The 115,343-nt window shown below is 54.3% G+C and carries 95 protein-coding genes and 1 tRNA gene (1 of these 96 running past the window's edge); 42 read left to right on the forward strand and 54 right to left on the reverse strand.

Annotation, left to right across the window (positions count from 1 at the left end):
- The coding region (locus G491_RS29385; RefSeq protein WP_035217764.1) for a POTRA domain-containing protein at nucleotides 1-470 on the reverse strand (470 nt) is incomplete at its 3' end.
- Nucleotides 471-1,291: 821 nt separating this feature from the next.
- Here G491_RS29385 and G491_RS0104290 point away from each other — a divergent pair.
- From G491_RS0104290 to G491_RS0104305, 4 genes are all read left to right on the forward strand, one after another.
- Nucleotides 1,292-1,771: a zinc ribbon domain-containing protein gene (locus G491_RS0104290; protein WP_028313705.1), complete on the forward strand. Its 480-nt coding sequence runs from the start codon at nucleotides 1,292-1,294 to the stop codon at nucleotides 1,769-1,771.
- Entirely contained in the window at nucleotides 1,768-2,262 is a 495-nt protein-coding gene (locus G491_RS0104295) for a tetratricopeptide repeat protein (protein WP_012609518.1), read from the forward strand. The genes G491_RS0104290 and G491_RS0104295 overlap by 4 nt, the downstream gene beginning before the upstream one ends.
- 38 nt (nucleotides 2,263-2,300) lie before the next feature.
- Entirely contained in the window at nucleotides 2,301-2,843 is a 543-nt protein-coding gene (locus G491_RS0104300) for a hypothetical protein (protein WP_012609517.1), read from the forward strand.
- Between the two features lie 61 nt (nucleotides 2,844-2,904).
- Nucleotides 2,905-3,300 carry a tetratricopeptide repeat protein gene (locus G491_RS0104305; protein ID WP_012609516.1) on the forward strand — a complete coding sequence of 132 codons (396 nt, stop codon included), beginning with the start codon at nucleotides 2,905-2,907 and terminating at the stop codon, nucleotides 3,298-3,300.
- Nucleotides 3,301-3,353: 53 nt separating this feature from the next.
- On the opposite strand, the gene G491_RS0104310 is transcribed toward G491_RS0104305, so the two are convergent.
- The 3 genes from G491_RS0104310 to G491_RS34850 all read right to left on the reverse strand — a co-directional run bounded on the left by G491_RS0104310 (nucleotide 3,354) and on the right by G491_RS34850 (nucleotide 6,566).
- Nucleotides 3,354-5,483 (reverse strand): acetate--CoA ligase family protein, encoded by a 2,130-nt coding sequence (locus G491_RS0104310; protein WP_028313707.1) that lies wholly within the window; start codon nucleotides 5,481-5,483, stop codon nucleotides 3,354-3,356.
- Nucleotides 5,484-5,832: 349 nt separating this feature from the next.
- Nucleotides 5,833-6,384 (reverse strand): DUF4416 family protein, encoded by a 552-nt coding sequence (locus tag G491_RS0104315; RefSeq protein ID WP_028313708.1) that lies wholly within the window; start codon nucleotides 6,382-6,384, stop codon nucleotides 5,833-5,835.
- Nucleotides 6,385-6,392: 8 nt separating this feature from the next.
- Nucleotides 6,393-6,566 carry a Trm112 family protein gene (locus G491_RS34850; protein WP_084511301.1) on the reverse strand — a complete coding sequence of 58 codons (174 nt, stop codon included), beginning with the start codon at nucleotides 6,564-6,566 and terminating at the stop codon, nucleotides 6,393-6,395.
- A 154-nt stretch (nucleotides 6,567-6,720) separates the two neighbouring features.
- On the opposite strand from G491_RS34850, the gene G491_RS0104325 reads away from it, so the two are divergent.
- The 3 genes from G491_RS0104325 to G491_RS0104335 all read left to right on the forward strand — a co-directional run bounded on the left by G491_RS0104325 (nucleotide 6,721) and on the right by G491_RS0104335 (nucleotide 8,676).
- Nucleotides 6,721-7,674, forward strand: coding sequence for a glycosyltransferase family 9 protein (locus tag G491_RS0104325; protein WP_028313709.1), 954 nt, complete (start codon nucleotides 6,721-6,723; stop codon nucleotides 7,672-7,674).
- 138 nt (nucleotides 7,675-7,812) lie between these two features.
- Nucleotides 7,813-8,031 carry a DUF2188 domain-containing protein gene (locus G491_RS0104330; protein ID WP_028313710.1) on the forward strand — a complete coding sequence of 73 codons (219 nt, stop codon included), beginning with the start codon at nucleotides 7,813-7,815 and terminating at the stop codon, nucleotides 8,029-8,031.
- Nucleotides 8,032-8,055: 24 nt separating this feature from the next.
- Nucleotides 8,056-8,676 carry a hypothetical protein gene (locus tag G491_RS0104335; protein ID WP_028313711.1) on the forward strand — a complete coding sequence of 207 codons (621 nt, stop codon included), beginning with the start codon at nucleotides 8,056-8,058 and terminating at the stop codon, nucleotides 8,674-8,676.
- A 78-nt stretch (nucleotides 8,677-8,754) separates the two neighbouring features.
- Here G491_RS0104335 and G491_RS0104340 read toward each other — a convergent pair whose 3' ends face one another.
- The 13 genes from G491_RS0104340 to lptF all read right to left on the reverse strand — a co-directional run bounded on the left by G491_RS0104340 (nucleotide 8,755) and on the right by lptF (nucleotide 22,030).
- Nucleotides 8,755-9,705 carry a lysophospholipid acyltransferase family protein gene (locus G491_RS0104340; RefSeq protein ID WP_028313712.1) on the reverse strand — a complete coding sequence of 317 codons (951 nt, stop codon included), beginning with the start codon at nucleotides 9,703-9,705 and terminating at the stop codon, nucleotides 8,755-8,757.
- Nucleotides 9,706-9,740: 35 nt separating this feature from the next.
- Nucleotides 9,741-10,967, reverse strand: coding sequence for an O-antigen ligase family protein (locus G491_RS0104345; protein ID WP_028313713.1), 1,227 nt, complete (start codon nucleotides 10,965-10,967; stop codon nucleotides 9,741-9,743).
- Between the two features lie 8 nt (nucleotides 10,968-10,975).
- On the reverse strand, nucleotides 10,976-12,040 hold the full coding sequence (locus G491_RS0104350) for a glycosyltransferase (RefSeq protein WP_084511303.1): 1,065 nt from the start codon (nucleotides 12,038-12,040) through the stop codon (nucleotides 10,976-10,978).
- 15 nt (nucleotides 12,041-12,055) lie between these two features.
- A complete protein-coding gene (locus tag G491_RS0104355) occupies nucleotides 12,056-13,084 on the reverse strand; it encodes a glycosyltransferase family 9 protein (RefSeq protein ID WP_028313715.1) in 1,029 nt (342 codons plus the stop codon).
- On the reverse strand, nucleotides 13,081-14,229 hold the full coding sequence (locus tag G491_RS0104360) for a glycosyltransferase family 4 protein (RefSeq protein WP_028313716.1): 1,149 nt from the start codon (nucleotides 14,227-14,229) through the stop codon (nucleotides 13,081-13,083). Before G491_RS0104360 ends, G491_RS0104355 begins: the two co-directional genes overlap by 4 nt.
- Nucleotides 14,205-15,167 (reverse strand): mitochondrial fission ELM1 family protein, encoded by a 963-nt coding sequence (locus G491_RS29390; RefSeq protein WP_051327027.1) that lies wholly within the window; start codon nucleotides 15,165-15,167, stop codon nucleotides 14,205-14,207. Before G491_RS29390 ends, G491_RS0104360 begins: the two co-directional genes overlap by 25 nt.
- A gap of 90 nt (nucleotides 15,168-15,257) precedes the next feature.
- Nucleotides 15,258-15,410: a hypothetical protein gene (locus tag G491_RS35300; protein ID WP_157467969.1), complete on the reverse strand. Its 153-nt coding sequence runs from the start codon at nucleotides 15,408-15,410 to the stop codon at nucleotides 15,258-15,260.
- Nucleotides 15,388-15,942, reverse strand: a complete 555-nt coding sequence (locus tag G491_RS0104375; RefSeq protein WP_028313717.1) for a hypothetical protein — start codon at nucleotides 15,940-15,942, stop codon at nucleotides 15,388-15,390. Before G491_RS0104375 ends, G491_RS35300 begins: the two co-directional genes overlap by 23 nt.
- 85 nt (nucleotides 15,943-16,027) lie before the next feature.
- Entirely contained in the window at nucleotides 16,028-17,407 is a 1,380-nt protein-coding gene (locus G491_RS0104380) for an NAD(P)/FAD-dependent oxidoreductase (RefSeq protein ID WP_028313718.1), read from the reverse strand.
- Complete coding sequence (gene lpxK, locus G491_RS29395) at nucleotides 17,407-18,513, reverse strand: tetraacyldisaccharide 4'-kinase (protein WP_051327028.1); 1,107 nt, start codon at nucleotides 18,511-18,513, stop codon at nucleotides 17,407-17,409. Before lpxK ends, G491_RS0104380 begins: the two co-directional genes overlap by 1 nt.
- Nucleotides 18,506-19,759 (reverse strand): 3-deoxy-D-manno-octulosonic acid transferase, encoded by a 1,254-nt coding sequence (locus G491_RS0104390; protein ID WP_028313719.1) that lies wholly within the window; start codon nucleotides 19,757-19,759, stop codon nucleotides 18,506-18,508. Before G491_RS0104390 ends, lpxK begins: the two co-directional genes overlap by 8 nt.
- A 16-nt stretch (nucleotides 19,760-19,775) precedes the next feature.
- Nucleotides 19,776-20,837, reverse strand: coding sequence for an LPS export ABC transporter permease LptG (lptG, locus tag G491_RS0104395; protein ID WP_028313720.1), 1,062 nt, complete (start codon nucleotides 20,835-20,837; stop codon nucleotides 19,776-19,778).
- Nucleotides 20,834-22,030, reverse strand: a complete 1,197-nt coding sequence (lptF, locus tag G491_RS0104400; RefSeq protein ID WP_028313721.1) for an LPS export ABC transporter permease LptF — start codon at nucleotides 22,028-22,030, stop codon at nucleotides 20,834-20,836. Before lptF ends, lptG begins: the two co-directional genes overlap by 4 nt.
- A 200-nt stretch (nucleotides 22,031-22,230) precedes the next feature.
- Here lptF and G491_RS0104405 point away from each other — a divergent pair, with 200 nt between their 5' ends.
- On the forward strand, nucleotides 22,231-23,301 hold the full coding sequence (locus tag G491_RS0104405) for a tetratricopeptide repeat protein (RefSeq protein ID WP_157467972.1): 1,071 nt from the start codon (nucleotides 22,231-22,233) through the stop codon (nucleotides 23,299-23,301).
- Between the two features lie 207 nt (nucleotides 23,302-23,508).
- Nucleotides 23,509-24,603 (forward strand): hypothetical protein, encoded by a 1,095-nt coding sequence (locus G491_RS0104410; RefSeq protein ID WP_028313723.1) that lies wholly within the window; start codon nucleotides 23,509-23,511, stop codon nucleotides 24,601-24,603.
- 242 nt (nucleotides 24,604-24,845) lie between these two features.
- On the opposite strand, the gene G491_RS29400 is transcribed toward G491_RS0104410, so the two are convergent.
- Nucleotides 24,846-26,027: a prenyltransferase/squalene oxidase repeat-containing protein gene (locus G491_RS29400; protein WP_051327029.1), complete on the reverse strand. Its 1,182-nt coding sequence runs from the start codon at nucleotides 26,025-26,027 to the stop codon at nucleotides 24,846-24,848.
- Between the two features lie 46 nt (nucleotides 26,028-26,073).
- Nucleotides 26,074-26,796: a YdjY domain-containing protein gene (locus tag G491_RS0104420; protein WP_028313724.1), complete on the reverse strand. Its 723-nt coding sequence runs from the start codon at nucleotides 26,794-26,796 to the stop codon at nucleotides 26,074-26,076.
- A gap of 120 nt (nucleotides 26,797-26,916) precedes the next feature.
- On the opposite strand from G491_RS0104420, the gene G491_RS0104425 reads away from it, so the two are divergent.
- The 3 genes from G491_RS0104425 to G491_RS0104435 all read left to right on the forward strand — a co-directional run bounded on the left by G491_RS0104425 (nucleotide 26,917) and on the right by G491_RS0104435 (nucleotide 33,635).
- Complete coding sequence (locus tag G491_RS0104425; protein WP_035217767.1) at nucleotides 26,917-28,959, forward strand: TonB-dependent receptor; 2,043 nt, start codon at nucleotides 26,917-26,919, stop codon at nucleotides 28,957-28,959.
- A 284-nt stretch (nucleotides 28,960-29,243) separates the two neighbouring features.
- On the forward strand, nucleotides 29,244-30,884 hold the full coding sequence (locus G491_RS0104430; RefSeq protein ID WP_028313726.1) for a prenyltransferase/squalene oxidase repeat-containing protein: 1,641 nt from the start codon (nucleotides 29,244-29,246) through the stop codon (nucleotides 30,882-30,884).
- A gap of 183 nt (nucleotides 30,885-31,067) precedes the next feature.
- Nucleotides 31,068-33,635, forward strand: coding sequence for a PAS domain S-box protein (locus G491_RS0104435; protein WP_084511309.1), 2,568 nt, complete (start codon nucleotides 31,068-31,070; stop codon nucleotides 33,633-33,635).
- A gap of 81 nt (nucleotides 33,636-33,716) precedes the next feature.
- Here the strand turns inward: G491_RS0104435 and G491_RS0104440 are convergent, their stop codons facing one another.
- Both G491_RS0104440 and G491_RS29405 read right to left on the reverse strand, forming a co-directional pair.
- Complete coding sequence (locus tag G491_RS0104440) at nucleotides 33,717-35,093, reverse strand: sigma-54-dependent transcriptional regulator (protein WP_028313728.1); 1,377 nt, start codon at nucleotides 35,091-35,093, stop codon at nucleotides 33,717-33,719.
- A gap of 10 nt (nucleotides 35,094-35,103) precedes the next feature.
- Nucleotides 35,104-36,915, reverse strand: coding sequence for an ATP-binding protein (locus tag G491_RS29405; RefSeq protein ID WP_084511311.1), 1,812 nt, complete (start codon nucleotides 36,913-36,915; stop codon nucleotides 35,104-35,106).
- Between the two features lie 317 nt (nucleotides 36,916-37,232).
- Here G491_RS29405 and G491_RS0104450 point away from each other — a divergent pair, with 317 nt between their 5' ends.
- Nucleotides 37,233-37,625, forward strand: coding sequence for a zinc-resistance associated protein (locus tag G491_RS0104450; RefSeq protein ID WP_012609487.1), 393 nt, complete (start codon nucleotides 37,233-37,235; stop codon nucleotides 37,623-37,625).
- Between the two features lie 698 nt (nucleotides 37,626-38,323).
- Here G491_RS0104450 and G491_RS0104455 read toward each other — a convergent pair.
- The gene (locus tag G491_RS0104455; RefSeq protein WP_028313729.1) at nucleotides 38,324-38,536 is read right to left on the reverse strand and encodes a hypothetical protein; all 213 of its coding nucleotides are present in this window, start codon (nucleotides 38,534-38,536) and stop codon (nucleotides 38,324-38,326) included.
- Between the two features lie 685 nt (nucleotides 38,537-39,221).
- Here G491_RS0104455 and G491_RS0104465 point away from each other — a divergent pair.
- Nucleotides 39,222-39,533, forward strand: a complete 312-nt coding sequence (locus tag G491_RS0104465; protein ID WP_028313731.1) for a hypothetical protein — start codon at nucleotides 39,222-39,224, stop codon at nucleotides 39,531-39,533.
- A gap of 468 nt (nucleotides 39,534-40,001) precedes the next feature.
- Here the strand turns inward: G491_RS0104465 and G491_RS0104475 are convergent, their stop codons facing one another.
- The 5 genes from G491_RS0104475 to G491_RS0104500 all read right to left on the reverse strand — a co-directional run bounded on the left by G491_RS0104475 (nucleotide 40,002) and on the right by G491_RS0104500 (nucleotide 44,133).
- A complete protein-coding gene (locus G491_RS0104475; protein WP_012609484.1) occupies nucleotides 40,002-40,259 on the reverse strand; it encodes a TfoX/Sxy family protein in 258 nt (85 codons plus the stop codon).
- Nucleotides 40,260-40,803: 544 nt separating this feature from the next.
- On the reverse strand, nucleotides 40,804-41,226 hold the full coding sequence (locus G491_RS0104485; protein WP_028313734.1) for a QcrA and Rieske domain-containing protein: 423 nt from the start codon (nucleotides 41,224-41,226) through the stop codon (nucleotides 40,804-40,806).
- Nucleotides 41,219-42,055: an HD domain-containing protein gene (locus G491_RS29410; protein WP_169829385.1), complete on the reverse strand. Its 837-nt coding sequence runs from the start codon at nucleotides 42,053-42,055 to the stop codon at nucleotides 41,219-41,221. The genes G491_RS0104485 and G491_RS29410 overlap by 8 nt, the downstream gene beginning before the upstream one ends.
- 4 nt (nucleotides 42,056-42,059) lie before the next feature.
- Nucleotides 42,060-43,289 (reverse strand): hypothetical protein, encoded by a 1,230-nt coding sequence (locus G491_RS0104495; protein ID WP_136360736.1) that lies wholly within the window; start codon nucleotides 43,287-43,289, stop codon nucleotides 42,060-42,062.
- Between the two features lie 211 nt (nucleotides 43,290-43,500).
- Complete coding sequence (locus G491_RS0104500; RefSeq protein ID WP_028313735.1) at nucleotides 43,501-44,133, reverse strand: MBL fold metallo-hydrolase; 633 nt, start codon at nucleotides 44,131-44,133, stop codon at nucleotides 43,501-43,503.
- Between the two features lie 127 nt (nucleotides 44,134-44,260).
- Between G491_RS0104500 and G491_RS29415 the strand changes: the two genes are divergently transcribed.
- From G491_RS29415 to G491_RS0104520, 4 genes are all read left to right on the forward strand, one after another.
- The gene (locus tag G491_RS29415; RefSeq protein WP_035217835.1) at nucleotides 44,261-44,932 is read left to right on the forward strand and encodes an ABC transporter ATP-binding protein; all 672 of its coding nucleotides are present in this window, start codon (nucleotides 44,261-44,263) and stop codon (nucleotides 44,930-44,932) included.
- Nucleotides 44,929-45,726 carry an ABC transporter permease gene (locus G491_RS0104510; RefSeq protein WP_028313736.1) on the forward strand — a complete coding sequence of 266 codons (798 nt, stop codon included), beginning with the start codon at nucleotides 44,929-44,931 and terminating at the stop codon, nucleotides 45,724-45,726. Before G491_RS29415 ends, G491_RS0104510 begins: the two co-directional genes overlap by 4 nt.
- 26 nt (nucleotides 45,727-45,752) lie before the next feature.
- The gene (locus G491_RS0104515) at nucleotides 45,753-46,607 is read left to right on the forward strand and encodes a M50 family metallopeptidase (RefSeq protein WP_028313737.1); all 855 of its coding nucleotides are present in this window, start codon (nucleotides 45,753-45,755) and stop codon (nucleotides 46,605-46,607) included.
- Nucleotides 46,608-46,679: 72 nt separating this feature from the next.
- Nucleotides 46,680-47,138, forward strand: a complete 459-nt coding sequence (locus tag G491_RS0104520; RefSeq protein WP_012609475.1) for a hypothetical protein — start codon at nucleotides 46,680-46,682, stop codon at nucleotides 47,136-47,138.
- 4 nt (nucleotides 47,139-47,142) lie between these two features.
- Here the strand turns inward: G491_RS0104520 and G491_RS0104525 are convergent, their stop codons facing one another.
- Both G491_RS0104525 and G491_RS0104530 read right to left on the reverse strand, forming a co-directional pair.
- A complete protein-coding gene (locus tag G491_RS0104525) occupies nucleotides 47,143-47,967 on the reverse strand; it encodes an MBL fold metallo-hydrolase (RefSeq protein WP_028313738.1) in 825 nt (274 codons plus the stop codon).
- Nucleotides 47,968-48,211: 244 nt separating this feature from the next.
- Nucleotides 48,212-49,420, reverse strand: a complete 1,209-nt coding sequence (locus G491_RS0104530; protein ID WP_028313739.1) for a PP2C family protein-serine/threonine phosphatase — start codon at nucleotides 49,418-49,420, stop codon at nucleotides 48,212-48,214.
- 310 nt (nucleotides 49,421-49,730) lie between these two features.
- On the opposite strand from G491_RS0104530, the gene G491_RS0104535 reads away from it, so the two are divergent.
- On the forward strand, nucleotides 49,731-50,894 hold the full coding sequence (locus tag G491_RS0104535) for a DUF4388 domain-containing protein (RefSeq protein WP_012609472.1): 1,164 nt from the start codon (nucleotides 49,731-49,733) through the stop codon (nucleotides 50,892-50,894).
- Between the two features lie 122 nt (nucleotides 50,895-51,016).
- Here G491_RS0104535 and G491_RS0104540 read toward each other — a convergent pair whose 3' ends face one another.
- The 4 genes from G491_RS0104540 to G491_RS0104560 form a co-directional block, all read right to left on the reverse strand.
- Nucleotides 51,017-51,628 carry a hypothetical protein gene (locus tag G491_RS0104540; RefSeq protein ID WP_028313740.1) on the reverse strand — a complete coding sequence of 204 codons (612 nt, stop codon included), beginning with the start codon at nucleotides 51,626-51,628 and terminating at the stop codon, nucleotides 51,017-51,019.
- Nucleotides 51,621-52,163, reverse strand: coding sequence for a PspA/IM30 family protein (locus tag G491_RS0104545; RefSeq protein ID WP_028313741.1), 543 nt, complete (start codon nucleotides 52,161-52,163; stop codon nucleotides 51,621-51,623). The genes G491_RS0104540 and G491_RS0104545 overlap by 8 nt, the downstream gene beginning before the upstream one ends.
- A 366-nt stretch (nucleotides 52,164-52,529) precedes the next feature.
- Nucleotides 52,530-53,972, reverse strand: coding sequence for a vWA domain-containing protein (locus G491_RS0104555; RefSeq protein ID WP_028313743.1), 1,443 nt, complete (start codon nucleotides 53,970-53,972; stop codon nucleotides 52,530-52,532).
- Nucleotides 53,973-53,988: 16 nt separating this feature from the next.
- Nucleotides 53,989-55,665: a vWA domain-containing protein gene (locus tag G491_RS0104560; protein ID WP_028313744.1), complete on the reverse strand. Its 1,677-nt coding sequence runs from the start codon at nucleotides 55,663-55,665 to the stop codon at nucleotides 53,989-53,991.
- Between the two features lie 251 nt (nucleotides 55,666-55,916).
- On the opposite strand from G491_RS0104560, the gene G491_RS0104565 reads away from it, so the two are divergent.
- The 4 genes from G491_RS0104565 to G491_RS0104580 all read left to right on the forward strand — a co-directional run bounded on the left by G491_RS0104565 (nucleotide 55,917) and on the right by G491_RS0104580 (nucleotide 60,548).
- A complete protein-coding gene (locus G491_RS0104565) occupies nucleotides 55,917-56,624 on the forward strand; it encodes a response regulator transcription factor (RefSeq protein WP_028313745.1) in 708 nt (235 codons plus the stop codon).
- A gap of 172 nt (nucleotides 56,625-56,796) precedes the next feature.
- Nucleotides 56,797-57,147: an endonuclease domain-containing protein gene (locus tag G491_RS0104570; protein WP_028313746.1), complete on the forward strand. Its 351-nt coding sequence runs from the start codon at nucleotides 56,797-56,799 to the stop codon at nucleotides 57,145-57,147.
- Between the two features lie 513 nt (nucleotides 57,148-57,660).
- Nucleotides 57,661-58,434, forward strand: coding sequence for an ADP-ribosylglycohydrolase family protein (locus G491_RS0104575; RefSeq protein ID WP_028313747.1), 774 nt, complete (start codon nucleotides 57,661-57,663; stop codon nucleotides 58,432-58,434).
- Nucleotides 58,431-60,548 carry a sensor histidine kinase gene (locus G491_RS0104580; protein ID WP_028313748.1) on the forward strand — a complete coding sequence of 706 codons (2,118 nt, stop codon included), beginning with the start codon at nucleotides 58,431-58,433 and terminating at the stop codon, nucleotides 60,546-60,548. The genes G491_RS0104575 and G491_RS0104580 overlap by 4 nt, the downstream gene beginning before the upstream one ends.
- A 23-nt stretch (nucleotides 60,549-60,571) precedes the next feature.
- Here G491_RS0104580 and G491_RS29420 read toward each other — a convergent pair whose 3' ends face one another.
- Nucleotides 60,572-62,500: an Lnb N-terminal periplasmic domain-containing protein gene (locus tag G491_RS29420; RefSeq protein ID WP_169829386.1), complete on the reverse strand. Its 1,929-nt coding sequence runs from the start codon at nucleotides 62,498-62,500 to the stop codon at nucleotides 60,572-60,574.
- A 14-nt stretch (nucleotides 62,501-62,514) separates the two neighbouring features.
- On the reverse strand, nucleotides 62,515-62,970 hold the full coding sequence (locus tag G491_RS0104590; RefSeq protein WP_028313749.1) for a DUF3015 family protein: 456 nt from the start codon (nucleotides 62,968-62,970) through the stop codon (nucleotides 62,515-62,517).
- A 123-nt stretch (nucleotides 62,971-63,093) separates the two neighbouring features.
- Between G491_RS0104590 and G491_RS0104595 the strand changes: the two genes are divergently transcribed.
- Together G491_RS0104595 and G491_RS0104600 are read left to right on the forward strand one after the other, a co-directional pair.
- Nucleotides 63,094-64,239, forward strand: a complete 1,146-nt coding sequence (locus tag G491_RS0104595) for an OmpA family protein (RefSeq protein WP_084511313.1) — start codon at nucleotides 63,094-63,096, stop codon at nucleotides 64,237-64,239.
- A gap of 34 nt (nucleotides 64,240-64,273) precedes the next feature.
- Nucleotides 64,274-64,978: a hypothetical protein gene (locus G491_RS0104600; RefSeq protein ID WP_012609458.1), complete on the forward strand. Its 705-nt coding sequence runs from the start codon at nucleotides 64,274-64,276 to the stop codon at nucleotides 64,976-64,978.
- 38 nt (nucleotides 64,979-65,016) lie between these two features.
- On the opposite strand, the gene G491_RS0104605 is transcribed toward G491_RS0104600, so the two are convergent.
- Complete coding sequence (locus G491_RS0104605) at nucleotides 65,017-65,418, reverse strand: response regulator (RefSeq protein WP_035217773.1); 402 nt, start codon at nucleotides 65,416-65,418, stop codon at nucleotides 65,017-65,019.
- 409 nt (nucleotides 65,419-65,827) lie between these two features.
- On the opposite strand from G491_RS0104605, the gene G491_RS0104610 reads away from it, so the two are divergent.
- Nucleotides 65,828-66,499, forward strand: a complete 672-nt coding sequence (locus G491_RS0104610; protein WP_012609456.1) for an acetate--CoA ligase family protein — start codon at nucleotides 65,828-65,830, stop codon at nucleotides 66,497-66,499.
- Between the two features lie 30 nt (nucleotides 66,500-66,529).
- Nucleotides 66,530-66,901: a response regulator gene (locus G491_RS0104615; protein ID WP_012609455.1), complete on the forward strand. Its 372-nt coding sequence runs from the start codon at nucleotides 66,530-66,532 to the stop codon at nucleotides 66,899-66,901.
- 864 nt (nucleotides 66,902-67,765) lie between these two features.
- Here the strand turns inward: G491_RS0104615 and pbpC are convergent.
- From pbpC to G491_RS0104635, 3 genes are all read right to left on the reverse strand, one after another.
- On the reverse strand, nucleotides 67,766-70,144 hold the full coding sequence (gene pbpC, locus G491_RS0104625) for a penicillin-binding protein 1C (RefSeq protein WP_248635317.1): 2,379 nt from the start codon (nucleotides 70,142-70,144) through the stop codon (nucleotides 67,766-67,768).
- A gap of 411 nt (nucleotides 70,145-70,555) precedes the next feature.
- A complete protein-coding gene (locus tag G491_RS0104630; protein WP_028313753.1) occupies nucleotides 70,556-75,406 on the reverse strand; it encodes an alpha-2-macroglobulin family protein in 4,851 nt (1,616 codons plus the stop codon).
- Entirely contained in the window at nucleotides 75,403-76,209 is an 807-nt protein-coding gene (locus G491_RS0104635; RefSeq protein WP_028313754.1) for a heterodisulfide reductase-related iron-sulfur binding cluster, read from the reverse strand. Before G491_RS0104635 ends, G491_RS0104630 begins: the two co-directional genes overlap by 4 nt.
- 263 nt (nucleotides 76,210-76,472) lie before the next feature.
- On the opposite strand from G491_RS0104635, the gene G491_RS0104640 reads away from it, so the two are divergent.
- From G491_RS0104640 to G491_RS0104660, 4 genes are all read left to right on the forward strand, one after another.
- Complete coding sequence (locus tag G491_RS0104640) at nucleotides 76,473-77,123, forward strand: GTP-binding protein (protein WP_028313755.1); 651 nt, start codon at nucleotides 76,473-76,475, stop codon at nucleotides 77,121-77,123.
- 41 nt (nucleotides 77,124-77,164) lie between these two features.
- Nucleotides 77,165-78,598, forward strand: a complete 1,434-nt coding sequence (locus tag G491_RS29425; protein WP_051327034.1) for a sensor histidine kinase — start codon at nucleotides 77,165-77,167, stop codon at nucleotides 78,596-78,598.
- Nucleotides 78,586-81,000 (forward strand): ATPase, T2SS/T4P/T4SS family, encoded by a 2,415-nt coding sequence (locus G491_RS0104650; protein ID WP_028313756.1) that lies wholly within the window; start codon nucleotides 78,586-78,588, stop codon nucleotides 80,998-81,000. The genes G491_RS29425 and G491_RS0104650 overlap by 13 nt, the downstream gene beginning before the upstream one ends.
- 706 nt (nucleotides 81,001-81,706) lie before the next feature.
- The gene (locus G491_RS0104660) at nucleotides 81,707-83,059 is read left to right on the forward strand and encodes an FAD-dependent oxidoreductase (RefSeq protein ID WP_028313758.1); all 1,353 of its coding nucleotides are present in this window, start codon (nucleotides 81,707-81,709) and stop codon (nucleotides 83,057-83,059) included.
- Nucleotides 83,060-83,125: 66 nt separating this feature from the next.
- On the opposite strand, the gene G491_RS0104665 is transcribed toward G491_RS0104660, so the two are convergent.
- Together G491_RS0104665 and G491_RS33360 are read right to left on the reverse strand one after the other, a co-directional pair.
- On the reverse strand, nucleotides 83,126-85,048 hold the full coding sequence (locus G491_RS0104665) for an oxidoreductase (RefSeq protein WP_028313759.1): 1,923 nt from the start codon (nucleotides 85,046-85,048) through the stop codon (nucleotides 83,126-83,128).
- A gap of 322 nt (nucleotides 85,049-85,370) precedes the next feature.
- Nucleotides 85,371-87,971, reverse strand: coding sequence for a PAS domain-containing hybrid sensor histidine kinase/response regulator (locus G491_RS33360; protein ID WP_051327035.1), 2,601 nt, complete (start codon nucleotides 87,969-87,971; stop codon nucleotides 85,371-85,373).
- Nucleotides 87,972-88,390: 419 nt separating this feature from the next.
- On the opposite strand from G491_RS33360, the gene G491_RS36635 reads away from it, so the two are divergent.
- The 5 genes from G491_RS36635 to G491_RS33365 all read left to right on the forward strand — a co-directional run bounded on the left by G491_RS36635 (nucleotide 88,391) and on the right by G491_RS33365 (nucleotide 94,384).
- Nucleotides 88,391-90,307 (forward strand): chemotaxis protein CheW, encoded by a 1,917-nt coding sequence (locus G491_RS36635; RefSeq protein ID WP_028313760.1) that lies wholly within the window; start codon nucleotides 88,391-88,393, stop codon nucleotides 90,305-90,307.
- A gap of 50 nt (nucleotides 90,308-90,357) precedes the next feature.
- The gene (locus G491_RS0104685; protein ID WP_012609444.1) at nucleotides 90,358-90,819 is read left to right on the forward strand and encodes a chemotaxis protein CheX; all 462 of its coding nucleotides are present in this window, start codon (nucleotides 90,358-90,360) and stop codon (nucleotides 90,817-90,819) included.
- 71 nt (nucleotides 90,820-90,890) lie between these two features.
- On the forward strand, nucleotides 90,891-91,811 hold the full coding sequence (locus G491_RS0104690; protein WP_028313761.1) for an ABC transporter substrate-binding protein: 921 nt from the start codon (nucleotides 90,891-90,893) through the stop codon (nucleotides 91,809-91,811).
- 272 nt (nucleotides 91,812-92,083) lie between these two features.
- Nucleotides 92,084-93,388 carry an ATP-binding protein gene (locus G491_RS0104695; RefSeq protein WP_028313762.1) on the forward strand — a complete coding sequence of 435 codons (1,305 nt, stop codon included), beginning with the start codon at nucleotides 92,084-92,086 and terminating at the stop codon, nucleotides 93,386-93,388.
- A 324-nt stretch (nucleotides 93,389-93,712) separates the two neighbouring features.
- Nucleotides 93,713-94,384, forward strand: a complete 672-nt coding sequence (locus tag G491_RS33365) for a class I SAM-dependent methyltransferase (RefSeq protein ID WP_084511323.1) — start codon at nucleotides 93,713-93,715, stop codon at nucleotides 94,382-94,384.
- A gap of 16 nt (nucleotides 94,385-94,400) precedes the next feature.
- Here the strand turns inward: G491_RS33365 and G491_RS0104710 are convergent, their stop codons facing one another.
- Both G491_RS0104710 and G491_RS0104715 read right to left on the reverse strand, forming a co-directional pair.
- A complete protein-coding gene (locus G491_RS0104710; protein WP_157467975.1) occupies nucleotides 94,401-94,913 on the reverse strand; it encodes a hypothetical protein in 513 nt (170 codons plus the stop codon).
- Nucleotides 94,914-95,005: 92 nt separating this feature from the next.
- Nucleotides 95,006-95,986 carry a hypothetical protein gene (locus G491_RS0104715; protein WP_028313765.1) on the reverse strand — a complete coding sequence of 327 codons (981 nt, stop codon included), beginning with the start codon at nucleotides 95,984-95,986 and terminating at the stop codon, nucleotides 95,006-95,008.
- A gap of 271 nt (nucleotides 95,987-96,257) precedes the next feature.
- Between G491_RS0104715 and G491_RS0104720 the strand changes: the two genes are divergently transcribed.
- The 4 genes from G491_RS0104720 (at nucleotide 96,258) to G491_RS0104735 (ending at nucleotide 100,153) form a co-directional block, all read left to right on the forward strand.
- Complete coding sequence (locus G491_RS0104720) at nucleotides 96,258-97,538, forward strand: OmpP1/FadL family transporter (protein ID WP_012609437.1); 1,281 nt, start codon at nucleotides 96,258-96,260, stop codon at nucleotides 97,536-97,538.
- Between the two features lie 150 nt (nucleotides 97,539-97,688).
- On the forward strand, nucleotides 97,689-98,744 hold the full coding sequence (locus tag G491_RS0104725) for a deoxyguanosinetriphosphate triphosphohydrolase (RefSeq protein WP_012609436.1): 1,056 nt from the start codon (nucleotides 97,689-97,691) through the stop codon (nucleotides 98,742-98,744).
- Nucleotides 98,745-98,760: 16 nt separating this feature from the next.
- On the forward strand, nucleotides 98,761-99,363 hold the full coding sequence (locus G491_RS0104730) for a hypothetical protein (protein ID WP_012609435.1): 603 nt from the start codon (nucleotides 98,761-98,763) through the stop codon (nucleotides 99,361-99,363).
- A 7-nt stretch (nucleotides 99,364-99,370) separates the two neighbouring features.
- Complete coding sequence (locus G491_RS0104735) at nucleotides 99,371-100,153, forward strand: YkgJ family cysteine cluster protein (RefSeq protein WP_028313767.1); 783 nt, start codon at nucleotides 99,371-99,373, stop codon at nucleotides 100,151-100,153.
- Nucleotides 100,154-100,685: 532 nt separating this feature from the next.
- Here the strand turns inward: G491_RS0104735 and G491_RS0104740 are convergent.
- The 4 genes from G491_RS0104740 to G491_RS0104755 form a co-directional block, all read right to left on the reverse strand.
- On the reverse strand, nucleotides 100,686-101,294 hold the full coding sequence (locus tag G491_RS0104740) for a DUF3786 domain-containing protein (protein WP_028313768.1): 609 nt from the start codon (nucleotides 101,292-101,294) through the stop codon (nucleotides 100,686-100,688).
- A 48-nt stretch (nucleotides 101,295-101,342) separates the two neighbouring features.
- Entirely contained in the window at nucleotides 101,343-102,950 is a 1,608-nt protein-coding gene (locus tag G491_RS29440; protein WP_051327037.1) for a SidJ-related pseudokinase, read from the reverse strand.
- Nucleotides 102,951-102,956: 6 nt separating this feature from the next.
- Complete coding sequence (locus tag G491_RS29445; protein ID WP_051327038.1) at nucleotides 102,957-103,796, reverse strand: DUF3108 domain-containing protein; 840 nt, start codon at nucleotides 103,794-103,796, stop codon at nucleotides 102,957-102,959.
- Nucleotides 103,797-104,339: 543 nt separating this feature from the next.
- On the reverse strand, nucleotides 104,340-105,053 hold the full coding sequence (locus tag G491_RS0104755) for a CBS and ACT domain-containing protein (RefSeq protein ID WP_012609429.1): 714 nt from the start codon (nucleotides 105,051-105,053) through the stop codon (nucleotides 104,340-104,342).
- A gap of 528 nt (nucleotides 105,054-105,581) precedes the next feature.
- Between G491_RS0104755 and G491_RS0104760 the strand changes: the two genes are divergently transcribed.
- Nucleotides 105,582-105,657: transfer RNA gene (locus tag G491_RS0104760), tRNA-Arg, on the forward strand.
- A gap of 132 nt (nucleotides 105,658-105,789) precedes the next feature.
- Here G491_RS0104760 and G491_RS29450 read toward each other — a convergent pair.
- The 7 genes from G491_RS29450 to G491_RS0104800 form a co-directional block, all read right to left on the reverse strand.
- The gene (locus tag G491_RS29450) at nucleotides 105,790-106,392 is read right to left on the reverse strand and encodes an ankyrin repeat domain-containing protein (RefSeq protein WP_051327039.1); all 603 of its coding nucleotides are present in this window, start codon (nucleotides 106,390-106,392) and stop codon (nucleotides 105,790-105,792) included.
- Between the two features lie 723 nt (nucleotides 106,393-107,115).
- Nucleotides 107,116-107,892, reverse strand: coding sequence for an acyl-CoA dehydratase activase (locus tag G491_RS0104770; RefSeq protein ID WP_028313769.1), 777 nt, complete (start codon nucleotides 107,890-107,892; stop codon nucleotides 107,116-107,118).
- 4 nt (nucleotides 107,893-107,896) lie between these two features.
- Nucleotides 107,897-109,138 carry a 2-hydroxyacyl-CoA dehydratase subunit D gene (locus G491_RS0104775; RefSeq protein ID WP_028313770.1) on the reverse strand — a complete coding sequence of 414 codons (1,242 nt, stop codon included), beginning with the start codon at nucleotides 109,136-109,138 and terminating at the stop codon, nucleotides 107,897-107,899.
- A gap of 10 nt (nucleotides 109,139-109,148) precedes the next feature.
- On the reverse strand, nucleotides 109,149-110,261 hold the full coding sequence (locus G491_RS0104780; RefSeq protein WP_169829387.1) for a 2-hydroxyacyl-CoA dehydratase subunit D: 1,113 nt from the start codon (nucleotides 110,259-110,261) through the stop codon (nucleotides 109,149-109,151).
- Complete coding sequence (locus G491_RS33370; RefSeq protein ID WP_028313772.1) at nucleotides 110,258-111,082, reverse strand: hypothetical protein; 825 nt, start codon at nucleotides 111,080-111,082, stop codon at nucleotides 110,258-110,260. Before G491_RS33370 ends, G491_RS0104780 begins: the two co-directional genes overlap by 4 nt.
- Before the next feature lie 460 nt (nucleotides 111,083-111,542).
- Nucleotides 111,543-114,581: an FAD-dependent oxidoreductase gene (locus G491_RS0104795; RefSeq protein ID WP_035217777.1), complete on the reverse strand. Its 3,039-nt coding sequence runs from the start codon at nucleotides 114,579-114,581 to the stop codon at nucleotides 111,543-111,545.
- Between the two features lie 68 nt (nucleotides 114,582-114,649).
- Nucleotides 114,650-115,132 (reverse strand): hypothetical protein, encoded by a 483-nt coding sequence (locus G491_RS0104800; protein WP_028313774.1) that lies wholly within the window; start codon nucleotides 115,130-115,132, stop codon nucleotides 114,650-114,652.
- A 141-nt stretch (nucleotides 115,133-115,273) separates the two neighbouring features.
- Between G491_RS0104800 and G491_RS35305 the strand changes: the two genes are divergently transcribed.
- A protein-coding gene (locus G491_RS35305) for a hypothetical protein (protein ID WP_157467980.1) crosses the window boundary here: on the forward strand, nucleotides 115,274-115,343 show its beginning. Its footprint extends 275 nt past the window's final position; the window shows 70 of its 345 coding nt (coding positions 1-70); its start codon is at nucleotides 115,274-115,276; its stop codon lies beyond the right edge, outside the window.

Consider the following 115,343-nt stretch of genomic DNA (forward strand, 5'->3'; position numbering starts at 1 on the left):
AAGCGGCCCTCGCGAACCTTGATCAGCACCTCCCCTTCCTTGATGCACTGGGGCGGCACATAGGCCCGGGACAGGAAGTACCCGTTCTCTTTGTAGAACCGGGTCACCTCGTCCGTCACTTCCTTGAGGGCGCTCACCTCCATGGTCTGGCCCACGTACGGCGCCACCACCTCCTGGAGATCCTGGTCCGCGAAAACCCGCTGACCCTCAAAACAGATCTTGGATAAACGGAACGTCACACCTTCCCCGCCCTTGAACACCGCGCTCTGTTCGTCCTGAACGCTGATCTCGGGCAGCCGGGAATGAGCGGGGATTTCCCGCTCTTTGAGCGATCTCTCCACTGCACCGGGCATGCCGCTATCCGGCACAACGGATTCTTCGGGCTCTTGTCCAGCCCAGGTTACCGCGGCCATTGCCAGCCACAATATAACCTGCCCCAAAATGATGGTGTGCTTCACAGTCTTCCTCACCGCGGCCTCCTCTGTATAGACGATCTGCAATAAATATAAAGCATAAGCAAAACTACGGGCGCTGTTTCAAAATCCACCAAAAACTGGAAAATGACTAAAAAGAACAAACTGTTAAGAATACGAGCGGCAATAGGAGTGAAAAAAGACGCCCGATTAAAAATAATGGGCGCAGGGGTGATCTGGGGCGTTTGCCCCTCAAGGATGCAAAACAACGAGACGCCGTCTTGCAGAGGGATGGGATTACGTGGGACTCGCATACAGTTCAGCACTTTCAGCCGACAGACTCAAAAAAAGCAGCTTCCGCAATAACTTTAGCTGTAAAAAGCGCAATACGACGCATTTCTCCTTATAAAGCGAAAATGCGGCTATTGGTGGTGCTCTGTGCTTTTTTGCGAAAAAATATACAACTAGTATATAAGTAAAAGCGAAACATAGATATGAATTGGATCACATATTAAATGTGATCCAATTCATATATAGTCGCTTATAAGAACTGTATAAGACCGGAACATATTCACATATTTAACACATTGATCATAGCAGAAAAATAGTGCAGTCCATTTCCTTTAGTGGAGAATATCTCAGTTACTTGTGCGCTTCTGTACTTCAATGCCCGAAAAAGGTCAAGTTAAAATTAAAGATTTGGGCGCCAAAGCCCTTGAATATTTAAATATTTACGTTTAACAGAATTAAACTGTCCCAGAACCTCTGATAGCGGCTTGTTGACGATTCGGGAGGTGCTGTGATAGATGTTTTGCGCTATTGCAATACGGATGCGGACCACACCGCCGGAAACTATTTTTTCAAAGAAAGGCAGCCTAGTGCAAATAGATTGTCCAAGATGCCAGGCCCCCATTGACGTCAATGACCTTGAAGAAAACGCTTACTGCAAAAACTGCGGCGCAGCCCTGGCCATAGAGATGGGAGGCGCCGGCTTCGCTTTGGTTTCCTCCGGCAAAGAAGAGGAGGACGTCCCCATAATTCCTGAAGAGGAACAGGAGCCGGACCCCATTCACGACCGGGTATTGTCCGACCATACCAAATGGCGGGTGGGCGCCGTGTTTACCGCCTTGTTCGGCCTGACGGTTCTGGGATGCGCGGTTTATTCCGCCATTCGCGAGTACTCGGAAAAAGGCATGTGGGGGTTGACCCGAGGAAACGAGGCGGTCTTTTTATGGGTGATCATTGCCATCAGCGCATTTATGCTTGTTGGCGCCGGGATCGTGTATCTGATATCCCGGTCCGAGACGAAAAAATATCTTAAAACCTTAGAGGCCAAAAAAATGGGAGCCAAGTCGTGACAAGACATTTTCCCAATGCGACGACAGCAGTGCTGATTCTGTTATGTCTAATTTCCGGGATGGGGACGGCCCAAGCCAAAAGCGGCAAAGGCTCCTCGGTTTATCTGACGGATACTTTCAGAAAATGGCAGGCGGGCCATCAAAAGGTCTGCGACCTGATGGGACAATACAAATTTGAAGAGGCGCTGAAGGAATCCAAACCCTTGCTGGGTTACCTGGCTGAACTGAAACTGACCGACGGCAAGGAAATGTTTGAAACGTGCAACAATCTGGGCGCCATTCACTTGCATTTGAAGGATTTTCAGGAAGCCCACAACCTATTTTGGACGGCCATGAAAATCGGAACCCAGGTATACGGGTCAGACAGCATCCAAGTCGGCTTTGTGTTTAAAAACCTCTCCATGTTATACGGAGAGCGCGCCGACCTGATTTTTCTGAAGCATAGGGATGAGTTGGGCGGCTCCCAAAACCAGGCGCCTCAAAAAAAATAGTCTTTTTCAAGCCATTTGAAGATTGTGAAAGAACCTTTATGACAGAAAACGGCAAGCCTTTGGAAAACCCGCCGGACCCCGATTCAAAATCCTCCTCCGAAATAGCGGAAGGCCCGGTCCAGTCCCCTTTGAATATGGTGACTCCCGTAACCGTACATCAAAATTGGGAAGAAGCCTATCGGATTGACCAGGAACAGGACCCAAAACATATTGATTTTAAAGAATATGCGGACGGAAGGGTCGTCATTTCCAAAGAATCCATGGAAGTCATCCAAAGAAAGCTGAACGCGGCCGCCAAACTCAAGAAACGGCATTTAAAAGTCCTGAAAGTGCATGAGCAGTTGCTTGCAGAGCATGAAGGCCTGCTGCACGCCCAGGAACAGGCCCCTGCCGCTCCGACTTCCGAAACGGCCAATCTGCCCGTTCCCGTGAGCGCTCCGGCCGCCATGGAAAAGGCGATTGTCCGCATGGATAAAATCCTCCTCGCCATGGCGCGCTGCAAATGGTACGAGTTCCAGCGCAGGAAGGATTTGCTTATTGCCATGAAAAAGACCCTGAACTATATGAAGCGTCGGATTTAGCCCGCGCTGAAACGGGTTAGGCCGAACAACCGAACATGTTATAAACGGCGAGGAATTCCCTTTGTTTAAAAAATTCAAGGAAAAATTTGGAGCCCCCAAAGCGGACAAATCCATGGTCTGGAAAGAATCCAACCAGGAGCTTGTGGATTTGATCAAAAACCGCAAGGCGGAAGAGGCCCTGGACGTCGGCCAGAAACTGGTGGATTTTGTGGACAGAAAATTTCCCAAAGACGCGCCGGAAAAGGCCACGACCTATAACAACGTGGGCATGGCCCTGCTGTTGAACTCGGACTTCTCCCTTGCTGAGGAATGCTTCCGGGAAGCCCTGGCCATGCGTATACGAATTTTTGGGGAAGAGCACCGGGAAGTGGCCGTGGTCTACATGAACCTGGCCCAGATGTACAAGGTCCGGGCCCAGCAGATCCTTTCCAAATTCCACGAAAAAACCACGGCTTAACAGACCATCCATAATCCGGCGGCTCCCCAAAAGGGAAGCCGCCGGAACGCAAACTACAAGACAATTAATGCATCGGCCGCCACAGGCTTGCCGTCCATGATCAGAATGGGATTGAGGTCGATTTCCTTGATTTCAGGAAAATCCATGGCCAGATAGCCCAAATTCACTAGCATGGAAGCCAAAGCCTCGCGATCCACGGCGCCCATATTCCTGAAATCGTCCAGCAAGACGCTGGACTTCAAGGAGTCGATCATAGCCAATGCTTCCGCCTGGGTCATGGGGGCCAAGCGCAGGGAGAAGTCCTTCAAAGCCTCCGCCAACACGCCGCCCATGCCGAACAGAACGCAGGGGGGATAGCCCTCAAAACGGGTTATCCCGGCCATGAACTCCCTTTGTACGGGCAGCATTTTTCCCACGATTACCGGAACTCCCGGAGCCCCTTCCTGGATGGCGTCGTAAGCCTCCGCCGCTTCCTGGGGATTGCCCAGATTCAGCTTGACCAGCCCCTTTTCCGTTTTATGAAGAATATCCGGGGAGCAGGCCTTGATCACCACGGGATACCCGAGGGATTCCGCGGCCTGGACGGCATCATCCCGGCTGGAGGCCAGGCTTTCCGGGCTGACGGGTATGCCGTAATCCGCCAGAATTCGCTTGGCCTGGAACTCGTCCAGGGGGCCTTTGGCCTGGGCCAGAATGGAAGCCGTATTTTTTCCCAAGCCCTGGGGCTTTTCCGCCTTGGAATAGGGACGGGTCTTGATCAGATGATGCTTGTACAAGCAGCCCATGGAAAAAGCGGCTTTTTCCGGGGAGGAAAAGACAGGAATAAAGTTGTCCATCATCACGTTGCGGGCGTTGTCCTCGTCCCCCATGAAAGAGCCGACCAAAACGGGCTTGCCGTATTTTTCCTTAAGCTGCAAAAAGCTGGTCAGATCGCTTTTTGTCAGCTTGACCATATCCTCTTCGGAGACGCCCAAGGCCTTTCCCAGAGTGCCGGCGGTCACCTTGGCCCAACCCGTATCCATGATCCCGTGGATAAGCAAACCGTCCACTTCATCGCATTCCAGAAGAATCTGGGGAATGATCTGTGACAAGGGCTTGGAATCCACAATAAAGGTCAGGTCCACAGGGTTCTTGGGGCTCGCCGTGGGCGGGATGACAGCCCGGATTTTGTCCTGCACATCATCGGGAAGCTCCTCCACCACCAGACCCTGCCGGTCCGCCGTATCGCACATGCCCGAACCAGGCCCGCCCGAGTGGGTCAAAACCGCCACCCGGTTCCCCTTGATGCTGGGCTGAGTGGCCAGGACGTGACCAACCTTGTACACGTCCTCGATGCTGTGGACTCGAATCACTCCAGCCTGTTCAAAGAGCCCGTTGTACAAAAAGTCCGGCCCTGCAATGGAGCCCGTGTGCGACAGGCCGCTTTTGGCGCCCGCCTTGCTGCCGCCCACATACTGGGCCACAATGGGCTTGACCCGGCTGACTTCCCTGGCGACCTCCAAAAATCTGCCGGGATCGGACAAAGCTTCGATATACAGGCCGATGGCCTTGGTCTTGGGATCTTCGCCCAGATACTCCAGGCAATCCACAATGTTGATGTTGGCTTCGTTGCCCACGCTCATGGCCTGGTTGAGCCGCACACCCCTGTATTTCAGATAGGTCAGGGTCTGGGCCAGATAGGTGCCGCTCTGGGACGCGATACTCAAAAACCCGGGTTTGTCCTGAAAAGGCGTCACGGTGGCGTTGAACGGATATTGGGAGTTGAACACCCCCATGCAATTGGGCCCCAGAAACCGAATGCCATGCTTGTCCGCGGTTTCCAGAAGCTGTTTTTCCAGAACCTTTCCGTCTGCGCCCATTTCCCTAAAACCGGCGCTGATAATGATGGCGTGCTTTGTCCCCAGCTTACCGAATTCGTCCAGCATATTTATGACAAGCCCCGTGGGAACCACCAATACAGCCAGCTCCGGCGTGTCGGGCAGACTGGAAATGGAGGGATATGCCTTTACTCCAAAAATTTCTTCGTGCTTGGGATGCACCGGAATCGCCGTTCCGGGAAACCCGCAATGCAAGATGTTCAAAAACTGCATGGACCCCATTTTCATGGGATTGGCGCTGGCGCCCACAATAGCCACGGACTTGGGCGCCATGATGGTGTGCAACGGATTACGACTGGTATTCAACGATTCTCCTCCTTTTAAAAATCCCCCTGAACCTGATTGCTGAAACAAATCTTGGGCGAACCGCTTGTTCGCAACCAAACGAGTGATCGTTCGGTTTGTATCATAGGGCGCAAGAGCCTGTAAAACACTGTCACATTTTGACGATCGTCCAAAATAAGACTTTTAAAAAGCAAGTAATTGGTGTTCTTCATAATTCCGAAAAATCAGGAATGATAAAAAATTTTTACACAGCACCCGTCCCCCGGCGTCCTCGTGGAAAATTGAGGCAAAACGGGGTTTGGGGCCGCACGGGGGCCGGTCCATGAAGGGTCCGCAGGCCGTTAAAGCCAGCAAAATTTTTTTCAGGAAATCAGGATTGGACGGCGCTGCAAAGCAGGGGGTCTTTCAGGCAGGCGGCGTATTTTTTTCGGACGGTTTTAAGAAAATCGTGCATTTCAGGCTCGGCGTAGTCCGGGTAGGTCCAGGGGAGGTTTTGAAAGTCCCCTTTGGTGTAGATGAGGGTGAGGTCCGCGTAAATGCCCCAGGCAAGGTAAACCCTGTGGGTGAAGTTCTTGCCCGTGGCCAGGATGAATCGCTCCATGACCAAATAGCCGGGGTCGATGTTCACCTTTCTGGAGTCGTTTTCGGCGAAAGCCGCTTCTATCTTGTTGGTCGCCAGCTTGATTTCAGGCAGGTCATCCTGGGCGATAAGCTCCGCGAAGGCGAACATGCGGCGATATAGCGGTCCGCCCATTTCCGGCTCGTAATAGCCGGTGTGATGAAAGGAAAACCATGGGCTCATCATGTCCACCGGGCCGAACCGGTCGGTCAATTCCTTGAGGATAGGATCGGCCAGGGACTTATCCGCAGTAAAAATGCCGATGACCAGCTTGGCCCGGCTTGGGAGAGTGGGTTTGCTCACGGCGCGTCCTATTCCTCCAGGGCTTTGGCCTCGCTGATCAGCATGATGGGGATTTCGTCCCGGATTTCATAGACCAGCTTGCAGGGCCTGCAAATCAGGCCGTTTTCCTGCTCATTAAGTTCTAGTTTGCCCTTACACTTGGGACAGGCTAAAATTTCCAGAAAATCTTTTTTAACGGGCATGTTCGCCTCCTGAATATTGACTTCCGGGCCGCTTCCCGGAATTAATGGGCTATAATCCTATGCAATTTGCCTGGTTTTGTTGTATAAGGCGCCTCCAGGATGAAAAAAGCAGCGGACAAAACGCCGCTCCAAAATAACCCCCAAAGGACTTGATATGGCCCCTCATTACTTCATAATCCGCTGGTCCGGCATGGGCGACATCGTCATGAGCCTGCCGGCCCTCGCCTTTCTCAAGGAAAAGCAGCCTGACTGCCGCATCACCTATCTGACCGACGTCCCGTTCATGGCCATTCCGCTCATGTCCGGGCTGGTGGACCACGTGGCCCCCCTGGACAGACGGGGTTTCGCCAAGCCCGGCCGCATCAGCGGCGCTCTGGGCGGTGCAGCCAGCATAATCTCCCAATTGAGGAAAGACAAGCCGGATATCGCCTTTGACCTGCAGGGCTTTGGAGAAACCGCCGTTCTGGCCTGGCTTTCGGGCGCGCCGATTCGGGTAGGACGTATCAAAAAATCCGGCCCGCGTAAATGGATTTACACCCAAAACATCGACGCAGACTGGGGAACGGATCATCGCAGCGAATTTTTCGTCAAAGCGGCGGCCCAGGGATTGGGCCTGCCGGCCCCCGTCCACTTTGACGGGCCTAGGCTGGAAATCCCGGGGCTGGAGCAAAAAAAGGGCCTTGTCTGTTTGAACATGGGGGCGTCCACGAAATCCCGCAGATGGAGCGAGAAGAATTTCATCGCTCTGGGGAAAAGCCTGTCCCAAAAGGGATACGCCATCCGCCTGCTTTTAGGCCCCCAGGAAACCCATATTCTGGATGCAGCCAAAGGGGCGGCCGGGGAATTCGGATGGGAGCTTGCCATGCCGGAGAGCATGGAGGATCTGGCCAAAGCCTGCGGAGAAGCCAGCCTCATGGTTTCCAACGACACCGGTCCGGGGCATCTGGCTGCGGCTCTTGGGGTGTCGGTAATCACCCTTTACTCCACGGGAGATCCGGACAACGTAGGGCCCCAAGCGCCCCGAACCGCCTGGTTCCGGGACCGCGAAGACATCAACCGCATCGCCCCCGGCGGCGTGGAACTGGCCTGCCTGAATTTTTTGGAGTGAGCCTAAACGCTCTCTTTTTCCGTAAAGTAAAAAAGTCTTGAAATGACACCCAAAATGTATATACTTTAATTAAGGATAGGTATGGGTGAATGAAAATTCGCGAATGTTTTAAATTCCTTAGTTCGAAAGGATTTTTTTATGACTAGTAAATCGCAACATATAGTGAAAAATCCTAGTGGTGGATGGGCTGTTAAACGCAGTGGTTCATCTAGAGTTACCAAGGTTTACCTCAATAAAAAGGAGGCAATCGAGCGTGGACGCGCGATAGCAAAGAACCAAAAATCGGAACTATATATACATGGAGTAGATGGAAAAGTATTAGAAAAGGATAGTTATATAATGGACGCCGAAAAATAAAAATCCACTGAGCAGATGGATAATATGGAGAATAGCGAATTCAACAAAAATGTGTTTATCAACTGCCCTTTTGACAATGATTTTAGGCTATTACTAATAGGGATAATTTTTACTGTAGTTTACTTCGAGTTTAAACCAAGATTGGCTTTGGAAAGCGCTGATTCCGGTGAGACGAGAATTAGCAAGATTTTAAAACTAATCAATGATTCAAAATTTGGAATTCACGATTTATCAAGAATATTGTCTTCCCAAGAAAATGAGTATTTCCGGATGAATATGCCTTTTGAGTTGGGCATTGACTATGGATGCAAAAGATTAAAAGAAGGCATCTGGTCTGGAAAAAAGATTTTAATTTTAGAAAAGGAAAGATACCGCTTTCAAAAAGCCATATCAGATTTATCCGGCTCAGATATTAAAAGCCATAATGATGAAGTATCTAAAGTTGTTTTTGCAGTCAGAGATTGGTTTATCACCGAGGAGTTGAAAAGGGGAGATAGTGGCAAAAGGGTTTGGGATGAGTATAATGACTTTCAAGCCTATTTGTATGATCAGGTAGTCGAAAAGGATGGACACACGACGATAGATGAAGTTCAAATAATAGAAATAATACATTATATTAACGAATGGTTTGGCGTCTCGCATTAGAAATACTCGCTGCAGCAAGAGTATAATCTGACTTGATACGAACTCCCTAATTTAAGGCGCTACCTGGATCTCAACACCCTACAACTCCGGCAAGCCGCCCATTTTTTTACGGGCGCGTTCGGGGATGTCCTTGATGCGCCAACGGCGGTGCACCCACAGCCACTGGGTGGGATCTTTTCGGATGGCGTCTTCCATGACCTTGTTGAACATGGCGGTGTTGGCTTCCACGTCCTTGCCGATGTTGCCGGTCCTGATGAGGGTCAGGGCCGGAAGGAACTCCACATCGTACAGGCCGTCGGGCTGTTTGCGGGAAAAAGCCGGGATGACTGTGGCTCCGTGGCGTATGGCGAAGATAGCCAACCCTTTGTTGGTGCAGCAAATCCTGTCGTAAAAAGGCACGTACACGCCTTCGTACCAGGAGGCGTTCTGATCCAGCAGAATGCCCACCGCCTGTTTGTTTTTCAACAATCCGGCCACGGCGTTCGCGCTTTTATCCTTGTCAAGCACCACGTTGCCGGTATGAGACCGCATTTCCGTCAAAACCCTGTCAGCCGGGGCCAAATCCAGGGGCCTGACCATCACATGAATGGGAATTCCAACCCTTTGGGCCGCTGATATGGCCATCAACTCCCAGTTGCCGTAATGGGCCGTCAGGAACACAAGGCTTTTGTCCTGGCGCAGGGCTTTGTATACATGGTTCAGCCCGGAAAACCGGACGAAGCTCTTGAGATTCGTGGAATCCAACTTGAACAGATGGGGAAGTTCCAGCATAACGCTTGCCAGATGAATGAAAGTATCCTGGCCGATCTGACGGATTTCCTCGGTTGATTTCTCCTTGCCGTAGGCGTGGGTCAGGTTGTCCATGGCGATGTCGCGATGGCGTTTATCCAGTTTGAACCACAGCCGCCCCAAAGCCCGGGAGACGGGCTTGATCCACGGCCGGGGCATGAGGGCCAGGAAGCGTACTATAATCTTGATCAGGGTGTAAATCAGGTTGTCTATGGCGGGATGGAACTCGCGTTCTTTCATAATGTTCTCTATTATCAAAGGCCGGATTTCGGCTCTTATGAAGCGTTTTTATTGTTTGGGCATTCCTTGGCGCCAGACAGAACCAAAAAGAATGCGAACAGGGCGTGGTACCAGCTATGGTAAATGTTGAAGCCTGTAAGCCCGATTACCAGCAGCACGATGGGCCAGGCTGGCAGGCCGTTTCTCCAACCTTTGGGATTGGCGTAAATCAGCCGGCAGGCGCGGCACATAAGCCACCCGAACGCCGCCAGCCCCAAAATCCCGGTGCAGGCGCCGATCATCAAAAACAGGTTGTGGGCGTGGGTTTGCTCCACGTTAAAATAAACGCGGCCGTCCGGCGCTTCCCAGGGGGGAACCAGACCCGAGGCTGAAATCCTGGCGAAGGCGTCCTGGAACGAGCCGACGCCCGCTCCAACGACCGGATGCTCCTTCCAGATTTCCACGGCCACCTGCCAGATGACCCAGCGGTCGTACATGCTTTCCATGTTCCACCACTCGCCCAGGTAAAAGGCGACCCCCAGCAGGGAGAATATGCCGGCGGCGATCAGTCCGACTTTTTTAAAGCCGAACTTCCGGCCCTGCCCGTAAAATACGATGAACACGCATCCCGCCAGCGCGGCCAGGACCACGGTTCTCACCTGGGTCTGGACAATCTGGCCAAAGGCGATGGCTGCGATGAGCAGAAGAATCGCCGCGCGTTTTTTGTTTTGCAGAATATTTTTATCGCCCAAAGCCCATCCGGCGAAAAACACGCACGCATAGGCGCATAAGCCGGAGTAGCGGGCGGCTTCCTTGAGCTTGCCGGTGTAGCGTTCCAGGGAGCGGGCGAACATGTCCACGCCGATGGTGTAGGCAAGGATGGTGTTGAACGCAGCGAAGAGAACTCCTGCGGCAAGCCCCGCAATGAGGTAAGGCCCTACAGGCCTTCGATTGGATACATCCAGCATAGCCAGGCCGAACAGGAAGAAGCGGACAAAAGCGATGTCGTGCATTATGCCTTTGGAGCCGGCTCCGTTGACCATGAGGCTGATGAGGATGGCGCCGAACCAAAACATCCACGGCGCGGTGAGAGGATTGTCAGCAACCCTCTCCATGGTTTTGTCCCTGGCGACAATGGAGCGAAGAATCCAGGCGACGCCGGCCAAGGCGACAAAGGCCTCAAAGCCCACGTTGCCGATGACTATTCCCACGGGAACGAGGGCGCCGGCCCACAGGCAGAAGAGATCGCACCCGTTTTCGAATTTTTCTCTCAAAGCATCCAAACCTGATCCTATTTTTTGGTCCCCCCCGGCAATACGCGATCCAGAATAATCCTGAGCATATCGCGCATTTTATCATCCCCAAAATACCGGTCGAACAACTCCCGGGTTTTAAGGCCCCGCTCCGGCAAATCCTGAGGTTCGGCGATCCACTCCCGCACCTTGTCCGCCAGGGCCCGTTCGTTCCCCCTTTCGACCCAACCGACCACCGGGCTTTGTCCAAGATTGTCTGCGTAAGCGGCGGCCTGCTGCGTTATCAGCGGCCTGGCCACGGCCATGGCTTCGAAAATCTTGTTGGGAATCACAAAGTCGGTTTTTCGGGTGACGCCGAAAATTCCCAGAAGTATATGCATGTTTCCCATGCGTTCCGGTAGGGTTTCATACTTCACCCAGCCGGTAAATTCAATATTATTTAGGCCTTTGGCCAATTGTTCGGCTTCGGGCTTGTCATCCCCCTCTCCGATCAGGGTCCATTTGACGGGAAGATCCTGGCACAAACGGGCCGCCTTCACGATCACGTCCGTGCCCATGGACGGCTGAAAGCTGCCCACAAACCCAACTTCAAAGGGAGGGCCTGGCTGAGGAGACGGTTGAGGCGTGAAGAATTTTGTATAGGCCCCGTTGTATAGCACTCCCAATTTTTCTTCAGGCACGCCCATTTCGTCCCGCACAAAATCCGCGTAGGCCGAATTTTCGAGAACAATCAGGTCCGCCTGTTTGAACAGCCCCGCCTCCCATTTCAAAAGGCGCTGGGCGCGCCGGGAATCCGGAGAAAACTTGCCTCGTTCGTAAACCTGCTTCTGGTATGAGGAGGTCAGGGGATCGCTGACAACCGGGACGTTCCATTTTTTCCCAAAATGGATGGCCGAAGCCATGTCGCGCTGGCGAAAGCAGGGAAGCCAGATGAGGTCGGGCTTTTTCAATTTGGCGAAATAGGCCTGGATCAAGCCCAATTCGCTGCCCACGGCAGGATAGAAGTACTCGCAGCCCCAGCCTAATTCCCCGAACAGCCGGGCGATGGTCCGGTTGCGCGAATAGTTTTTGTCCCCTCTTCCCCACCACAATACAGTCGGCATATTCCAGTTTGCGGGCTATTCGCCGTTTTTGACGATTTTGCCGCTTTCCCCTAGTCTTTCTATGATTTTGCCAAGCACGAGCTCCGGCGTCAACGACCTCATGCAGGCGTGTTTCTTGCCGGGCGGACATTCGGGCTTGAAGCACTGGCTGCATTCCAGGTCCGATTTGATGACATTGGCGATCTGTCCGAAGCCGTGGCTCCAACGATAGTTCGTGGGGCCGAAAAATGCAAACACAGGTATTCCCGCCTGGGAAAAAAGGTGCATGGGCGCGGAATCGTTGCTGACGGCGAACAAAGCCTCCCTGGCCAGGATGTAAAGCTGGCGCAGACTCAACACGCCGGTGGCGTTCACTCCCGCGTTTTCCGTAATGTACCGGTTAAGGTCCTGCTCTACGTGCGATCCGGTAACCACGCAGGGAATGCCGAAAAGCTCAAACATTTCCACAAGCTGAGCGAAGTTCTCCCTGGGCCAACGTTTGGAAAGCCATTCCGGGCTGCTGCCTGCGTGAACCACGGCAAAGCGCTTCTCCTCCAATTCGTGCAAGGACATAAACCGCTCTGCGGCCTGAATGTCCTCCGCGCTGGTGTACAAAGGCCCTGGCTGGGTCGCGGGAGGAATCCCCCCGGCCTCCAGGGTCATATTCAGCCTTTGGGATACATTTTGCTTGATGGTCCGCACCCACTTGCCGGGCGCGCTTTTGGTGTAGGCCGGGTTGGGCTGGGTGCCGATGCGTTCCGGGCACTTGGACCATTTGCAAATCCGATGGCTCACTTTGTTGCCCTGGAGGTCGAAAATCCGGTCGAACTCCATGGACCGCACCCATTGAATGGTGGGCAGCACGCCCTCTTTCCCGAAAAAGGAGTCCCGATTGATGGTCTTCACCCGAAAAAAGGGATGATGCAGAAAAAGGCCCTTGGCCTCCGGGCTGGTAAGCAGCCAGATTTCGCCGCCTGCGTAGGTCCGGCAGATTTGCTCCATATGGGGAAGGGCCGCTACGACGTCTCCCAAAGCGGTCATTTTTATGACCAAAATCCGTCTCATAGGCCCCTGCCCTTTTCCTCAAGCAATTCGTGATACACGTCCAAAGTCCGGCTGCACATTTTGGTTGCGGTAAAGTTCTCCCACACCCAGGATTTAGCCCGGGCGCCCATTCCCACCCGCAGTTCAGAGTTCGCCAGGGCCTCTCGCAGGGCCTGGGCCATTTGCTCCGGGCTTTCATGGCTCACCAGCCAACCGGTCTCGCCGGGCAGGACCGTCTCCAGGCTGCCGCCGTGGGCCGTGGCAATGACGGGCAGGCCCATGGCCTGGGCTTCCACAGCCACCCGGCCGAAGGCTTCCGGCTCCAGGGACGCGGAAACCGCTATGTCGGCGTTCATCAAGGCGGCAGGCATGTCGCTGCAATGGCCGGGAAAAAGCACCTTGCCTTCCAGGCCGCATTTTTTAACCAAATCAGACAGCGTTTTGGAATAGTCGGGATTGTCCTCCACGTCCCCGACGCAGACCGCGATAAAATCCTGGTCCTTGACCAGGGACAGGGCTTCGATAAACAGCTTATGCCCTTTCCAGCCCGTAATCCGGGCGGGAAGCATAATTATCGGAGCATTTGTTTTATCCAAGCCCCAGGCCTTTTTCAAAGCCTCCGCTCTATCCTGGGAGACCGCCTCCGGATTGAAATAATCCGGGTCGAATCCTCGATGAATCACGCGAATCTTGGAAGGATCGGCCCCGTAATTCTCTTTGATATGATCGGCGATGAAATTGGATATGGCGATAACCCGCTCGCCCCGAGCCATTATCCCGGAGAAAAAATGTACGGAGTAAAATCCGTGAAACGTGGTGATAATAGCCGGACGTTTGGCTTTGGGTATGGATTTAGCCGCAAGATACCCCACCCAGGCGGGCACGCGGGACCGCAGGTGCAGCACATCCACGTTTTCTTTGAGCAAAAGGGACCGCACGGGCGCGAGATATTTCAACAGGGAGGGATTTTTATCCCCCACCCGCATCTCAACATGCTCGGTCCCGGCCTCCACAAGTTGGGGGACAAGGCGGCCGCCGCCGGAAATCACAATGGACCGATGCCCCTGGCTGACCAGATAAGCGCCCGTTTCCAGGGTTCCGCGCTCCACCCCTCCGGCTTCCAGTTCGGGAAGCATTTGTACTATAGTAAGAGATCCGGACGCCATCGCTTTAATATCTCCCTGGCGGCACGGCCGGCTTCGTCCAACGCCCGGCGCTTTTCCCAGGTTTGTTTGTCATGAAAAAAATCGTCAAAGGATAATACCCATTTTTCCTTGTACAGCCTGTCCAGACCCCGGGCGATCTTCCCCGAGGGGTTCTTCCATGTAACCGGAATCACGCCGACCTTGCAGCCGGCGCTCAGGGCTTCGTAGGTCATGGATACGCTGTCGGCCGTCACCCAGCACATATCCGCCTGATTGTACTGTTCTTCTATCCAGCCCGGACCTGTATCACGGGCATTGAAAAAGGTGCAGTTGGGCATGACGTCCTGCATTTGCAGGAGCTTTGCCAGCATATCCTCCGGCGTTCGGAAGGACGAAGTGACGGTCCAGTGAATGTCCGGAGAGGCTTTTATTATTTCCATTGACTTGGCAAGGACGTCATCCGAATTCCACACATGATTTTTTTCGTCCACGCCTCCGATTGCCAGCAAGCCCTTGTCAGGCTCATGCCCGCCCAAGTCCCTGGCCGTGTTGGGCGGCCCTAAAGTTTCAAAGAGGTTGGGCTTGTCGCTCGGGTTATCATGGGCCGGGACGAAGCACAGGTCAAAATGCTTGACCAACAAAGAGCTTGGAGTCATGCATGTGGCCGCCGGCGCCTGACAGGCCCGTTTGTATTGCAGCATGGGCAGGTGGGTGTGTGTTCCCGTCCCGATTATCAAATCCGGCGGATACACGGAGGACCGGCATCCATCGGGAATGCGGGAGCGGCCCGCAAACCATGACGCCCATTGTCCGGCCTGTGAAGGAATGCCGGGAATGGGGACGTTCACTTCCGTGACCATAATGTCCGCTATAGTATCCAAGGCTTCCAGGATGCCCCGGGTCTGTTTAAGATGTCCGGGGCGGTCGTCCAAAAAAGCCGTTATGCGCAATTTATGCATACAAGTTCCCTGCCTTTTACAATCAAAGGCGGTTGATTCTCGGGCTTCCATACCATTACCCGGTTGATTCATCAACAGCGCGGAAAAAGGTTAATCCCTTTCCTTGCGGTAATAAGGCAGCAAAGATGCAACGTCCCGATCCAGCACCCCTTCGATCACGCATTTTTCGTCCCCGTCCATGACCAGCTCGGTTTCCACCTGCCAGTTGAGGTTAATAAACTCATTTATTGTTGCCTGGTTCAAATAGTCGTCTATTTTGTGGATTATCTCGCACCGCACCTCGCTGGACTGCCTGGGGAAGGGTTTGCTGCAGCGAGACGCCCATGTTGTCCTCAAGGGGAATTTTTTGGGTAACGACTTCCCGGTTGTTCTCCAGGTCAAACAAGACCAGACGAAGACTTGTTGCGTCCCGGCGTTTATTGAAGCGAATGCTCACACTGTGGGACCTGCCCGAGCCCAGATTGCTTTCAAAGGGAATGACGCTGGTTTGGTATTGCGTGTGCGCCGGAAGTCCTATCTGATAAACCCGGATTTCCATCCTGCCTCTTGTCAAAGAGCGATTGGGGTCCGTGTTTTGAAAGGTCAGGTACCAGTACCACTGCCCGTCCTGGTCTTTGGCGGTGAAGGATAGAATTTCAAGGGACAAGGGCGTTTTGGCCATGGACAGGCTTTTATTGATCTTGAAAGGCAGGGCGGGCTGTCCGGCCAGCGCCTGCGAGGCAACGAACAGGGACACGAACAATACGATTTGGAAAAGCCTCCGGGAAGTTCTCATATCAAGTCCTTTCGCGATATTTTTTCGATCCGGCGTCTTCCAAGAATAGGCGCACGGCGCGCTTGCCATCCACTTTTTGTTGCAGTCAGCTTACATCCAGGCGGTTTAGGATTTTTTCTGCACGCCTCCGCCACTCCTCAAAAGCCTCGGGGTCGTAAGTTTTTGGGAAATTTTTATAATGTCTTGTGATGATGGGAATCTTCGCCCCATGCTTTACAAAGCCGATCAGGGTTCCTAATACGGGCAGGGCTTTCATAAAAAGCCCCAGGCCTTGCAGGGGCGCCACACTAAAGGGCCGGGCGTCGTGCACGTTCTTGAACTGCCTGGGGTCTATGAGCTTGCGGCGTACAAGCTCCTGCACTTCCTGCTCCGTAAAGGTGGTTAGCACCCGGTGGGCTACGTAATATCCGGCGAAAATGGCGCCCAGGCCGGTTTGAAAAGCCGCATTATATCCCCACAGATGCTCTTTAGTAGGCTCCAGACCGGCGTTCAGGGCTTTTGCGATTGTCCATCCGCATTGGGCGCCGGCGACCATGGAAGGGGTCGTTCCCGACCCGTTGGCCGGGGAAGCCATAAAGGCGGCGTCTCCCACTATGGCAATGCCGTTATCCACCAGGTTGTCCAGGGGATTGCGCATGGGGATGGCCCTGCCCCCGCCGTAAATGCGCTCCGTGCAGAATCCCAGGCGATTGTCCTTAAAATCGTCAATAAGCTCCCGCGGGGACAGTACGTCCGGATTTTGGGGTTTGCACCCGGCCAGCAAAGCCATGATTTCCTGATCCAGGTCCAGTTGATACATGAAGGTGGAAAAGGAGCCGCCGCCGGGCACGCCCACGTAAAAGACCATCTCATTGGGGGTGAGGATGCCCTCGTCCACCATTTTCCGGGCAGGCCCCGGCTTGATCTTCCACAACTCCTGGATGGCGTGCACCCGATCGTCGGGGCGGCAGGAAAAATTGAAGTCGCAAAAAGCCGGAATCTTTTCCAAAATGGGAGAAAAAGCGCCGCAGGCCGCCACCGTGACTTTAGCCGGGATTTCCCGGGGAGCGCCGTCAGCCTCAACAATCACACCGGTTACGGCCTTGCCGTTATTCAAAAAATCGATGATTGTGGCGCCGAATTGAAATTCCACGCCCGCCTCGCGGCATAATCGCACCAGCCGTTTTTGATACAGGGACACCTTTAAGGCGTAGTTGGGAATGTTTTCCATAACGATGGTTGCGTCGCCGTTGCTGGAGTTGGCTCGCATGTTGCGATGGACCGGAAAGGCCAGCTCCTCGGGCAAGGGCTTGGGAAGGTCGTATTTGTCAAAGGGGTGGAGGTCCAGGTCGTTCAGCCAGGTATTGCCGTGGCAGTCTTCCGGATTTTTCTCCAAAACCAATACGCCCAGGCCCTCCTGGGCCATTTTCAGGGCGGCGATCAGGCCGCCGGTTCCCGCGCCTATAACCACTGTGTCCGGGTTCATTATTCTCCAATCTGCAATTTTGATTTCAGAAAGTCTTCAAACTTTTGGGCCTGCTCAAACTCCAGGGCGATTTCCAGGGCGTACAAATCCAGGCCGTGGGCGTCCCATCCTGTAAGCCGGACCAAGTCCTTTTCCGTGGTGATCAGGGCCTTGACATCCGCCTTGATGGCGGTCTCCACAATGATGTTCCTATCGCGCAGTGTGTATGCGTGATGATCCGGAAAAGACAGGCGCTCCAGCACCGCAACGCCCAAGGAAGACAGGCTGTCAAAAAAACCCTGATTATCCGCAATGCCCGCAAACGCCGCAACTTTTTTGCCTTTCAAATCGTCCAGGGAATGCCGGACGATTTTCGGGCCACTCGTCCCTTTTTGGGGAAAATACTCTAAAAAACCTTTGGGCTTATGCGTGCAGGAAAAAACCGGCTTGCCCTGCGGCAGCGCGGCTTGGCCGGCGCCCCTGTCCGCCCGGGTTCTGATGACTGCGTCGGCCCTGGCCGCGAATTCAACAGGCTCCCGCAGCACGCCCCGGGGAAAAACATGACCGTTTCCGAAGGGGGCCTGGGAGTCCACCAGCAACAGATTCAGATCGCGATCAATGGCAAGGCGGCTGAACGCGTCGTCCAAAATTAAAATCCGGGTTCCGAACTGGGACGCGCATAAATTAGCGGACTTGACCCGATCCCCGCCCACAACCACGGGAACGCCGGGCAATTTGACGGCCATCAGCCAGGGTTCATCTCCCGCTTCAGCCGGGGTGAGCAAAATGTCCTTGCCGTCCGACGCCGCACCGCCCTGCTTTTGCATGGTCCCGCCGTAGCCCCGGCTGGCAATGGCGACGTTCAGCCCCCAATCATTAAATAAACGAGCCAAATAAATGGCCATGGGCGTCTTGCCCGTTCCGCCGACGGTAATATTGCCGACGGAAACCACCATGCAGGGCGCCTTGCCCGTCTTGAAAAAGCCTTTTTGGTACAACTTATACCGCAATCGCATGACCAGGCCGTATACCAGGGAGACAAGACGCAATACCGCGCCCGTCAGGCCCATATTTTCATCAGGGCCGGATCGCATGACCGTTTCTATCCGCCGCCGCAGGCTACTCATGGTTTTCAATAAACTCCCGAACCAGATTCAGGTTCCTTTGTAAGGCGCCTCGATTCCGGCGAATGACTTCCAGGGCGTTTGCGCCTATCTTGACGCCTCGGGCGGGGTCGTTCAGCAACGCATCCACCGTCTGAGCCAGTTCCTGAGAGTCCTTAACCTGAATCGCCCCGCCCTGGTTCAGCAATCGGACCGTCATATCAGGGAAGTCCCCCATGTCCGGCCCGAATAAAACAGGCTTGCCGAACACAGCCGGCTCCAGGGGATTATGCCCGCCAAAGGGCAGCAGGCTGCCGCCCACAAAGCAGATATCGCCGCGGGAATACAACGCGGCCAGCACGCCCATTTGATCCACAACTACTGCATCGGCCTTTTCCGGCTGTTGGGAGTACAAAGCCGCATCCAGGCCGTTTCGTAATAAAATATCCCGCACCTCCCCCGCCCTTTTGGGGTCCCGGGGGGCGATAATCATGGCCAGGCCGTGCTCCTTCTTCCAGGCCTTCAATAAACCGGCCAGAATCTCCTCCTCGCCCGGATGGGTGGATCCGGCGACCATTACCGGACCGGAAAAATCAGGCAGCATTTCCAAAGGCGAAAGGTCCGGCGCCGAAGGCCGGTCGAATTTCAGGTTGCCCGCGACCGCCATGGTTTCCGGGCGTACGCCAATGTTCAGGAATCGTTCTCCTTCCTCTTTGGATTGCGCGCCAACCTTGTCAAAACACCGGAACACGGGCTTCATTAAAAAGCCCAAATTCCGGTATCCCTTATACGAAGAATCGGAAAGCCGTCCGTTGGCCAGAATCAAGGGGACGCCCCGCTGTTTGCACTGAAAAATGAAGTTAGGCCACAGGTCCGACTCCACCAGGATGAACATGCAGGGATCGACTTGATCCAGGGCTTTGGAAACGCACCAGGGCAGGTCGTAAGGATAATACACCACGCCGGCGACGCTGCCCTGCAACTGCGCCCGGGCGTTTTCGTAGCCGGTTTTGGTGGAGGCGGAGACGATTATATCTTTTTCAGGATAGGCTCGGGCCAAAGCCAAAACCAAAGGGACGGCCGCATTGATTTCGCCGACGGAAAGGCCGTGCACCCAAATGGGTTTGCGGCATTTGGGGTATGCCTGAAAGCCCAGCCTGGGCCCCATGGTCGCCCGCCGCTTTTCTTTGAGCGCCGCCAGCATCAGGCCAATAGGAAGAAACAAAATCGCACCCAGGCAGAGCGCCAGATTGTAAACGGCTTTCACCATATTTCATCCAAAAAAATCAGGCGAGTTCGTAAATAAAAACAGCCGCAAGCACCGCAAATACTGCATTCGCCGTCCAGGCTGAAAAAATCGGGGAGTACATGCCAGCGTAGCCAAGGGAGAGACACAGGCTGTGCACCACCCAATAGGCGAAGGCCAGGCCCATACCCATGACAATGTTGACGGCCAAGCCCTCCCCCCTTTTTCCACGAAGCGCCATGGCGCCGCCCAACACGGACATGATCAGGCAAACCAGCGGAAAGGATATTTTGGAGGCCAGATCCACCCGAAACCGGACGGCTTTGTATCCTTCGGACTCAATTTTATGGATGTGCTCCTTCAACTGCACCAGGGACATTTCATCCGACCTTTTGACCCTGTCATGCAGTTGATCGGCCGTAAAATCCATTTCCACCTTCAATTCCTTGTGCTGCCTGATATCGGAAGCCCTGCCGCTCACAGACTCCATGGCGTTGCGCAGAGTCCAGACGGTTCCGGAAATGGTTGCATCATCAGCGTCAATCCGTTTAATCAGCTTAAAGGACGGATCGTAATAATTCAAGGTGATATCCCTGGCCGTGTGGGTTTCCGGGATGTATTTATCCACCCTGCCGATCAGCCCGTTGCGGTGAAACCAGGTCGTCCTGGTTCCCACGTCCCCTTCCTTGCGAACGTCCTGATACCAAATCTGGTTGGCCTCGGCCGCCGCGGCCGGGACGATTATTTCATTAAAGGCGAACAAAAACAGACTGGCAATGACGCCCATGACCGCTATGGGCTTGAGCAGGGAAAAACTGCTGCCTCCGCCGCTGGCGTAGGCGATGATTTCGTTATGCTTGGCCATGAGTCCGATCACCACCATGGCGGAAAGCAAAACGCCCACCGGCAGCACCTGGGCCGCCACATAGGGGATGCGCAGCAGAAAAAAATAACCCACTGTCAGCAAAGGAATTTTGGCGGCCATGAAATCATCGATTTTTTCAAAAAAATCCACAGCCACATAGATCACCACCACGGCGAACAGGATGGTCAGCAGGTTCTTGAAAAGCGCCCTGGCTATGTATTTTGAAATAATCTTCATGACTTTGCCGCGGCCTCTTTTCCGCCGCCCCATTTTCCGGACAGGATGCGAGCCTTGTTTTGAAACCAGGCAAAAAGGGCCACAGGCCGATCCTTGGCCATGCGCACCAGGGAAAAGCCCCCCATGGCGCCAATGACTAAATTGGGAACCCACATGCCGATCATAGGCGGATACTTGCCGGCCTCGCCGAACACCCAACCTGCGGACAGCAACAGATAATACAGCAGAAACAAGCCCAGCCCCAAGGCCACGCCAAAGGAGCGGCGCGCCGACCGGGATACGATGCCCAAAGGAACGGCTGCCAGCCCCAGGACGATGCACGAAAACGGAATGGAAAACTTTTTATGTACTTCCAGCAGGGCCAGATAATACCTGTCGTCCTTTTTGTTGTAGCGTTTAACGAATGTCAGCAACTCCTTGAAATACATTTCCTCCTCATCTTTTTCGCCGTCCCGGGCTCCCAGGGCGGTCCCAAGATTGAGGTTGAAGTCGTAGCTGTCAAAATCCACCGTAAACATGGATTGATTCTTCCGGTCCGCACGCACAATGACCCCGTCGTTCAAACGAAGCTGCCAGATGTCGTCGCCGTCGCTGGGGATGATCCGGCCCGTGGAGGCCATGATGGTGCTGGAAAGCTCCCTGTCCCTGCGGTCTTCGATGAAAACGTGGTGCAAAGTCCTGGACTCCACGTCCACGGACCCCACGTAGAGGACCACGTTTTTGAAGGTTCGCTCGAAAGATCGCTCCTTCAGGCCGATTTCCACGTTCTGCCGGGCCACGTCGATGAGCAGCTCCTTGGCCGCCATCCGCCCCCAGGGCAGTCCTATAAAAGACATGGACGCCGTCAGCAAGGCCGCGGCCGTACAAAAGGCCAAAACAGGCGGCAGCAGGCTGTACAGGCTCCATCCGGCGGCTTTCAGGGCGGTGATTTCGTTGTCCGACGACATGCGCAAAAAGGTGAGCAGCACGGCCATCATGGTGGACATGGGGATGACGAAAATCAGAAAAAAGGGCATGGAATACATAAGAAGCATCATGACATGCCCCAGCCCCACCCTAAAATTTACAACATAATCGGTAAGTTGCAACATCCGAGTCATGAGAAAGATCAGGGCGAAAACCAAGAGGGTCACCCCAAAGGGGGGGAGCATTTCTCCCAGCATGTATTTAAAGACAATGTGTTTTTTTCTCACCCTAAACCTGATTTCAGTTTAATGTTCATGCCCTTATCCCTCAAAACCAAAAAAATTGCAAACAGGCTTCGTTCCTTGAAAAAAATCCTTGGGCCGCTCTTGTATCATGAAAGAAGATTGTGCTAAGGTATGCGTACGCGACTTGACAAGCGATTTGTAAGCGTAAAATTTTTATAGTGAGTATTTCCAATAAGTTCCCCATGAAACCAGACATCGACATTCGTACCATGGAAGAGGCCATGAAAAGCGGAGCGGCGGACCTGGATTCGCTGTTCGCTCTGGGCGATCTGTATTTTGCCCAAGGCAGGCATTACGACCTGCTGGACCTGTGCAACCGCATGGCTCTCATGCCCCTGACCCAGCTGGATCTGGCCACCGTCCTCTCCTACAAAGGGGTGACCCACGTCTGCCTGAGCCATTGGGAGGCCGCCACGGACGCGTTCCTGCAGTCTCTGGACGCTCTGGAAGACGTTCCTGAGAACCTGGAGGAGGTGGTTTCGCTCAAAGGGATGAATTATTACGACCTGTCCCTGTATTGCCAGGATCTGGACAAGGCGGACGACTACGGGGAGCTTGCCCTGAAATATCTCACCATTCTGGCCCATCATTATCCTGACTATCCGCATATGCCCAAGGTTTACGCACACATAGCTGATTTGCATCACAGCATGGGCGAACTGGACGAGGCCATGGTCTATTACGGGCTTTTTTACGAAGCCAGCCACGAAACCGAGGACAAGGTCTGGGCCATGACCGGCATGGCCACGGTGTACGGCTTTTTGAGCAAAATCGACAAAGCCCTGGACATGTACAACGAAGCCCTGGCCATTGCGAACACCAAAGCCTTGAAGGCCAAGGTCTTCTACGACATGGGCGAAATGCACTACCGGCTGGAAAATTACAAGGAAGCCAAGTCAGCCCTGGAAACCGCCATGCAATATCGGGGTCAGGACCCGGCGCTCAGGCAAAACCAGGAATTTGAAGTCAGCATTTTATGGCGTTTGGGCGCCATCGCATTCGACCAGGAAGAAGACGATGAAATGGTCCCGCTTCTGGAGCGGGTTTTGGACCTGGTGGACCCTGCCCACACCTATTATGCGGACGCCAACCTGCGCCTGGGCCATTATTATCTGCAGCAATGCCGCTACTCCACGGCGTCAGGCTATTACAATCATGTGCTTCTCTCCCCGGCCGCCAGCGCCGAGGAAACCATCATCGCCAAAGACTCCCTGGCCAGCATTCCCCTGAAAAAACCCGCGATGTTGCATTGATTTTGGCTGTGCTTTAACTTATAAAATGGTTTAATCACCACGAAATCTTTTGACTATTTCATAGCATCATGATAAGTCGATAGTGAAGTGATAATTACTATATAATTAAAAGTTTTCGGAATTATTTTTATCGATAAGCATCTTCAATCATAGTGAGTTTCAATTATTGATTGTATTTGCACAGAAAATCACTCTTTTGGAGGCGGTATGAGAGAGACGCAAGCTCGAGAACGCTATGTCGATGGGGGAGTGTCTGAAGATTTTAACGTTGTGCTGCCATGCTCGCCTGACAATTTTGTCAGTTTTATTTCCAGTCTTTTGGGCAAACCTCAGAGCATTGAAAAGGTAATTCATGGAACATTTTCTATAAATGCTCATGATATAGAAGACCTTTATCACACAGTTGACCAGCGCATCCAACAACAAAATCAAGCTAAGTTGGTCCAGTTTTCTGTAAAAATCGTTTACAATGACGATTCTTCCATAATGCTAAATAGCCTAACAGATTTTTTACACTACAGAGAGATGAGACCACTTGTTTCAACCTCTGTCCATCTAACATGGATTTATCTCATTCAATTCCAGGATAAAAAACACCCTGAAAAGCAACAAATTGACCTCACAATTGTTGCCGATAAAGGCACAGCTGTATTAAACGAATCGCTCTATGATCCAATCGCTTATCCAATATTCATGTGGCGTTCAAAAAGTTTTATCATGTTTCGTATTGACCATACTGCACGCACATGGGCAGTGGATATTGAATCACTACTATCAGGCCAAATTGAAAATATGGTTACAGAGGAAGAAGGCCTGAGAAAAATTATTTCTGACAATAATGTTAAGTTCGGGTTAGGAGTAGCAATAATTTTCCTTGTAATCGTCTTTATAGGAGCTTACTTTTCCACTAATAATTTTATTAACCAGCACTTAGAACATGCTTCATCACAGTTTGAACTCCTTAAAGGGGCTTCAAATGACGTTGGCTATAGAATCGATTTTTTGGTGGACTTGATAATTAAAGGAACTACACAAAGATTTCATTTTATTGTGGGTTCTTTCATTCTTTTATCAATTATTGCTTCATTTTTTGTTTTTGCATTCACTGCATCATTAGCTGACAATAGACCTGCAAGTTTTGTTCTTTTATCGAAAAAGTCTGAAGAAGCAAAAGAAAAATATCTAAAAAAGAGAAATAAAGAATGGTATGTTCTTATAGGGACAGCTCTTCTTAGTATTTTTTTGGGGATAATGGCAAATATTCTGTTTGCTCTGTTGTCCAGACATTGGATGCTTAGTTAATTTTTCACATAAAATTTTGAAGACCATTAATAATAGATGTCACTATAATCCATTATGTGTGGTAGTCAAAAACCAATCAAATAATCAGAGGACGAAGGATTCCCTTTTTGATTTTCACGAGGCTCCGCCATTACCAAGAGTTTCTATAGGGGGTCTGGGGGACAACTTTTTTCAAAAAGTTTCCCCCAGGATTTTTAATATCATTCCAGGTTTTTCGCTCTTTTCAATCGGTTCCTTTCAGCTCAAAATCCCTGGTCGGAGTCCAGGGCGAATTTCATGGCGATGACCGAATAGGCCGTGGCCAGGGGTTTGACGTTTTCCCAGTAGCGGTTGCTTGGGTTTTGCCAATATCCCTCGGGCTTCTGGATGGAGACCAGCTTGGAAACAAGGTCCTCCCGCCAATGATGCTCCTGGCCCAGGGCGTCGGTGAGGGTGTCCTCTCCCAGGGCGGCCATGCATTTGGAAAAAGTCATGTAATAATAGAATATGGAATAGGTTCCAAAGCCGGGGTTGAAATCCAGGGTGTAGTTGTTCTGGATCCACTCCACGGCTTTTTGCACCCGTTCGTCGTTTTTGTCCACGTTGGCGTACAAGAGGCTTTTAACCCCCGCGTAGGTCATGGAGCCGTAGGAATGGCTCCGATCCTGCTTGTAGGTTCCGGTCTCGTAGATGAAGCCGCCGTCCTTGCCGGCGTAAGGCATGTCGTTGACGGATTGCAGATTTTGGCAGCGGTTGACGAACATGAGCGCTTTTTTCCAGTGCAGGCCAAGCTCCTGTTCGTCGGACTCAATGTTTCCGGCCTGGGCCAGAAGCACGCCGGAAAACTGTTTTTCAAAGCCTTCGGCCGCCCGGATGGCTTCCAGGGCGAGTTGGGTGTTGGACATATCCGGCCTTGTATCGCCGCCGTAGCCAATCCCTCCGTAATAGGGATTGGATTGTTGGATGCCTTCCCCTTCGTCCAATTGGAATTGGATCAAAAAGTCTTTGGCGCCGGTGATGGCTTTTGCATATTTTTTATCCTGGGTGCGGGTGAGGGCCATGAGGCAGACGGCCGTGACGTAGTTGCGGTATTCCTTTCTGTAGATGCCTCCGTCGGGCTGCACAAACTGGGTGAGGTAGTCCAGGCCCTTTGCAATGGACGTTTCCGCCTTTCCGTCCGGATCGTAGCCCGGGCTTAGCAGCAGGCTGTACACAACCAGGGCGGTGATGGCGGGATCTTTGCTCCAGGATCCGTCCTCCTCCTGGCTGCCCACCAAAAATTCCGTGGCGGTCTGCAAACTATGAGCGGCGGATTTTTCCAAGGACACGCTGACAGGAGAGATTCCGCCGGAAGGCATTTTAACGGATTGGCCGGAGCAAAGCCCCAACCCCACGCCGAAAACGAAAAAGATGACCAAGCCCATGACCAGGCATTTTGATTTCATGAAAAGTCCTCCCCTATTATTGTTCTGCACTTCGTCTTCATGATCTTCATTTATACGCTTCAAGGACCAGTTCAAACTCCTGATCCTTTTTCAACTCCTTGTTCTTCGGGTTCATGACAAAGCCCAACTCCCCCCGGTACGGATTGCCCCGGTCCGAAAACAGGTTGACCACCGCCGAGTCGTCCGGCCACATGGCGATATGGCTCAGGCTGATGTCGCCCACGAATCTGCCGTCTTTGGTAAACCGGCTTCCGGTGAAGACCCATAGCAATTCGCCTTTATCCTTTTCCCTGTCATGGATGAACTCATCCAGTTGCAGGATTTTTTCACCGCGCGCTAAGGAGATGCGAACCAGGCTGTTTTTATGCTGCGCCAAAAGGGCTTCCCGGCCGCTTTCATTTCTTGCCAGCTCGAGAAGTTTATTGTAATCTAAAGGCTCAATTCCAAGCAGCAGCAGTGTAAAATTTAGTTTTGAAGGCAGTAGGTTATCCACTTTAAAGGCGCTTTCATACGCCTTTCCATGATCATCCACCATCAAGTATTCCAGGACGCCCTGATCAATTGCCGTTCTGACCTTGATAGTCGCCTGCTTGGACCTTTTGTTGATGGTAAGCGGGCCCATTTGGATGAAGTTTTCGGCCGTTTTTTCCGGTCCGGGATCGGCGCCCGTATCTGAAGATGACAGGCCTATGCCGTTTGTAAGCAATAAGGATAGTAATACGGAAAAACACAATCCGGCGCAGCGCCATTTTTTGGACGATAACTGCATAATTTCCCCTAACATTCGTGCATGGTTCGGGAGGCGATTGGTGCTTGGAATAACTAGTGCACAATAGCATACCGAAAATCTTTAGTGACAGTTTTTTTTCAGAACAGGAGAGCGGCCGTAATGATGAGGACTTTGTTGTGCATGCTTGTGTTGGCTTTGATCATGTCATCCGCGCAGGCGGCTTTTTGCCAGGACGTGGAGTTGGAACCGGTAGTGGCCACCGCCGAAAAGTGGGAGGAAAACCCGCAAAAAACACCGATTTCCATGACTTACCTTTCCGAGGGGCAAATTGAGGACGGCGGGGTGCGCGACGCCCGGGAAATGAGCCGGTTCATCCCCAACGCCTATATGGGCGCCACGGGCACGGAAAACGTGCTGACCATCAGGGGGATATCGTCCTTTGACACGGCTCTATTCTCCCCTGCCGGTTTTTTCGTGGACGGCGTCAGCATGCCTTTGCACTACATGTACAACATGGACCTGCTGGACGTGGAGCGCGTGGAAACGCTTCGGGGGCCGCAAGGGACTTTGTACGGACGCAACAACGAATCCGGCCTGATTCACGTAATCACCCAGAAGCCGTCGGATCAACTGCGCGCCAAGGTCTACGGGGAGTACGGCAGCTTTAACAGCTATCGGGTCGGCGGCAATGTGTCTGGTCCTATCGTCAAGGAGAAGTTTCAGGCTGGCCTGGCCTTGCAGCAGCGCAATTCCGACGGGTTCATGGAGAATTTGTACAACAACGACGATGAAACGGCCAAGAAAGACAGCTTTACCGGACGCATCGCCTTGAGGGCGCAGCCGGCCCCGGCCTGGGACATCAACCTGAACGCGGACCTAATGGAGACGGACGACGGCCTGGGGGTCTACCGTTACATGACCGGCCCCAACGCTACGGATTTTAATAAAATCAACCAGGACGCAGACCTATACTCCGAGCAGTCGGGAAACGGCCAGACCCTGTCCATTGATTTTAAGAATGAATACGTCCATGTCACGTCCATCACAGGATTGCGCGACTACGAGCACGATTTTGCCACGGACAACGACTTCTCCCCCATGCCCTTCGCCAGTGCTGACTTCTCGTATCAGGACGACAGCTTCAGCCAGGAGTTGCGTCTTGCCTCGCCGGACAGGCACGGCCCCCTGAAGTGGCTGGCGGGCGCTTATTTTTTTTCGGAAGACACCGAAGTGGACTATAATCGCGCCGCCAACTGGCATCTTGTCACCAACATGGAAACCACGGGAGCCGCCGGATTTGGGCAGGCGGTCTGGTCCATTACCGACTTTTTGCGTCTCACCGGGGGACTCCGCTTCGATTCCCAGGACATGGACGGCGCAATGCATGATCTTTCCAACAAAACGACTTTCAGCGAAAGCATGGACCACGAGGAATGGCTGCCAAAAATTTCGTTTAGCTGCGACGTCGCGGAATCGGCCATGATTTACGCCTCGGCGGCCAAAGGTTTTTTGGCCGGCGGCTATAATTACGGGATGTCGCGCACGGCGTCGTCCTTTACTTACGGCCCGGAATACACGTGGAATTACGAAGCGGGTTTGAAGGCGACGATGTTTAACGGCAAGTGCGACTTCAGCCTGGCGGGATTTTACATTGATATCGACGACAAACAGGTTTTTGACGTGGATCCCGCTATTTTCGCCACGGAAATCCGCAACGCCGCTTCGGCCCACAGCTCGGGCTTTGAGGCCGAAGCCAGAGTCCGCCCGATCCATGGGCTGGACATATTCGGAAACATCGGTTGGGCCGAATCGCGGTTTGACGATTGGACGGCCACGGAGTTCAACAGCACCTACACGGGGCTTATCAAATACGACTACGAAGACAAGAAGCTGCCCAGCGCCCCCAAGTACACAGGCCTTCTGGGCGCCATGTACAGGCATAAAACAGGCCTTTTCCTCCGGGGGGATGTTATGTTCACCGGAGAATTTTACGCAGACGCCAAAAACACGGCCAGACAAGGCGCTTATGAACTGGTTAATTTGCGAACGGGGTACGAAGCGGATCATTTTGACGTGGTTCTGTGGTGCGAAAACCTTTTTGACCAGGAATATGAAAAAATCAAGTACGCCTGGGGCGTGAACGAGTTAGCCATAGATGGGGCGCCTCGCACTGTTGGGGTATTGATAAGGCTTAGGGTGTGATACCTGCCTCTATTGATTTTTCCCATGAAAAACCAGCCATTTTTCTTGAGAGCCGTAAAAAAGCAGCCATTTATGACGCATTAGAAATCCCTTGACCTGCCAGGAGAACAGCCAGATAATTTACTACTGAACTCCCAAGGACGCGACTCCCGCACCAGGGATGGAATCGGGCGATATTGAGAAGCATTTTTTCCTGATCCGGGATAGTTGAACTGAATAATCACTTGCTGACTGTTTGTTGTTCCCGCTTTTTTCAGGCATGTTTTTTGTTTGGAGGTGCGACAATGAAGAAACGCTTGGCGATGTACGGCATCGTATTCTTGGCTTGTTTTTTTCTTTCATCCCCGGCTGGATTTGGGGCTGTCATCAGCTCAACGGAACTCATAGAAGGAGGACAGGCCTATCTCCTGTCGCAACAGGCCGGAGACGGGTCCTGGACGGACGATTATCAGGGAGAACCCACCACCAGCACAGCCCTGGCCTTGGCCGCCCTGATAGACACCGGCGTTTCCAAGGATCACGAAGCCATAAAAAAGGGCGTTGATTACCTATTAACCCGGTTTAACGGAGAATACTTCGACGCCAGCTCCTCCTCCCACTTCACGTACTGCAACGGGGCGGTGGTCATGGCCCTGTCCATGTACGCCGCTGACAATCCGGTGACAAGAACCGTGGTAATGTCCGCCACGCAAAGCCTGCTGAACACCCAGTACATCAACCCCAGCAGCAATGGCCACGGGGGGTGGTATTACTACAACTACCCTAGCTCAAACGGCGACTTGTCCAACACTCAGTTCGCCGCCATGGGGCTTTACTACGCGGAGCAGTATCTTGGCGCAATACAGGATGCAGCCGAAGAAAGTTGGAAGGACGCGCTGTACACCTACCTCACCAAGGACTACAACTCCACCACCGGCGCCAGCGGATACAGGCCCGGCTCCACCAGCTACATTCCGGCCATGACAGGCGCATCGCTTTGGTGCATGTCCCTCATCGGGCATGAAACCGACCCCATCGCCGTCGGCAGCGTGGTTTCAGGTTCGGAAACCCCAGGAAACGTGGGTTGGTTTGAAAACAATTACGACTGGGAGGATCCCTACGGGGCGCCTCAATATTATTATTTGTACGCCTGGGCCAAAGCCCTGACCGCCGCCATAGGCACGGAAAACAAGGTCGGGGAGCATGACTGGGTGGATGACATGGTGACAGTCCTGGCCAGCTTGGCTATTCCGGTCGCCAGAAAAGACGAAACCCCGATATACTATTGGGACAGCAACGACTCCCTGGACGGCGGCAACATCATCGCCACCTCCTGGGCTATGATGTCCATGGCTTTCGCCGACATCAACGTGGAAAGCCCGGAGAAGCGCGTGAGCGACGTGCCCGAGGCGGAAGGTGAAATCGATTATCCCATCCGGGGCCTGCTGACTCTCAAGACGGAAGGGGGAGTCACCATCACGGGCGCCAAACGCAGGCTGGCCGACCTCTTCCGCTGGAAGGGCAAGAGCAGGCTAAAGCTGCCCGTGGGCGCGGTGGAATTCGTGCTTCATCACGTCCCTGTGGGCGGACAGGCTAAACTGACCATCAAGCTGCCCAGAGACGCCGTGAGAAACGACGTGGCTGACAGCTTTGTGGACGAAAACGGCGATCCCAAGCCCTATCTGAACTGGTTCAAGATCCAGAACGGAGAATGGAAGGGAGTCACCCCCATTGAAGTGGACCCGGTCGCGGAAACCATTACGGTTTGGCTCACCGACGGCGGGCCGGAGGATGCGGACGGCGTCGCCAACGGCGAAATCGTGGACCCGGGCGCTCCCGGCATAACGGACGGCCCGTTGGTGGAAGAGGCGGCCGCCGAAGCGGCTGAGGTGGAGTTCGGCACGGAAAGCTCCGACTCCATCTGCTTTGTTAAGGCTCTGAAATAAAAAAGCCGGCGTCACCCAGAGACAATCCTATGACGAAGGAACCTAACAGGGGAGAGCCAAGCGCTTTCCCCTGTTTGCATTTCAACAAAAGATTACGCCGGAACCGGGACGCCTGCGGGCGGAAGCACTGGCCGGGCGCCGCCCGGGCGTTATTAACGCCGGGCGATAAAAAGATTAAGTTGTATGGCCGTATGGAATAAAGATAAATTTATTCAACAAGATAGCAATCAACACCATTCCCCGGGAGTCAAGTTGAAGCTGAAACCATGCATTATATTTGCAAGCCTTATGTTCGCTGCGGCGATAGCCGTTTGCGGCCCTGCTAATGCCGACGCCTCAAGCAGAACCAATATTTTGTTCGTGTTTTCCTGGCATCAGGGCATGCCTTGGCAGGTAGAGATTGAACATGGGTTTAAAGAGCATTTGAAAAACAATGCCTCAAATGCAAATTTATTTTTTGAATATATGGACGCCGGGCGCTTCAATAGTATGCACCATCCTGATATCTTTGAGAAATATTTGTTGGAAAAATACAAAGACCATCAAATGGATTACGTTATTTTTGAAAGCGGACCCGCCAATAAACTTTTTTATTATTATCCGGATTTATTTGAGAATTCCAAAAAATATATTGTAAATCCAAATCCTATTCATGGAGGCCTTCGTAATGATGGGTCCACGGTAATTCCCGTAACAGCCGATTATGAAAAAACAGTGCAACAGCTTTTGGCAGTCAGCAAAGGCAAAACCATTTACTTGGTTGCTGGAGCTACAGAAGCCAGCAAGGAAAGAGTTCAGAAAACTACCGAAATTACTTTAGCGTTAGCCCCCAAAAAAAGAGTTGTTCCTCTGATTGGCCTGCCCATGGGCCAGTTAATAAAAAAAGTCTCAAATTTGGAACCTGACAGCGTAATTTTTTATCTTCTGTTTTTTGAAGATGGAAAAGGAAATAGCCATATACCCTATGACGCCGCCAAACAAATTTCCAGTCACGCCAGCGTCCCGGTATACAGCCTTTGGACTTCATTAATGGGGAGCGGCATTGCCGGCGGATATATGCTTAGCGGAGAGCTGGTCGGTAAAAAAATCGCCGCCATAATAACGAATCCGGACCTCGCAAAGAAAACCGATTACACAAATTTGGCGGATGAGTTCCACGGGTATTATTATGATTGGCGCCAGCTAAAACGTTGGGGCATTGAAGAAAAATCACTGCCGCCCGGCAGTAAAATACTGTTCAAGGACATGACGTTTTTCGAGCGTCACCGCCGTGAAATAGTGTTTGGTTCGTTGTCTCTTGTTCTTATAATTTCCTTCATTTGGATTGGAGCGTTAAGCAAGGAGATTTCCAAAAGAAAAAAAATTGGGCGAGAATTGCAGTATAGTGAAAACAGATACCGAGGCCTTTCCGATGCATCATCTGAAGGAATTTTGATTACTGAAAAGGAAAAAATTGTCGATATTAACAGGGCGTTGGAAGAAATATTCGGCTATTCCCTGGAAGAGGCCGTTGGCATGAATGCAGTCGATTTGATGGCCTCCAGTGAGCGGGAAGATGTCCTAAAAAAAGTGTTGTCCGGTTATGAAAAATCTTATGAAACTCTTGGCCAGAAAAAAGATGGGTCGATATTCCCCATTGAAATTCATGCTAAAATGGTTTCCTTCCAGGACCGCCAAGTGAGGGTCGCAGCTATTCGTGACCTAAGCGAGCAGAAAAAGGCCCAAACGTTATTGATGGAAAGTGAAAAAAGGCTGATAGAAGCGCAAAAAGTTGCAAAAATGGGTTACTATGTTTTCAACATAAAAACAGGACATTGGACAAATTCCCCCGAACTGGATAAACTTTTTGGGATAGGAAAAAGTTTTAATCGAAATATCGAGGGATGGAAGCAAATCATCCATCCGGATCACCAGGAAGAGATGATCGATTACTTGCAGGTTCATGTGATTGGAAATCATCAAAAATTTGACAGAGAGTATAAAATTATCAATCAAAGCGACCAACAGGAATATTGGGTGCAAGGTATAGGAGACTTAAAACTCGATGCTGACGGCGCCGCATTGGAACTGTTCGGCACGATTCAGGATATTACGCAGCGTAGACAAATGGAGAAGGCATTGCGGGAAAGCCAACAGAACATGGCGTCCATATTAAACAATACTCATGATTTGATTGTAAGACTTGATCGTAATTTCAGACATATCTTCGCCAATCCCGCCCTGTACGCCGCGACTGGTCTTTCTCCGGAAGAGTATTTGGGGAAAACCAATGAAGAAATAGGAATGCCGGAAGAGCTTTGTCATTTTTTTGAAACCAAGCACGAAAAAGTTTTAGCAACAGGAGAGCCGGAAGTCTTTACATTTGGTTTTAGGGCTCATAATGAGAGATTTAGGGAATTTCAAGCTGTCGTAACTCCGGAATTCAATGCAGATGGAGAGGTTGAGACGATCATCAACATCATGAGGGATATTACGGAATTAAAGCAGGCGGAATCCGAAAAAAACAGAATCATTAAGGAGCTTGAAAAAACCCTGTCCGAGGTAAAAACCTTGCGGGGATTGATCCCGATTTGCTCCAGGTGCAAAAAAATTCGCGACGATCAGGGATATTGGAATAATCTGGAAACGTTTCTCGAGGAGCATTCCGATGCTTCTTTCAGCCACGGCATGTGCCAGGGATGTCTGGAAGAACTATATGGTCAAGAGGATTGGTATATTAAAAGAAAGCAAAAGGAAGAAAGTCAGCTGTAAGGGGTTATCCGGTGCACGCCATTTAAAAAGGCCGTGAAAAATGCTTCCACGGCCGCCAAAATCCTTTATGTTAAATGGGCCTTAGTCGGTGTAGTCGTATTTGGCCAGTTTGCTGTGCAGGGTTTTTCGGGTGATGCCCAGCCTGCGCGCCGCCTCGCTTTTGTTGCCGTCCACGGCCTTGAGGGTCGCCAGAATCGCTTTTTTCTCCACTTCCTCCAAAGACTGGAGAATGGGCTCCTGCTCTATCTGCTCCATGGGCTCGTCGTCGCATACGGGTCCGCAAATGCTTAAGGGCAGCTCCTTTTCCGTAATGAAGTCTCCGGTCAGGAGAATAACCGCCCTTTCCATGGCGTTTTCCAGTTCCCGCACGTTTCCCGGCCAGGGATGCTTCAACAGCATGTCCATGGCCTGGGGGGTTATGCCTTTGACGTGCTTCCGGTTTCTTTCCGCAAATTTTTCCAGAAAATACTGAGCCAGCAGATGAATGTCCCCGTCCCTCTCCCGCAGGGGGGGGATGCGGAGCGTCACCACGTTCAGGCGATAAAACAAATCTTCCCGGAACTTGCCTTCCGCCACCTCCTGCTCCAGGTCCCGGTTGGTGGCGGCGATAATGCGGACGTCCACCGTGACCGTCGCGTCGCTGCCCACCCTCTGGACCTCTTTTTCCTGGATGGCGCGTAAAAATTTGGCTTGCATGGTCAGGGGCATTTCGCCGATTTCGTCCAAAAACAAAGTCCCTTGGTCCGCCTGGACGAACCTGCCGTCTCTTTTCTTGTCAGCTCCGGTAAAGGCCCCTTTTTCGTGGCCGAAGAGCTCCGACTCCAACAGGGTTTCAGTAAGGGCAGCACAGTTGAGCACGACCAGGGGGCCGTCCTTGCGCTGACTTCCTTCGTGGATGGAACGGGCCACCAGTTCCTTGCCTGTGCCGCTTTCTCCGGTGATGAGGACCGTGGCTTCGGTAGGGGCGATCATGCTCACCATGTCGGTAAGCTCTTTCATGACCGAGCTTTTTCCAATAATATCCCGCAGTCCGGCGCGAAAGCCCAGGGCCTGCTTCAGCTCCTTATTTTCCTCCCTCAGGCCTGCGTATTCCCTAGCTCTCTCAATGGTCAAACGCAGGTCCTCAAAATCCAGGGGCTTGGTCAGATAGTCATAGGCGCCGGTTTTCATGGCTTCGATGGCGGACTCCACCGAGGAGTAGGCGGTCATGATCAGCACGGGAATGGAGGGATTGTACTCCTTGATGAGCTTGAGGGCCTGAATGCCGTCCATTTCCGCCATACGCACATCCATAAGAATGACGTCATAGGGGCCTTCCCGCACCATATCCACGGCAATGGATCCGTCCTCTGCGGTTTTTACGTTATAGCCCCAACTTTTAATAACCGTATAAAGGGTTTTACGGTGGCCCTCATCGTCGTCCACCACCAGAATATCGGCGTTATTTTCCAAGTTCATAGGCGCCTCGTTATTTCTGCCCTGATTTCGCCTTCGGATCCTGGGCGTTTTTTGCTCCGGGAATAAACATGGAGACCAGGGTTCCCTGGCCTGGTCTGCTTTCCACTTTGATGCGCGCGTGATGGCCTTCCAGGATTTTGTGCACGATGGCAAGGCCCAGGCCGGTGCCGGAGGCCTTGGTCGTGTAATAGGGGTCGAAAATCCGGTTAAGATCCTGGGAAGGAATGCCTTTTCCCGTATCCTCCACTTCCACGCGGACGTCGCCGGAGTCCTCCACGGCGGTGCGCACGGTCAATACGCCGCCCTTATTCATGGCGGCCATGGCATTCAGGTACAAGTTAAGCAGACATTGGGTCAGACGGTCTGCGTCGGCCATGGCAAAGGCGGGTTTTCCGCCAGGCTGGCTGATGATGTTGATATTCCTGGTCAGAGCGTCCTGCTTCACCAGTTTCAGGGAATGGGGTATCAACTCATTGATATCCATGGGCCGCAAAGTCAAGTCCGAAGGCCGGGCGAAATCCAGCAACTGGCTGACCACGCGGTTGAGGCGATCCACCTCCCGGGCCATGCCCTGGGCGATTTCCTCATCATCGGAGCCTTTGTCGAATTTCTGACTGAAATAGGTGGCCAATCCCTTGATGGAACTGAGAGGATTGCGGATCTCGTGCGCCACGCCTGCAGCAAGCTCGCCGATGGCCGAGAGCTTCTCCTGCCGGCGCACCTGCTCCTGGAGGTCCCGGACCTCCCGCAAGTCCCTCAGAATCACGATCCTGCTGACGTAATGGCCCTGCTCGCCCAGGATGTCCGAAGAACTGACGCTCAGGGGAAAAACGCCTTTGCCCTTAATCTCGCATTCGATCTCCTGCTCGGTCACGGAAATCCCTGGCTCCAAAAGATACACAAGACCTTCCATGTGCTCCGAAAAAATCTTTTTTGCGTCCCGGCCAAGGGTTTTCATGCGAGACAAGCCGGTGATGATCTCAGCGGAATGATTGAAAAAAGCCACCCGGCCCGCGGCGTCCATGGCGATAAGGCCCACAGGAAGGCTGGTCACCACCTCCTTGGCGAACGCGCTGGTATCCTGCAGCATCCGCCTGGCCACCTGATAGCTTTGCGCCCAATACAAGGCGAGAAAGCCGCCCAGCCCCATAAGGCATATGAGCCCGGCCATGAGCAGGGTGTTGCGCATATCGACGCTGCGCTCGTTTTCAAAGGGCGCCATATTCAGGCCCACAAAGATTATCTGGTCGCTGGAATCGCCCTTGGAGGAAAAGCACCAGTCCATCCGGGCCTGGCCCGTATTCGGATCCACATGCATGGTCATGCCCCGGCCCCGTATTTTTCCCTGCCCGGCCAAAGGGCAAAAGGCCCGATACACCTCAAAGGCTTTGACCTTTTTTTCCACCCCCACGATGCGCCAAAGCCCGCTGGTTGTGGTTTTCAATGCGTCGCGGGAAAAACGGTTGGGCACAGTTTGTCCAATTTTGGAGGAATTGCTGTGAGCCAAAATCTTTCCATCCTTGTCCACAATTCCTATATATAAAATGTCGGGATGCCCCGCCGCTTCCTCCAACAAGGTCTGAACCTGGTTCCCGCCCCAGCGCATGCCCATCAGGCCGGTTCTGGCGCCCGCCTCCACGGCGCGAATGATGGCGGCGCCCTTTTCGCTTAAAATATAGGACATATGATGCCGCTGCCTGTTAATGTCCCTGACGGTCATGGCCACGACGGCGGCCAGAAGAATCAAGGAAGCGCTGGCCACCACCAGGGGCGGCATGGGGGCCCATTCGTCCATGTCTCGCGATTTTTTTCTAAACAGCATGTTTGATCCTTTGCCGGCGGGTAAAATTAACCATCACAGTCTGCCCCATAATATCGCACCTGTATAATTTGTAAACACCCTGTATCCATCAAAACCGAACTTTCGGGTAAAATTGATACACTCCACAAGGGCGTTTTTGCCTTCCTCAGCCGCCAAGACAGCTCAAAAAAAACGACTATTAGCTTTAAAATCAGGCTATTAATTACTTTTTAAACCATTTGGCACGCCTGTTGCCTATACAGATGGCAAGAGCAATTACCCTGCCAAATATTAAACATGCGGCGGAAACTCTAAACTTTAAACTGGGAGACAATTACATGAAGAAGTTAGCAACCGGAGTCGTAACATTGGTCATGGTCGGCCTGTTGGCCGGATCAGCCCTGGCCTGGGAATGCTGGGGCGGCGGCCGCGGCTATGGGGCCAACTACAACAACTACAATGCCGAGAGCCTGGAGGCCCGCAACAAATTCCTAAGCGAAACAGCGGACCTTCGCAAGGACCTGGCTGCCAAACGCACCCAACTGGATGCGGTTATGTCCAGCGCCAATCCGGACGCCGAAGCAGCGGGCAAGATTTCGCGAGAAATATTTGACATCAAAGAGCAGCTCCGCGTTAAAGCGGACGCAGCCGGAATCGCCGGTCCTCTTGCGGGTAATGGCTACGGCTGCAAAGGCCAGGGAAGGCGCGGCGGCGGAAATTGCTGGCGATAGCCGTATCTTACTAGGCCTGTTTTTTCATCATCCCTAACCTCCTCTATACCTGGACCGGTTTTCGGAAAGCCTCCCCTGACCGAAAGCCGGTCCAAACATCATCGTAGTTTGGATAAGAAATATGTAAATGTATTTTTTAACAATATAACGAACAAAGTAAATTACCGCAGTATATTCTCCTCTTTATCCCCTCTTCATCCCCCGGCCCCTCTTTCCCGCATTGGGAAAGGGGGGTTGTTCATTTTGGAGGATGTCAAAGGCTTTATACCCTTATACCAAACTGCGTTTAAACAGGTAATAATACTCAAAGGTAAATCCAAAATGACGCTGGGTCCCGGCTTGCGGACGATCCTGAAAAGCGGATCGCCCTTGCCGGGATGACGATCTTTCAAGGTCAACGAAAATTCCGAGGGTGATTCCGAGCCCCGTCCGCTGCAATATCCGCCGGTCTCCCGCATCCCCGTGGAGGGCGGCGGGATAAAGTTAGGACGAAACGTACTCTAATGAAAGCGACTTGCCATCAAAAACCATGCCCAGGGCTTTCATGGCCCGTATAAAGCCCCCCATAGCCGAAGGATTATGAATATAATAGCCCGAAACGCCAATTGACGGCCTGCGGCTACTTTTTACCCAACTGTTTCCCTCCGATGCATCATAGTGGATAAAAAAGTTACAGCGCTCAAATCGTTTTTTATTTTTCAGCCAGTCCTTTCCGAGCCGGAAATTAGATTTTTATCTAATAAAAACAAATATTTAAACTTTAAATCTTTCTTTTGGCACGCCCATTGCTTATGTAGGAGGGCAAGAACGGCGGCGGCGACAAAAACAAAACAGATCAAGCGCAGACCGCCGCAAACATAAGGAGGCTGATTAATGAGAAAATTATCTGAAAGCATAGCGAACAAACCCATGGTCGGCCTCCACAAAGCATTGCAATTGTGTGCCAGACTCACCCAGCAGGATACGCCGGACCCCTTGCCGGCAATGACCTTAGCCTGGGAAGTCAGGGGCCGGAAAGGATGCGGCGGAGGACAACGCTGATCCCTGCGGCAGCCGGAATGGCCCAACGTTTCATCATCCCCAACCTCCTCTATCTCTCGGACCGGTTTTCGGGAAGAACCCTCCCCTGACCGGAAGCCGGTCCGAGGCCCCTCTTTCGAGGGGAAACATGAGGCGAAGTAATTAAAGAAAGAATACTTTAGCAATTAAAATAACAAGTTAAATACCGCAGTATATTCCCCTCTTCATCCCCTCTTCATCCCCTGGCCCCTCTTTCCCATACTGGGAAAGGGGGGTTGCCTTTTGTAGAGAAGCGGTTTTTATCCACTGCAAGGACAACCGGGTATTTTTTATCCACGTGTACCCATGCGACGCGATCCAATGGATAAAAAGGTTACATATATCGGGTTGCATATACAGCAAATTATTCCCCCAAAAATTAGCACGAACTCAATATTATAAATAAATTCAATATATTAAAAAATTATTATCGTACTTGGCACGACTGTTGCCAATATAGAAGGGCAAGAGCAGCGAGGCTGCCAAAATAAACAAGAACAGGGTTGAACAAAACCCCATAACCATAAAGGCGGCGTTATGATGGAATTAGCAGCAGGAATGACGACCATGGCAATCATCGGACTTCTGGCCGGATCGGCCATGGCCTGGAATTGCTTTGATCGTGAAAACGGCCGCCGCAGAATGGAATATGCTTTCGCCTGTAGCAAATACACCGGCGAAAACCAGGAAGCCTGCAATAACTTATTAAAGGAGATTGTTGAACAAAAAGAACTGATGAGCATGAAAGCTGAAGCAGCCGGAGTCGCCGGACCCCTTGCCGGCAGAGGCTACGGCTATGGCCATTACGGACGCGGGTTTCGCGCCGGCGGCGGATACTGCCGGCGATAAGCCCGGGAAAAATGGCTGGTCGCGATCATCCCTCTTTTATCTCCTCAATCCCCCGGGACGGTTTTCGGAAAGAACCCTCCCCCGACCGAAAGCCGGCCCGGTCCCCTTAGTTGAGGCGAGAACGAGGAAAGATGATCGGATAAACCCAATAAAGACATTATACCGCAGTTATTCCTATCTCAATCACTCCTCATCATCCCCGGCCCCCTTTCCCGCGTTGGGAAAGGGGGTCACTCTTTTTTGGAGCTTTATTTGGATGCTCAAAAAGTCAAGGGCGCTAAAAGCAGGCCTGAGCTGCGGGATGCAACCGCTGAAAAACCAATGGCCTGCGGCGTTTTTTGAATATACGCCGCCCTTACTTTCGGCGTTTTTCTGCAAAAAATCTACGGATGTAAAAGAGCTTCGTCTTAATTTCCCTTATACACCAATAGGTCTAATACGGCCTGGGCCGCTTATGTATGCGTCAGATCAGCCTAAAAGTTCCTTCAATTCCTCTTTGCGTTTATCGCCGATGCCGTCCCAACGCTTGCCCTGGAGGGCTCCTTCAAAAGAAAAGAGATAGTAGCAGAGGGGAAGTCGGGCTCCCGGATATGCGTCCCGGATTTTTCTGTGGGCTTCCACCGGACCGATGGCCCGGAGGTCGTCTTCTGTGTAAACGCCTATATGGTTGAGGCGTTTTGCGATGGTGTTGCCAATGTTCTGCAGTTCTTCTACTTTCTGACTCATCAAACCTTCCATCTGTTAGCATTGCGAACTCCCTATTCCCGTTTATCGTGGGATGATTGCGGGAACTGAGGGGGAGTCCTTAGTTCTCTCCAGGTTTTTTTGCCCAAAGTAAAAACAGGCAAAGCTCCCGGCGCAATTAGAAACACTAAATGAAAATGGGTTTTTAGGGCTTGTCCCCCAGGCAGCCAAAAATACAGCAGTCCAATTACCGTGAGGGTCAAAATGCCTATCAGGCCCAAATAGAGTTTCCGGAAAGGAGTGTCAGGATACTTCCATGGGGAGAAAACACTCAAGTAAACCATTGCAAGGCAAAAAAGCCCTGCGCCCAGGAAGGCGCCGGCGTAATTGCCTTTTGCCAAAAGAACTCCGGAAAGAATCAGCGCCCAAAGAAAAGAGCCTATTCCTCCTAAGGTCCATCCCAGTTTAGGCCCCAGGTCCCTCTGCATATCCGCCTCCCGAATCCTTTAACCGGACGTGCAACTCTCAAGCCTAACTCCGGGCAAATCCTGTCCGGTCCCTATGTTGCAACAATATAACAAATTTTTCAAGCTAATTTAATAATCAACGCATTATCTTCCTTAACCACTTGGTATGTTTTTATGGGATGAGGCGCCGGACCTTTCAGATTGGCGCCATCATATTCGTACATGGAACCGTTGACGCTGCAACACTGAACGCAGTTTTGCCCCGGTACGGGATCAAGCCTTCTGTGCCCTATATGCGTGCAGCGATTTTTCACGGCCCGGTATGTTCCGTCATCCCCCAGGAACACCAGCACTCTCTCAGGTAAATCGCCGCCTTCCAGACGTATGGAGCCGCCGGGCTTGGAAAGTTCGGGCGCCTGACCCAAATCCACAGTGATTACGCCGTCGCGGAACGACCAGCAATCCGAGTCCTGCGGGGTTTTGGTTGCAGGCACTCCCAATATGCGATTGATAAAGCCTCTTTTCAGACCTTGCTTACCCATTGTTTGCGTCTCCTGTTGCGGAAACCGTCTTGATTTCCCGTTTGCCTTGCAGGCGCTCATCCAAATAAGAACGCACCTTTTGATAGATTTCCCGGGCCTCCCGGCAGGGAGGCAGGGTCCGGGCGATTTTTTCCAGATACGCCCTTTTGTTCAACAGCACAAATGACTTGTCGATATTCAGGTCAAAAACCCACCCCATTTGCAACACCATAAAATCCGGAGCGGTTTTCAAATCCAGGGAGTTGACGATGCCCCCGGCCATAATGTCTTTGTGCACGTTTTGCGAAATGCTTCGATCTCCAGGCAGCCCCAATTCCACGGTTTCCTTGGGCGCTTCCATTTTTCCGTTGTAATGGGCGCACACCACCCGCCAGATGTCCAGCTTGTCCGCGTCCCGGAGCAGGCGAAGAAAGAACTCCCCTTCCGGGGACGCATCCGCCGGGACTTCCTTTTTGTTATGCCATTTTACGCAATACAAAATCAGCCGCCGTTCACATTCAGGAAAGTCCTCCAGCAGGTTTTCCCTGGCGATAATTTCCGCGCTTTCATCCCCGTGGTCCACGCTGACGGCGTCCACAAAGGTTTTGAACCTGGCATACTGGGTGAATCGCCCCACGTCGTGAAGTAGAGCCATCATCCTGGCAAGGCGCATTTCACGGGACGAAAGAAACAGGGACTTGCCCAGCACTCCGATTTCGCCCATGACCCGAAAAGTATGCCGGGTTTTCAGGGCGCAAGCGTCCCAAACCTGGCCGTCGTCTCCGCAAAAGCTGCTGGCATAGTTGCGGAACCATGCGGTGTATCGGCTTATGTCTTGCCCAGGGCGCATGATATCAGAGCTTATGCACGGACGGCTTTTCATCAGGATCAATTTCCACGGCGATGGTGTCGCCGGTCTTAAAGCCCAGGCGGAAGAAGCTCTTGATCACCTCATCATGCCGGTCCATGTTCCAATATACGGACCAGACCGGGTTTCTTAGGGTGTCAATGCCGTACGCGTCATGGGAGCATAGGTTGATCCTGAACTTGTCCTTGGCGATGAGCGTATCCGCTTCAGCCAGAAAGTAGTCCATTTGATATAGATTGGTGTGAAGGGCTTTGGCCAACTGGCCGTGAATTTCAGGGTACTCATCCAGGTAATGATTGGCGACCTGGTACAATTCCTTCGGATCCCTGGTGGAAAGGCGAAGCACGGCGTAACGTTCGTGCCAGATGGCGAACTCCTCCATATCCCGCTCATATCCCCGGATCAGGGAAAGGAGATCCTCTATGGTGGTTTTCTCGCCGTCCTCCCGGCCCAGGACGATGTCCTCGCATTTGGAAATGACCTCCAGATAAAACGCGTTGTTGTCCATGACGAACAAGGGGCGCTCCCTGTAATTCCTGCGCCGGCGGATCCTGCGCACGCCGTCCAGCTTGATGCGGGTTTCACTGTCCTTGAAGGCCCGGGTGTCTATGGATGATATATCCTTGGCCTGAACCACAAAGACCTCTCCGGTGGTGGACACGATGAATTCGATCTCACACCGGAAGCCTAAAAAGGCCTGGATTTCCTGGGACATATGCAGAAGTTTGATATCGTGAGGGGTGTTGGTGATATAAGGATCCCGCTGGACTTTGTGACTCCGGTCCATGCTGTAGCCGAACTCCCAATGGTCCCCCACCATCTTGGCCATGATGCTGGCGCCGCTGATAAAGGGCATGACGATAACGCCCATGTCGTCCAGCTTAAGCTCCGGAGCGTTATTGAAAATCTGCTGGCGCATGATGGCCAGCTTTTTGGCCTTGCGGGCGGATTTGATAATCCGCTTTCTGGCGTATTTAATGCCCCCTATGTCGGCGTAGGTTTCCAGAGAGTCGAAGGTGCCGCCTTTATAATACTCCTCCATGGGGTGGGCGCTTCTGGCGATTACTTTGAAGTCGTCCGAAAACCGGCCTAAAAAATCCTCCAACTCTTTAAAGGAGTCCTTTTCGAAATCTTCAGCAGGGATGTAAATAAAATCCGGCACATTAAAATTGCCCTGTTTTAACAAGGCCAAAAGCCTGGCTTTTTCCGGCAGCATCTTTTCCACCGCAGCCTCCGACGCATAGAATGAAAATACCAATTTGCAAATTTAGATGACCACAAAACCTTAACTGAAAAATCATACCATACACAGTGCTTGACTTCAACATAACGCGTGGGAAAACAAAGGGAGACTGGTTAAATTACAGGGTCGATGGGGACCGGCTTTCAACCTTGGCTGATCGGCCAGGCAATAATTCGCCTTGCGACTACCGGGTGAAGGGATTGGACGCTTTTTCCCGGCCAATTGTGGTGGTGGGCTCCGGACCGTAGTCATGCCCCGGCAAAACCACAGTTTCCTCCGGCAGAACATACAGGCGCTCTTTGATGCTCTTGACCAGCACCTTCAACGACGCCCCGGGAAACCAGGTCGCTCCGATGGATCCCGCAAACAGCGTGTCTCCGGAAAAAAGACGGCCCTCCCCCAGCAGACAAATCCCTCCCGGACTGTGGCCGGGGGTGTGCATCACCTCAAGCTGGGTTTCTCCAATGGAAATCCGGTCTCCATCCTCCAGGAGGACGTCTGCGGGCGGGGATTTCCTGCCGCCCATCATCCTGCACGCAACGGCGCCAAACAAGGAGGTCAGCATCTTTGCGTCCTTGTTGTGGATGTACAGGCGAGCCCCGGTCGCCGAAATAATGCCGGCATTCCCGCAAATATGGTCGAAATGGCCGTGGGTGTTGATGACGTGCGTGACCTTGCCCCCCATTTCGTCAACCTGCCCCAATATGGTTGAAGCATCGAATGCCGGGTCGATAAGCGCGCAGTTTTTTGTGACGGGGTCCTGAATCACATAACAAAAAACCCCCATGGAACCGCCCAGGACTTGACGAATGATCAAAGGCCCCTCCTTTTTTTTAATGAATAAAGCGCATCGGCGCCGTCAAGAAGTTGCTCTCAATGAAGGATTGTGTTTATCATGCTCCGAAGTTTCAGTCAAAATCATCCCGTTTACAGAGATCATCGACATGGAAGACCAAACCGTATTGGAATGCCGAAATCTGGGGTTTGCTTACGAAAACAACAAGGACCTTTTTTCGGAAGTCAACCTGAAGGTTCCAGCCGGCGCTTTTGTGCAGATTCAAGGAGCTTCGGGGACGGGAAAGTCCACGTTTTTGCGGCTTCTTAACCGGCTGGCGATTCCCGCAAAGGGGGCCGTGCTATTCAAGGGAAAGGACCTGCAGGAATTAGAGGGGCCCGAATTAAGAACCCGGATTGTCTACCTTCAGCAAACGCCCACGTTGATCCAGGGCAGCGTACGCCACAACCTTGTGCTGCCTTTCCGGTTCTCCCAAAACAAAAAGCGTCAGGCTCCTGAAGATGACGAACTCCGAAAGGGTCTCCAGCGTTTTATGCTGGATGAAATCAGCCTGGAGCAATCGGCCCTGGATCTCTCCGTAGGGCAGCGCCAGCGTTTATGCCTGCTGAGGGCCATCTTGCTTTCGCCCGACGTCCTGCTGTTGGACGAACCCACAAGCGCCCTGGACAGGGACAGCCGTCAGGCGGTGGTGGACGTGGTAAACAAGCTGCGCCGGGAGGACAATATAACCATGTTTCTGGTGGCCCACACGGAGTTTTCCATCGAATCGGAGAAGGTTATTTATTGCACCTTGCATAACGGAAAAATGGAGGTCCAATGAGTCAGGTCGTACACATCAGCCTCTGGCAGTTGGGGCTTGGAACGATTTTCATCCTCATAGCCGGGGCGACCTCCTTGATTTATAAGCTGGGGCTGGAGAAGGACCTGTTCTGGGGGGCTGTTCGCACCTTTGCCCAGCTGTTTTTAATGGGCTACGCCTTAACCATTATTTTCACCTTAAACCTCGGCTGGATGGTCCTGGCCATCTACGCGGTGATGATCGGCTTCGCCGCCCTGACCGTGCGCGGCAGGGTCAAAGAAAAGCAGGTTCCCATCCTAATCCCGACCTTCGTCTCCATGCTGACCAGCTACATGCTTGTGAGCATTCTTATAACCGGCGTTATTGTCGGCGTGGATCCTTGGTGGCAGCCCCGATATTTTCTAACCTTGGGGGGCATGGTCGTGGGCAATTCCATGACCGCTGTGGCTATCTCCCTGGAACGCCTGTTTGCTGAGCTGAGACAGCGCTCCAACGAGGTGGAAATGATGCTTTGCCTGGGCGCCGATTACAAGGAGGCCAGCCACCCCATGCTGGCGGAAGCCTTAAAAGCCGGCATGATCCCCTCCATCAATTCCATGATTGGCGCAGGGATCGTGTTTATACCCGGCATGATGACCGGCCAAATTCTGGCGGGCGCCGATCCCCTGGAAGCCATCCGCTACCAGATTGTGGTGATGCTCATGTTGGTGGGATCCACGGCATTGGGGTCTTTGCTTATCACCCTGCTGGTCCGGAGAAAATGTTTCGGCGCAGCCCAGGAACTAAGATTGACCAAAACCAAGGGGCTTTCCTAATCAAACCACTCAATACATAGGCGCACATGCTTGAAATCTTACAGAATATTGGAATTTTCGCCTTGGATTCCCTCAAGACGACGGGCATGATCCTGCTCATGATCATGGGGCCGGGCATGCTCTTCGCCCTGATTATGAACAGCGTCTCCACCCGGTTGAAATCCGAATTATGGAACTTGCTGGGCCGAAAGCTATACCTGGCCGCCTTTGGATGGTTGGGAGTAAGCGTGCACGAGCTGGGGCACGCCGTCATGTGCCTTTTATTCGGGCATAAAATCAACAAGTTGCAACTCTTTGCGCCGGATCAAAAATCAGGAACCCTGGGCGCCGTGAATCACAGCTTCAATCCCCGCAATCCATACCAGGTGGTGGGCAATTTCTTTATAGCCCTCGGCCCTGTCATCCTGGGAGTCGCAGTTATTTGGGCGGCGGCGCATTTTTTGCTTCCCCACGGAATTGCAAGCCTGGACATCTCCGTCAAATGGTCCGATTTCCGATCCCTGGACTCCTTTTTAAGATTGGCCGCTTCCTCCTGGGACGCCGCAAAGGACATGCTGGACGACCTGTTCACCAAGGCAGTCTGGAGCCAATGGCAGACCTGGGTTTTTACCTATATCCTCATTTGCGTGGGAAGCGGCATTTCCCTTTCGTGGTCCGACATATCCGGCGGGATTGAAGGATTCCTGGCCTTCTTTGTTCTGTTGTTTATCGCCGTGCTTATCGCTGCGTATTTGGACAGCATACCCACCCAGCAAATCAAAGCCTTAAGCCGGGCTATAGCAAACGTGTATCCCTTTATGCTTTTCGCCCTGGCTTTAAACGCCATGCTGGCCGTGTCTGTTTTCCTGCTCAACACATTGAAAGAATCTATAAAAAGTTAAATATTTTGCGTCAAATTCCGATAATAAGATTAAGAGGCTTAGCTCGCGAATCAATGATCGGACGGAGGCGCCATGTACTCTATCAAGAACGACGCGGCAAAAAATCGTCTTTACGTTACCATCGGAGTCCTCAAAACCAGAGATTCGTGCAACTTGGTCAACGCCATGTTAAAGCGGGCTTCCAAAATGCGAAGAGGATTTACGCTTTTATTGGACCTCTCCACATTCAAGCCGACCTCGGAACTGGCGACCCAACATATTTGCACAGGAATAGATTACCTGCAAAAGCAAGGCCTTGGATATATAGCCAAGGTATCCTGCCCCATGGAGGCTATGGCTGATATTGACGTTTTCTGCATTCCTTACGGCATGGAATGCCAAACGGCGGCTACAGCAGCAGAAGCGGACAAAATATTGGATTGGTGGGCGGCGGCGCAAGAAGCCAAGGGCGCCATGATAGAAAAAGGCGCAGCCCCCGCTTTTCAGGAATACAATCCGCCTGACTGTGTTTTCCTTTCACCGCAGGATTAACGCGTCAGCTTATTTCCAGCTCATCCCCCACACATAACCGGTTGATCTTAAAAGCCTGGTAAAAGGCGCTTAAAGCCGGAAGGGCCGTGCAATGATTAGGGAACAGAGACTCCACGCCCTGGCCGCGGAAGTAGTCGATGGTTTTTTCAACCACTTTCGAATCGTCCAGCAAATGAAATCCCCCGATCACCGTGCGGATGCATCCCTGCCCGGTCACCTTTTTAGCGTACTCGCAAATATTGCAGATCCCGGCGTGCGAGCACCCGGTAATCACAACCAGGCCATTGGGCGTCGTAACAGCCAGCGCCGTGTCGTCGGGGAGTAATTCGGGACGCTTTTCTCCGTCTTCCATATAGTAATAAGACGTGGATTGGGACTCGAAATCGTTCTCCCGCGGAATCTCGCCCAAAAACCACATGTTCTCGCTGACCTTATAAGGTCCGGAGCTTTCGATCAAATCGAACCTTTCCATGATCTGATCCCGGCTCATGGCCATGCCGTTAAACTGGCCGGAAGGCTTTCTGCGGTCCCGGAACGCCATGGGATGAAGCAGCAAGGGTTTGCGAATTCCCGCGTTGGACAAAGGCCCAAGGCCGTCCGCATGGTCCCAATGGCCATGGCTGAGGACGATCAAATCGGCGGAGTCCAGGTTGACGCCGGCCAGAGCGGCGTTATACAAAACGATCTCTGAAGGGCCTGTGTCAAACAGCACATTCTTTTCCCCTTGAATGAATATGGACAAGCCGTGCTGGCCGGAAAATTTTTTGTCCAGAAAACCCATGCGGGCCTGATCCTCGCAAAGAAACGTTAACTTACATTCCTTCTTCATTGCTACTCCTCCCAAAATCAGACAGTTACTTTCAATAGAAACCCGGGTTCAGAACTGGGCTGGAATACATAGCGTGTATAAATATGTCAAATTCATATTTTCTATAAATAAGGGCGTCAGATCTAAATCCTTACACATATTGCAATTTAGTAAATACATTTCAAGCTGTTAGGGCAAGGCTTAAATCTGATTAAATAAATGGGGATAGATGGGATGAACGGAGCGTCTTACTATATGCGCCCTTTTAGTTTCTTTGCAGGACCATGATGCTGATGTCGTCGGAAAAGGAGCCGCTTCCGTGAAAGCGGAACAATTCCTCCGCGGTTGTTCGCATGACGCTTTCCAGGTCCTGCGAGCGGCTGTCTTCCAGCAATTGCATGAGCCGCTTTTGGGAAAACTCATTATCCTGGTCGTCGCGGCACTCGGTGATGCCGTCGGAATACAGATAAAGCCGGTCGCCGGGGTTCAGGGTGAACTCGTATCCGGAATACTCGGCGTTTTCCAAAAGCCCCACGGGAAAGCCTCCATTGCCGATGGTTTCCAGGGCGCCCTGGCTTGGTACGCGTATGGGATGGGGGTGGCCCGCCTGGGTTAGGATGGTGCGGCCGGTTCGCACGTCTGTTATTCCCAGGATCATGGTGAAGTAGGCCTGCAGAGTGTCGCTGCTTTGAAACAGGAGGTTCAGCTTGGCGGCCATGTCCTCAGGGGAAAGCAGCGTTCCCGAGCCGTTTCGAGATATGCCGGTAGTCATGGCCTCCTCCCATATCAGGGAGGTGAGGGTTTTGCTGACGGTCACGGAAAGCATGGCCGCGGGAACTCCGTGGCCGGAGATGTCCAGGATGAAAAAGGCGATATGGTTGTCCCCCAAGGGGAAAAAGTTGAACATATCCCCGCCCACAATGGCGCAGGGCATGAACAGGGAGCCGAAACTGAACCCGTTAAGTTCGCCGGTCTGGGCGGGCAATAGGCTTTGCTGAACCGAGGCCGCCACTTGGAGGTCCTTGGTGATAATGTCGTTGGAGCGGGAGAGGTTGATATTGGATTGAGACAGTGCCTCGTTTTTGACTTTGAGCTCTTTTTCCAGGCTCAGGATTCTTTCAGCCGCCGTGATCCGGGCCTTGAGTTCTCCGGCGTTAAAAGGCTTGGATATGAAGTCGTCGGCCCCGGCTTCCAGGCCTTCCATCAATTCGGACTTGCTTGTTTTTGCGGTAAGCAGAATCAGGTAGGTGTACGAGGACAGAGAGCTTTGCCGGATTTTTTTGCACAAGGCCGGGCCTTCCATGCCAGGCATCATCCAGTCTATCACGGCAAGGCGGGGCGCCTCCGGATCCTGCAAAATCTCCCAGGCCTGGGCCCCGTCCTGGGCCGTAACAACCTCATAACCCCATTTGGACAAGAGAGTTTTAAGGGCTATCTGAACTGTTCTGTCATCATCAGCGACGAGTATTTTCATAGCGGTATGGTCGAAATTTCCCGCCTCCTTCAGGTTTTTGATTCCGTTTCTTAAGGCCTGGTCATAAAATCGGCTTTTAGGCTGTGTTCCTTTAGAATCTATTTTACGGAACCAGGAAGCGCTGATCAAAGAAAAAATTGTTCCAAGCGACGCGCCCCCCGAAATGAGTACAAATTAATCTTGATATTCTATAGGGAAATTGATATGGATTAATGATAATCAATGCATTTTGAACAGATTGGCCTTACTCGGATTTTTTGTAGATTAAACCCTTTAATTTTGCATCTACACTCGAAACACCCGGTAAAATATGAAGCCTTCCATAGCGCTTAAAGGTCAGTTGGATTTTGTCAGTCTGGCTCAAGTCATTCAATTTTTATCATCCAATTCCAGCAACGGCGCTCTTGTTCTTAAAAGCCCGTACATAAATCAACCGGGGGTGATCTGTTTTAACAAAGGCATAATCACCAATGCCTTTTGCGGCGATTTACAGGGGATCGACGCTGCATACTCCCTGTTCGGCTGGACCGAAGGGGAGTTTGAATTCGACGTAAACCGCGTGGAAACTGAACGGGTCATCACTCAAAGCCTGATGGAAATCATCATGGAAGGCGCCCGGATGCTGGACGAAGGGCGCATCCAGGAACTGGGCGCGGAAAACCAGGATATCGCCAAGCCCTTCCGGCCTCACCTGGAAGAAGGCGTGAACTTCATCCCCAGCCCGGACGTGGACTACTCGTACGTGGTGGAAGAGGAGATTTTCTCCCCGGGCCAGAACATTGTTGAGGAAGGCAACCACGGCAACTGGATTTGCGTCATCCTGGACGGATATGCGGACGTGATCAAAGACACCAAAAAGGGGCCTTTCACCCTATGCAGAATCGGGCCGGGCGCTTTGATCGGAGACATCGCCATCGTCCTGAAAAAGGAGAACGTACGGCGCGCGTCCGTCATATCCGTGGACGAAGTCACCTTGGGCGTTCTGGATCTGGAGCGTATTCACCGGGAACTGGCCCTCATGTCCCGAAGCCTCCGCGGCGTTCTTTTGGGGCTCAACCGCCGGTTGGCCGAAGTCAATCATAATCTGTCCAGGCTGCACGTGTCCGACAAAACCTACGACATCAAAAGCCTGAGCGGCAGGGACGTCTTTGATTTCAACCGGAGCGACAAGCTCTTCACCATCACGCAAGGCTGGGCTTCCCTGGTCGCCAAAGGCTCGCAAGGATACGTAAAAGTCGCCGAAATGGAGCATGGCGATTTTGTGGGCCGGGTTCCTTTTCTGGATTTGGGCCACGAGCCGAGCCAGGCCGTCCTGCTGCCTTCCGAGGACTTCGCCGTGGAGGAACTGCCCACCGAAGACATCGTCGCCGAGTACGAAAACTCCTCCAACATGATTCAATGCATTGCCAGCTACATCTCCAACTGCGTCGCAGCCACCACCATGCAAATCCGTGGAACCGGCAAAAACGACTAGCCCTCCGAACCGTACGAGCGTTTCTCCCGCACACGGCTCTCCTGTCGATGGTTTCCTCATCGGGATTGGCGCGCTTCAAGCCAAGTTTCCTCCATGGTGAAAAGGAGCCGCATTGAGGCCCCCTAATCTTCCGACAAAATGCGCTCGGCGCGCTGGCGAGCCTGTTCAAAAGGCTCGGGCTTGTATGGGTCGATCCATGCCTGGGCGGCGGAATCCGGCCCCATGACAAAAAACAAGGACTGCACCAAAAAGAACAGCCACACGGCCAAGGCCCATGTCAGGCCCGAATGGGGAGAAAGCAGATTCACCAGCACGGCGCCGCCTGCGCTCACGCCCAGTTCCACGGCCAGGGACCTGGCGCCTTTTCCCGCAAAGCAAACCCCGCTGCGAATCCAGGCCAGAATGACAATGGCCGCAACCAGGAAGCTGGTTTGAGGCAGTCCCACAAAGGCCAGAGCCAGCAACAGAAACAAGGGGAACAGGCAGGTCAAAAACTTGGCCCCGCTCCACCTGCGAAGCAGCCAGGCGTATCCGGCCAAAAAGATCCACAAGGTCATGCGGAAGGCCCAATACGGTCCGGAGATCAGGTTCAGGGAAAAGTACGCCGGGATAAAGGCCAGGCCGCAGGCCAGGGCGTACCAGATGGTTCCGGAAAAATGGCTGCGCATGGCCCTGACCTCCCGTTCCAGGCCTTGGGCGGGGGCGTCGTTTAAGTAGGCAAAGTTGTTATTCATGGCGCAAAGCCTCCTTGCGTTTTTCAAGCTCCCATTGAATTTCCTCGTCGCTCAAATCCTGCCCGGCGAAGGACGCGCCCTGGACGCCGCTATACTCCTGGTTCTTTTTCGCCGCCATAAACGCATCGGCCTGGACTTTCAGGCGTTCGTGCACCAGGGCTTTTTCCTCCATGTCCTGCTGCAGGCGGGATATTTCCCGATTCAGCTCCTGGATTTGCAAATCCAGCTTCTGGACGACGCCGGTCACGGTTTTGTGCTTGCGGATTAAAAATTTGGCGATGTCGTCCTTTTCCTTTTTCACGGCTTCGCAAAGGTCCTGATCCACTTTTTCCGCCAGCTCCTCCTGGGCCTTGAGGTTGGCTTTCAGGTTGTCCCTTCTGGCGGAAAGCCGGGACAGCTTGATGCGCTCCCGGGACATGGCGTCTTCCATTTCCCGCAGGCATTGGGCCAGGACCAGGCCTTTGTCTTCGATCTGATCCATGACCCCGTGAATGTCCGCTTTGCACAGCCTGGTTAATCTTGTCATAATTCCCATTTGGCGGCCTCCTTGATTGAAAATTCCGTCAAACCCATCCTCCTTTCCGTCCTTCCCCGATGGGAGGGGGAAGGACAAAGGCTTGATGGCTTTGATGATGAAGCGCGTTGGGTATTGTCGAGATGGATTTCCTTGTTTTACAGGGATTCAAGGCCTACAACCGCCCTGAATCCTTCCTTTGACGTTTTGCGCTTCATCTGCAATCCCACGCGGAGCATGGGGTTGGTAAAAATGTTTGCCGGACGGGCCTGCACGCACATTGCCTTTTTAAGTTTGACAGGGTGCAATCAGGCATGACGGTTATTGTTTGGTTACAACAATGCGATGCAAAACCGCCCGGCAAGCAAATTTTATGTCTGGCAAGCTCTATTTAATTCCCCGGCGGTCCTTATACCCTTCGTATTGCATGGACTTGGAAACCGATCTTTGCTTTTGCATGACCTCCGAGGAGTCTCCGGTAAAGGTTTCGTCCACCTTGTCCATTAGGGCCTCGCAGTCTTCGTTAAGATTGGACTCCACGCTGGGCGAATTCACCACGCTGTTTTGCACCTGGATGCTCTGGCGGTACTCTTGGATGCGATGCTTGGCCTGATCCTTGTCGCCGGCCTTGATGTCCGCGGCCACCTCTTCCTTGAGGACGTTCCAGTCCGCATTAAGCACCTTCTCCTCCCAGGCTTCCCTGGATACGGATTCCAAAGCGGCCATGGCGTTTTGGGTCACCTGCACTTCAAAGGATTGGGGGCACATGGCCGTCAGGGTTTGGCCTTCGTGCACATAGGTTGCCTTGACGCCGTCAAAATTCAGGATTTCACCGGCGTCGCCGTTGGCATGCAGCCGAATGTACAGGGTGCGGGATTGCCCGGAAAGAAGAGCGCCGGGAGAGATAAACGCTCCGTTTTCCCTGTTGATCACGGGATATCCGTTGGCGGAAACCGCAGTCACGCCCTTGGGCAAAGGCAGATGGATGGAAAGAGCGCTGGCAGCTACGGCCCGGGTCCAGTTGGCTTCCTCCTGAAAGACGGCCAAAAAATCGCCGGGTTTTTCCAGGTAGTAATACCGGCCCCTGCCGCCGTCCGCCACGGTTGCCATAAGCTGCTCGTTAAAATCCTGGCCCAGACCCACGGTGGTTACGGAATAAACCAGGCCGTCGTCCCGGAGCCCGGCCATGGCGGCAAGTTGATTGGGATCAGTGACGCCCTGGTTGGCCTGGCCGTCGGAAATCAGGATGACCTTGCCCATGCGGCCGGGATCGCCAAAGGCTCTCAAGACGTTTACGCCTTTTTCCAGGCCGCCGCCCAGATTGGTGCCGCCGCCCGCCGGAATGGAGTCCACCATCCAGTTGAGGGAATTGCGTTTGTCGTTCGTCAGATAATGCAGGCCATCCCCGCCGTCCACGGAGTTGGAATAGGTCACCAAAGAGAAACGGTCCTGGCTGCGTAGTCCTTCCACCAGGCCCTTGACCGCCGCCTTGGCGTCCCGGATTTTCCGGCCGCCCATGGACCCGCTTCTATCCAGGACGATCACCATGTCCACGGGCCTGGTTTTGGTTTGCTCCGGCGCCAGAACCTCGTCTGCGGTCATGGTCAGGACCAGGTCGAACATGCGGTCCCCGGTTGCGTGGATTTTATCCTGGGTCAATTCTCCGGTCAGGGCGACGATGCCGTTTTTCACCGGTTTGATTGCAACCGGCGGTATCGCGGGCGCGACAGGCGGGGGGGCGACAACGCCCGCGCTTCTGTTGGCGTAAGCCATGGCGGCGAATGTCGCCGCGATAAGGACTCCTACGAGTATAAGGGCTTTGGCTTTCATGGCGCTCTCCTTTATTCTAGCTATTCAGTTCACGGCAGGTTTTCACCAGTTTGATGAATTCGGCGCGGTATCCCATTTCGTCGGGGCCCACGGACTCCTCGGCCATGCTTTGGATCTGGCCCCAGGTCAGGCGCTCGGCGTAGGGAGAGTTTCTCAGCAGCATGCCCCAGCCTGCCACGGCCGCGGAAAACCGGAAGTCATCGGATGTATCGCCGAATTCCATGGACGATTCGTCCAGCACCCGGGTGATAAGCCTGCTGCGGTTTTCCTCGGGATTCTTGTAGCGAAATTTGATGGTAAGGATTTCGTTGCTGTTCCGGAGCTCAGGGACGGGTTCGCTTTCCTGATATTTTAGGGGATCGACCCTTTGGGCGCCCATGCCCAGCCCGGCGGGAACGATTTCGTATAATGCGGTAACGGAATGGCCCGGCCCGATTTCTCCGGCGTCTTTCAGATCGTTGTTGAAATCCTCCGCCGCCAGCAGCCTGTTTTCATAGCCCACCAGACGGTACTGACTGACCCTGGCCGGATTGAATTCCACCTGGATCTTCACGTCTTTGGCCAGGGTGAACATGTTGGCCCGCATGTCCTGCACAAAGACTTTGTGCGCTTCCCTGCGGCTGTCGATATAATAGAAATTTCCGTTGCCGGCGTTGGAGATGGCTTCCATTTTTTCGTCTTTGTAATTGCCCATGCCGAAGCCGCAGATGGTCAGATAAATTCCGGCCCTGCGCTTTTCTTCGATCATGCGCACCAGTTCCGGGGTGGAGGAGACGCCCACGTTGAAGTCGCCGTCCGTGCAAAGAATCACCCGGTTATTGCCTTCGGGAATGAGATTTTCCCAGGCCACCCTGTAGGCCAGCTCAATGCCTTGGCCGCCGGCCGTGGAGCCCCCGGCTTCCAGGCGGTCAAGCGCCTTGATGATTGTGCGTCTATGCCGCGCAGATGTGGAAGGAAGAGCCAGCCCCGCCGATCCGGCGTAGGTCACAATGGACACACGGTCATTGCGGCCCAACTCTCTCACCAGCATTTCCATGGATTCTTTAACCAAAGGCAGCTTGCCTCTGCTGCCCATGGAACCTGAAACATCCAAAAGGAACACCAGGTTGGAGGGCTTGACGTCTTTGTAATTCAGGCGCTTGCCTTGAAGCCCCACATGCACAAGCATGTTGTCCCTGTTCCACGGGCATTGGGACATTTCCATGGTGATGGAAAAGGGATCTTCGCCCTTGGGCTGGGGGTAGTCGTAATGAAAATAGTTGATCATTTCTTCAATGCGCACCGCATCCACGGGCGGCATGCCGCCGTTTGTCAAAAAGCGCCGCACGTTGGAGTAGGACGCCGTATCCACGTCAATGGAAAAGGTGGACAAAGGATCATAAAGAGGAGATTTAAACCCTCCTTCGTGAATGGATGCGTACTCTTCCGCACTGAACTCAGAGCCATCGTTGTATAAGGCGTAACTCCGCTCTGACTTGGGGACGGGGCAGTGTTGGGCCGCCGACATCGAAAGAGCAGGCCCCGTGGACTTTGAGGTGTAACCGCTGTAACCGGTCATGGCGTCTTCGCTCACAGTCTTTTGAGAGCAACTGGTGAGCGAAACCGCGGCCGACCCGGCCAGGCAGACGATGGCAATGATCAACAGGGCGTAAGTGACGACGTCTCGCAGAATCTGTTCCTTTTGGCTTTGCATGATTTCCTCCCCTTGATTATTTGTAATGAGCCGTACTTTCTCCTTACGGGGCTATGATGCGCCCGGAGCGGCCTTAGGCGCAATTCAAAGAACTGCAAAAACGGAAGACCGGTTTTTTGCATAAGTTTTGCTTTTTCCCAGGGCGGATTGGTGCTAAGCTAAGGCCTGGAATTTGTTGACTGTTGTGATGCGTTTCACATCACCCGCCTGGGGCGCGATAATATTTGGAACAGGTTTTGCGGGGCATTAACATGAAAGAACCAAGGGCGAGCATTCTACTGGTGGAAGACGACCCGGCTATTTCCCGGGGCCTGTTGGACGTATTTGTGTTCAACGGATTTGCAGCCAAGGGCGTGGAAGACGGCAAGCAGGGCCTGGACGAGGCCTTGTCCGGCCAGTACGACCTGGTGATTTTGGACGTCATGCTGCCGTCCATGGACGGATTTTCCATCTGCCGCAAGCTGCGGGAGGTCAAGCCCTCCCAGGCCATTATCATGTTGACGGCCAAAGGCTCGGAAAACGACATTGTAACCGGTTTCAGCGCAGGGGCCGACGACTACGTGAGCAAGCCTTTTTCCCTAAAAGAGCTGATGGTGCGTGTGGAGGCGGTCCTCAGGCGATCCGGCAAGAATTTGGGAACCGCCAAGGTGAGCATCGGCGGAATCATCTTTGACGAGGCTCAGCTTAAAGCGGCCTACGAAGACAAAACCGAGGAGCTGACCCGCCGGGAAATGGATATCGTCCTGTATTTGCATCGCCAGGAAGGACGGATTGTGCCCAAACGGGAGCTTTTGTTGGAGGTCTGGCACTATAACGATCCGGACGTGGAAACCCGCACCGTGGACATCCATGTATTGAAGCTGAGAAAAAAGATTACGGAACTGGCTGGAGAGGACAAGCCCCTAATCGTGACAGTGCGAGGGGAAGGATACAAGCTGGAAATACCAATGATGATTTGAGGGATGATGGACAATTTTTGTCGCCCCTCGCATTGTAGTCGCGAGGTCTCCTCGCAAAAAATGGAATTCCATGGGGTCGAATATACCGGCGCCGTGTTTAGGATGGAAAGTCCTTCAATCATGGTCCCTTCCCCCCTGGCGGGGGAAGGACAGGATGGGGGGGTAATCGCCGATGAAACCAAAAGCTGCTCAAAGCATGGAAAGGGCGAAGGCGCTTCGATCCAACATGACTGAGGCGGAGAAGAAATTGTGGCAACGCCTGCGAAAACGTCAGGTGCAAGGCTGCAAGTTCCGCAGGCAGTTTTCCATCGGCGCATACATTGTGGATTTCGTGTGTTTGGAAAAGCGGCTTATTGTGGAACTGGACGGAGGTCAGCATAAACAGCAAGCCTCTTATGATTCCTTTAGAACAGCTTGGTTGGAGGCCAATAATTTTTGCATACTGCGATTCTGGAACAATCAGGTGATGCAAAATACCGACGAAGTCGTTCAGGCCATATTCAACAAGCTGTCCCAGGCGTGAAATGGAGGAAATCATATGGTTTCTTCGCCCATGATAACGTCGTGTGGGGAGCGAAAAATCACCCCCTCCCCGGCCCTCCCCCGTCAAGGGGGAGGGAGTGTTGCAAGCCGTGAGGGATGCGGTTAGTAACCGTCTTCCAAGGTTGAAACGGCATAACAGCGCGATTCCCGCGCTGGTTGGGCTGGGAGATCCAGCCCCTACTTCGGGCGGGGCAAGCCCTGCACCCTACAGGGCTGAACAGGCCGTCGCCGCCGGAGACTCGTTCTCACGCTTTTCGTGAGCATGCATACGGGGGCTGCATAGAGGAGATTGCCTCCCCTCAGGCAAGTTGACGTTGGGTTCGAAGTCCACAAGCGCAGTTGAAGGCTTTCTGCATAAAAGCCGGACTTCTTAACCCAACCTACGGCTCAGCTTGACGCGATGCAGGTTGGGTTGAACTTGCGAAACCCAACAAGAAAGTAAAATAATTACAATTACTTGGATTATTTTTTTGTTGGATCGGAGGGTTTTTTAATGATCGGCGCTATCGCAGGGGATGTAATCGGGTCGGTGTACGAGGCGGTCAATAACAAGTCCCTGTTTTTTCCGCTGTTCAGCCCCTATTCCAGGTTCACGGACGACACCGTGCTGACCGTGGCCATTGCCCAGGCCATTCTGAAAGAAAGGCCTTACCTGGACTGCATCAGGGAGTTTGGACGCAAATATCCCAACGCCGGGTTCGGCGGCCATTTTTACGACTGGCTGTTTGCCGCCAATCCCCTGCCCTACAACAGTTGGGGCAATGGCTCGGCCATGCGGGTGAGCCCGGTGGGATTCGCCTTTGACGACATGGACAAGGTGCTGGAGGAGGCGAAAAAATCCGCCGAGGTTTCCCATAATCATCCAGAGGGGATCAAGGGCGCCCAGGCCGTGGCCTGCGCCGTATTTCTTGCTCGCAAAGGCGCGGGCAAGGAGGATATCCGGGGGGAAATCGCGGCGCGCTTCGATTACAACATGGACCGCACCGTGGATGAAATCCGCCCCAATTATGCGTTTGACGTATCGTGCCAGGGTTCGGTCCCGGAGGCGATCATCGCCTTTTTGGACTCCGAAAATTTTGAGGACGCCATTCGTCAGGCTATCTCCCTGGGCGGAGATAGCGACACCATCGGCTGCATGGCCGGGGCCATCGCCCAGGCTTATTACAAAGGAGTTCCCGGGGAAATCGCGGGAGAAGTCCGGTCTCGTCTTCCCGAGGAGTTTTTGAACATCATCGACGAATTTAACAAGGTGTACGGCCTTTCATGAACATTAACCGGCTGCGGATCATAATCGTCCTGTTTTGCCTGGCTTTGGCGGCGCCCTCCGCCTATTTCATCCGCCACGCCCGCATGGGCATGGAGCAGGAGGAGCGCGGCGCTCTGCAATTTTTTGCGGACACCATCCTGGACTACATGGAAGAAGACCTGGCCAGGCTGGTGGAGCGCGAGGAAGGCCGGGCCGTGGATGATTACGCAGCGTCGGCGAACGGCGGCCTGACCATGGATTCCGTGGAAGGCTTTATTGTCGGCTACCTGCAAAACAACCCGGACGGCTCGTTTACCACGCCCTACGGGGACGACCCCGTGCTGGTCAGGCAGTTGCAATCGGCCAACGGCGCCTTTAACAAACTGCGCATGGAGCGCCGCGAGGTGGAAGACGCGGAGGCTCTCACCTTGATAACTCAGGTCGGGGACGCTGACAAACAGCCGGCGCCCGAGCCGGAGGCCAAGCCTCAAATCTCCGAGGAAAAGGCCCTCCAGGAAAAACAGGAGATCGCCCAGGTCAAGAAATCCTTTGTGGAACGGTATCTGGATCCCCTTATTTCCCGGCAGTCCAAGGAGCAGTTGGGGCAAAAAGGAAGGCGGGTGGAGGAAATCTCCATTGAGCAGGCCAGCAATATGTCCAATAAGGAAATGCCGTCCCGGGACGTCTCCGCCATCCAGTTGAAGGACGAAGGATCGGACTCGGCGGTCGTTTATGAGGATACCGCCCTGGCTGTGTACAAACCGGAAACGGATGATCTTAAGCCGGCGCCGTCCGAGGAAAGCTCATGGTCAAAACCCAAGCCTAAATCGTCCGTTTCCCATACTTTCAGCGGCCCAGGGGCCTCCGCCCTTGCCGAGTCCATGGATCCGGCTCCGAAGAACGAGTTGGGGCGTCAGTCATTTTTGCGGGAAGATCGTTTCGGCCTTCCCGCCAGCAGAGAAGCGGCGCAAAAAAAGCTGAAGCTGACCATGGACGCCCAGGATAAAGGCAAGCTGCGGGTGGAAGTGGATCCGCTGCAAAGCATGGTTCTGGACCACGAACGGATTTTGCTGTTCCGGCGCATTGTGCTGGACAATCGGGTGTACAACCAGGGCATGCTCATCGATACTTCGGCGTTCCTGGAGTACTTGAACGACGTCTACTTTGCACGCCAGCCCATGGCCCGGTATTCCACCCTTACTTTGTCGGTCATGGACCGGGGCGTGGAGACCAACACCGTCACCACCGGCAAAACCCTGCCCAGTTTGGTGTATCGGGCGGAACGGGTTTTTCCCAGGCCGTTTTCCTTTTTGGTGGCCGCCATCGAATGCCACGATCTGCCCAAATCCGCTGGACGAAGAACTCTGAACATCATGCAAGGGGTGTTCTGGTTTGTGGTTCTGGCAGGGCTTTTCGCCATATACCGCAGCGCGGCGGCGGTCATGGATTACTCCCGCAGGAGAAGCCAGTTCGTCAGTTCCGTCACCCACGAGTTGAAAACGCCTTTGACCAACATCCGCATGTACGTTGAAATGCTGGAAATGGGCATAGCCAAAGATACGGAACGCGAACAAGAGTATCTACAGGTCCTGGGATCGGAATCCTCCCGGCTGTCCCGGCTTATCACCAACGTGCTGCAATTCGCCCGGCTGGAAAACAGAAAATCCATCCTGGAATTGCAGGAAGGAGATTTGTCCGAGGTTCTGGCTGAAGTGAGGCAGGTCATGGGGGAAAGATTGCGGTCCGAAGGGTTTATTTTGGAAGCGGATAAGGCGGCCCAAAGGCCCTTCCAATACGACCGGGAGGCCATGGTCCAGATCCTGGTGAATCTGGTGGAAAACAGCGTGAAATTCGGCAAGGACGCCCGGGACAAGGAGGTTTTAATCACCCTGAAGCAGGAGCCCGGCCGCACCATGGTGAAGGTCTCGGACAAAGGTCCGGGCATTCCTAAAAAGGCCTTGAAAAAGGTGTTCAAGGATTTCTTCCGGGTGGACAATTCCCTCACCCGCACCACCCGGGGAACGGGCATCGGCCTGGCCTTGGTTCGGCGGTTCACCGAGTCCATGGGCGGCAGGGTCACGGCGGAAAACAACCCCGGTCCCGGCTGCACCATCACCCTGCATTTACCTTCTTAAACGGCGCGTTTTCATCGCAGCGGCTAAAAGTAAATTTGAAAGGAAAGGTTTAACTCCGTATTGGAAAAGTCGCGGGAGCGTTGAAACAGGGCCTGGGCGTGAAAGCCCGTGTTTTGGGAGGTTGCAATGACCGATTCCATCAATCCCGTCAGGGCGGTGTGATCGTCTCCCAGGAGGTAACGGGTTCCCTTGCCTTCAAGCCGCAGGCGAAGCCATGGAGCGGGATCGGCCAGAAGCCCTGTGCGCAGCCCGGGGCCGGCGCCGTATCCCATGTCCCATCCGGGGGTTGCGGCAAAGTCCGCCTCGGCCAGCGCATAGCACAGGCCAAGGGGGCCGAGATCCTTGGATATTCCCCCGCCCATGTTGAACACATAGGCGGCGCCCTGGCCTCCGTCCGGGTCGATCATTTGGCGAAAACCCGTTTCCACGCGCCAGGAAAGGGACTTGAACACGGCGTCCCGAAGCGCCAGGGAGAATATGTCCAGCAAATCCACTTGATGAAGATCCACCCGGCCTTTTTCCGGAAAGTAGTCCACAGAAGCGTTCAGGACTTTGATTTGAGCGCCTTTTTCGTACCCTTTGGGATTGTCGTCAAAGCCGTGGAACAAGGGCCGCCATCCAAGCCGGCAAACGGCCTCGCCGTCGTTGGCGCCTCCTCCGGCCCAAACCTTGGAGGAAAGATGCCCGGAGTCCGGCGCGGCCGGCTGGGGGACGGGCGAGGATTCCCGTCGTCCAAGTCCGCTTCTCGCCGCCAGAATGCTTCGGTATCGCTGCGTGTAATCCTCCTTGGACAGGACTTTGCGGGTGTATCGATAAGATGCGGTTTCCGCGGCTAAATCCAAAACCCTGGCCTGCTTTTCCAGCGTTTTTATCTTATATAGGGCCGATTCGGGCGGCGCCTCCCCCTGGGCGATTTCCAGGGCCTGCTTTTTCTCCTTTCCTGACAATCCGTTGCGAAGATGCTCGATGCGCGTCATCTTGGAAGGCCGGTAAGCCGGCGGCCCGTCCAGGAATCCGCCTTTTTCCGCCAGCCGGATAGTATCCACCGGGACCGCTATATACGGGCATTGGCCGGCCAGGTTTGCACCGGGCCTGGCGGCGTCCAGGAGGTAAAGGAGGTTGAAGGCGCAGTTTTCGTCGATGAAAAAGTAATCCGAATAGATATTGTCCAGCTCGTAAAGGTGAAGCAACATGCGCCGGAGTTCTTCCGGAGTCAGGTTCAAGGGATACTCCCACATGTCCCGGTGGGACACGTCGCTGTATTCCTGGATTTTGTCGTAATAGGGCAGCATGGAGAAATAGCCCTTGTACCCCCCTAACAAACCCTTATAGGCGAATATGGGCCCCCAGGTGCGGCCGGTGACGGCGCTGTAGTTCACGGCGTTGGCCAGCAGCCTGCCCTGGCCTTTGGCTTCCACGGCCAACAGGGTATGCCCGAACATGGAGGCCGGGCTGTTAATATGGGCGGAGGGGAAGATCAGCACGGCCGAGTCCGGCGCCATGGCTGCGTAGATTTTTTCGAAGCGGGGGCACTCCCGGACGGGGAAGGCGCTTGCTGAATCGCCTATTTGCGATGCAATCCAGGCGAACCGGGCGGGGAAACGGCACACGGCGTGGGGCTTTTCCGCGTCTTCATCCCAGGGTTGAAAAAAGGCCTGAAGGTCGGCCAAAAGCTCGGCTTGCGGGTTTTTCTTGCCGTCCGGCGCCAGAAAAAAATTTGGGTCGTCCACCCGGCTTTTAAAGCCGGACCCTTGTTTTTGATAATGGAGCAATACATGCCAGTAAGGATTCTGATGCAGCTTTTCGGCCAGGGCTCTATCGATTATTGTTTCCAAGTCCGTGGGGGATTGCGCGATGCAAAGGCCGGGAAGGACAAGCAGGGCGATCAGGCAGCAAAAAAAGGAGAAACCCCGCCTGAAAACAAGCGGGGCCTCCCCTTTGGTATTTTGCAAGCCGGATTTACCCACTACAATATGGCTTCGATATTCCTGAGTACGTCGGTGTGGGTCACCTGATCCGAAGGATAGATGGCGGTAAAGTTGTTTTGGAGCTTGGAGTACAGCACAGGCCTTTGATCGGCCGGAACTTCCATGAGTGTCGCCAGGGTGTCCAGGTACTCGCCCTGCCCTTTGGCAATGTCGGAGGCCAGGTTGTCCATGTTGTCGGCCACGAAGATGTTGATTTTTTCATTGTACACAATGCTGTCCGGCTTGTCGCAGTTGGATGTGCCGGAACTCATGCCGAACAACTGGTTAGCGAAGCATCCGTTCAGAGTGGCTGCAAAAGTCTGGGAGACCAGGGACTCGTTGTTGTCGATCACCATGCTGCCCAAGCCGCAGCCGTAGTTGTTTTGATCAGCAAATGCAACCGGACTGATCGCCAGGAAAATACAAAGTGCAGCCGCCAATAGACCTTTTTTCATGGTTCCTCCTTGATTTGTTAGAGTTTAGTATAGAGTTTTTATTGAAGATATGGCATATAATGCTCCAACCTTAATAGCAAGTTAAAAATCTGAATAAATCATTTTACTACGGGAGGGCTCTTCATGACAAGGATACGGCCTGTTCTATTCACTTGTTTGGCTGCTGTTTTCATATTCGCCGGGTGTGCAGGGAAGTCCGCGGAAGTCTTTGTCCCATCTGACTTGAACGGCTCCATCAGGACAGGCCATCTGGTCCAAAAAGCCGATCATTTTTTGGTTATCCTCGACTGCTCAGGGTCCATGGCCGAAATGGTTGACGGCGAAAAAAAATTCGTTCTGGCCCGGGAGGCGGTGCGCAAAATGATCGCCGGAATTCCTGAAGCGGAAATGAATTTCGAGGCCGGCCTCCGGGTGTTCGGCCTGACCATGAATCCCTTTGTGGAGAGCACTACGGCCTTAGTGGACATGGAGCCTTTGGACAAAGCGGCTTATGACAAGGCCCTGGATAAAGTGACCTTCGCCACGGGCAAAAGCAATCTGGCCCTGGCCATCGCCCAGTCCTCCGACGACCTGGACAAAACAACAGGGGAAATCTCCCTGATTATCGTGACGGACGGCAAGGAAACCGACGGGGAAGCCGCCCGGGCTTTGGAAGTCGTTAAAAACACCTACCGGGACCGTTTGTGCGTATACACCATTCAGGTGGGCCATGATCCGGCCGGAGAAAAACTATTGGAGCGCCTTTCCAGAAAGGGGCAGTGCGGATATTCGGAAAATCTGGATAACGTGAACTCCCCCAAAGCCATGGCCTGCTTTATCGCCAGGAGCTTGTTGAAAAAAGGGCCGGACCAGGATGAAGACGGAGCGCCCGACCGCATTGACCTGTGCCCGAACACCCCGGCCGGCGCTTCGGTGGATGACTCAGGATGCTGGCAGTTGACCGGCCTGGAATTTAAAACCAATAAGGCGGACATCGCCAAAAAGTACTATCCAATCATGGACAAGGCGATTTGCGTGCTGAAGAAATACCCTGATCTCAAGGTGCTGATCGGCGGACATACGGACAGCCGCGGGCCTGACAAGTTCAACCTGGAGTTGTCCCAGGATCGCGCCCAGGCGGTCATGGACTATATGGTGAAAAAGGGCGTCGCCCCTGAAAGGCTGTCCGTCCGGGGATTTGGCGCAGCCAAGCCCATTGCGGCCAACGACTCGAAAGAAGGCCGGGCGCAAAACAGGCGCGTCACCCTGACTCCTATTGCAGCAGAGTAAACGCAAAGCGCGGACAAGCAGTAAGGATTGTTTGATGAACAGGCTATTTAAGACATTGAAAAAAAAAGCGGCCGTGGCCATGGTTGCAGCCATGGCCATGGGCTGCCTTTGGGCGCCTCCGGCCCGGTCAGGGGAAATGGCCGTGGATTTGAGCGCCCTGATTTATGAAACGCAAAAAGCCTCCCGAGCCATGGAGGACGTGCTTCTGGCATGGTGGGTCCCCCAGGAATTATGGCTTATGTTTCTTTCCCAATCTCAAAGCGTGAGCGAGGAGGAAAAGCAAAAATACCTGGAGATCATGGATCCCTACATGGTTTTTTTGGTGGTGGACGGAACCATTGGCGAAGACGGACGCCCCCATTTTCAAGCCAGGGAGGACGTCCTTAACGCTTTGGTCCTGGAGGATGCAGCGGGAAACAAGTATAAAACCCTGCGCGGGACAGAAATCAGCCAGGAGGCCAAGGATTTTCTTTCCCGCGTTTTTCCTTCCTTTGCGCGCAGTCTGGGGCCATTGGGAAACAACCTCTATTATGCCGTTTTTACATCGAAAAACAGCAAGGGGGAACCCATCGCAAACGTCTTTACGGAGGGCGCCTTCGTCCTGCACATGGCAAAGCGTTCCTTTAGGTGGAGAACGCCCTTGGGAGCGTTGGTTCCGCCCAAACACTGCCCCATCACCGGCGAGGAGTTAAACGGCGGTTGGAAGTACAACCCATGGAACGGCGCAAAGTTGGATTAATCCGGAATTTTCCGTTTAAAAATCTGGGGCGTCTAAGCTCAGGGGAATTTAAGAAGCTCTTGGATGGCGGTAAGCAGATCGTTTTTCGGGATGGGCTTCTTAAAGGTTTTTAAAGCGCCGCAACGGGCGGCAATGGACAAATACTCCGAGGCCGCCCCGTCGCGTCCCTGTTGGCCGCCCCCTGAAATGGCGATGATCTTAAGCTCCGGAAAATCCCGGCGAATTTCAGTAATGGTGATGATGCCCTCTTTCTTGGGCATGACCATGTCCGCGATGACAAGGTCGGCCGGGTTTTTCTTCAAAAGCTCCATGGCGACTTCGCCGTTCTCGGCGGTCTCCACCAAATAGCCTTCACGTTCCAATGTTTGCGTGAGCATTTCCCTGACCTGACGTTCATCGTCAATCACCAGGATTCTATGGGCGGAATTTCCAAATGCCATTATCCCAATATCCCCCATTTTGGTTTATCATTGCTTCACCGACCGCGGTCTGAAAAAATATCAATCCGTTGCATGAAACAGAGTCTTTTTTTGTATGCGGTTCAAGCCCTCCCCCATGAAAAAAAACCCTGAGGCGGACAACCTGATCGAGGTCTCAATACCACGGGCGGAGGGACCTGTCCATGGCAATTTGCTCACAAAATTCAGGAGGATTGGTTTGGCCGCTTCATTGGCTGTTGGAGGTTTTGCCTCTTAAATATATCGATGAATTTGAATATTGATCGCCCTGATTCGAAAAAGGCCGGAAAACTGGACACCCGGGCGTTTTCGTGATACCACTATACCAATTTGTTCCAGGCATTTCCGGGGCTGTCCTCAAGCGCCCCACATTTGTTCATTGGAGGAAAAAATGGAAATTATCGAAAAAGCCCTGGCCGCCGGGCGCAGCACCTTGTCCGAGTCTGAATCCAAGCAGATTTTAAACCAATATAATATACCAATAACAAAAGAGATATTGGCGACAAACGCGCAGGAGCTGGATCAGGCGGTCCAAGAGATCGGATTTCCCCTTGTCATGAAGGGATGCGCTGCGGATTTGGCCCATAAAACCGAGTCCGGACTGGTGAAGATAGACATTCGGGACGCACAGGAGGCTCGGGAGGCGTTTGAATCCATGATGGCCAAGATGGATTCGGCGGACAAAGGGGTGTTGGTGCAGGAAATGGTCAAGGGCAAACGGGAGTTGGTTGTGGGCCTGACCCGCGATCCCCAGTTCGGCCCATGCGTGATGTTCGGCCTGGGCGGCATTTTTACGGAAGTCCTGGAAGACATTGCTTTTCGGGTGGCGCCTATCACCAAGGCGGACGCCCTGGATATGATGTCCGAAATTAAGGGAAAGAAAATCCTGGAAGCAATCCGCGGCATGGAAGCTGCGGACAAAGATATGCTTGCCGACATCCTGGTGGCTGTGGGCAAGTTAGGGGAGGAGAATCAGGCGGTGTCGGAAGTGGACATCAATCCCCTGATTTTAACCGGCGGAAAACCCGTTGCTGTGGATGCGCTGGTGGTTTTAGCCAACTAAATTGTGCTTGCGTGGGGGAACGAGGTTTTTATGGCGCGCATTTTGGTTGTGGATGACGATGTCAACATCACATCCATGTTGAGGAGGCTTTTCCAAAGAAGAGGGTATGACGTAGACGAGGCCATAAACGGCAAACAAGCCTTGCAGGTAATGGATCAGAACCTGCCGGACCTGGTCATTACGGATATTATCATGCCTGAAATGGAAGGCGCGGAATTGATTATGGAAATCCGCAAAAGGGCTCCGGGCGTGAAGATTATCGCCATTTCCGGAGGCGGACGGATTCAACCCGCGGACTACCTGGATCTGGCGGAAAAGCTGGGGGCGGAGTGTTCTTTCGCCAAACCGGTCAAGCAAAGCGATATGCTCGCCGCTGTGGAGCGCCTGCTGGAGACTGGTTGATCGAGTAGGCAAAACTTCCTGAATTTTAAATAGAAATTTTTTTGCCTCAGGATGTTTTAAATGAATGGACCGGCCGGATTTTTTCCGGCCGTTTTTTTGTGCAAAAATTAGGATGCGGGGATGAGTCCAACCCGGCCAGCCCAGGCATGCAATGCCAGGGGCCTTCAGGCCAAAAGGGCGACCGGAAAAGGTAATTGAAACCGGCCAGGACCAGCGGACGGGAGGCCTTGTTTTGGGCCTGAGTGTATTGTTTTTTGGGTGGCACTGGCACGGTAGTATCGTGCCAGTGTTGCGAAGCAACAAAAGGCGCGGCCGAAAATGATTGTTGAAATTTGGGAAGGCCGGCGGGCGAATGGCGCCGGTTAGAAACTCGTTCCCATGCTTCGCGTGGGAATGAATATATAACTATTTGAAATCTATTAGTTATTTTTGTTCTATAAATTTTATCTGTTTTAAATGCGCCATCCTTTCGTCCATACTCCATGGATTCCACAGTCTGATGGGTCGAACAACATACGCTGGCGCGCACTGGCAGGATACTGCTCTGCCAGTGTTACCCGCGGTTTTGGACAGGCTGTTCGTCCGGCTGAGTTTTATGGCGTTATTCTACCTCAAAGGTCGCTCCTTTTGCGCTGACGCGCCCAGGCACGGTACTGCTTTGCCTGGGGCGCCCTGGATCGGAGACGGCTTTTTATTACTCCTGCGGCGATACACTTTCCCCGGCCAGCTCTGGCATGCAATGCCAGGAGCCGTCAGGCCAATAAGGCGATCGCAAAAGGGACAAACGCCAATGGACTGGGTTAAAGTATGGATGTGCTGTAAAAATAGGCGCTTGGACATAGAAAAGTGTAATCCTCCATTTTTTCAACTGGAACCCATGACCTGAATGTTCACCGAATCGCTGTTGCCGGCCATGTCCAGGACGGTGAGTTCGTGGTTGCCGGTCCGGGAAAACTGATAGGTGATGGACTCCCCTACCCCGGCTGACCCGATAAGGATTCTATCCAGCATCCAAAAGAGCCTGCCCCGGCCGCCCAGGGCGGAAAGCTCCAGCACGGGCATGGCCCTGCTGGCTCCTGCCGGCCGAAGTACGGTGTCGGGCTGGACGTCCATGATCTTGATTACGGAAGGCGTTACGGATACCGCCTTGCCGCAGGCCGGGTCCATGGACGGGACGGCGGCCATGGCCTTTTCCCGCGGGGTAAGCCAAGGAGTCGCGGCCCGGGGCCACAGGGCGATTTTTTCGGCGGCGGGGTTGAATACCGGACAATCGGCGTCCACGCGCAGGCCGGTTTCCGGGTTGACCATGACGGTGATGGGGTTGCAGGTCCACTGGTCGTCCAGGCGATCGGGCAAGGTGGGCGGGATGACGCCGTCCAGAATCCAGGCGGTGCGCTTTTCCGCACACAGGGGATCGTTTTTTCCCTCGGGGGCTACGCCCAAGGGCCAGCCGATTTCCGCCCGGGATACCGAGGCAGGCATGGGCTGGAGCGCAAAATCCCGGCGAGGCAGGCAGTCAAAGGCCGAAAACATCAACGGCGCGGCCGTGGCTCTGCCGTAAAATCCCGGGGACGGCGTTCCGTCCGGCCTGCCCACCCAGACGCCGATTGTGTATCCGCCGTAGGCTCCGATGGACCAGGAGTCTCGGAATCCATAGCTGGTGCCGGTTTTCCAGGCCACGCTTCTGGCCCAGCCGGCCATGGGATTGCCGCCGGGCGCTCCGGGCCTGCGCTGGCGGGAGAGTATGTCCCGTATGATAAAGGCGGCGCCTGGCTTCATGAGCCTGCGTTCCCGCACGGGATCTTCCGTGGTCAGACGGGGCTTGCCAGCCAATCCTCCCCGGTCGAAGGCGGAGAAGGCGCCCACCATGGATTCCAGGTCAGCGCCTACGCCGCCCAGAATCATGGACAGATTGGGTTTGCCGTGGGGCGGAAAAGTCAGGTTCAAGCCTCCCTGGCGCAGGCGGGAGTCAAAAAAATCCGGGCCGATGCGATCCAAAAGGTCCACGGCCGGGATGTTCAGGGAGCGTTGCAAGGCCTGGGCCGCGCTTACCGGGCCGGAAAATCCGTCGGAAAAATTGCCGGGCCGGTATCCCGAAAAAGTGAAGGGTGCGTCCACCAGCAGGCTTTGGGAGTGGATGAGGCCTTCCTCCAGGGCGAAGGCGTATAAATACGGCTTAAGCGTGGAGCCGGGGCTGCGCACGGCCCGGATCATGTCCACGTGGCCGAACCGGGAGGCGTCCAGAAAGTCGGCGGAGCCCACGTAGGCCTTGACTTCCAAAGAGGCGTTTTCCATGACCAGGATCGCCGCCGAAGTTCCGTCCGGCGTGGAGGCGATGAATCGCTCGGCCATGGCTTCCAGGGCTTCCTGCAAAGCCGGATCGATAAAGGTCTGCACGGGCGCGTCGGGCCGGGCGTTTTCCTTAAGCCTGCGGGCCAAAAGCGGCGCCATCATGGGCCGGGGGGCGAACCCCGCGTCCACGCCTTCCATCATGGCTTCTTCGGCGATTTGTTTCGGCCACACGCCCTGAGAGACCATGCGCCTCAACACCTTGTCCCGGGCGCGCCTCGCCCTGTCCGGATGGCGATCGGGCCGAATACGGCTGGGCGATTGGGGCAGCACGGCCAGCAAGGCGGCTTCGGCGTGGCTCAATTCCTTAGCCGGCTTGCCTAAATAAGTGAAACTGGCCGCCTGCACCCCCTCCACCGGGCCGCCGAAAGGGGCGTAATTCAGGTATAGAGTGAGGATTTCCTGCTTGTTGAAATGCCATTCCAGTTGCAGGGCGCGAAACATCTGCTTGCACTTGCCGGGAATGGTCTTGGAGTGAGGATCCAGGATGCGGCTCACCTGCATGGTCAGGGTGGATCCGCCCACCACCACGCCCTTTTGAGTGACAGTAGTCCAGAAAGCGCGAATCAGGGAAAACGGATTAACCCCCGGATGCTCATAAAAATGCTTGTCTTCATAAGTGATGAGCGCCTCCAGATACAGGGACGAAACCTGATCCGGCGTCACCGGATAGCGCCACACCCCTTTTTCGTCCGGAAAAACCCGAAGGGGCGCGCCGTCCGCCGAGGCCACGGCCACGGCGAAGTCCCGGGAATCCCCTCCCGGCAAGGGGAGGGGAAACAGGGCGTCAGCCAGCAAAAAGGCCAGGGTCATGACAAAGGGCGCGGCTAAGGCGCAGGCCAGGACAAGCCCGCTTTTACGCTGCAACTCGTTTTTGATATGGTCTGTTTTCATGCCAAGCTGCTTCTAAACAATCACCGATTTCGAGGGGACACGATACTTATCTCAACCACCTTGTCCGGCTCATTTTTTCGTTGTTGCAGAGATAAGTTCATGTCCCCCCAACTCATGCCGCAATCATCATGCCTCCACGGGGATGACGGACAAAAACGGCGACCGATCCAGCCATCTTGTATTGTTGGGTTTCGCGGCGACGATGCAAACATTATAATGCGTTTAAGCCAGTCGCCATTTTTCCTGTTCAATATTCTGAATCAGCGCTCTACCCAACCTACGTTTTATCTATGAAAATAGTAGGTTGGGTAGAGCTTGCAGAACTTTTAAAAACAAGGATGTCCAGTTCTCGCCGGAATATTAATTATCGCCGAAAACATACGTGCGAAACCCAACAAATGGACTCCCTTATTACCTGGAAGGCGGCGAGTCGGCGTCCTTATCGGTCTTGCCGACGTTTTCGATGGTTATATCCTTTGGCGTTTCGCTGACGCCGCGAATTTCGGGCTGATACATGGACTCCACCATCACCGGCGGGAAGGTGTAGGTTCCCGGGCTGACGGCGCGCACCAGGTAATGCAGCCGCATGGCCCGGTGCGAATACAGGTTGATTGCGGCCACGTAGCGGTCGTCCAGGAACTGTTCGTGCTGAACCACCCCGCCCCTGCGCCATTCATAAACGGACTTGTCGTCGATGACGATGTCCTGCACCTTAAGCCCCTGGCTGACGGCCGGGTTTTCCAGCTCAAAGCCGGCGGGCAGCATGTCCACCACCAGGGCGTCGTAGAGCGGGGTTTCCGAGATCATTTCCAACTCCGCCAGCATGACCTCGCCCACCTTGAAATCCGAGGCGGTTATTTCCTTGCCGTGGAGGTCGAACAGGGTTCTGCGGACGAAAATCATGGAGTCGTCCTTGGGCGGAGGCGTTTTGGTGTATCCCTGAACCGAGACGGAAATAAAGGCCACGGCGCCGTCCCTGTGGGTGTAGCTGACGCCCTTCAGGCATTCGTCCGGGCTGGGGTTGAAAGTGAAAGCCCCGATGCCGTCAATGGAATCCTTATCCCGGCCCACGGACAGCTCTCCCTTCCATTCCTTGCCGCTCATGGAGTCCAGACGCAGTCCAAGCAGCAGGATGGCGTATTTTTCCTGGGTGGAGTAGTATTTCCGGTTGGTTATGGTTTTGTTCAGTTCAAGGAGCTTTTGGGTCCATTTGTCCGAGTTGAACTGCTCGTCGGGCAGGATAGCCAAAGACAGAGCGTCGTCCCGGATGGAGCTTCCGTAATCGCCCCAGTAATGCTCGTAGGTCTTTTTGTAGTCCGCAGCCATTGTAAAGGCTTTGGCGGCCCTTGTCTTGTCGCCCATGGCGTCCAGGGCCAGCCCGATTTGCACCAGGGGCAGGCAGGACCTGGCGTCCTCCGCGTGATTGTCGAACAGGGTGCGCAGGGTTCCCAAGGGCGCCCGTTTGGTTTTCGCCAGAACATAGGCTGCGTAAGCCCGGATGGAGAACCTGAGCTGGGTGTGGGATTCCCTGGAGCCCCAGGAATGGACGGGCGGCTTGTAGCGCAGGTACTCGCCCAGGCGCTTGAGGGCCTTGTCCAGCATGTCTTCGGGGACCGGATATCCGGCGTCGCGGGCTTCCAACAGGAAGTTGGCGGCGTGGGCGGTGAGCCAGGGCTCCTCGCTGCCGCCCCCGTCCCATAGGGAAAACCCGCCGTTGGTCATTTGCTTGCCAGCCAGCAGGGCCATGGATTTTTCCAGGCGCTTGGCGCGCTCCTCCCTGGAGATGGGCTTGAGGCCGTAGCGCCTGACGGCGTCGTCCGAGGCGACCAGCAAGGGATAGCTGCTGGACGTGGTCTGTTCCAGGCATCCGTAGGGGTAGCGGATCAGGCCGCGCATGGAGTCCCCCACGGGCAGGCTGATATACGGAGAAATCTTGAACGAGCATTCTATGGTGGGGGCGACCAGATCGTTGACCAGCTCCTTTTTCAGAGTAAAGGTCTCGCCGGGCCGTAAGACTCCGGCGGAGAGCCGGGAGACGGCCGGGTATCCGGGCCGGATTCCAATCTGCCAGTCCCTGTTCATGGGCTTTTTCAAGCCGGTTACGGCAAGCTGGATTTTGCTGGCGCCTTCCGACTTTGCGGTCACCGGAAAAACCAGGGTGGTCTTTTCCTGATCGGCCAGGCTGACTTTCCGGGCGCCGTCCTTAAGGGTCACCGCCTTGGTTGCGGTCATCTTAAGGGACAGTTTTTGGGCCTCGCCGGAGAGGTTGTGCACGTCCAGGGTAAACTGGCTTTGGTCGCCGGGCGCCAGGAATCGGGGCATAGCCAATTGGGTGACAACGGGCGCGGCCACGATCATTTCCTGATCCGTACTGCCGTAGGATTTGTCGCTGAAAGCCACGGCCATGAGGCGCAGGGTTCCGTTAAAATCCGGCAAATCCAGGACGACAGTCGCCTTGCCCTGATGGTCAAATCCCACGGGCCCATGGAAAAGGGCCACGAGCTTGACCTTGGATTCCGGCTTTTTTCCGCCGGGCGAGGCGTCGGCGTCGCCGCCCCATTTGGGCCGGATCATCTTGCCGTCGGTGAATTCCGCCACCTTGGCGTACAGGTCGCGGATGTCCACGCCGTACAGCCTTTGGCCGAAAAAATGCTCCACGGGATCGGGGGTCTTGAAATTGGTGATGTTCAGGATGCCCACGTCCACGGCGGCCAGGGTGACGAAAACGGGCTCCTTGGGAGCTTTATCCAGAGTCAGGGCGATTTCCGCTTTTTGGTTGGGCTCGGTCTTATCCGGCGCGTCAATATTGATATTCAGAGTGCGTTGGGTGCGATCCAAAGGCAGATGCACCAAGCCCACGGCGCGGTTAGGCGCGATTTTTTCCTTGGCGTCAATGGGCCGCAGGACCGTGGCGCTGATGTACAGGTCGTGGCTGTCCCAGGAGGCGGACATGGGGATTTCCACCACCGCGCCTTCCTTGGGAACCTCCAGGCGCTTGGACCAGAGGACCTTGTCGCCTTCCACCATGATGATGGCCTGACCGGCGTGGGGCGGAGTGACCGTCACTTTGATGATGTCGCCGGGCAGGTAGGCGGGCTTGTCCAGGGCCAGGTTGACCATGTCGGGCCGGGCGGTTTTATCCTGCTCGGAAGACCACCACCAACCGCCTACATAAAAACGGTAGCTGGCGGTGTTTCCGGTTTCCGGGTCCTTGATGCTCAGTAGATATCTTCCGTAGGGCAAATCCAGGGCCAGGGGTGTGGGCTTGTCTGGCTGAAGGTCCAGAATCTGGGAGAGGTAATGGTAGTTCTTTTCCGTATGCCGGTACACCCAGCCGCGGTTATCCGTGTACTCCCAATAATAGTCGCGATCCTCCTTGGTTACGTCCACCATCAGGCCGGAGGTGGGGGAAATCGCTCCGTCTTTGGCCATGCGCACCACCTCGAACAAGGCCTTTCCCTGGTCCACGGAATCTCTTTCAAACATGGGCCGGAGGCCTACCAGGGTTTTGGCGGGCCACATGGTCCGGGAAATGCTGCGGGTGACGGGGCGGCCTCCGGTTTCGAACAATTCTGCGTAAACGCGCACCTGGGCCGGGCTTTCCAGCGCGCTCCACATGCTGTCCACGGTAATGAGGCCCTTGCCCTCGGCGTCCAGGGTGAAGTCGTTATATTCCTGAAAGTCCGAGTAGTTTTCGTCGTCCTCTTTTCCGAAAAGGAACTCCTTGTATTTGCCGGAGAAGGTGCGTTGGGCTTTTACCAGAACGGAGGATTCCACCCGGTTTCCGCTCGCCGGGGCGCCGTAAAGGTACATGCCTGTGACATCGATTTGAAAAAGCCCTTTGGGGTCCAGGGTTTCCTGTTTGGACTCCAGTTCCAGCTTCATGCGTTCGGGCAGGAACTCCTCCACATGGAACTTATAGATCTGGTCGGGCTTTTTAGAATCCTTGATGGTGCGGAGTTCGCAACGCCATTCCCCCGTCACGGCGTTCTTGGAGAGGTTCATCTCGCCCTGCCAATAGTAGACGTCATCGTCGGACAAAGCCTCGGCCGCCCAGGTGTAGGTCCCGGCCTTGCGTCCGTCCGGAGCGATGAGCGTTGCATGGATGGGCGCGCCCGGAACCGGCCTGCCGTCATAATCGCGCAGCAGGCAGGAAACGATGACCTTTTCGCCTGGCCGGTACAGGTCGCGGGGGCCGTAAGCGAAAATTTCCTGGTTTTTCTGAGGTCTGGAGCCGTACTGAAATTCAGACAGGTCCAAAGCGGGCAGACGCATGGGAAGGACGCTGATCTGGTCTTTAAACTCCGCTTTGACGAACTCGGTTTTCTTTCTGACGTCGCCCGCGCTCCAGAACATGCCGTCTTCGTTGGTTTCGCCCACGGCAAGCTCTCTTATCTTGTCATCCTTCCAATCCAAAAAACTGAGCTTTACGCCGGGCAGGGGGGACCCGTCCTTGAGGGAGGAAGCCGTGACGTAAATCATGTCTTTGTACAGCTTGGCCTGGAGGGCTATGTCCGTGACGATGAAAAAGGAAGCGTCGTAGTTGTAGGAGTATTGTCCGGGCTTGCGCATGACCGCCAGGTACACGCCCGGCTTTTTCAGGGCCTTGATGGAGTCCAGGGCGATGTTGCGGACTACCCGGCGGTTGGGCTCCGGGTCCAGGTCGAATCGGCCGGAGAAGACCACTTTGGACTCCTCCAGGATTTCGCCCATCCAATAGGTGGACAAACTTTTGCTGGGCCTGGACCAATCCACATACCGGGCCGTGGCGTCGTCGTTCAGGCGGAAGAATTCCACGTCCACGGCGGGTATGTTGACGGTGGCCACGGGCAGGCCTTGCACCAAACTGGGAGGCAGCAGCAAGCCGTCCCCGGCGAAGCTGACGGCCGGGACGATCTTGCGGGTGGTCACGCCCTGGGAAACCCGCTGGTCAAGTTTGGCGCCGTCGGCGGATTCAAGCGAAGCCAGGACCGTCACCGTGTATTGGGTTTCGGGCTGGACAGCGGTGTAATACAGGGTCCTGTTATCCTCGGAAAGAATCCAGGCGCCTTTGAGGATTTCCTTTTGATCGCTGATGCGCAAATGCTGATCGTGCCGCACCTTGGGGTCCAGCGGCGCGGAAAGAATGACGGAAATAGCGGGGGCTTCCTGAAAGGTTCTTTCGCTGATGTCCACCACCTTGAAAGCCTGATCGGCCAGGGCGCCGCCCGCGGCCAGGCAGGCGATAACCAGCGCCGTAAGAATCAATGCGGCCTTTTTCATGATTTGGCCTCCTGTAACATATTGTCGATAAATTCCGGCAGCATGAGGATATTCAAAGGCTCTTTTCCATCCTTGGGCGCGTTCATGAGAGCCTGAAAATAACAGCCTGTGCAGACGTGCACCATGGTTTGGGTTTGGACCGAGTTCATCATATGGGCGGCGCCTTCGGGCTTGTAGCAGCATTGAGGGGCGGAGATGGAATGCACGCCCAGGCCTTTGATTTTGGAAAAGCACTTGCTCACCCCTTTGAGATCCATGGGAACCGGGGCGAATTTTTTGTGCAGGCGATAGCATCCCGCGTAGTAGTCGATGTCCATGTCCCGCTCCAGGGAAGGCAGGCATTCGTCAATGGCGGTGGGATAGAACACGATATTTTCGTCCGGGAACGCGTGTTTGTAAATGGGATAGCAGGGAGAGCAGAATATCACCAAACGGCTTGCGCCCAACTGTCTTGCCTTGTTGATATTTTGCTCCACAAAGGTTCGGGAGAGATCCTGGCACTCGGCCAGGGCTTCCTGATCCTTGGCCTTGATGGCCGGGCGGTACAGGTTGTTTCCGCAGCAATATTCCTCGGACAGGAAAGTGTAGGAAAAGCCCGCGCGGTCAAACACCCAGGCCAGGGCCTGCAACACCTTGGGCATGGCCGGCAGAATCTGGCACCCGGTGACAATGACGTTTTCCGCTTTTTGATCGCAAGGCAGCCCGTGCTGCTCTAAAATTTCCTTGCGGTCAGGAGCGTTGGCGAATGTGGCGCCTGTCTGACGGATGAGTTTGACCGTCTGCTTGTCTATGAGTGGGTGCATGGGCTCCTCCTTAATAAATTTAACTTGCATTTACAGTGGTTTACATATTTTTCAACAAAGAGTCGTTTATCAGTGCTTCGCATCCGCTATTGCCATTCAGATGGCACGGTTTGTGCTTCCTTTTATCCATAATAGCACAGAATTCCGGGAGGTATAGCTTAGGGAAGCATTCTCCATAATTTTTTCACATAAAACGGGTTTTGGAACCGGCGCCTCCACAAATTCTGCACAAACAGCCTTGGAAAGCGGACAAAGGATCATCTATGGCGCAATTTGACGAGAACGGGAAAAAGATGGTGGTGAAAATCGTGTACTACGGTCCGGCGCTGAGCGGGAAGACCACCAACCTCATGCGTTTGCACGACGCCGTCAATCCAAGCCGGCGGGGCGATCTGCTGACATTGGAAACCAAAGGGGACCGGACCCTTTTTTTTGACCTGCTTCCCCTGGCGGCGAGATCCAAGAGCAATTTCTTGGCCAAGATCAAATTGTACACCGTACCCGGCCAGGTGGCCCACGACGCCACCCGAAAGGCGGTTTTGTCCCGGGCGGACGGCGTGGTGTTCGTAGCGGACTCCCAACTGACCCAATCCATGAGCAACTTCGAGAGCTTCGACAATCTGGAGAACAACGCCCAAAGGGTGGGCCTGGACCTGGACCCCCTGCCTTTGGTGATTCAATACAATAAAAGAGATTTGCAGGACATCGAACCGGAGGACGAAGTGTCGGCCCGGTGGAGCCCCACGGGCTTGCCTCTGGTCTTTGCCACGGCCCTGAAAGGCCGGGGCGTTGTAGAAACTTTTCAACGGATACTGAGTGCGACGTACCAATCCCTGGACCGGATGCACGGGCTGGAGGAAAATTTCGACATGGTGGAAGACGACTTTTTGAGCCTGATAGGGGGCGGAAGATAAAATAAATGCAGCAAGAGGACGGGCGTCAAAAAGGAGATGCAATGCATTCTCAAAAATACATTTTGGAAGACGACGGCGGCCTGGAGGATTTTGACCGGGAATACGACATTACCCAGTTGCTTCCTCCACCTTTAATGGAAAAAGGGACTTACCATCTGAAGGGGTTGGGATTGGACAAGTCCTTTGTTCTTCATCCCGACGGAAAGGAATATTATTCCTTCCATGTTTTGAAAAATGAGGACTTGGCCGTCCTTCAAGAAGCCGTCAAGAACTGCCCCGACAAAGGCATGCGGCTTGACATGTCGGAGGCGCCTGTCCGGTTGTATCCATTGATGCACGAAGCGGAAACGGTGGGCTTTTTGGGGCTCGGGCCGTCCAATCCCGAAACCCGCCCAGTGGAAATCCTGATATTCTCCATTTTAAAGGAATTCATGACCATGAACCAGCAGGTCCTCATGACTATGGGCCTGCACGGCAAGGTGGTGGAAGACACTTATAAGGCCCTGGAGCGGCGCAACGCCATGCTGGAGGAGTCGGAGCAAAAATACAGGCGCCTGGCGGAGACCCTGGAAAAGGAAGTGGAAAGAAAGGCGGAGAAAATCCGAAAAACCCAGGAAATGCTCCTGCTGCAGGAAAAAATGGCCTCCATCGGGCAGCTTGCCGCCGGGGTGGCCCATGAAATCAATAATCCGACAGGGTTTATATCCAGCAACCTAAACTCGTTAAAAGAATACGGCGCGGATTTTAAATTGCTTTTCGGCAAATATCGGGACCTTGTAAAAGCAATCCACGACAGCCACACAGGAGGCCGCATCCCGGCGCGGGTGCAGGAGAAATTGGACGAAGTGCGGAAAACGGAACAGGACATAGACGTGGATTTTCTGCTGGACGACATTCTGACCCTGGTGGACGAGTCCATGGACGGCGCGGACAGAATTAAAAAGATCGTGCAGGACCTGAAGGATTTCGCCCATCCGGAAAAGCATGCAATCCAATATTCTGATCTCAATCGGATCATGGATTCCACCTTGAATATTGTTCGCAACGAGCTCAAATACAAAACCCGGGTGGAGCGGCAATACGGGAATCTGGACGAAGTTCCCTGCTATCCCCAGCAAATCGGCCAGGTGTTTATGAATCTCCTGGTCAACGCGGCGCAGGCCATGGAAAGCAGCGGGGAAATCCATATTAAAACCTATATGGAGGAGGACTTCGCCGTGGTTGAGGTCCGTGACACGGGCGCGGGCATCGCCAAGGAAAATCTCTCCCGCATCTTCGACCCCTTTTTCACCACCAAGGAGGTGGGCCAGGGCACGGGGCTTGGTTTGAATGTGGCTTACAAAATAGTCGACAGGCACCATGGGAGCATTAAGGCGGACAGCCAGCTTGGACAAGGAACTTGTTTCACCATCAAGATCCCGAAGGAGAACCCTGACATGGAATGCGAAGCCGGAGAAGAGGAATGCCAAAATTAGCCTCGCTGTTTATGGGCGGAAAAGCGCAGGAAGCAAAGGAAGTCACCTCCCTGAAAAAGGAAAGCAGCCGGTACGCCATCCTGTTTGTTGATGACGAGCCTCATGTTTTAAAGGCCATGAGGAGGATATTCCGGAAGGAGAACTACCGTTTATTGACCGCCGAGTCCGCGGAGGAGGCCCTTGAAACGCTTAGGGCGGCCAGGGTGCACGTGATCGTCTCGGACCATCGCATGCCGGGCATGCAGGGCGCTGACCTGCTGCGCAAGGTCAAGGAGCTTTATCCCCAAACCATCCGGATCATGCTCACCGGGCATGCGGACGTAAACGCCATTATGGGGGCTATCAACGAAGGCGCGGTCTACAAGTTCATCACCAAACCCTGGAACGACGACGATCTGCGCATCACCGTGGGCCTGGCCCTGGAGCAGTACGACCTGATTAAGGAAAACGTCTATTTAAAAAATCGCCAGAAAGAACAGACCAAGAAAATCAAGACCCTCACCAAATGCTTTAGCGCCAACCGCAGCCAAATCGGACGGATGCTGGTGAAGCGCAACCTGTTGACCAAGGAGGACTTGGAAAAGGCCCAGCAGGTCCAGGCCAGGAGCGACAAAATCCTGCCTGCCATATTGACGGAAATGAAGCTGGCGGACGAAAAAACCATCATGGAGGTCATGGAGGAGGAGCTTAAGATCAACCGGGTGAATCCCGCCGAATTCACGGCTTCGGCGCCGCTGGCCTCGCTCATTCCCTCGGAAATTTGCGAAAAGCATTTACTCGTCCCCCTAAAGAGAATGGACGGCCAGCTTGTGACGGCCATGGCCGACCCCACGGATTTGGTGAAGATCGACGAACTCCGTTTTTTAACAGGCATGCCGATCAAGCCCGCTCTGGCGACGCACGAGGATATCAGGAAAAAAGTGCAGGAGTTGTATGGGGGCGAATCGGCCCTCAACTCCGTGATATCGGAAATCGAATTGATGGATCCCACGGAAACCATTGAAATCATCCTGGAGGAGGATGAAGTGGTGGACGTGGACGAGCTATTGAAAAGCAAGGATCAGCCCCCGGCCATCCGCATCGTCAACTCCATTATTTCGGACGCCCTGCGCCACGGCGCTTCGGACGTGCACATCGAGCCCAAGACCAAATATTTGATGGTAAGATACCGGATCGATGATCTGCTGCAGGAAAAAATCCGCATTCCCATGGCCATGCATCCGCCCATTGTGTCCCGGATCAAGGTCATGAGCGAATTGGACATCACCGAACGCCGCAAGCCCCAGGACGGCCGGGTGACGGTCAAAGCCTCCACCAAGACCGTGGACATGCGGATTTCCAGTCTGCCCACGGTGAACGGGGAAAAAATCGTCCTGCGCATATTGGATAAAAACGCCGCAAGCCAGGAATTGGAGGATTTGGGGCTCACCTCCATGGACATGGAGAAAATCCTGCGCTTCATCCGCCAGCCCCAAGGCATGGTCCTGGCCACCGGCCCCACGGGCAGCGGCAAAACCAGCACCTTGTACGCCATGCTTAGGAGGGGGGCGTCCATAACCAAGAACTTCACCACCATCGAAGATCCCGTGGAATATCACATGGGCATGGCCGAACAGGTGAACGTGCGGGAGAAAATCGGCCTGGACTTTCCCACCATCCTCCGGTCCATCCTGCGCCAGGATCCCAACGTGATCATGCTGGGTGAAATCCGGGACTTCCAGACCGCCGAGGTGGCCTTTCACGCCGCCCTGACCGGGCATCTGGTTTTAAGCACGCTGCACACAAACGGCAGCATCGCCTCCATTATCCGGCTTCGGGACATGGGCATTAAATCCTATGTTATGAGCGAGGCCCTGACCGGAATCATCGCCCAACGCCTTTTACGGAGGATTTGCCCCCATTGCATGGAAGACTCCCAAGTGGATGCGGAGGTGCTGAAAGCCCTGAGGTTGGATCCCGACCGCCTGGACTTCACCCCCAAAAAAGGCCGGGGCTGCCCCCAATGCAATGGCGGCGGATACAAAGGCCGCATAGGCGTGTATGAAGTGCTGGAGTTCGACTCCGAATTCCGACGCATGGTCCACAGCGGCGCCTCGGACGCCGAACTCATGAGAGCCGCCAGCCAGGCCAACATGAAAACCATCCTGGAAGACTCCATGGACAAAGTGCGCGCCGGAATCTCCACCTGCGAAGAGGTTCTGCGGGTTTTGGGGCCTCAAAACACCCTGGAAATCCTTTGCCCGGCCTGCAATCACACCATGGCCCAGCGATTCAATTACTGCCCTCACTGCGCCGCAGCCCTGGTGTTGCGCTGCCGCTCGTGCCATTCCTTTTTGGAGGAAAGTTGGAAAATCTGCCCCCATTGCGGCGCCCAAAGCCCCCTTGTGGATAAGGAAGGATAGCTTTTTGGGGAAGAAATCAATAGCGAGAAAAATCATTGTGGCTGCGGGCGTCCTCATCCGTTACGGTTTTTGGCCGCCTTCCGGAAACAAGGAATAGAATTGATTTCAAATAGTTCGATATGCATTCCCACGCAAAGCATGGGAACGAGCAGACGGCCCAGATAAGGTTGCAAACACACCGTCGCGGCGCTCCTGCGTGAACGTCGATATTTTTTGGGCGGTCCAGGCATTGTAGTCTGATGCCTGGGTTGCTTTAGCAACACAAGGTGCGGCCGGGTTGGGTTATTGAAATCGGGGTGGGTCGGCGGGCGGATGGCGTTGACTGAACTTTAATTTTATTGGTTTTTGGATAGGATATCCATCACCTGGAGCCGGTTGGTTCCTTCCAACAACAAGCTCGCACCTTCTGCTTGCGCGCCCAGGCAAGATACTGCGTTGCTTGTGGCAGGCCTCCCGCGACGATATGCGGTCAATCCGCCGCCTCTGTTCGCTATCCCCGCGAAGGGGTTTTGGCGGGATGATGGCGGCGATTTGTACAAATTGTAAAGCAATCCTACACCATTCCCCATAACCCCATCTACCCAAATAAGCAATATATTCATAAATATAGAATGTTACACAAAATACCTCCTCTGGCGCCCATATTGCCGTTATGCCTACTGGGAGACAACCACAAAAATCAGCCTGTTGGACAAAGGAGACTTTTATGGATTGCAATATAGTTATTGTTGGGGGAGGTCCGGCCGGAGTCATAACAGCCCTGACGGCGAAAAGCGTATACCCGGAAAAAAGTGTGTACATTATCAAGGAAATCGCAGACGGCGTAATCCCCTGCTCCATTCCATATATGATCTACACTCTGGCGGACCCGGCCCAAAGCATCCTGGGAAACAAGCCTTTGGAAGACGCAGGCGTGAAAATTATCGTGGATAAGGCGGAATCCCTGGACACGGCGGCCAGCGTGCTCACCCTGGCTTCAGGCCGAACCATCGACTACGAGCGGTTGGTGATCGCCACAGGCAGTTCTCCCGTGGTCCCGCCTATTCCGGGCGTAGAACTGCCCGGGGTGTTCAGCATTACCAAAAGCCTTTCGGCCATAAGCCTGTTGCGGGAAAAAGCCAGGGCAGCCAAACGGGTGGTTATTCTGGGAGGCGGGTTTATCGGCGCGGAGTTCGCTGACGAATTGACGCGCAACCCGGACGCGGAAGTGCACATTGTGGAAATATTGCCCAGACTCTTGTCCCAGGACTTTGACGACGAGTTCTGCGACGCCGCAACGGCGGAGCTTGCCGGAACGGGCGTGCAAGTTCATACAGGCAGACGGGCCATATCAATAGGCGGCGAGGACAAGGTGAAAAGGGTGGAACTGGACGACGGAACGTCCCTTCAAGCAGACATCGTGATTATCGGCGTGGGCGGCAGGCCCAATGCCGAACTTGCTGCGAAGGCCGGGCTGACCGTCACCGAAAAAGGCTCCATTTGGGTGGATTCTTATATGCGCACCACGGTGAAATCCGTATTCGCGGTGGGCGACTGCGCCTTAAAGCGGGATTTTTTCACCAGAGAGGAAGCCCCCGTCTGGCTGGCCTCCACAGCAACATCTGAAGCCAGAATAGCAGGAACCAACCTGTACGGCATTCGGGTGCTCAGACAGATCCAAGGAACCGTGTCCGCCTTTTCCACCAAAATAGGAGGCCTTTGCCTGGCCAGCGCAGGCATGACGCGCAGGATGTGCGAGGAGGAAGGATTCCGCATTGTCACCGGCGAGGCCATGGCGCCGGACCGGCATCCTGGATTTTTACCCGGCGCCTCGCCCATGAGGGTTAAGCTGATTTTCGCCAACCGAAGCGGAGCCTTGCTGGGAGGACAGATTTCCGGCGGGCCTTCGGTTGGGGAGTTGATCAACGCCATATCCATCGGCATTCAAATGCAGTTGAACGTGCGGCAGTTGGATATGATGCAGATCGCCACCCATCCCCTATTGACCTCGGCGCCCACGGTGCATCCGCTGATTAATGCGGCCCATAACGCCCTGGCCAAATTGAGGCTGCAGAAGTAGAAAAAAATCGGGCGAACGGAGTTGATCCGTTCGCCCGACATAATTTTTGGTTGGTTTAGGAATGAGTTAGAGCGCCCAGGCGGCCTTGGCGCCTTCGTCCGTGGCTTCGATAATGCGGCGCACCTGAACGGCGTCGCCCACCACAGTATGCTGGATTCCCAAATTCATGAGGGCTTCCTTCAGATCTTCGCGCGGCTTCATGCCCGCGGCCAGAACCACCTGATCCACGCCTTCCAGAACGTCTTCCTTGTCGTCAAAGCGCAGGGTCACCTTGTCTCCGTCCACGGCGGCCAGGACCGCGCCGAACAGGAACATGACGTTGGCTTCGCGCATGCGTTTATGCAACTGGTATCCGTGGCCGGTGATCTTGAGGACCGGAGATTGCTTGAGCATTTCCAGCAAGGTGACCTTGCAGCCCTTTTGGACCAGGAAGTCGGCGGTTTCCATGCCGATGAGGCCGGCGCCCACGATGATCGCGTTTTTGCCGGCCGGGACTTCCTGATTCAGCACCTGCCATGCGTCGCAAACGCTGGGCTGATCCTGCCCCTGGAAATCGGGCATGATCTTTTTTCCGCCGATGGCCAGGATTACGGCTTGGGGCTTGCCTTCCTTGATCATATCCTCGGTGACCGTCACGCCGGTTTGAATGTCCACGCCCGCTTTTTTCACCTGGGCCGCCAGCCAGTCGATCCATTGTCCGTAGACTTCCTTATGCGGCGCCTGGCGGGCGAACTGAATCTGGCCGCCAAGATGGTTGGATTGCTCAAACAGACTGACCTTGTGGCCGAGTTTGGCGGCCTCGTAAGCCGCCGTAAGCCCGGCGGGGCCGGCGCCCACCACCCAGACATTCTTGGGATTTTCCGCGGGGCCTTTGGGAACCAGGGTTTCCTGGCCGGTTTCCGGGTTGATGGCGCAACGGACGCTGGAGCCCATTTCCAGGATCAGACGCTCAATGCAGCCCTGGTTGCAGGCCAGGCAGGTGCGGATGTCTTCATAGCGGCCTTCCTGAGCCTTTATCAGGAAATCCGGGTCGGCCAGGACCTGGCGGCCGAAGGCGATCATGTCCGCGTCGCCATTGGCGATGGCTTTGTCCGCCTCCCGGGGATCGGTGTAACGGCCCACGCCGATGACCGGAATATCCACGGCCTCTTTGATTTTCTTGGCGCGCCAGATGTTCCAGCCGGCTTCGTATTCCACGGGCGCGCTGGTGATGCCGCCGGGGCTGCCGTGGGTTCCCACGGAGGCATGGAGCACGTCGACTCCGGCGCCAATAAGCTCAGGCAGTATGGTAAGGACCTCATCCACGGTGTAGCCGTGCTTGATGTATTCTTCGGCGGAAATCCTGAGCAGGACGGGATAGTCGTCCCCTACCCTTTTCCGCACTTCCTCCACCACTTCAATGACGAACCGGGCGCGGTTCTTGAAATCCCCGCCGTATTCGTCCGTGCGCTGATTGGCGTGGACCGACATAAACTGGGTCAGCAGATATCCATGAGCTCCGTGAATTTCCACGGCGTCGGCGCCCGCGGCCTGGGCGCGCACCGCGGCGTCGCCAAAGGCGCTGATGATCATTTTAATGTCGTCCTTGGTCATTTCCTTGGGGGGCTGGCCGTAGACGAAGCTGGGAATGGCGGAGGGCCCCAGAGCCTTGCCCTTTTGCAACTGGAAAGGCGCTTCGCGTCCGGCGTGATGCAACTGCAGGGCGGCCTTGCTGCCAGCCGAATGAATCGCGTCAACCATTTGAGTCAATCCGGGGATGTATTTGTCGTCAAAAATGCCCAGGCCCACGCAACCGGACGGATGAACCCCCACGATCTCCGTAATCACCAGGCCCACGCCCGTTTCCGCGCGGCGTTTGATATAGGCCAGGTTCTTTTCGGTGACGGTTCCGTTGGGGTTTCCCAAATTGGTGCCCATGGGAGGGATGACGCACCGATTTTTCAATTCCAGGTTGCGGATTTTTATAGGGGACATCAAATGGTCTAACATGGAGCCTTCTCCTTTTTATCGGTGTGGGTACGGATCTAATCCAAGAAACAGGCCTTGGGAATAAATGCGGTTGAATGCATTTACGCGGCCGATCTTTTTTTCGAGCGAGTGCTCGATTTTTTATATTACGGACGGGGGGAACTTTTGTCAACGACAATCAGGGCATGGATTTGCCCGGTCATGAATTTTTTTTGGGATTATTCCGTAAAAGCCGCAATCGCTCGCCAGGGAAGACAGGGAAATCAGGTCATGCCCCCGAATCCCTCCTCTGTGCGGACGCCGCTCTCTTACATCACCGTGGAGGGAGTCGGCGGGAAGGCAATTACCCTGGTTTGGCGGCGTCTAAAACCCGGCGCACGATTTGCGCCAGTTCGGACCTGACGACGGGCTTCATCAAAAAGGCTTTGATGCCTTTGGCGCCGGCGGCAGCTTCGTTCAGCCTTTCGCTGAAACCGGTGGAGATGATGATGGGAATGTCCGGCCTGACGGCGATGACCTCCTCGGCCAGTTGATCGCCCGTCATATTGGGCATGGTCATGTCGCTGATTATGAGGTCAAAACCATAAGGCATGGTCTGAAAGGCTTCCAGGGCCTCCAAGCTGCTGGTTCGAGCGGTCACCTGGTATCCCAGACGCTGGAGCATTTGGGTTTCCAAATTGACGATGGGGGCCTCGTCATCGATAAGCAGGATCCGCTCGTTTCCTGTGGGATGCACTTCGTTGGGCGCCTGCGGCTCCGTAATCTCCATTTTTTCCATCAGGGGCAAATAAACATTGAAGGCGGTTCCCTGGCCGGACTCGCTGTACACCCGGATGTCCCCCTTATGCGCCTTGATGAGGCCGTAGGCGACGGCCAGGCCCAAGCCGGTCCCTTTTCCCTGCTCCTTGGTGGTGAAGTAGGGTTCAAAAATCCTGTTGATCAAATCCGAAGGCATTCCCGGGCCGTTGTCCGAAATGGACATGAGGGCGTAGCGGCCAGGGCCTATGGCGGTGTATTCCACGTCCTCTTCGTCTATCAGAATTTCCTTGAGGCGGACGATGATTTTGCCGCCTGTCTGCTCCACGGCGTGAAAGGCGTTGGTGACGATGTTCATAGCCACCTGATGAATCTGAGTGGGATCGGCCAGGATCATGCCGCAATCCGCCTGGATATGCTCCTCCATTTCAATAAACGTGGGGATGGTGGCCCGGGTGAGCTTAAGGACTTCCTTAAGGACCTGCTGGATGCGGACGGGGGACATTTTGTGCTCGGTCTGGCGGCTGAAAGCCAGAATTTGCTTCACCAGCTCTCCGCCCCGTTTTCCGGACTCAAAGATGACCTGGGCGTTTTCAAATTCCGGGCTGCCTTCGGGAAGGTCCTCCATGAGAATTTCGGCCATGCCCACAATGGGGAACAGGAGGTTGTTGAAGTCATGGGCGATGCCGCCGGCCAGATGCCCGATGGACTCCATCTTCTGAGCCTGCCGCAAACGTTCCTCCACCATTTTCCGTTCGCTGATGTCCTGAAAGGTTCCCTTTAGCTTGACGCATTTTCCATCCCGTAAGACCGGCCGGCCCATGGCCCGCGCCCAAAAGCGTTTGCCGGAGGCGTTGACGCATTGGAGCTCCAGGTCAAAGGGAAGGCCGTTTTCAATCGCTTCATTATAGGCCTTCTCCAGTTTTTCCCTGTCTCCGGGAAGATAATATTCCAAATGTTCATCCGGCCCGGGCGGGGTTTGCTTTTCGTCCAATTCAATGATCTTATGTACTTCTTTGGTCCAGGTCGCCTTTCCGGTAGTCAGATCGTGCTCCCACCCGCCGATTTTGGCAATGCTTCCCATTTCGTTGAGCAGTTGCTCCCGGTTTTTTATGGCTTCCTGGGCCTGCTTCAATTCCGTAATATCGTTCAAAACGCCGATGACGCCGGCCATATAGCCCTGCTTGTCCAAAAAGGCGGCCTTATGGATGCTTACATCGCGAAGCTCCCCCCGGGCGTTTTTTAGTTGTTGCTGATACTGCTGGACGCCGCCGCTCTCAAAAAGCTCCACGTCTTTCGCTTCATAGGTCTCGGCGCTGTCTCCAGGAAAAATTTCATGCACCGATTTACCCACGACATAGTCCCTGGAAAATCCGAAAAACTGCTCCAGAGAGCGGTTGCAGCCCAGATACAGCCCATCCCGGCCTTTGTAAAAAATAGGCGCCGGAATGGCGTCCAGCAAGGTTTTTAAAAAGGCTTCATTAGCGCGAAGAGCCTCTTCTGTGCTTATGCGTTCACCGATTTCCCGGTTCAGGGATTTATTTTGCTCCTCCAGGCGCCTTGCGATGGGGTAGCTGATTTTTCGAAAAAATGCAGCGCCCACAACGACAAGGCCGAGCATGGCGCCAAGGATGATCGCCATGGCCCGAATATAAGGCGCCCGGATTTCCGCCATATCAATTTTGGCGACAATGCCCATATTCAGGAATGAAACCGGCTCGTGGGCGGCAAGGACGGTTTCCCCCCTGTAATCCCTGGCGATGACGGACCCGGACTTGCCGCTCAAAGCCAGTTGCATGGGAACCGCCAACTCGGATTTCATACTTACGGGTTTGGGGTTGGTCATATCGAAATGGCGGTGGCTGAGCAAAAAATGGATAACGCCGTCCTGCTTTCTCGCCAAGGTGAACTCGCCGGTTTCTCCGAAGCCTTTGTAACTGCCGTGGGCGTCCCGTATCTGACTAAGCGTGGCCTCCAGGGAGCCTTTTGGGTAGTTCCTGCTGTATTGGGCGTCAAACCGGCCCACCGCTTCAATAAGCCGCGCCTGGCTTTGGGCGGTTTCTACAAGCCGGTTCCGCTCCACTTCGATGGACGTATGGTACAGGATCCAAATGGATACGCCGGTGGCCAGCAGACACACAGACGCCATAATGAGAACTAAAATCAGGAATCTGTTTTGATCTTTCAAAACAAGTCTCCTAAATGCTCCATCTCCTAAACATGCATGAATAACCCAGATCCTCAAATCCTGCTTATGAGCTTTTGCAAACGTAAAAAATGATATGGAGCAAAATCCGTTCCAAAACCGCATTGATCCTGCTTGTGCAAGTCATAGAGACGAGGGAGCTGGGCGCCGCCGCTATTGGCCCCGGCAAAAACCCTGGGAATTTTGCCAAGTCTTTGACGCGGCGCCAAATCAATGGCTTCAAAACCTGTTAAACAAGCAGGGAGGCACTGGGGGTTACCAAATAAGCAGTTGATATCGATTAATTTATCAGGGGATATCAAAAACGGCACACTTTGTGCTTTATGGTTGTTCCATTGCGGCCGTGGAGCCTTGTCCGAATGTTACCGAGATAGCAAATCGTTTTTCCAGGAGGCCAAAAAATGTCTGAAGACCACCGGAAGATGCGCGTTCTTCTGGCTGAAGATTCTCCCCTGACGCGGCAAATTGAAGTCAGCGCCCTGAAAACCATAGGTTATGAACATATTCTGGAGGCGGAAGACGGAGATGCAGCCGTCGCGCTGTTGGAGCAGGGGGAAGAGGTTGATTTAATCATAAGCGATTGGAACATGCCCAATCGGGGAGGCTTGGAGCTTCTCCAATGGGTGCGAAAAAACGATCGTTGGTCCGGCTTGCCATTTATCATGGCGACTGGGCAGGGAGACAAGGCGCAGGAGCAGGCGGCGCGCGATGCAGGCGCCACCGGATTCATTCCCAAGCCTTTTCAAGCCAGGGAGTTGGAAGAAAGAATTCTTGAGGCTATCGGGGCCAGGATACAACCGGAAAAAACCGGCAAACGGGTCCCGGAGTATACGGCTTCGGGAAAGCTGAAGCTGAAAATCGCCCACATCCAGATTACGGACCATCTTGTATTGGGCGTCGCCAGGCATTTGATAGAATCCGGCGTGTTCCAGCCCAGACGCTTTGAGCTGGAAACCCAGTGCATGGGCGGCTGGAACCCGGTGCGCCAGGCCCTGGAGGAAGGAACCGTGGACGGCGCCTGCGTATTGGCGCCCATCGCCATGGATCTTTTCGCGTTTGACGTTCCCATTCGCCTGACCTTGTTCGCTCACAGGAACGGGTCGGTCATGGTGCGCAGCAAGCACGGAAGCTATAAAGAGCCGTGGAAGGATTTTTTCAAGGGCCGCTCCTTTTTGATCCCCCACAAGATGTCCATCCACCACATGCTCACCCATCAGTTTTTTTCGGGCATGGGGCTGTCCGCCGGGATGATCACCGCCGGCCGTCATTACGACGTCAACCTGGAAGTCGTGGCGCCGGTGGACATGCCGGGGTATTTAAAAGGCAACGACGGGACTTGCGGATTCATGGTTGCGGAGCCCTTGGCCACCAAGACCATCGCCTCGGGCCTTACGGATCTGCAATTCCTTTCTTCGGAAATGTGGAACAATCATCCCTGCTGCGTCCTGGCCATGCGCCGGGAGCTTGTGGACGCCCACGAGGAAGCCTTGCTGGAATTCCATGAATTGCTGGTTGCGGCGGGCAGGTTCATCAAAAACAGGCCGGAGAACTCGGCCAGGATCGCCGTGGATTTTCTGGACCCGGAAAAAACCGTGGGGTTGAAGGTTCCGGTACTGAAGAACGTACTCACCGATCCCATGGGAATTCGGACGGACGACCTGTACCCCTCCAAGGAGGAATTGGATGTCATCCAGCATTATATGGTCCATGACATGGGCATCGGCAAACTCATTGACCTGGACGAATTCGTGGATTGCCGGTTTGCGGAGGCGGCCTGCGGGGATCGCCAATCCAAAGCCTTGACCAGCCCCGAATTTTCCAGCGCCCTTGTGGAGCCCCGCGGCGCCAAGGAGCATGACTCGAGCAGGACCATGCTGGCCCGGGAGGGAAAGTACCTCACTTTTGCGCTTCAGGGCCAGGAGTTCGGCCTGGATATATTGAAAATACGGGAAATCATCGGCATGCGCCCCATACGGGCCATTCCCCAGGCGCCCAGCTACATCAAGGGCGTCATCAATCTTCGGGACCAGGTAATTCCCATCATGGACCTTCGCCTCCGCTTTGGCATGGAGGCCCAGGATTATACGGAGCGCACATGCATCGTGGTCCTGGAGATGGAAAGCTCGGAAAAAACGGTTTTTATGGGCGTGATTGTGGACTCGGTGTCGGAGGTCAAGGACGTGCTGGCCTCCCAGATTGAGGACACCTCGTCCTTTGGAGCGACCATTCAGCCGGATTACATTTTGGGCATGGCCAAACTGGATAACGGCGTAAAGCTTTTATTGGATATGGAACACGTGCTGGACGTTATAATATAGACGGCTCCTGCGGGGCCAGTCCTGAAAAACCCAAAGGCAACGGGGGTCTTATGGACGTAAAAGTAATCAACCCATTCATTACCGCCACCCTGAATGTGCTGGACACCATGGCCATGACCAAGGCCAAGGCGGAGAACCTGTACATCAAGCAGGACGAGGTGGCGACCGGGGACGTGACTGCCGTGATCGGGCTGTCGGGAGACACCCGGGGCACGGTATCGGTCAGTTTTTCGGAGGAATGCGCTCTGGCCATCGTCTCTAAAATGTTGGGGGAGCAAATAAGCAGTCTGAACGAAGACATTAAGGACGCGGTTGGGGAAATCGGCAACATGATTTCCGGCCAGGCGCGTGTGAAGCTGGAAGAGCTGGGCAGAGTGCTTTATGCAGCCGTACCAACGGTGGTGACGGGCAAGAATCACTCCATCAACCACATCACCACCTATCCCATCGTGGCGATTCCCTTTGTCACGGACGACGGCAGCTTTACCATAGAGGTTTGTTTCGAGGAGTAAATTAACCTGGCCCGGATCAGGCCAGGTTAACAATAATTGTACGCTACGGATTTCATCCAAGGAGGATACACATGGCTGACAAGACTGTTATCAGGGTGGGTCATCTGCCCATCACCGATCATCTGATCCTGGGGTTGACCAAGTACAAACTGGAAAAGGGAGGCGAAACCTTCAATAACGCCTCTTTGGAGACCGTAAGCATCGGCGGCTGGAACCAGGTGGCCGACGCCCTGGCCGCCGGCGAGATCAACGCGGCCTTCATCCTGGCGCCCACGGCCATGGACCTGTTCAAATCCGGCGTAAAGATCAAGCTGGTCATGTTCACGCACAGAACCGGCAGCGTGCTCATCACCAACAAACGGGCCAACATCCAAACCCTGGAGGATTTTGCGGGCAAGGTCATCATCATCCCGTATCAGCTTTCCGTGCACCACATGCTCCTGCACAAGCTCATGTCCGAAAAAGGCATGATTCCCGGCAAGGACGTGATGCTGGAAGTCATGGCGCCAGGCCAGATGCCCATGGCCATCCAGTACGATGAAGAAGGCGAGGTGGGCGGCTTTATTGTGGCCGAGCCCTTTGGGTCCCAGGCGATCCTGGAAGGCTACGGCGAAGAGTTCGCCCTGTCCAAGGACATCTGGCCCAATCATCCCTGCTGCGTCCTGGTCATGAACGAAGAACTTACCGAAGGGCATCCTGATGCGGTGTTGGAGTTGATCAAGAGCCTGGAGCTTTCCGGCCGCTACGCCGCCCAGAAGCCCGAGGGCGCCGCCGCGGTGGGGGCCTGGTTCTTCAACCAGAAAAAAGAGATTATGGAACGGGTCCTGGCCGGCGAAATCCAGCGCATCAAGACGGATGAACTCATGCCCGTAATCGACGACCTTGCGGTTATCCAGGAGTATATGTCGGGACAAATGGGCGTGCTTTCCGATAAAATCGACCTGGAAAAATTTGTGGACGCCAGGTTCGCCCAGGAAGTGGGCTGCAAATAAACGCCTAAACAGGCTTGCCATTCCATGTAAAGCATCCGCATGAAACGCGCCGAGGCGCTTCCGGGCCCCCGCAGCTTGCCGCAGAGCAATCACGCTCTCAAGCCGGGGGCCCGGAATATCCCTCCTTATCTCAGCCCCCAAAAGCCTTCTCTTACCTCAAGAAAGACAGGTTCTGGACAATGTGGCGGAACCCGTGTATTCTTTTCCCCTGAAAATCTCATCATGATGGCGTAAATCTACTCATCATACCTGAAACCATTAAGGAGGGGGACATGGGGCACTTGGTCGGCAAAGACATCTATAAAAAACTCGTACAGAAAATCGACGCGCAAGCTGTGCGGGTTCCTCTTAACGAACGCATTTACAACATTGTCAAGGCTTTGTATTCGGCGGAGGAAGCCGAAATTTACGTAAAAATGCCCTATGGGCTGTCCACGGTGGATCGGATTCAAAAAATTACCGGCATGAATCCCGCTCGCTTGAAGAATCTCCTGGAAGGACTCAGCGACAAGGGCCTGGTCATCGATCTGTTCATTGACGGAGAGTACAATTACATGCCCTCCCCCATCGCCGTGGGCATCTTTGAATTCACCATGATGCGCACCCAGGGCGACCTGGACATGAAAACCTGGGGAAAGCTGTTCCATCATTATTTTGAGGACGGGTCCCTGTATAAGGCGAATTTTTCCAAGGGCGAGCAGATCGGTCCGTTGCGGACGGTTCCCCATGAGGAATCCCTGGCCGACCACGTGGAAATTCTGGATTACGAACGAGCCTTGCATATTGTGGAAAGCGCGGACAAGGTGGCTGTAGGATTGTGTTCGTGCCGGCACGAAAAGCATCATGCCGGCGCCAAGGAGTGCGACGTTCCCCTGGACACCTGCCTGTCGTTCGGCATGGGCGCGGAATACCTCACCAGGCATAACATGGCCGGGGAGGTGAGCAAATCGGCCCTGAAGGAAAACATGGCCAGGTCCCGGGAATACGGCCTGGTGTTTCAGGCGGACAACGTTCAACAGGGCATCGCCTCCATTTGCCAATGCTGCGGATGCTGTTGCAATCTTCTCCTGGGCATGAACAAATACGGGTACGAAAACGCCGTCGTCACCAGCAATTTCATTGCGGACATCGAGGACGAAAAATGCACGGGCTGCGGCAAATGCGCCAAGGCATGCCCCATTAACGCCATTGAAATGGTTGCAGACGGCGATCCCAATACAAAACGAAAAAAGAAGCCTGAAATCAACCTGGAACTCTGCATCGGCTGCGGCGTCTGCGGCCTGGATTGCAAGCCCTCCGCGTGCCAGTTAATCCCCCGAAAAAAACGGGTCATTACCCCGGAAACCACCTTTGAAAGGGTGATTCTCCAGTCCCTGGAACGGGGAACCCTGCAGAACCAGATTTTCGACAATCCGGAGAATATCGGAAACAAGGCCATGAACGCCATCCTGGGCGCCTTCCTGCGGCTGCCGCCGGTCAAAAGCGCGCTCATGAGCGACGCGCTAAGGTCCCGCTTTTTGGGCGCCATGCGCGCCGGGGTGAGGCTGCAGGGCAAGGATTTTTTGACGGAGATGTAGGCGCTTTGAAGATCAGGGCGTAGAGGTGCAGACGGAATTATCTTCCTCAGTCATGAAATGGAAAGGTTTCAGTAAGCTCTTTTGCATGCCTCAAGTTTGGGTTCCAATCACTGACAAGGGGCCTTTTACGGCCATACCAAATGAATACCTTAGCCAGGAAATGAAAGAATTTGTCATTGAAAAAATTGAAGGGCACAACGCTTTGATCAACGACAATCCCGCTTCCGTAAAAGAGCTTCTGAAGTTGATTTGGAGATCGTAGTCCCCATCTTTTTAATGATTCGAATTCTATTTATGCGGTGTATGTAAACAGCCGGCCGCGGCATGCAGTTTGGAGTTATGATGCACAGAGATCTTGAAAACAGGGAAGCCGGGATATTTAATCGTTGTTTTGGGTCCAGGGCAGGACGAATTGTCGAAATCGGCTGCGGAAACGGACGGCTGACCTGCCATCTTGAAAAGCATGCGGAATCCGTCTTGGGCTTGGACCCGTGCGAGGCGGACCTGGATCAGGCGCGTCAATGCGTAGGGACTGCCGTACAGCTTGCCGTCGGCAGCGGGGAGGATATTCCCTTGGAGGACGGCGCCTGCGACGCAGTGGTTTTTACGCTGTCCCTGCATCATCAGGATTCGGCCCGGGCCCTGAAAGAGGCCGCACGCACGCTGAACGCCAAGGGGCGGATATTGGTCATCGAGCCCAAGGCAAACACCCTGGGCGCCAATCTTTTCGCCGTGATCGACGACGAGTCCCACCGGTATGTCATAGCCGAGGCCGCCATTCAGGACAGCGGACTGAAAGTCGTGGATTACGGGGACGTCTTAATCCACTGGACATTTGAGGATTATAACGAGATGGTCGAGTACATTTTTGGATATTACGGTTTAAACCCGGATCCGGAGCGGGAGTCCGCCATGGCGGCGCTGATGGGCGCCCGGAAAAACGACATCCCCCTGATTGTTGAAGACGAAACCCGGTTCTGGCTCTTGGAGCCTTGATTCCGATTTTCCCAGTTTACTGCGCCAGGGCTTTTTCCACGGCGGCGGCTATCTCCTTTTTCAGGGAAAATTTGATGTCATCGTCCTGATAGTCCCGGGCGCCTGTGGCCACTCCCAGCCCAAAGCCGCTTCCCCCTCCGGTTCCGAAGCCGATTCCACCGCCAATGCTTAGGCCGCTCGTTTTTGGCTCGGTCCGCAGGATCTTCATGTCTATGTCCATTTCCACATCGTTCTTTCCGGATTGAACGTCCACCAGGCGGACATTCACTTTATAGACCGTGTCGGAATCCGCTTCGAGGAGGAAGTTCATGAACCCCTTGTCCTTAACGACGGTTACGGGCGTATAGCCTTTTGAAAGAAGCACCTGCTCGGCGGCGTTTAAGGCCGTCATGCGCCGGGCGGGAGTATCCGGACCCAAAGTTGCTCCTGCCACGGGGATAACGCCGGAGTATCCGCTGGAGGCGCAGCCGGCGGCCAGGGCCAGGCTCAGGCATAGAAGGGCTGACATCAGGATTTTTCGTCCGGTCATGACAAATCTCCATTCCATAAAAAGCAAAGGGCCGCCGCCCCCTTTGTAGAGGCGGCGGCCCGTTATATAGCGAGCTGCTTTGATCAAACTGTTTACCAGTTGTCGTTTCTCTCTTTTTCCAGAGCCATGTTGGGGTCGTCCTCGAACTCGGAAATGCGGCTTTTAATCTCTCCCATCTCGTCGTTCAGGGCCCTCATGCGCTTGACCTCATCCCTGTCCATGGTTCCCCCGCTGCGGAGTTCGTCCGCTTCCTCTTCCAACTGCTTCAACTGGAGGCGGTACTTTTCAATGTACTGATCAATTTTTTTCTTTTCTTTTTGCTCTTTCTGCCACTGAACCACTTCTACGGTGATGACCCCGTTCCGGACCATTTCCTTCATTTCTTCATCATAGGCCGCCTGGGCCGCTTCCCTGGCTTCCTTGGCAATTCTCATGGCTTCCAGTTCCTGAGGCGTGTAAATGGCCTGACGGGAGTGGTCCACCTGAGAACCTACAGGGAGGAGCGTCCCGGCCCCCAGGCCCGCTTTATTATAAGCGGAGACCCAGAAGTCGACAATGACGTTCACAGCCACGTTATAGGCGTCGCCTATGCTTTCTTCGTCGCACTGGCCGTGAAAAGGCTTGGAAAGCTCCAGGGTGCTTAAAATGGTTTCTTCCACGTTGTTGATGGGGTCCGTGCCGTCGTACAGCACCCATTCAGGAAGAAGCGCGTCCAGAGTCCGGCAGGCGCCGGGGCTGACGGTTTCCGACAGAAAAAAGGCCAGGGTCCCAAAACCGATGATAACATTGGGATCGTCGGCCTTTCCTTGTTTCAACCGTTCAATAAGCAGGTTGTACACCCTTTCCGCTGACATGGGATCTATGGGGCCGCTGGCATAGTCGCCGTGTTTCATTCCCTTTAAGACAAGCGCCTTCCTGGCAACCAGATACTCTCTTAAGTTATCAGGGCAAAAGGAAATTGCATCGTCAATCATTACAGTGCTCAGGTCCCTGTTAAAAGCTTCGGAAGCAGCCGGAAGCATCAACAAAAACACCAGTGCCAGGATGGTTCCCATTTGGAATTTGCCGGCCATTACGCCCTCCATTTCCGCCGCAAGGTTCCCCGGTAATAATTGCGGGCCATCATTTTAGTTTCTGATCCTGCTATAAGTATTTCTTGCCTTTTAAGGGACATACCATATTGGAAGCGAAACTAGCAACGATTTTTAAACCATTACATAATCAAGATGCCAGTTTTGTAGGGAATAAAGGCTTTTGGGTTGACATGAAGCTAACAAATCGCCTATGGAATTGTTATTATATTGATCAATTTCGCTTCCCGTTCAGAAAAAAAAGGAGATCGTCATGAAGAAATTCCGGTTAGTGGTGTGTTGTGTGCTCGCGGCGGCGCTTTTAGCGCCCGGGCTTGCTTATTCGGCAGCTTTCAGCATTTTCGACCAAGGCGCAAAGGCTGTCGCCATGGGAAACGCGTTCGTCGCCCAGGCTGACGATCCGACTGCGGTTTATTACAACCCCGCCGGCCTGACTCAGTTGGAAGGCACCCAGATTGCAGCGGGCGTAGCGGCTATCTGGCCCAAGGCCGAATTTCAAGCCTCCAAAAAGGACGCGGCTCTGGGAACTTATTACGGCCAGGTCACCAAGACCAATGACGACGAGTTCTTCATTCCCAATTTCTACCTGACCAATAAATATAATGAAAAAGTGGCCGTAGGCCTTGGGGTTTACTCCAACTTCGGCCTTTCAACGGATTGGCCGGACAACTGGCCGGGACAGTATTGCTCCGGCGCCACCTATACGCGCATCAAATCCTACGCCATCAACCCGGTTATTGCTTATCAGCCCTGGAAATTCGTAAGCATCTCCGCCGGCTTCATCGCCAACTACATGGACGCCCAGATGGAAAACAACATCCTTATGCCCGGAGGCGTATTCGGACCGGACGGCCACATGAAAGTGGAAGGCGACGACTGGGCCAGCGGCTGGAACGCGGGCATCATGTTCTACATCCAGGACGAGTTCAGGCTCGGCGCATCCTACCGCAGCCAACTCTGCCACGACCTGGTGGGCGACATCACCGTTACCGGCAACAACCTGATCAACATGCAGTCCGGCGGAACCCTGGACATCAATCTGCCTTCCGTGCTGCAGGTCGGCGCTTCCTGGAGCAAAGCCCCCTTCACGGTGGAGTTTGACTACCAATGGACGAAGTGGTCCAACTACAACATGCTTCAACTGAACGTGGATTCCACCGGCGCAGTCACGGAAATCGACAAAAACTGGGATGACGCTCACGCTTTCCGCCTGGGCTTCGCTTACAACGTGGTTAAGAACCTGGACCTGAGAGCGGGCCTGGCTTACGAGCCTGAATTTGTTCCCAACGAAACCCTGGACCTGATCGTGCCCAACGGAGACCGCTGGACCTGGTCTTGCGGCTTTGGCGGCCAGTACGGCAAATGGGTTGCGGATTTCGCTTACGCCTATCTGTATGAGGATGAACGCTCCTTTGATAACGAAGCCGGCGACGTATACAACGCAGCCACCGGCGTCAAGGTGGGCAGACTGGTGGGCGAAGTGCAGGAAGTCAGCGCCCACATTCTGTGCCTGACCGTCACGCGCAAGTTCTAACACAGGCTGGAATCAAAAATATCCAGGGGCTGGAGGCGTACTCCAGCCCCTTTTTTTGTATTCTTGCTTTACAATCCAAACAAGCTGTGAAATGCTTTTCGCGGCTTATGCAACATAAGCGTATATGATTAACTTAAGCCATGGTTAACAATGACAATACGTGAGAAATTCGAACAACGGGAGTTGGATTTTTTATCGCCTTTTGCGTGCCCAAGCGCCAAGTCCAAAGGCCGAAAGCGTCCGGAAGCCCCCTGCCCCATCCGCACCGCTTTCCAACGAGACCGCGACCGCATTGTCTACAGCAATGCCTTCCGCAGGCTCAAGCATAAAACCCAGGTTTTTTTGTCTCCGCTGGGAGACCATTATCGCACCCGGTTGACCCACACCCTGGAAGTGGCTGAAATTGCGAGAACAATCGCCAGAGCCATGCGTCTTAACGAAGACCTTACCGAGGCGGTCGCCCTGGGGCACGACCTGGGGCACACCCCTTTCGGCCACGGCGGCGAGACGGTCCTGAAGGAGCTGTTTCACAAGGACTTCACCCACTCCCGGCAAAGCCTGAGAGTGGTGGACTGCCTGGAAAGGCGCGGCGAGGGCTTGAACCTCACCTACGAGGTCATGGACGGCATCGCCAAGCACTCCAAGGGATTCGGCACCATCATGCCCAACGACGCCGGCGAAGTGGCCTCTACCATGGAAGGCCGGGTCGTACGGGTGGCGGATATCATCGCCTATTTAAGCCACGACCTGGACGACGCCATCAGAAGCGGCGTGGTTACGCGAGACCAGGTGCCGTCCCATTGCGTGGAGGTTTTGGGGGAGAGGCACCGGGATCTGGTCACCACCATGATCCGCGACGTGGTTTATTCCAGCGGCGAAGAAGACGGGCAGATGACCATCAAAATGAGCGACGCCATGCACGACGTCATGCTGGAGCTTAGAACTTTTTTATACAACAACGTGTATCGGGCGCCGGTGGTCCACAATGAGTTCGTAAAAGCCAAAAAGATTCTTTCGGAACTGTTTGACTATTATATGAACAACGTAGACGCCTTTCAAAAAGCCGCCATCGAGCAGGAGCTGTTCGCCAGCCCCGAGCATGCCGCGCCCACCAAGCAAAACGTGTGCGACCTCATCGCCAGTATGACGGACAGGTTCGCCCTGACGCGCTACCAAAAAATCTTTTTCCCCACCCCCATGGTGTAGAAGGAACAGGCCGTTAATGACCAATGTCCGGACATTAGTGCAAGACCCCATGATCCAGGATTTTTTGTCCCGTTTGGAAGAAGTCTATTCCAAAATGGATCACGCGTATGATGAAGTCGCCCAGGCCCATGGCTTTCACTGCCAGGGATGCCAGGATAGCTGCTGCCTCACGTTATTCTTCCATCACACATTTTTGGAGTACCTGGCCATCCAGGACGGATGCATGAAGCTGGGCGAAGACCAATACAAGGCCGCCGTGCAAAGAGCCCGGGAGGTCATCGACCAGGCTAATCATATGGCGGGCGGCGCATATAGAATCATGTGCCCGGTGAATCAGGACGGAAAATGCATGATCTACGAAAACCGGCCCATGATCTGTCGGCTCCACGGCATCCATTACCGGTTTGCCATGCCCAACGGAGCGATCCATCAGGGGATCGGATGCCGGGCTTTTGAAGACCTGGCCAAAACCAGCGGTGCAGAGGCGGTCCTGGATAGAACGCCCTTTTACCAACAATTGGCGGGCCTGGAGAGGGAGCTTCGGCAAAAAACCGGCTTCAATCAATCCATTAAAATGACCGTGGCCGAAATGCTGGTCAAACAAAGCAGCGAGACCTGATTTAACAATGAAGCGAGTAGAAGACCAAGATCTGGACAAAATTCCCGGCAGGCGGCTGGAGGACGGAGACGTGTTCTGTTTTGAATGCAGGCCCGACATATCCTGCTTCAACCTGTGCTGCCGCAACCTGAATTTGTTTTTGTATCCCTACGACATTGTGCGTTTAAAAAAGAAACTGCGCATGACCGCCTCGGAAGTGATCGAAAAGCACACGGACGTGGTTTTGAGGCCGGGCAACTTCTTCCCGGAAGTGCTTTTAACCATGGCGGATAACGAAGAAAAAACATGCCCCTTTTTGTCGGAAAAGGGATGCACCGTTTACAGCGACAGAATGTACGCCTGCCGCACCTTTCCCACGGAGCACGGGGTTTCCTTGGACGAAGCCTCGGGCGTGCTCACGCCGGTCCATTTTTACAAGCCGCCCGACTTCTGCCAGGGCCGGCACGAGTCCAAGGAGTGGACCGTATCCAGTTGGTCCCAAGACCAGGGCGCGGTGTATTATCACAAAATGATGACCGAATGGACCAAGGTGAAAATCCTGTTCCAGAACGATCCCTGGGGAGCGGACGGGCCGGAAGGCAAAATGGCCCGGATGGCGTTTATGGCCGCCTACAACATGGACGACTTCAAGGATTTCGTTTTTAAAAGCACCTTTTTAAAGCGGTACAAGGTTCCCAAGGCTTTTCTGAAAAAAGCCAAAAAGGATGAGGTGGAACTGCTGCGCCTGGGCTTCGCCTGGATCAAGCTCTTCTGCTTTGGATATCCGTCCCCGGAGCTGGGGTTGGTTTAAGGCGGCGAGGCTGCAAAGGTAGGATTCGATGCAGCTTTTTGTTGGGTAGAGTTTTTTCGGCGTCAAATATAGCGTTAGGGCGGGTTGTCAATTGAAGGCGCTCGAAGTCGGGGAAGATTCTAACGAAACCCAACAGCAGGTTTCAAAGGGTGGCCCAGGCACAGCAGTAACGTGCCTGGGCGCGATAGCGCAGTAGGTGCGGCCTTTGCGGTTGGGTAACGCCTTGAAACTCAGGCGGACGTACGCCCTATCCAAAACCAAACAAAAACAAGGTTTCAACCAACCCTTTCCGCCCGCCGACCTTTCCTGATTTCAGCAATCTTCCTCGGTCGCGCCTTTTGTTCTTGCGAACCCAGGCAACAAACTGCCGTTGCCTGGGCCACCCTGCGGCTGCACTGTGTTTGCAACCGTTGTCTATCCGACTTCTCGCTCCCATGCTGTGCGTGGGAATGCATACATAACTATCTGAAATCAATACTTTTTTATGTATTTGGAAGACCTCTTTGAAAAATTAAGGGCGTCCGGCAATCAACTAGGCCCTGATAAGGCTTTGTACCACGGCGACGCCCAGGATGGCCAGGCATTCCGGGTCCAGGTAGGTTCCGGCGCTTTCGCGGAACAGGACCGTGCTCTTGGGCGGAAAGTCGTCGTCTCCGTCGTTAAAGAGCACCAGCATGGGCATGCGGGACAAGGCCTGCACCTGAAACTGCACGTCATAGGAATAATCCTGATCCGGAGGAACGGCGTTCAACTTTTCCGAAGCTGTTGTCAAGTCCTGGGGCCTGCCTGCAAACACTTCCGAGAGAGCTTGTTCCACGTCGTTGGCCCAATACACCGTGAGGGGCCCTGCGCCCTTGATGTCCCGAAATGTTGTCCAGCCTCCGTCCTTGGGCGGAAAGGGCGGACACATAAGCAAGTATCGGATCAGGCCCACGCAAATTCCCAGCTCAGGCTGCAGCCCCTTGGCGTTCTCCACTCCCTGAGGGGACACGGTGAAGGTCCTGCCCACAAAATTGATGACGGCCTTTCCGTCCTCATACTCCAAGCCCAGCGTTTGACAGGCCTGGGGAATATCGATGCCCGCCAGATCGTTCAGGTATTTTTGGTAAGTTTGTTCGTAAACGGAATTTTCCGCGCTCATAATCCCTCCTTGGACGCCGCTATACGCTTTGCCTGAAAACTCAAACGATCAGGCCGCTTGCTGGGGATTTTGCTCCACGTACCTGCCTGACACGCACAGGGAGGTGACGGTGGCGACAAAGCAAATCAGTTCGGGAACCGAGATGACGTCGTTGAATCCGCCCAGGTGCGGGCCGGTGTACAGGACGATCTCCTCTTTGCCCCGAACGCATGACCGGGCTTTTTCCGGAGAGAGCCCGCGCCCGGTCAGAAAGTCGAGAAACTGCTCCTGGGTCATGGCCTCCTGATCGTGGACGCGGAGGATTTCCTCCATGTAGCGGTCTACGCCCATTTCGCGGATCATGGCGTCGGCCAGAGACTCCACATCCCGAGGCAGGGGATCGGTGAACTCCCGGCCTACAAAGCCGCTGTAGTACTGATAAAAAATTTCGCTGATTGCCGTGATGAGCAGGGGGCGGTCGAACAGGTCCCGGGCGTCTACGGGTTCGCCCTGGGGGTCGAGGCCCACCCGTTCAGGGTCCTTGTTCCTGAAATAGCTGCCCGCCACCAATACCAGGCTCAGCACGTGAGTGCCCAGGTGGAGGTACAGCTCGCTCATTGGGCCGTTAAAGGCTAAAATATGCTCGAAATCCCGCAGGCCGGTGCTGCAGAGGTTGGGGTATTGGCAGGAAAACAGCCATTGATCCAGCCTGCCCTGACGGGGCCATTCGTACAAACCGCGATCCGTTCGCCGGCCCGCCTGGACCCGGTTGTGGAACAGGGGGATGGGCGCGGTGTGCACCATGCCGGAGGCGCCCAGCCTGCCCAAAAGCCAGGCGTTTTTTCCCAGGATTTCCACAAACTCGCCGCCCGCGGGAAGCCCCGGGCCGGAGGGATCGTTGGGATAGGTGAAGTAATCGCCGTGAGCGACATAGGCCATGGCCAGTCTTTGGGGATGCAGATTTTCCAGGCCGCCTTCATGCTCCGGGATTTCCTCCAGCCGGAACACACGGTTTTGGCCCATGCTGATGGGCCGGGGCACATGAAAGTCCACGGGAAATCCCTGGGCCTCCTGCTCAAGGCGCTCCATCCAGGCGGCTTCGGCGTGCAGGGTTTGAACGGAGTCTCCGTCCCGGGCCATCTTAACCACCAACACCTGATCGTCTTGAGAGCGAAGCACCAGGCTTCGGCCCTTGGCCAGGGGAGGCCCGTCCGACGAAAATCCCGCCTGCTTCAGAATGGACATCCACGATGCTTTGGGCAAGGCCGCCTTTTCCGAAGGCGTTTCCATGGCTGGGCCCCGTATGTTCAAGGGCAGGGAGCCTAAGGATTCGGCCGCGGCCCTGTGTACGGACCCATGCTTGATGCACACCATGTTCCGTAGAATATCCAGGGCTTTTCGCCGCACTTCCGGGTCCGGGGATTTTTCCACGGCCAGGGCCAGAACATCGGCCGCCTTGCGGTAGGTGAAATAGGAGGTGCGCCGGTTGGTGTGCTCTTCCCGGAGCAAAAGGTCGTCCAGCACATCCATGGTTTCCAAATGGATGCACGGGGTGTATTCCTGGATAAGGTATTGCAGCCGCCCCAGATTGACGTATACGGACTCCAGGCTTTGCCTATGCTTCGCCAATTCCTGGAGCGCAAAGTCTCGTTCGGTGATTTCAGACGCGCCTATCAAAACCAGCTAATCCTCCTCGGGTATATCCTGATCCAGCAAATGGGGAGGAAGTTTCTCCACTTTAATCAGGTTGGCCGAAAAGCTGCCCACAGCCACCTTGCCTCTAATCTTAATGATTTGCCGCTCCGGGCCTTTGGAAAACCAAATGCGCAGGGAAGGGTCCTTGCTTTCCTGAAAAACGCCTCCCGCGTGCTTTAGCTCAGGCTCCATGACAAAAGTATCGTATCGTCCGGCGGGGACGGCCAGGGATTGCTCCTTGGTGATAAAGGCCCTGCCCTCCACGCACTTCTTGCCGTCCGTGACCCAGGCTTGCATTTGCCGTTCCAGGGCGATGTCGCCGGACCGGAACTTGTACACCACGGAAAGAGGGTCGAAGGATTCCGGATTGATCTCCGTTTCCTTTTCCTTGTTTCCGTCCTGGACATAGGAGGCCTTGAGATTCTCCCAGTCGAAAATGACTTCCACGTCCCTTTTGGTGTCGCCCTCCCTCTGGATCTTTTTATAGTAGAGGGTTCGGGTCATGTTCAGGTCCACATAGGTGTCTATGCGGTCCCGCACCTTGTAAAAGGCGTCCGTAAACCGGTTGGTCCGGGCCTTGAGCACAAAGTGCCACGCAGGCTCGCCGTCCATCAACTCGATGGGCAGGATCTCAATGGTGGCCGTCCCGGCGGGCAGAAAAAGCCATTTAAGCTCAAAGGTGAGCTTTTCCCCGGGCGAAAAGGGAATCCGTTGAGGAATGTCCATTGTGGGATCGACTCCGCCCCCTGCCTGACCGGCGAGCAGGAAAAACACGGCGAATAGCGTCAGGGCCGTATGCTTTCCCAATTTGCACGCAAAATTATTCATAGTCCGCTCTCCTGACTGGAACGAAACTCTTCCTCCTGTCCGGCGCAACGCCGGACCCTTTTCATAGACTACGGCAAGGATTAAAGTCAAGACAACAGAAAGGAAGGAAAAAAAGCTGGGGCGGGCCTGGCCTTCACACACACAGGAAGGAACGCATTGGGAAGAGGACCGCCCTCTTCCCTGAGACGCCAGGGATCAAACGGGGAAACCTAAGGCCCGCCCGCCCCAAAGGGAAAAACGATTTTTATCTTGCACCTCAACTTTCGCAAATCAATTTTTATTCATATATTCAAGATATTGCGATAGGTCATAAGGTATTAAACATCATAGCCGGCGTCACAAAAACTCCCTCCCCCTTGACGGGGGAGGGTTGGGGTGGGGGTGATATTGTACGTTATTCCGCATAGTTCCCCCCCCCATCCTGTCCTTCCCCCGCCAGGGGGGGAAGGGACCTTGACTCTCGGACTCTGGTATATAGATAGATCTGAGCCGCATACATAATTCCTTGATTTCAAAGCACTACTTCCAATCCCGAAAGTTGAGTTACACAACCTCCGCCGGCTCTGCGTCCACGTCCGCTCCCAGGGTCAGGCGAGAACCTTCGGTCTGGTCCAGCACGTACAGGATAGTGGCGACTTTACGCAGTTCATCGAGCAAAGGCTGCAGCAGGTTTTTGTCCATAGGCCGGATGCGGATGTACACGAACCGGCTTTTCCAGGGCGCCTTTTCCATGGAACTGAGAATGCTCAGGATTCGGCCGTCGTAATCCCGGATGATGTCCGCAACCTCCTTGATGGAGCCGGGCCGGTCGTCCAAAAGAAATCCGAACTGAATGCCCCGGTGCCAGGCGCCGGTGAGGGTGATCAGCACCTTGAACAACTCGTCCTGGGTGATGGTTCCCATGAGGCGGCCCTTGTCGTCCATGACCGGCGCGCCCGAGATTTTCTTTTCCAGAAAAAGCATGGCCGCCTGCTCAACCGTATCCGTGGGCGACAGGGTGATGGGGTCCTTGGTCATGACGTCCTTGACCGCGATTTTTTCCTGCAAATAGGCGATTTCATGCCGGGAAAGAGAGGTGGCGTCCGAAGGCGCGGCCCTCTTGAGATCCCGGTCCGTCACTACCCCGACCAGCTTGCCTTTCTTCAGAACAGGCAGGGTGCGGGTGTGGCAGACTTCCATCAGCCGCCTGGCTTCCTTGACCGTGGAGTCGGTGTTGACCGAGACTCCGTCCTGCTTCATCCAATCTTTTATTAGCATGGTCTCACCCCCTTTTCGGGTTGTGAATATTTTTCCGCCGATGGCGCCGGGATTGAATTGGCCCGGGCTGCGCGGGGCTTCCGGCTCTGTTTTCCGCCTTGCCCGGCCGACGCCGCCGGGCTTGCATGACATTGGATATAAGCAGGCTTTGTGCCAGGAGAATTTTCCTGCAGGCAATGGTCTATCTATTTAATATTAAAAGAAATATGAAAAAGTTACAGTAAAAGTGCATGCGTCGGAATTCTTTACACCCCGTTAAAGGAATCGACCGTTTATGAAAATTTGCGCTGGGGCGCCCGCCGGGGGGATGGCGGCCTCTGAGAGCCGGAAAAATGGCGGATCGCCCTGCAGGGCGCGCAAGATCGGAGCATTTCCATAAAAGCCCGGATCAATTCTTATTTGGGCTTGACATCGGCGCGAAATATTGCTCTAAAGGCCCGTGCCGGTTGGCTGTTTGTTTGATTTTATTTAGCGGACAATCCGGCGCAGCCCGGTTATTTTTCCTGTTTGGAAGGCCGGGACGAAAAAGCCCCCGTAGCTCAGTGGATAGAGCACAGGATTCCTAATCCTGGTGTCGCAAGTTCGATCCTTGCCGGGGGTACCATTCTTTTTTTGGATTGTTGTGTATAGATTTATTGTGTTGTACGCGGCCGGATTCCACGTTGGAATTCGGCCGTTTTTTTTGGGGGGGGGATTGAAGCGCGTTGACTGGTGGATGAATTATGGCCGCTTAGGGCTATAAACGCACGAGTTCCAGTATTTCAGGGTCCGGAAACCCTTCCTCCTCTTCCAGGTGCACGTCATAGGCGATTTTTCCTTCTTTGTTGCGCATTGTCTTGTCCGCTCCAGAGTCCAACAAATACCGTATTTCCCTTTCCGAGGGAAGGCCGTACATGGCAGCAATTAACGGCGTGTCGCCGTCGCAATCCTGATGGTTGACGTCGGCGCCAGCCTCCACAAGCATTTGAATCAATTCCAACGGAGCGTCAACGACAGCCGACATCAGGATGCTGAAGCCATCATCATCCTGGGCATTCACGTCGGCCCCGTGATCTATCAGCAACCCTACGCATTCAAGGTTGTCTGAGTAAAATGCGGCATGAGCCAACGCAGTTTCCTTTACATCGTCCTCTGCTTTTGGATCGGCCCCGGAATCCAGCAGGAACTTCAGCAACTTGGGATGTCCTTCCCAGGCGGCATGCATCAGAGGGGTCCTGCCGCTTCCGTCCCTGACGTCAACGGGCGTCCCTTTTTGCAAAAAGGATTTCACCTTTTGCATTCTTCCTTGTTGGGCCGCCTGGAATATGTCCGGAAATAAAAACCGCTTTAGCTTGATCATTTACCCCCCCTTTGTTTGCAAGGCTGCCTATAGCGCCCAAGGCCGGCGCCCATGACATAGCTGCTATCCGCAAAGAATGATTGTTATCATATCTATGATAGAGAATTATGCAATTATACCACAAATTTTTTTTGATGGAATACAGATTGATTTGCTTTTTGCGCACTTCTACGATTAGGAACGATGGAAGGTTACGGGATGCAATTGCAATTATGGCGTATGGAAGTGGATCGGCAAGCCTTTTGTGCTTCGCACCCAGGCAACAAACCGCCGTTGCCTGGGGCGCCCAAGAACCGGCGGGGCAAGCCCGGCCTCTACTAAAAACGAAACAACCCAGACAAGCGCAGGGACCTGTCCCTACAAAATCGATGGGGGCGGAAATAGCGGATTGATCGCCGGTATGCATTCCTACGGGGACCATGGGAGTAATCCCCCCCATCCTGACCTTCCCCCGCCAGTGGGGAAGGGACTTGAGATGGCGCCGCTTCGCAGCGTTTTTTTAGATAGGTGCGGATAGCCGCACTGTTTTCGGGTTTCGCGGGGCTCTATCCGGCCTGTGATTTTTAGCGCGACAATGACGGACCGAAGGTCGTAGGGTTGATGCGGAAAATTTTCAACCACGGAAAACACGGAAGGCGCGGAAATTCGTCATTCCGTGTGTTCCGTGTCTTCCGTGGTTATAAACAAAGGCGCCCCCGTAGGGGCGCCTAACTTGTTTTAGCTCTATTCCCTATCCAACCCCATGGCCGTCAGGGCCGCGCCCAGGGCGCCGGTCATGCGGGGATTTTCCGGGACTAACACCACATGCCCGGCAGCCTGGGACAGCTTTTTCACCATCCCGGAGTTCTTGGCCACCCCGCCTGTCATGACGATATCCGGCTCGGGATTCATTCTTTGCATCTGGCTGGCCAGGCGGTTGACAATGGATTTGTGAATGCCGTTGATAATGTCCTCCACCGGGACGGCTCTGGCCACCAGGGATATGACTTCCGATTCGGCGAACACCGTGCACATGCTGCTGATGGAAATTTCCTCGGCGCTTTTTTCCGACAGCGGCCCCAGGTCGTCCAACTCAACCTCCAAAGCCCGGGCCATGACTTCCAAAAACCTGCCGCTGCCGGCCGAGCATTTGTCGTTCATGACAAAGTCGATCACATTGCCTTTGGGGCCGATGCGGATGACCTTGCTGTCCTGGCCTCCCACGTCCACGATGGTCCTGACCTGGGGGAAAAGATGCAGCACGCCCCGGGCGTGGCAGGTGATTTCCGTCACCACCTTATGGGCGAAAGGCGCGCTCACCCGGCCGTAGCCCGTGGCCACGATCCGATGGGGCGGAGCGTCCAGCCCCGCCTTTTCTATAGCCGAGTCCAAAACCGCCTGAGCCGCCTTGGCGCTGTTCGCGCCCGTGGGCCGCATGTCCGCGGCGATAATTTCGCCGGACTCGTCCAAAATCACGCATTCGGTGGATGTGGAGCCAATGTCTACGCCTGCAAAAAACATCCCCTTACCTCCTGGCCTCATCAATGCTTTCCAGCAGCGCTTCCATGCGCACAAAGGCGGTTTCCTCGCTGTATTTTCGTTCGTCCGCGTGATCCACGTCAATCATGACCGTAGGCACGCCCAACTCTTCCTGCACGTAACGCTGCTGATCCATTTGCATGAGCGAATACACCTTGCAACTCCGGTTGGAGGCGAAAACCACGCCGTCTATGTCCATTTCCTCGATGGCCTGTTTCATGGCCCGGCCCCTAAGCTGCAGCCCATGAGGGCAGATGGAGAAATTTTGCAGCCTGGCCATGCCTTCCAGGGGAGAGAGCGACTCAAGGTCCAGCAGGTCCAGGCTGCCCTCCCGGCTGCCCAGGCAATAGGTATAGGACGCTGAGATGATGTTGGCGTCCAGCGCTCCTAAACGGGAGGACATTTTGCGCAACTGGTGCCAGGGCGCGATGTTATCCCACAAAAGGCGATATTTTTCGTTGGGCGCAGGAACAATCCCCTGGTCAACGCGCGCTTCCGTTTCATCCGCCAAAAAGCGGTAATGTTCGGCCAGTTCCGGCGTCCCCCGCATAGTCAGGGTGGGCGCCATCTGGACGAAAGAGTCAAACGCCGTAATCCCCGAAGGCTTGTTTTTGGCCGCAGCCAGAAAACGCCGCCAATGCTTGTTGGCTTCCACGGAGTTTTCCCAGGCCTGGGCCATTTTTTCCGGGTTGAACTTCTGGCCGGAGAGTTTTTCCACGGTCTGAATCAAGTCCTGAAACTGGCTGACGATGTATTCCATGTCCCGCTGCTTTTGGGACTCATAACAAAACGGAATGTCCAGAATGAAATGGGGGATGTCCCACTCCCGATGATACACGTCAAACCACTTGGCCAGCAAGGTGCAGTTGTTATTATTGGAGACCAGCAGGTCCGGCTTGGGCAGGCCGCCCGCCGGGGAGTCGGCCCCCTGGTTGAAGTGGCAGCCCATGTCGATGCGTGCATAAGAGCACAGGTCCATGGAGTATCCCAGGTTTTCCGCCTTTTCGCACAACGAAACGCCCACGCCTTTTCCCGCACACAGGGCGGAGTGGCTTTCGGGCACGCAGTAGATTACGTTGTCAAAGCCCGCGAAAATTTCCGCGGGCACGATAATGGCGATCCACACCACAAAGGCGCCTTGCTGGGCCTTGACGATATTGTCCATGTAGCCGTTGGTGATAAGCCGGGTCAGCCGCTTTCCCGAATCTGTTTTTACAAATTGAGCCATGCCGCCCTCCTTATTCCTCGATCATTTCCGCAAAGGCTTCTATGCGGGTTTTCATGGAGCCCAGGTTTTGCTCGTCGCCCAGGGAGAACTCCAGGCTAAGCACGCCGATTCCCTTGGCCTTGAGCGCTTTTTCCACGTAGGGCAGTTCAAAATACTCGTATTCGCAGAATTTCTCTCCGGCGAATATCCAAGCCCCGGCGCCGCAATCCTCCAGCATGGATTCCAGGGCGGGCAGGCGTCTGTCCGCCGTGGGCAAAAGCGTTGTGCAGGGAAAATGGTTTTCGTAAAAATCCGCGTAATAAGCGGCCGGGTCTTTACTCGGTGCAGGAGAATACGCCCAGGCCCGGTGCATGTTGGCGAGATCGTTTCCCACAATCGCCAGCCCCGCCCTTTCCATGGCCTTCAGGATTTCCGGCGGAGGCGGCAGGATGCCGCTGATTACCACCTGTGAGCCCGTGGGCGCCGCAGTTTTCTCCTCACAGGCCCTGCAAAACTCCTGCAATGCGGTTATCTGATCCTCCACAAGCATGAAATTCAGCTTGCCGCAAAGCTCCGCCAGTTCGGAAAACAGGGCCTTGCCTTCGCCGACGTATTTTTGGGCCTTTTGCATGAGCCCGTGCATTTCAGCGTATAAGCTCACGCTCTTTTCAAAGGAGTCGGGATCGAATTTTACGGAAAAAGTCGCCTCCAGCCAGGCGATCAGGCCCTCCAGGCGATCTTTCAAATATTCCTTGGCGCCGCTTCTCTCCATGGAGACGGCAGGGACGTGGAACGTATGCAGAGGCAAAGCCGCATCCTTCGCCAGGCCCCGGTCAATGATTTCCGGCAGGTTTCGTAAGGTGTCGCAGGCGTTGTACATTAAGAGGCCGTCCAAAGTCTCCCCCGCGTCCTGCAGGACGAACTCCACCAGATATCGGCCCACGGAGCAGGCGTAATTCTGCAAATGCCTGTCAGCCAGGGAAACCTGAGTAAAATAGGGCTTGAATCCCCACAGCACCGCCGGGGCGATTCCCAGGGAGTGAATCAACTCCAGGGGCGGATACAAGGGAAAGCAGCCCAGCACGGGCTTGCCTGCATCATGCAGGGCTTTTAGTTGGCTTTGTATGGCGTTCAATGGCTTCACACTCCTTCCAGTTCCATGTGGGAGGGGGATTGGGAGAAGCGCAGGCCAAAAGCCTCTCTCTCCCAGAGGTCCTTGCCGATTTTGTTATATTCCAGCATGGCCCCGGCCAGCTTCACGCGATGGGCCGGAGGCATTATTTCTTCAGGCAGCAAAGGATCTTTTACCAGCATGTGCACCGTTTCCGTGCCCACCAGATAGGTCTCCATGAGCGCGCTGTCCGGCGGCAGGCCCTGGACGCGGGCTTTGCTTTTTTCAATGCGTTCCAGAGCCTTTTCCATGTCCCGAACCAGCTCTTCCACGGGCCAGAGAAATTTTTGCCACTGGGCCGCGGTTTTTTCCGAAAAGTCGCGGCCGACAAACAATTCCCCGGCCGGGTCCATGCCCTGATGCACAAGCAACTCTTTCAAAGAGGGCAGGTCCATGTTCAGGTTGGCGGGCCGCACCCACAAACCGGGCAAACCTTCCCGAAATCCCGGAAGCTCCAGGGCCTTGGCGTTTTTCTTCCGGCGCCCCGCGGTTCCGTTAGGCGCCAGGCAGCAAATCCATGACCCGTCCCATTCCTTCACCCGAGCCTCACCCTGTTTCCAGGCGTTGACAAACCGGCTGATGGGCGTGTCCATGTCCTTGATGCGATACAATCCCCTTTCGTCGTTCTCCAAACGCCCGTCCCGCACCAGCCGGGCCGTCGTCACCCGGATGACGTTGCCGGTGAACCCGAAAAGCCTGCCAATGGCGATCATGTCCTTGATGGGCATGGCCTTGTTGTCCGATACGTGAAGGATGCTGACGATGAGAATTTTCGGGGTGATATTCCAGTTCATGGGCGTCTTTCCAAAAAAAGGGAAAAGGCGATCGTATGGACAGTAAATATTACAAATCTTTGCAAGTGTCAATTTATTTTGTAATAAATGCCTCCGGCAGCACAATCTGTTTCCGCTTATTGGATTAACGCCATGGGCGCTTGCCCTGCGGGAGTTATAAAAGGCGCCAAAAAACTGATTTTGGGTTTCGCGGGGCTATAGTCAACCTGCAATTTTTGGGGGAATGACGGGGAAAAGCATGGCGCGGGGGACTGTCCATACAAAGGCGATGGATGCGGGGATCACAAACCTGAATACGCCTCTTGCGCGGAGCGCCATTGAAAAAGTTTTGATCCAACTTTTTCAAAACTTGGCCGCCGGAGGCAAGTATTGTTGCAGTTCTGTAGTTCTTTAGTTCTGTACTCTACCGCCGGAGGCTGGCTGTTTGGCAGTCAGCCTCCGGCGGTTTTTTCTTTTGGTTTTATACCGCGCACATCTCGCGGATTTGAGCCAGGATCTGATCCGTATCAAATCCCTGGAGGTGCAGGGCGCCGGAACGACAGGACGCCACGCACTGGCCGCAGCCCTTGCACAGGACCGGGTTGATCTCCGCTTTGCCGGCATTGGGTCCTTCCTTGACCATGGAAGGCGCGCTGTACGGACAGGTGCTCACGCAGACCATGCAGGAGGAGCAAAACCTGGGATCCACCTTAGCCACGTTGGCGCTGGTGTTGATGGACTTGCGCGACAACAGGGTGACGGCTGCGGAGGCCGCCGCCTGGGCCTGGGCCACGGCTTCGTCAATGGGCTTGGGATAATGGGCCAGGCCGCACAGGAACACGCCGTCCGTGGCGAAGGAGGAAGGCGCCAGCTTGACGTGGGCTTCCACGAAGAAACCCTGATCGTTCAAGGGCAGCTTGAACTGCTGGGCCATCCTTTCGTCATTATAGGGAACCACGGCCGAAGCCAGGGTCAACAAATCCGCCTTGATGGCCAGGGGCAGGCCTGCGATGGGGTCCCGCACCTCGATGGTAAGGCCGGAATCGTCTGCGCTGACCTTGGGCTTGTCGTCCACATTATAGCGGATGAAAATCACGCCTTTTTCCCGAGCTTCCTTGTACAGATTTTCGCGCTCTCCGTAGGTGCGGATGTCGCGGTACAGGACGTAAACCTGCATGTCGGGATTCATTTCCTTAAGATGCAGGGCGCTCAGCACGGAATGGGTGCAGCACAGGCGGGAGCAATAGGGCCTGTTGGGCTCGCGGGAGCCCACGCACTGGATGAACACCGCGGTTTCTGCGTTTTTCACGACCGCATCGTTTTCCATCATCTTGCGGTCCAGTTCCTGACCGGTGAGAATTCGGGGATCCTGGCCGTAGAGGTATTCCGCAGGCTCGAGTTCATAGGCGCCCGTGGCGATGATGGTCACGCCGTGATCCACCACATATTCGCCCTGATCGTTTTTAATGGTGGACTGGAAGGCGCCCACAAAGCCGGTCACGTCCGCCAGTTCCGCGTTCAGGTGCACGGTGATATTGGGGTCGGCCTCCACTTCCTGGATCATCTGCCCCAGTTTTTCCTGGATGTCCTCGTGCTTGGCGGTCTTGAACAGACTTCTGGCCTGACCGCCCAGGCTGGAGTCGCGCTCCACAATGGACGTTTCGTAGCCCTGGGCCGAAAGAGCCTGGGCCGCTGCAATGCCTGATATGCCGCCGCCGATCACCATGGCGTGCTGGTTAATCAAGAGTTGGGACTCTTCCAAAGGCGAAAGCAAAGCCACCTTGGCTACGGCCATGCGAAGGAGGTCCTTGGCCTTTTCCGTGGCTTTTTGGGGATCGTCCTTGTGGACCCAGGAATCCTGGTTGCGGATGTTTACGAATTCAAACAGGTATTTGTTCAACCCGGCCGCGGACAGGGTTTCCTGGAATAAGGGCTCATGGGTCTTGGGCGAGCAGGCCGCCACCACGATGCGGTTGAGGCCCTTCTCCTTGATGAGCTTGGTCATGGCGTCCTGAGTGTCCTGGGAGCAGGAGTACAGGTTGTCGTCGGAGAACTCCACATAGGGCAGATTGGCTGCATAATCCCGCACCGCCGGAACATCCACAACGCCGCCGATGTTGATGCCGCACTGGCATACGAACACGCCCACGCGGGGTGGCTCGCCCTTGATGTTGACCTCGGGCGGCATTTCGGTTTTGACGGTCAGGGTGTCGCGGCTGGCCGTCAGGCCCGAGCCCGCCATGAGGGCCGCGCTGCCCGCTTCCACCACCGACTGGGGGATGTCCTTGGGGCCTGCGAAGGCGCCGCACAAATAAATGCCGTCCACGTTGGAGGCCACGGGAGAAAAGGAGTCCACCTGGCCGAATCCGCCGGGGGTGAGCTCCACGCCCATCTTGCCGGCCAGTTCCCGAAGCGGATCGGAAATTTCCAGGCCAACGGACAGGACGACCAAATCGTAATCTTCGTTCAGAACATTGCCGTCTTCATCCACGTACCGCAAGTCCAGATCTCCGGTCTCGGGATTGGGATCGATAGTGTGGACGCGGGCGAGTTTGAAGGCCACGCCGTGTTTTTCGCGGGCTTCGTTGTAGCAGTCTTCAAAGCCTTTGCCGTGGGTCCGCATGTCCATGTAGAAGATCGAGCAATCCAGTTCGTACGGCGCGTGCTCCTTGGCGATGATGGCCTGCTTGATGGCGTACATGCAGCAGACGGACGAGCAATAGGAATTGCCGCACCGGTTGATATCGCGAGAGCCCACGCACTGGAGCCAGGCGATCTTAAGGGGCTCCTTGCTGTCCGAAGGCCTCACCAGGTGGCCGCCCGTGGGGCCGGAAGCAGAGAGGATGCGTTCGAACTCCAGAGAGGTCATGACGTTTTTGCTTTGGTGCATGGCGTAGGCGTCAATACCCTTGGGATCGAAAGCGGAAAAGCCGGGCGCCAGAATTACGGAGCCCACGTGGATGTCCAGAATCTTTTCCTTGTCGTCGTACAGGATGGCCCCGGCGGGGCACACCTTTTCGCAGTTGCCGCATTTGTCCTTGGTCAGCTTGAGGCATTGCTCGGGATCAATGGCGAATTTCAAAGGCACGGCCTGGGGATAAGGCACGTAGATGGCCTTGCGTTTGATGAGCCCCTGGTTGTATTCGTCCGTGACCTTTTTGGGGCATTTGGCCGCGCATTGGCCGCAGGCGATGCATTTTTCCGTATCCACGTAACGGGGCGCCTGGCGGATGTTCACCGTAAAGTCGCCTTTAGCGCCCTCTATGCCCTGGATTTCCGCCAGGGTGATCAGCTCGATGTTGGGATGCCTGCCCACCTCCACCAGCTTGGGGCTCATGATGCACATGGAGCAGTCATTGGTTGGAAAGGTCTTGTCCAACATGGCCATGACGCCGCCGATGGAAGCGGTTTTTTCCACCATATACACCTTGTACCCGGACTGGGCTAAATCCAGAGAAGCCTGAATGCCTGCAATGCCTCCCCCGACCACCATCACAGATCCCACAACATCATTAGACATGGTTTGTCTCCTTTTATTCAAATCTTTCCGTAGGGGCTTTCGAGCCCCGGTTCGCCGAATTTCCGCAATCAACCGTTATGCAGCCGAACGGGAGGAGAAGCATCTCCCTCGTCATCCTTCCCGCCGTTGATGATTTTAAAAGGCCGCTTTTTCCGCTTGTAATCCTGTATGGAGTCCAGCTGAAACAGCAAGTCCTGGCACTCGGGCCTGAAAAACCGGGCCTTGCCCTTTTTTTCAGGATGAATGTTCTCCGAGTAATACTCGAACAGGAAAACGCCCGGCCCCAGCTTATCCAGAGAACGGGCGATGTTGAGCGCCAGGGAGTAATAGTCGCCTATCTCCACATCTCCGTGGACGACCTTGCACAGCATGCGGCGTATCTGTCGATACAAAGCCGGATCGCCTGCAATGGCCCTGTCCGCGGCCTCCAGCATTTGGTCGCGCAGTTCTAATAACTCAGCAGTTGTTATAGGCTTGTCGCCCTCATCCATGAGCCTGATTCCTTCCTCCGGGGCTGTTCGCCCGACTTCCGGCTTGAGCCGCTGAACCATTGGCGGCCCCAAAACCGGCTATGCGAGGCGACCGCGTATTACCCGCCGTCAGCCCCGAAATCCAAACCAGGACTATAGGGTGCGCACGCCGAACCCGGGCGGCGCATGGTCCCGGCCTCATGTAAAGCCGGGCGAATAGGGATGGATAAGCAAGGATTGGGATTTAAAAAAAGAAGGCATAGTCTGCTTCCGTCCGGGTTAATCAGTCAAA

This window comes from Desulfatibacillum aliphaticivorans DSM 15576, assembly GCF_000429905.1.
Classification (GTDB): domain Bacteria; phylum Desulfobacterota; class Desulfobacteria; order Desulfobacterales; family Desulfatibacillaceae; genus Desulfatibacillum; species Desulfatibacillum aliphaticivorans.

What these genes read in the sequence shown, in the direction of transcription:
- G491_RS34850 (WP_084511301.1), bottom strand. Translation starts at nt 6,566, where the DNA reads ATGCCCGTTAAAAAAGATTTTCTGGAAATTTTAGCCTGTCCCAAGTGT.
- lpxK (WP_051327028.1), bottom strand. Translation starts at nt 18,513, where the DNA reads ATGAGTAGCCTGCGGCGGCGGATAGAAACGGTCATGCGATCCGGCCCT.
- G491_RS0104575 (WP_028313747.1), top strand. Translation starts at nt 57,661, where the DNA reads ATGATCGGCGCTATCGCAGGGGATGTAATCGGGTCGGTGTACGAGGCG.
- G491_RS0104360 (WP_028313716.1), bottom strand. Translation starts at nt 14,229, where the DNA reads ATGGCGTCCGGATCTCTTACTATAGTACAAATGCTTCCCGAACTGGAA.
- G491_RS0104770 (WP_028313769.1), bottom strand. Translation starts at nt 107,892, where the DNA reads ATGTTTTTTGCAGGCGTAGACATTGGCTCCACATCCACCGAATGCGTG.
- G491_RS0104420 (WP_028313724.1), bottom strand. Translation starts at nt 26,796, where the DNA reads ATGCAGTTATCGTCCAAAAAATGGCGCTGCGCCGGATTGTGTTTTTCC.
- G491_RS0104435 (WP_084511309.1), top strand. Translation starts at nt 31,068, where the DNA reads ATGGCCGTATGGAATAAAGATAAATTTATTCAACAAGATAGCAATCAA.
- G491_RS29400 (WP_051327029.1), bottom strand. Translation starts at nt 26,027, where the DNA reads ATGAAATCAAAATGCCTGGTCATGGGCTTGGTCATCTTTTTCGTTTTC.
- G491_RS0104650 (WP_028313756.1), top strand. Translation starts at nt 78,586, where the DNA reads ATGCCAAAATTAGCCTCGCTGTTTATGGGCGGAAAAGCGCAGGAAGCA.
- G491_RS0104410 (WP_028313723.1), top strand. Translation starts at nt 23,509, where the DNA reads ATGAGAGAGACGCAAGCTCGAGAACGCTATGTCGATGGGGGAGTGTCT.
- G491_RS0104450 (WP_012609487.1), top strand. Translation starts at nt 37,233, where the DNA reads ATGAAGAAGTTAGCAACCGGAGTCGTAACATTGGTCATGGTCGGCCTG.
- G491_RS0104590 (WP_028313749.1), bottom strand. Translation starts at nt 62,970, where the DNA reads ATGAAAAAAGGTCTATTGGCGGCTGCACTTTGTATTTTCCTGGCGATC.
- G491_RS0104355 (WP_028313715.1), bottom strand. Translation starts at nt 13,084, where the DNA reads ATGAGACGGATTTTGGTCATAAAAATGACCGCTTTGGGAGACGTCGTA.
- G491_RS0104740 (WP_028313768.1), bottom strand. Translation starts at nt 101,294, where the DNA reads ATGAGCGCGGAAAATTCCGTTTACGAACAAACTTACCAAAAATACCTG.
- G491_RS29445 (WP_051327038.1), bottom strand. Translation starts at nt 103,796, where the DNA reads ATGAATAATTTTGCGTGCAAATTGGGAAAGCATACGGCCCTGACGCTA.
- G491_RS0104545 (WP_028313741.1), bottom strand. Translation starts at nt 52,163, where the DNA reads ATGGGAATTATGACAAGATTAACCAGGCTGTGCAAAGCGGACATTCAC.
- G491_RS0104610 (WP_012609456.1), top strand. Translation starts at nt 65,828, where the DNA reads ATGGAAATTATCGAAAAAGCCCTGGCCGCCGGGCGCAGCACCTTGTCC.
- G491_RS0104775 (WP_028313770.1), bottom strand. Translation starts at nt 109,138, where the DNA reads ATGGCTCAATTTGTAAAAACAGATTCGGGAAAGCGGCTGACCCGGCTT.
- G491_RS0104330 (WP_028313710.1), top strand. Translation starts at nt 7,813, where the DNA reads ATGACTAGTAAATCGCAACATATAGTGAAAAATCCTAGTGGTGGATGG.
- G491_RS0104735 (WP_028313767.1), top strand. Translation starts at nt 99,371, where the DNA reads ATGAAGCGAGTAGAAGACCAAGATCTGGACAAAATTCCCGGCAGGCGG.
- G491_RS0104710 (WP_157467975.1), bottom strand. Translation starts at nt 94,913, where the DNA reads ATGACCGGACGAAAAATCCTGATGTCAGCCCTTCTATGCCTGAGCCTG.
- G491_RS0104565 (WP_028313745.1), top strand. Translation starts at nt 55,917, where the DNA reads ATGAAAGAACCAAGGGCGAGCATTCTACTGGTGGAAGACGACCCGGCT.
- G491_RS0104430 (WP_028313726.1), top strand. Translation starts at nt 29,244, where the DNA reads ATGAAGAAACGCTTGGCGATGTACGGCATCGTATTCTTGGCTTGTTTT.
- pbpC (WP_248635317.1), bottom strand. Translation starts at nt 70,144, where the DNA reads ATGAAAACAGACCATATCAAAAACGAGTTGCAGCGTAAAAGCGGGCTT.
- G491_RS0104465 (WP_028313731.1), top strand. Translation starts at nt 39,222, where the DNA reads ATGATGGAATTAGCAGCAGGAATGACGACCATGGCAATCATCGGACTT.
- G491_RS0104635 (WP_028313754.1), bottom strand. Translation starts at nt 76,209, where the DNA reads ATGCACCCACTCATAGACAAGCAGACGGTCAAACTCATCCGTCAGACA.
- G491_RS0104690 (WP_028313761.1), top strand. Translation starts at nt 90,891, where the DNA reads ATGGCTGACAAGACTGTTATCAGGGTGGGTCATCTGCCCATCACCGAT.
- G491_RS0104440 (WP_028313728.1), bottom strand. Translation starts at nt 35,093, where the DNA reads ATGAACTTGGAAAATAACGCCGATATTCTGGTGGTGGACGACGATGAG.
- G491_RS0104525 (WP_028313738.1), bottom strand. Translation starts at nt 47,967, where the DNA reads ATGAAGAAGGAATGTAAGTTAACGTTTCTTTGCGAGGATCAGGCCCGC.
- G491_RS0104795 (WP_035217777.1), bottom strand. Translation starts at nt 114,581, where the DNA reads ATGTCTAATGATGTTGTGGGATCTGTGATGGTGGTCGGGGGAGGCATT.
- G491_RS0104755 (WP_012609429.1), bottom strand. Translation starts at nt 105,053, where the DNA reads ATGCTAATAAAAGATTGGATGAAGCAGGACGGAGTCTCGGTCAACACC.
- G491_RS0104405 (WP_157467972.1), top strand. Translation starts at nt 22,231, where the DNA reads ATGAAACCAGACATCGACATTCGTACCATGGAAGAGGCCATGAAAAGC.
- G491_RS0104665 (WP_028313759.1), bottom strand. Translation starts at nt 85,048, where the DNA reads ATGTTAGACCATTTGATGTCCCCTATAAAAATCCGCAACCTGGAATTG.
- lptG (WP_028313720.1), bottom strand. Translation starts at nt 20,837, where the DNA reads ATGAAGATTATTTCAAAATACATAGCCAGGGCGCTTTTCAAGAACCTG.
- G491_RS29390 (WP_051327027.1), bottom strand. Translation starts at nt 15,167, where the DNA reads ATGCATAAATTGCGCATAACGGCTTTTTTGGACGACCGCCCCGGACAT.
- G491_RS0104730 (WP_012609435.1), top strand. Translation starts at nt 98,761, where the DNA reads ATGACCAATGTCCGGACATTAGTGCAAGACCCCATGATCCAGGATTTT.
- G491_RS0104570 (WP_028313746.1), top strand. Translation starts at nt 56,797, where the DNA reads ATGAAACCAAAAGCTGCTCAAAGCATGGAAAGGGCGAAGGCGCTTCGA.
- G491_RS0104380 (WP_028313718.1), bottom strand. Translation starts at nt 17,407, where the DNA reads ATGAACCCGGACACAGTGGTTATAGGCGCGGGAACCGGCGGCCTGATC.
- G491_RS0104515 (WP_028313737.1), top strand. Translation starts at nt 45,753, where the DNA reads ATGCTTGAAATCTTACAGAATATTGGAATTTTCGCCTTGGATTCCCTC.
- G491_RS0104350 (WP_084511303.1), bottom strand. Translation starts at nt 12,040, where the DNA reads ATGCCGACTGTATTGTGGTGGGGAAGAGGGGACAAAAACTATTCGCGC.
- G491_RS29410 (WP_169829385.1), bottom strand. Translation starts at nt 42,055, where the DNA reads ATGCGCCCTGGGCAAGACATAAGCCGATACACCGCATGGTTCCGCAAC.
- G491_RS0104325 (WP_028313709.1), top strand. Translation starts at nt 6,721, where the DNA reads ATGGCCCCTCATTACTTCATAATCCGCTGGTCCGGCATGGGCGACATC.
- G491_RS33370 (WP_028313772.1), bottom strand. Translation starts at nt 111,082, where the DNA reads ATGAACTGGAATATCACCCCGAAAATTCTCATCGTCAGCATCCTTCAC.
- G491_RS0104600 (WP_012609458.1), top strand. Translation starts at nt 64,274, where the DNA reads ATGAACAGGCTATTTAAGACATTGAAAAAAAAAGCGGCCGTGGCCATG.
- G491_RS0104510 (WP_028313736.1), top strand. Translation starts at nt 44,929, where the DNA reads ATGAGTCAGGTCGTACACATCAGCCTCTGGCAGTTGGGGCTTGGAACG.
- G491_RS0104615 (WP_012609455.1), top strand. Translation starts at nt 66,530, where the DNA reads ATGGCGCGCATTTTGGTTGTGGATGACGATGTCAACATCACATCCATG.
- G491_RS36635 (WP_028313760.1), top strand. Translation starts at nt 88,391, where the DNA reads ATGTCTGAAGACCACCGGAAGATGCGCGTTCTTCTGGCTGAAGATTCT.
- G491_RS0104300 (WP_012609517.1), top strand. Translation starts at nt 2,301, where the DNA reads ATGACAGAAAACGGCAAGCCTTTGGAAAACCCGCCGGACCCCGATTCA.
- G491_RS0104715 (WP_028313765.1), bottom strand. Translation starts at nt 95,986, where the DNA reads ATGGCCGGCAAATTCCAAATGGGAACCATCCTGGCACTGGTGTTTTTG.
- G491_RS0104455 (WP_028313729.1), bottom strand. Translation starts at nt 38,536, where the DNA reads ATGGGTTTGTTCGCTATGCTTTCAGATAATTTTCTCATTAATCAGCCT.
- G491_RS0104425 (WP_035217767.1), top strand. Translation starts at nt 26,917, where the DNA reads ATGATGAGGACTTTGTTGTGCATGCTTGTGTTGGCTTTGATCATGTCA.
- G491_RS0104475 (WP_012609484.1), bottom strand. Translation starts at nt 40,259, where the DNA reads ATGAGTCAGAAAGTAGAAGAACTGCAGAACATTGGCAACACCATCGCA.
- G491_RS0104335 (WP_028313711.1), top strand. Translation starts at nt 8,056, where the DNA reads ATGGAGAATAGCGAATTCAACAAAAATGTGTTTATCAACTGCCCTTTT.
- G491_RS0104540 (WP_028313740.1), bottom strand. Translation starts at nt 51,628, where the DNA reads ATGAATAACAACTTTGCCTACTTAAACGACGCCCCCGCCCAAGGCCTG.
- G491_RS0104695 (WP_028313762.1), top strand. Translation starts at nt 92,084, where the DNA reads ATGGGGCACTTGGTCGGCAAAGACATCTATAAAAAACTCGTACAGAAA.
- G491_RS0104530 (WP_028313739.1), bottom strand. Translation starts at nt 49,420, where the DNA reads ATGAAAATACTCGTCGCTGATGATGACAGAACAGTTCAGATAGCCCTT.
- G491_RS0104375 (WP_028313717.1), bottom strand. Translation starts at nt 15,942, where the DNA reads ATGAGAACTTCCCGGAGGCTTTTCCAAATCGTATTGTTCGTGTCCCTG.
- G491_RS0104520 (WP_012609475.1), top strand. Translation starts at nt 46,680, where the DNA reads ATGTACTCTATCAAGAACGACGCGGCAAAAAATCGTCTTTACGTTACC.
- G491_RS0104630 (WP_028313753.1), bottom strand. Translation starts at nt 75,406, where the DNA reads ATGAAAAAGGCCGCATTGATTCTTACGGCGCTGGTTATCGCCTGCCTG.
- G491_RS0104555 (WP_028313743.1), bottom strand. Translation starts at nt 53,972, where the DNA reads ATGAAAGCCAAAGCCCTTATACTCGTAGGAGTCCTTATCGCGGCGACA.
- G491_RS0104560 (WP_028313744.1), bottom strand. Translation starts at nt 55,665, where the DNA reads ATGCAAAGCCAAAAGGAACAGATTCTGCGAGACGTCGTCACTTACGCC.
- G491_RS0104340 (WP_028313712.1), bottom strand. Translation starts at nt 9,705, where the DNA reads ATGAAAGAACGCGAGTTCCATCCCGCCATAGACAACCTGATTTACACC.
- G491_RS33365 (WP_084511323.1), top strand. Translation starts at nt 93,713, where the DNA reads ATGCAGTTTGGAGTTATGATGCACAGAGATCTTGAAAACAGGGAAGCC.
- G491_RS0104605 (WP_035217773.1), bottom strand. Translation starts at nt 65,418, where the DNA reads ATGGCATTTGGAAATTCCGCCCATAGAATCCTGGTGATTGACGATGAA.
- G491_RS0104725 (WP_012609436.1), top strand. Translation starts at nt 97,689, where the DNA reads ATGACAATACGTGAGAAATTCGAACAACGGGAGTTGGATTTTTTATCG.
- G491_RS0104390 (WP_028313719.1), bottom strand. Translation starts at nt 19,759, where the DNA reads ATGGTGAAAGCCGTTTACAATCTGGCGCTCTGCCTGGGTGCGATTTTG.
- G491_RS0104660 (WP_028313758.1), top strand. Translation starts at nt 81,707, where the DNA reads ATGGATTGCAATATAGTTATTGTTGGGGGAGGTCCGGCCGGAGTCATA.
- G491_RS0104595 (WP_084511313.1), top strand. Translation starts at nt 63,094, where the DNA reads ATGACAAGGATACGGCCTGTTCTATTCACTTGTTTGGCTGCTGTTTTC.
- G491_RS0104685 (WP_012609444.1), top strand. Translation starts at nt 90,358, where the DNA reads ATGGACGTAAAAGTAATCAACCCATTCATTACCGCCACCCTGAATGTG.
- G491_RS0104720 (WP_012609437.1), top strand. Translation starts at nt 96,258, where the DNA reads ATGAAGAAATTCCGGTTAGTGGTGTGTTGTGTGCTCGCGGCGGCGCTT.
- G491_RS29415 (WP_035217835.1), top strand. Translation starts at nt 44,261, where the DNA reads ATGGAAGACCAAACCGTATTGGAATGCCGAAATCTGGGGTTTGCTTAC.
- G491_RS0104580 (WP_028313748.1), top strand. Translation starts at nt 58,431, where the DNA reads ATGAACATTAACCGGCTGCGGATCATAATCGTCCTGTTTTGCCTGGCT.
- G491_RS0104800 (WP_028313774.1), bottom strand. Translation starts at nt 115,132, where the DNA reads ATGGTTCAGCGGCTCAAGCCGGAAGTCGGGCGAACAGCCCCGGAGGAA.
- G491_RS0104485 (WP_028313734.1), bottom strand. Translation starts at nt 41,226, where the DNA reads ATGGGTAAGCAAGGTCTGAAAAGAGGCTTTATCAATCGCATATTGGGA.
- G491_RS0104535 (WP_012609472.1), top strand. Translation starts at nt 49,731, where the DNA reads ATGAAGCCTTCCATAGCGCTTAAAGGTCAGTTGGATTTTGTCAGTCTG.
- G491_RS29405 (WP_084511311.1), bottom strand. Translation starts at nt 36,915, where the DNA reads ATGCTGTTTAGAAAAAAATCGCGAGACATGGACGAATGGGCCCCCATG.
- G491_RS0104495 (WP_136360736.1), bottom strand. Translation starts at nt 43,289, where the DNA reads ATGCTGCCGGAAAAAGCCAGGCTTTTGGCCTTGTTAAAACAGGGCAAT.
- G491_RS0104640 (WP_028313755.1), top strand. Translation starts at nt 76,473, where the DNA reads ATGGCGCAATTTGACGAGAACGGGAAAAAGATGGTGGTGAAAATCGTG.
- G491_RS29450 (WP_051327039.1), bottom strand. Translation starts at nt 106,392, where the DNA reads ATGATCAAGCTAAAGCGGTTTTTATTTCCGGACATATTCCAGGCGGCC.
- G491_RS29425 (WP_051327034.1), top strand. Translation starts at nt 77,165, where the DNA reads ATGCATTCTCAAAAATACATTTTGGAAGACGACGGCGGCCTGGAGGAT.